105 protein-coding genes and 2 pseudogenes (1 of these 107 cut by a window edge) are annotated in these 110983 nt (G+C 66.3%); 53 read left to right on the top strand and 54 right to left on the bottom strand.

What is annotated here, in order from left to right:
- Positions 1 to 697: the end of an APC family permease gene (locus G7Z99_RS08700; RefSeq protein ID WP_181093245.1), read on the top strand. It extends 839 nt beyond the left edge of the window; the window shows 697 of its 1536 coding nt (coding positions 840-1536); its start codon lies off the left edge, out of view; its stop codon occupies positions 695 to 697.
- Between the two features lie 54 nt (positions 698 to 751).
- On the opposite strand, the gene gmk is transcribed toward G7Z99_RS08700, so the two are convergent.
- Positions 752 to 1372 (bottom strand): guanylate kinase, encoded by a 621-nt coding sequence (gmk, locus tag G7Z99_RS08695; protein ID WP_181093243.1) that lies wholly within the window; start codon positions 1370 to 1372, stop codon positions 752 to 754.
- 12 nt (positions 1373 to 1384) lie between these two features.
- Positions 1385 to 2248: a YicC/YloC family endoribonuclease gene (locus G7Z99_RS08690; protein ID WP_181093242.1), complete on the bottom strand. Its 864-nt coding sequence runs from the start codon at positions 2246 to 2248 to the stop codon at positions 1385 to 1387.
- Between the two features lie 189 nt (positions 2249 to 2437).
- Between G7Z99_RS08690 and rph the strand changes: the two genes are divergently transcribed.
- Positions 2438 to 3160, top strand: coding sequence for a ribonuclease PH (gene rph, locus G7Z99_RS08685; RefSeq protein WP_181093240.1), 723 nt, complete (start codon positions 2438 to 2440; stop codon positions 3158 to 3160).
- A gap of 62 nt (positions 3161 to 3222) precedes the next feature.
- On the opposite strand, the gene G7Z99_RS08680 is transcribed toward rph, so the two are convergent.
- Positions 3223 to 4002: an exodeoxyribonuclease III gene (locus G7Z99_RS08680; RefSeq protein ID WP_181093238.1), complete on the bottom strand. Its 780-nt coding sequence runs from the start codon at positions 4000 to 4002 to the stop codon at positions 3223 to 3225.
- Positions 4003 to 4082: 80 nt separating this feature from the next.
- Here G7Z99_RS08680 and pyrE point away from each other — a divergent pair, with 80 nt between their 5' ends.
- Positions 4083 to 4724 carry an orotate phosphoribosyltransferase gene (gene pyrE / locus G7Z99_RS08675; RefSeq protein ID WP_181093236.1) on the top strand — a complete coding sequence of 214 codons (642 nt, stop codon included), beginning with the start codon at positions 4083 to 4085 and terminating at the stop codon, positions 4722 to 4724.
- Positions 4725 to 4928: 204 nt separating this feature from the next.
- Here pyrE and argB read toward each other — a convergent pair whose 3' ends face one another.
- The 4 genes from argB to coaBC form a co-directional block, all read right to left on the bottom strand.
- On the bottom strand, positions 4929 to 5834 hold the full coding sequence (gene argB / locus G7Z99_RS08670) for an acetylglutamate kinase (RefSeq protein ID WP_181093235.1): 906 nt from the start codon (positions 5832 to 5834) through the stop codon (positions 4929 to 4931).
- A gap of 30 nt (positions 5835 to 5864) precedes the next feature.
- Positions 5865 to 7262: a phosphomannomutase/phosphoglucomutase gene (locus G7Z99_RS08665; protein ID WP_181093233.1), complete on the bottom strand. Its 1398-nt coding sequence runs from the start codon at positions 7260 to 7262 to the stop codon at positions 5865 to 5867.
- Between the two features lie 99 nt (positions 7263 to 7361).
- Complete coding sequence (dut, locus tag G7Z99_RS08660; RefSeq protein WP_181093231.1) at positions 7362 to 7817, bottom strand: dUTP diphosphatase; 456 nt, start codon at positions 7815 to 7817, stop codon at positions 7362 to 7364.
- Positions 7818 to 7822: 5 nt separating this feature from the next.
- Positions 7823 to 9034: a bifunctional phosphopantothenoylcysteine decarboxylase/phosphopantothenate--cysteine ligase CoaBC gene (gene coaBC / locus G7Z99_RS08655; RefSeq protein WP_181093230.1), complete on the bottom strand. Its 1212-nt coding sequence runs from the start codon at positions 9032 to 9034 to the stop codon at positions 7823 to 7825.
- 126 nt (positions 9035 to 9160) lie between these two features.
- Here coaBC and radC point away from each other — a divergent pair, with 126 nt between their 5' ends.
- A complete protein-coding gene (radC, locus tag G7Z99_RS08650; protein ID WP_181093228.1) occupies positions 9161 to 9847 on the top strand; it encodes a RadC family protein in 687 nt (228 codons plus the stop codon).
- Here the strand turns inward: radC and G7Z99_RS08645 are convergent.
- Entirely contained in the window at positions 9831 to 11420 is a 1590-nt protein-coding gene (locus G7Z99_RS08645; protein ID WP_181093226.1) for an ABC transporter substrate-binding protein, read from the bottom strand. The genes radC and G7Z99_RS08645 overlap by 17 nt on opposite strands.
- A gap of 361 nt (positions 11421 to 11781) precedes the next feature.
- Here G7Z99_RS08645 and rpmB point away from each other — a divergent pair, with 361 nt between their 5' ends.
- Positions 11782 to 12018, top strand: a complete 237-nt coding sequence (rpmB, locus tag G7Z99_RS08640) for a 50S ribosomal protein L28 (RefSeq protein ID WP_085987254.1) — start codon at positions 11782 to 11784, stop codon at positions 12016 to 12018.
- 10 nt (positions 12019 to 12028) lie between these two features.
- A complete protein-coding gene (rpmG, locus tag G7Z99_RS08635; RefSeq protein WP_021702025.1) occupies positions 12029 to 12184 on the top strand; it encodes a 50S ribosomal protein L33 in 156 nt (51 codons plus the stop codon).
- Positions 12185 to 12285: 101 nt separating this feature from the next.
- Here the strand turns inward: rpmG and G7Z99_RS08630 are convergent, their stop codons facing one another.
- Positions 12286 to 12660 carry a cupin domain-containing protein gene (locus G7Z99_RS08630; protein WP_181093224.1) on the bottom strand — a complete coding sequence of 125 codons (375 nt, stop codon included), beginning with the start codon at positions 12658 to 12660 and terminating at the stop codon, positions 12286 to 12288.
- Positions 12661 to 12852: 192 nt separating this feature from the next.
- Between G7Z99_RS08630 and G7Z99_RS08625 the strand changes: the two genes are divergently transcribed.
- Positions 12853 to 14346, top strand: coding sequence for an aldehyde dehydrogenase (locus G7Z99_RS08625; RefSeq protein ID WP_181093222.1), 1494 nt, complete (start codon positions 12853 to 12855; stop codon positions 14344 to 14346).
- An 88-nt stretch (positions 14347 to 14434) separates the two neighbouring features.
- A complete protein-coding gene (locus tag G7Z99_RS08620; protein ID WP_181093221.1) occupies positions 14435 to 15574 on the top strand; it encodes an MFS transporter in 1140 nt (379 codons plus the stop codon).
- Between the two features lie 42 nt (positions 15575 to 15616).
- Here the strand turns inward: G7Z99_RS08620 and G7Z99_RS08615 are convergent, their stop codons facing one another.
- A complete protein-coding gene (locus G7Z99_RS08615) occupies positions 15617 to 17170 on the bottom strand; it encodes a phospholipase D family protein (RefSeq protein WP_181093219.1) in 1554 nt (517 codons plus the stop codon).
- Positions 17171 to 17285: 115 nt separating this feature from the next.
- A complete protein-coding gene (locus tag G7Z99_RS08610) occupies positions 17286 to 18578 on the bottom strand; it encodes an NAD(P)/FAD-dependent oxidoreductase (protein ID WP_181093217.1) in 1293 nt (430 codons plus the stop codon).
- A gap of 263 nt (positions 18579 to 18841) precedes the next feature.
- Here G7Z99_RS08610 and G7Z99_RS08605 point away from each other — a divergent pair, with 263 nt between their 5' ends.
- Positions 18842 to 19195, top strand: a complete 354-nt coding sequence (locus tag G7Z99_RS08605; RefSeq protein ID WP_181093216.1) for a YkgJ family cysteine cluster protein — start codon at positions 18842 to 18844, stop codon at positions 19193 to 19195.
- 2 nt (positions 19196 to 19197) lie between these two features.
- On the opposite strand, the gene dadR is transcribed toward G7Z99_RS08605, so the two are convergent.
- Entirely contained in the window at positions 19198 to 19686 is a 489-nt protein-coding gene (gene dadR / locus G7Z99_RS08600) for a transcriptional regulator DadR (RefSeq protein ID WP_060392035.1), read from the bottom strand.
- A gap of 156 nt (positions 19687 to 19842) precedes the next feature.
- On the opposite strand from dadR, the gene dadA reads away from it, so the two are divergent.
- The 5 genes from dadA to G7Z99_RS08575 all read left to right on the top strand — a co-directional run bounded on the left by dadA (position 19843) and on the right by G7Z99_RS08575 (position 25427).
- Complete coding sequence (gene dadA / locus G7Z99_RS08595) at positions 19843 to 21144, top strand: D-amino acid dehydrogenase (RefSeq protein WP_181093214.1); 1302 nt, start codon at positions 19843 to 19845, stop codon at positions 21142 to 21144.
- Positions 21145 to 21234: 90 nt separating this feature from the next.
- Positions 21235 to 22308 carry an alanine racemase gene (gene alr / locus G7Z99_RS08590; protein WP_181093212.1) on the top strand — a complete coding sequence of 358 codons (1074 nt, stop codon included), beginning with the start codon at positions 21235 to 21237 and terminating at the stop codon, positions 22306 to 22308.
- A gap of 119 nt (positions 22309 to 22427) precedes the next feature.
- On the top strand, positions 22428 to 22976 hold the full coding sequence (locus tag G7Z99_RS08585; RefSeq protein ID WP_181093211.1) for a cupin domain-containing protein: 549 nt from the start codon (positions 22428 to 22430) through the stop codon (positions 22974 to 22976).
- Between the two features lie 86 nt (positions 22977 to 23062).
- The gene (locus tag G7Z99_RS08580; protein WP_375139143.1) at positions 23063 to 23479 is read left to right on the top strand and encodes a c-type cytochrome; all 417 of its coding nucleotides are present in this window, start codon (positions 23063 to 23065) and stop codon (positions 23477 to 23479) included.
- A gap of 82 nt (positions 23480 to 23561) precedes the next feature.
- Entirely contained in the window at positions 23562 to 25427 is a 1866-nt protein-coding gene (locus tag G7Z99_RS08575; RefSeq protein ID WP_181093209.1) for an acetyl-CoA hydrolase/transferase family protein, read from the top strand.
- A gap of 258 nt (positions 25428 to 25685) precedes the next feature.
- Here G7Z99_RS08575 and xpt read toward each other — a convergent pair whose 3' ends face one another.
- Both xpt and rep read right to left on the bottom strand, forming a co-directional pair.
- Positions 25686 to 26258 (bottom strand): xanthine phosphoribosyltransferase, encoded by a 573-nt coding sequence (gene xpt / locus G7Z99_RS08570; RefSeq protein ID WP_181093208.1) that lies wholly within the window; start codon positions 26256 to 26258, stop codon positions 25686 to 25688.
- A gap of 63 nt (positions 26259 to 26321) precedes the next feature.
- Positions 26322 to 28331 (bottom strand): DNA helicase Rep, encoded by a 2010-nt coding sequence (gene rep / locus G7Z99_RS08565; RefSeq protein ID WP_181093206.1) that lies wholly within the window; start codon positions 28329 to 28331, stop codon positions 26322 to 26324.
- A gap of 349 nt (positions 28332 to 28680) precedes the next feature.
- On the opposite strand from rep, the gene G7Z99_RS08560 reads away from it, so the two are divergent.
- Positions 28681 to 30354 (top strand): putative bifunctional diguanylate cyclase/phosphodiesterase, encoded by a 1674-nt coding sequence (locus tag G7Z99_RS08560; RefSeq protein ID WP_181093204.1) that lies wholly within the window; start codon positions 28681 to 28683, stop codon positions 30352 to 30354.
- A gap of 29 nt (positions 30355 to 30383) precedes the next feature.
- On the opposite strand, the gene G7Z99_RS08555 is transcribed toward G7Z99_RS08560, so the two are convergent.
- The 3 genes from G7Z99_RS08555 to G7Z99_RS08545 all read right to left on the bottom strand — a co-directional run bounded on the left by G7Z99_RS08555 (position 30384) and on the right by G7Z99_RS08545 (position 34285).
- Positions 30384 to 31772, bottom strand: coding sequence for a NorM family multidrug efflux MATE transporter (locus tag G7Z99_RS08555; RefSeq protein WP_181093202.1), 1389 nt, complete (start codon positions 31770 to 31772; stop codon positions 30384 to 30386).
- Positions 31773 to 31885: 113 nt separating this feature from the next.
- Positions 31886 to 33280 carry a 2-oxoadipate dioxygenase/decarboxylase HglS gene (gene hglS / locus G7Z99_RS08550; RefSeq protein ID WP_181093200.1) on the bottom strand — a complete coding sequence of 465 codons (1395 nt, stop codon included), beginning with the start codon at positions 33278 to 33280 and terminating at the stop codon, positions 31886 to 31888.
- A 111-nt stretch (positions 33281 to 33391) separates the two neighbouring features.
- On the bottom strand, positions 33392 to 34285 hold the full coding sequence (locus G7Z99_RS08545; protein ID WP_181093199.1) for a LysR family transcriptional regulator: 894 nt from the start codon (positions 34283 to 34285) through the stop codon (positions 33392 to 33394).
- A 132-nt stretch (positions 34286 to 34417) separates the two neighbouring features.
- Here G7Z99_RS08545 and amaB point away from each other — a divergent pair, with 132 nt between their 5' ends.
- The 8 genes from amaB (at position 34418) to G7Z99_RS08505 (ending at position 43879) form a co-directional block, all read left to right on the top strand.
- On the top strand, positions 34418 to 35908 hold the full coding sequence (gene amaB, locus G7Z99_RS08540; protein ID WP_258196983.1) for an L-piperidine-6-carboxylate dehydrogenase: 1491 nt from the start codon (positions 34418 to 34420) through the stop codon (positions 35906 to 35908).
- Positions 35909 to 36054: 146 nt separating this feature from the next.
- A complete protein-coding gene (gene amaA / locus G7Z99_RS08535) occupies positions 36055 to 37341 on the top strand; it encodes an L-pipecolate oxidase (protein WP_181093197.1) in 1287 nt (428 codons plus the stop codon).
- Between the two features lie 76 nt (positions 37342 to 37417).
- Positions 37418 to 38236, top strand: a complete 819-nt coding sequence (locus G7Z99_RS08530; protein WP_181093195.1) for an alpha/beta fold hydrolase — start codon at positions 37418 to 37420, stop codon at positions 38234 to 38236.
- A 495-nt stretch (positions 38237 to 38731) separates the two neighbouring features.
- Positions 38732 to 39754, top strand: coding sequence for a LacI family DNA-binding transcriptional regulator (locus G7Z99_RS08525; RefSeq protein WP_181093194.1), 1023 nt, complete (start codon positions 38732 to 38734; stop codon positions 39752 to 39754).
- Between the two features lie 71 nt (positions 39755 to 39825).
- Positions 39826 to 40605, top strand: coding sequence for an AP endonuclease (locus G7Z99_RS08520; protein ID WP_181093192.1), 780 nt, complete (start codon positions 39826 to 39828; stop codon positions 40603 to 40605).
- Positions 40598 to 41548, top strand: coding sequence for a sugar kinase (locus tag G7Z99_RS08515; RefSeq protein ID WP_181093191.1), 951 nt, complete (start codon positions 40598 to 40600; stop codon positions 41546 to 41548). The genes G7Z99_RS08520 and G7Z99_RS08515 overlap by 8 nt, the downstream gene beginning before the upstream one ends.
- A gap of 63 nt (positions 41549 to 41611) precedes the next feature.
- A complete protein-coding gene (locus G7Z99_RS08510) occupies positions 41612 to 42904 on the top strand; it encodes an MFS transporter (RefSeq protein WP_181093189.1) in 1293 nt (430 codons plus the stop codon).
- A 9-nt stretch (positions 42905 to 42913) separates the two neighbouring features.
- Entirely contained in the window at positions 42914 to 43879 is a 966-nt protein-coding gene (locus G7Z99_RS08505) for a 2-hydroxyacid dehydrogenase (protein WP_181093187.1), read from the top strand.
- Between the two features lie 158 nt (positions 43880 to 44037).
- Here the strand turns inward: G7Z99_RS08505 and G7Z99_RS08500 are convergent, their stop codons facing one another.
- Together G7Z99_RS08500 and G7Z99_RS08495 are read right to left on the bottom strand one after the other, a co-directional pair.
- A complete protein-coding gene (locus tag G7Z99_RS08500; protein ID WP_181093185.1) occupies positions 44038 to 45525 on the bottom strand; it encodes a YifB family Mg chelatase-like AAA ATPase in 1488 nt (495 codons plus the stop codon).
- A 395-nt stretch (positions 45526 to 45920) separates the two neighbouring features.
- Complete coding sequence (locus G7Z99_RS08495) at positions 45921 to 46586, bottom strand: hypothetical protein (RefSeq protein ID WP_181093183.1); 666 nt, start codon at positions 46584 to 46586, stop codon at positions 45921 to 45923.
- A 157-nt stretch (positions 46587 to 46743) separates the two neighbouring features.
- Between G7Z99_RS08495 and G7Z99_RS08490 the strand changes: the two genes are divergently transcribed.
- Complete coding sequence (locus tag G7Z99_RS08490; protein WP_181093182.1) at positions 46744 to 47037, top strand: hypothetical protein; 294 nt, start codon at positions 46744 to 46746, stop codon at positions 47035 to 47037.
- 85 nt (positions 47038 to 47122) lie between these two features.
- Here the strand turns inward: G7Z99_RS08490 and G7Z99_RS08485 are convergent, their stop codons facing one another.
- The 3 genes from G7Z99_RS08485 to G7Z99_RS08475 are packed head-to-tail and all read right to left on the bottom strand — an operon-like array spanning position 47123 to position 51048.
- Positions 47123 to 48697, bottom strand: a complete 1575-nt coding sequence (locus G7Z99_RS08485; RefSeq protein ID WP_181093180.1) for an aldehyde dehydrogenase (NADP(+)) — start codon at positions 48695 to 48697, stop codon at positions 47123 to 47125.
- A gap of 28 nt (positions 48698 to 48725) precedes the next feature.
- Complete coding sequence (araD1, locus tag G7Z99_RS08480) at positions 48726 to 49715, bottom strand: AraD1 family protein (protein WP_181093178.1); 990 nt, start codon at positions 49713 to 49715, stop codon at positions 48726 to 48728.
- A gap of 28 nt (positions 49716 to 49743) precedes the next feature.
- Complete coding sequence (locus G7Z99_RS08475; protein WP_181093176.1) at positions 49744 to 51048, bottom strand: MFS transporter; 1305 nt, start codon at positions 51046 to 51048, stop codon at positions 49744 to 49746.
- Positions 51049 to 51230: 182 nt separating this feature from the next.
- Between G7Z99_RS08475 and G7Z99_RS08470 the strand changes: the two genes are divergently transcribed.
- From G7Z99_RS08470 to proP, 3 genes are all read left to right on the top strand, one after another.
- Entirely contained in the window at positions 51231 to 52964 is a 1734-nt protein-coding gene (locus tag G7Z99_RS08470; RefSeq protein ID WP_181093174.1) for an IlvD/Edd family dehydratase, read from the top strand.
- A gap of 101 nt (positions 52965 to 53065) precedes the next feature.
- Positions 53066 to 53788 carry a FadR/GntR family transcriptional regulator gene (locus G7Z99_RS08465; RefSeq protein WP_181093172.1) on the top strand — a complete coding sequence of 241 codons (723 nt, stop codon included), beginning with the start codon at positions 53066 to 53068 and terminating at the stop codon, positions 53786 to 53788.
- A 205-nt stretch (positions 53789 to 53993) separates the two neighbouring features.
- Positions 53994 to 55499, top strand: coding sequence for a glycine betaine/L-proline transporter ProP (proP, locus tag G7Z99_RS08460; protein WP_181093170.1), 1506 nt, complete (start codon positions 53994 to 53996; stop codon positions 55497 to 55499).
- A gap of 108 nt (positions 55500 to 55607) precedes the next feature.
- Here proP and G7Z99_RS08455 read toward each other — a convergent pair whose 3' ends face one another.
- The 8 genes from G7Z99_RS08455 to speB all read right to left on the bottom strand — a co-directional run bounded on the left by G7Z99_RS08455 (position 55608) and on the right by speB (position 65418).
- The gene (locus G7Z99_RS08455; RefSeq protein ID WP_181093168.1) at positions 55608 to 56099 is read right to left on the bottom strand and encodes a RidA family protein; all 492 of its coding nucleotides are present in this window, start codon (positions 56097 to 56099) and stop codon (positions 55608 to 55610) included.
- A 57-nt stretch (positions 56100 to 56156) separates the two neighbouring features.
- Entirely contained in the window at positions 56157 to 57551 is a 1395-nt protein-coding gene (locus G7Z99_RS08450; RefSeq protein ID WP_308812284.1) for an NAD(P)/FAD-dependent oxidoreductase, read from the bottom strand.
- 181 nt (positions 57552 to 57732) lie between these two features.
- Positions 57733 to 59160 carry an aldehyde dehydrogenase family protein gene (locus tag G7Z99_RS08445; RefSeq protein WP_181093165.1) on the bottom strand — a complete coding sequence of 476 codons (1428 nt, stop codon included), beginning with the start codon at positions 59158 to 59160 and terminating at the stop codon, positions 57733 to 57735.
- Between the two features lie 106 nt (positions 59161 to 59266).
- Positions 59267 to 60868, bottom strand: a complete 1602-nt coding sequence (locus G7Z99_RS08440) for a 5-guanidino-2-oxopentanoate decarboxylase (RefSeq protein ID WP_181093163.1) — start codon at positions 60866 to 60868, stop codon at positions 59267 to 59269.
- Between the two features lie 78 nt (positions 60869 to 60946).
- On the bottom strand, positions 60947 to 62326 hold the full coding sequence (locus tag G7Z99_RS08435; protein ID WP_181093161.1) for a sodium:solute symporter: 1380 nt from the start codon (positions 62324 to 62326) through the stop codon (positions 60947 to 60949).
- Positions 62327 to 62402: 76 nt separating this feature from the next.
- Positions 62403 to 63896 carry a purine-cytosine permease family protein gene (locus tag G7Z99_RS08430; RefSeq protein WP_181093160.1) on the bottom strand — a complete coding sequence of 498 codons (1494 nt, stop codon included), beginning with the start codon at positions 63894 to 63896 and terminating at the stop codon, positions 62403 to 62405.
- Between the two features lie 161 nt (positions 63897 to 64057).
- Positions 64058 to 64462: a YybH family protein gene (locus G7Z99_RS08425; RefSeq protein ID WP_181093158.1), complete on the bottom strand. Its 405-nt coding sequence runs from the start codon at positions 64460 to 64462 to the stop codon at positions 64058 to 64060.
- Positions 64459 to 65418 (bottom strand): agmatinase, encoded by a 960-nt coding sequence (gene speB, locus G7Z99_RS08420; protein ID WP_181093156.1) that lies wholly within the window; start codon positions 65416 to 65418, stop codon positions 64459 to 64461. Before speB ends, G7Z99_RS08425 begins: the two co-directional genes overlap by 4 nt.
- Before the next feature lie 213 nt (positions 65419 to 65631).
- Here speB and G7Z99_RS08415 point away from each other — a divergent pair, with 213 nt between their 5' ends.
- Positions 65632 to 66510, top strand: a complete 879-nt coding sequence (locus G7Z99_RS08415) for a LysR family transcriptional regulator (RefSeq protein ID WP_181093149.1) — start codon at positions 65632 to 65634, stop codon at positions 66508 to 66510.
- A 99-nt stretch (positions 66511 to 66609) separates the two neighbouring features.
- Here the strand turns inward: G7Z99_RS08415 and G7Z99_RS08410 are convergent, their stop codons facing one another.
- The 7 genes and pseudogenes from G7Z99_RS08410 to G7Z99_RS08385 form a co-directional block, all read right to left on the bottom strand.
- Positions 66610 to 67368: an EAL domain-containing protein gene (locus tag G7Z99_RS08410; RefSeq protein ID WP_219854129.1), complete on the bottom strand. Its 759-nt coding sequence runs from the start codon at positions 67366 to 67368 to the stop codon at positions 66610 to 66612.
- 345 nt (positions 67369 to 67713) lie between these two features.
- Positions 67714 to 69354: a malate dehydrogenase (quinone) gene (gene mqo, locus G7Z99_RS08405; protein ID WP_181093147.1), complete on the bottom strand. Its 1641-nt coding sequence runs from the start codon at positions 69352 to 69354 to the stop codon at positions 67714 to 67716.
- Between the two features lie 366 nt (positions 69355 to 69720).
- On the bottom strand, positions 69721 to 70008 hold the full coding sequence (locus tag G7Z99_RS08400) for a DUF3077 domain-containing protein (RefSeq protein ID WP_181093146.1): 288 nt from the start codon (positions 70006 to 70008) through the stop codon (positions 69721 to 69723).
- A 16-nt stretch (positions 70009 to 70024) separates the two neighbouring features.
- On the bottom strand, positions 70025 to 70243 hold the full coding sequence (locus G7Z99_RS08395) for a hypothetical protein (RefSeq protein ID WP_181093144.1): 219 nt from the start codon (positions 70241 to 70243) through the stop codon (positions 70025 to 70027).
- 378 nt (positions 70244 to 70621) lie between these two features.
- On the bottom strand, positions 70622 to 70948 hold the full coding sequence (locus tag G7Z99_RS19730) for a gamma-glutamylcyclotransferase family protein (protein WP_258196985.1): 327 nt from the start codon (positions 70946 to 70948) through the stop codon (positions 70622 to 70624).
- A 45-nt stretch (positions 70949 to 70993) separates the two neighbouring features.
- Positions 70994 to 71248: pseudogene (locus G7Z99_RS19850) on the bottom strand (accessory factor UbiK family protein); the annotation flags it as partial.
- A gap of 32 nt (positions 71249 to 71280) precedes the next feature.
- The gene (locus G7Z99_RS08385; protein ID WP_181093143.1) at positions 71281 to 71475 is read right to left on the bottom strand and encodes a hypothetical protein; all 195 of its coding nucleotides are present in this window, start codon (positions 71473 to 71475) and stop codon (positions 71281 to 71283) included.
- Positions 71476 to 71655: 180 nt separating this feature from the next.
- Here G7Z99_RS08385 and glnK point away from each other — a divergent pair, with 180 nt between their 5' ends.
- The 3 genes from glnK (at position 71656) to sutA (ending at position 74126) form a co-directional block, all read left to right on the top strand.
- On the top strand, positions 71656 to 71994 hold the full coding sequence (gene glnK / locus G7Z99_RS08380; protein WP_060392075.1) for a P-II family nitrogen regulator: 339 nt from the start codon (positions 71656 to 71658) through the stop codon (positions 71992 to 71994).
- A gap of 42 nt (positions 71995 to 72036) precedes the next feature.
- The gene (locus G7Z99_RS08375; protein WP_181093141.1) at positions 72037 to 73359 is read left to right on the top strand and encodes an ammonium transporter; all 1323 of its coding nucleotides are present in this window, start codon (positions 72037 to 72039) and stop codon (positions 73357 to 73359) included.
- A 443-nt stretch (positions 73360 to 73802) separates the two neighbouring features.
- Positions 73803 to 74126 (top strand): transcriptional regulator SutA, encoded by a 324-nt coding sequence (gene sutA / locus G7Z99_RS08370; RefSeq protein ID WP_181093139.1) that lies wholly within the window; start codon positions 73803 to 73805, stop codon positions 74124 to 74126.
- A gap of 137 nt (positions 74127 to 74263) precedes the next feature.
- Here the strand turns inward: sutA and G7Z99_RS08365 are convergent, their stop codons facing one another.
- The 6 genes and pseudogenes from G7Z99_RS08365 to lptM form a co-directional block, all read right to left on the bottom strand.
- A complete protein-coding gene (locus G7Z99_RS08365; RefSeq protein ID WP_181093138.1) occupies positions 74264 to 74959 on the bottom strand; it encodes an HAD family hydrolase in 696 nt (231 codons plus the stop codon).
- Complete coding sequence (gene xerC, locus G7Z99_RS08360; protein WP_181093136.1) at positions 74956 to 75855, bottom strand: tyrosine recombinase XerC; 900 nt, start codon at positions 75853 to 75855, stop codon at positions 74956 to 74958. The genes G7Z99_RS08365 and xerC overlap by 4 nt, the downstream gene beginning before the upstream one ends.
- On the bottom strand, positions 75855 to 76565 hold the full coding sequence (locus tag G7Z99_RS08355; RefSeq protein WP_181093135.1) for a DUF484 family protein: 711 nt from the start codon (positions 76563 to 76565) through the stop codon (positions 75855 to 75857). Before G7Z99_RS08355 ends, xerC begins: the two co-directional genes overlap by 1 nt.
- A 13-nt stretch (positions 76566 to 76578) precedes the next feature.
- The gene (dapF, locus tag G7Z99_RS08350) at positions 76579 to 77409 is read right to left on the bottom strand and encodes a diaminopimelate epimerase (protein ID WP_181093133.1); all 831 of its coding nucleotides are present in this window, start codon (positions 77407 to 77409) and stop codon (positions 76579 to 76581) included.
- 4 nt (positions 77410 to 77413) lie between these two features.
- On the bottom strand, positions 77414 to 78661 hold the full coding sequence (gene lysA / locus G7Z99_RS08345) for a diaminopimelate decarboxylase (protein WP_181093131.1): 1248 nt from the start codon (positions 78659 to 78661) through the stop codon (positions 77414 to 77416).
- 15 nt (positions 78662 to 78676) lie between these two features.
- Positions 78677 to 78817 (bottom strand): annotated as a pseudogene (gene lptM, locus G7Z99_RS08340) (LPS translocon maturation chaperone LptM); the annotation flags it as partial.
- Between the two features lie 188 nt (positions 78818 to 79005).
- Here lptM and cyaY point away from each other — a divergent pair.
- The 3 genes from cyaY (at position 79006) to rnk (ending at position 80166) form a co-directional block, all read left to right on the top strand.
- On the top strand, positions 79006 to 79338 hold the full coding sequence (cyaY, locus tag G7Z99_RS08335) for an iron donor protein CyaY (RefSeq protein ID WP_181093130.1): 333 nt from the start codon (positions 79006 to 79008) through the stop codon (positions 79336 to 79338).
- Position 79339: 1 nt separating this feature from the next.
- Positions 79340 to 79567 carry a DUF1289 domain-containing protein gene (locus tag G7Z99_RS08330; RefSeq protein WP_181093128.1) on the top strand — a complete coding sequence of 76 codons (228 nt, stop codon included), beginning with the start codon at positions 79340 to 79342 and terminating at the stop codon, positions 79565 to 79567.
- 188 nt (positions 79568 to 79755) lie between these two features.
- Positions 79756 to 80166: a nucleoside diphosphate kinase regulator gene (gene rnk / locus G7Z99_RS08325; RefSeq protein ID WP_181093126.1), complete on the top strand. Its 411-nt coding sequence runs from the start codon at positions 79756 to 79758 to the stop codon at positions 80164 to 80166.
- A gap of 10 nt (positions 80167 to 80176) precedes the next feature.
- On the opposite strand, the gene G7Z99_RS08320 is transcribed toward rnk, so the two are convergent.
- From G7Z99_RS08320 to G7Z99_RS08310, 3 genes are all read right to left on the bottom strand, one after another.
- Positions 80177 to 82849, bottom strand: coding sequence for a class I adenylate cyclase (locus tag G7Z99_RS08320; RefSeq protein WP_181093124.1), 2673 nt, complete (start codon positions 82847 to 82849; stop codon positions 80177 to 80179).
- A gap of 203 nt (positions 82850 to 83052) precedes the next feature.
- The gene (locus G7Z99_RS08315; RefSeq protein ID WP_181093123.1) at positions 83053 to 83298 is read right to left on the bottom strand and encodes a TIGR02647 family protein; all 246 of its coding nucleotides are present in this window, start codon (positions 83296 to 83298) and stop codon (positions 83053 to 83055) included.
- A gap of 72 nt (positions 83299 to 83370) precedes the next feature.
- Entirely contained in the window at positions 83371 to 83673 is a 303-nt protein-coding gene (locus G7Z99_RS08310) for a hypothetical protein (protein ID WP_181093121.1), read from the bottom strand.
- A 140-nt stretch (positions 83674 to 83813) separates the two neighbouring features.
- On the opposite strand from G7Z99_RS08310, the gene G7Z99_RS08305 reads away from it, so the two are divergent.
- Complete coding sequence (locus G7Z99_RS08305) at positions 83814 to 84479, top strand: glutathione S-transferase family protein (protein ID WP_181093119.1); 666 nt, start codon at positions 83814 to 83816, stop codon at positions 84477 to 84479.
- A gap of 60 nt (positions 84480 to 84539) precedes the next feature.
- Here the strand turns inward: G7Z99_RS08305 and argH are convergent, their stop codons facing one another.
- Positions 84540 to 85934, bottom strand: a complete 1395-nt coding sequence (gene argH / locus G7Z99_RS08300; RefSeq protein ID WP_181093117.1) for an argininosuccinate lyase — start codon at positions 85932 to 85934, stop codon at positions 84540 to 84542.
- A 305-nt stretch (positions 85935 to 86239) separates the two neighbouring features.
- Between argH and G7Z99_RS08295 the strand changes: the two genes are divergently transcribed.
- The 7 genes from G7Z99_RS08295 (at position 86240) to rsd (ending at position 92624) form a co-directional block, all read left to right on the top strand.
- Positions 86240 to 86986: a LytR/AlgR family response regulator transcription factor gene (locus tag G7Z99_RS08295; RefSeq protein WP_181093115.1), complete on the top strand. Its 747-nt coding sequence runs from the start codon at positions 86240 to 86242 to the stop codon at positions 86984 to 86986.
- 118 nt (positions 86987 to 87104) lie between these two features.
- A complete protein-coding gene (hemC, locus tag G7Z99_RS08290) occupies positions 87105 to 88046 on the top strand; it encodes a hydroxymethylbilane synthase (RefSeq protein WP_181093114.1) in 942 nt (313 codons plus the stop codon).
- A complete protein-coding gene (locus G7Z99_RS08285) occupies positions 88043 to 88810 on the top strand; it encodes a uroporphyrinogen-III synthase (RefSeq protein ID WP_181093112.1) in 768 nt (255 codons plus the stop codon). Before hemC ends, G7Z99_RS08285 begins: the two co-directional genes overlap by 4 nt.
- 43 nt (positions 88811 to 88853) lie before the next feature.
- On the top strand, positions 88854 to 89960 hold the full coding sequence (locus tag G7Z99_RS08280) for a uroporphyrinogen-III C-methyltransferase (RefSeq protein WP_181093110.1): 1107 nt from the start codon (positions 88854 to 88856) through the stop codon (positions 89958 to 89960).
- Entirely contained in the window at positions 89957 to 91195 is a 1239-nt protein-coding gene (locus G7Z99_RS08275) for a heme biosynthesis HemY N-terminal domain-containing protein (protein ID WP_181093109.1), read from the top strand. The genes G7Z99_RS08280 and G7Z99_RS08275 overlap by 4 nt, the downstream gene beginning before the upstream one ends.
- Before the next feature lie 218 nt (positions 91196 to 91413).
- The gene (locus tag G7Z99_RS08270; RefSeq protein ID WP_181093107.1) at positions 91414 to 91962 is read left to right on the top strand and encodes a disulfide bond formation protein B; all 549 of its coding nucleotides are present in this window, start codon (positions 91414 to 91416) and stop codon (positions 91960 to 91962) included.
- A 191-nt stretch (positions 91963 to 92153) separates the two neighbouring features.
- Positions 92154 to 92624: a sigma D regulator gene (gene rsd / locus G7Z99_RS08265; RefSeq protein ID WP_181093105.1), complete on the top strand. Its 471-nt coding sequence runs from the start codon at positions 92154 to 92156 to the stop codon at positions 92622 to 92624.
- Positions 92625 to 92631: 7 nt separating this feature from the next.
- Here the strand turns inward: rsd and G7Z99_RS08260 are convergent, their stop codons facing one another.
- Positions 92632 to 93297 carry an FKBP-type peptidyl-prolyl cis-trans isomerase gene (locus G7Z99_RS08260; RefSeq protein ID WP_181093104.1) on the bottom strand — a complete coding sequence of 222 codons (666 nt, stop codon included), beginning with the start codon at positions 93295 to 93297 and terminating at the stop codon, positions 92632 to 92634.
- Positions 93298 to 93477: 180 nt separating this feature from the next.
- Here G7Z99_RS08260 and G7Z99_RS08255 point away from each other — a divergent pair, with 180 nt between their 5' ends.
- On the top strand, positions 93478 to 94347 hold the full coding sequence (locus G7Z99_RS08255; protein ID WP_181093102.1) for an AlgP family protein: 870 nt from the start codon (positions 93478 to 93480) through the stop codon (positions 94345 to 94347).
- Here G7Z99_RS08255 and G7Z99_RS08250 read toward each other — a convergent pair.
- A complete protein-coding gene (locus G7Z99_RS08250; RefSeq protein WP_181093101.1) occupies positions 94329 to 94802 on the bottom strand; it encodes a TIGR02444 family protein in 474 nt (157 codons plus the stop codon). The genes G7Z99_RS08255 and G7Z99_RS08250 overlap by 19 nt on opposite strands.
- A 50-nt stretch (positions 94803 to 94852) precedes the next feature.
- Between G7Z99_RS08250 and G7Z99_RS08245 the strand changes: the two genes are divergently transcribed.
- The 4 genes from G7Z99_RS08245 to G7Z99_RS08230 all read left to right on the top strand — a co-directional run bounded on the left by G7Z99_RS08245 (position 94853) and on the right by G7Z99_RS08230 (position 98609).
- Positions 94853 to 96763 carry an ATP-binding cassette domain-containing protein gene (locus G7Z99_RS08245; protein WP_181093099.1) on the top strand — a complete coding sequence of 637 codons (1911 nt, stop codon included), beginning with the start codon at positions 94853 to 94855 and terminating at the stop codon, positions 96761 to 96763.
- 145 nt (positions 96764 to 96908) lie between these two features.
- Positions 96909 to 97541 carry a LysE family transporter gene (locus G7Z99_RS08240; RefSeq protein WP_181093092.1) on the top strand — a complete coding sequence of 211 codons (633 nt, stop codon included), beginning with the start codon at positions 96909 to 96911 and terminating at the stop codon, positions 97539 to 97541.
- A gap of 115 nt (positions 97542 to 97656) precedes the next feature.
- Positions 97657 to 97902, top strand: a complete 246-nt coding sequence (locus G7Z99_RS08235; protein ID WP_181093086.1) for a DUF2789 domain-containing protein — start codon at positions 97657 to 97659, stop codon at positions 97900 to 97902.
- Between the two features lie 68 nt (positions 97903 to 97970).
- Positions 97971 to 98609 carry an NADH:ubiquinone oxidoreductase subunit N gene (locus G7Z99_RS08230; RefSeq protein ID WP_181093084.1) on the top strand — a complete coding sequence of 213 codons (639 nt, stop codon included), beginning with the start codon at positions 97971 to 97973 and terminating at the stop codon, positions 98607 to 98609.
- 1 nt (position 98610) lies between these two features.
- On the opposite strand, the gene G7Z99_RS08225 is transcribed toward G7Z99_RS08230, so the two are convergent.
- On the bottom strand, positions 98611 to 99048 hold the full coding sequence (locus G7Z99_RS08225; protein WP_181093083.1) for a CBS domain-containing protein: 438 nt from the start codon (positions 99046 to 99048) through the stop codon (positions 98611 to 98613).
- 230 nt (positions 99049 to 99278) lie between these two features.
- Between G7Z99_RS08225 and G7Z99_RS08220 the strand changes: the two genes are divergently transcribed.
- Entirely contained in the window at positions 99279 to 100607 is a 1329-nt protein-coding gene (locus G7Z99_RS08220) for an MFS transporter (protein ID WP_219854128.1), read from the top strand.
- A 23-nt stretch (positions 100608 to 100630) separates the two neighbouring features.
- On the opposite strand, the gene G7Z99_RS08215 is transcribed toward G7Z99_RS08220, so the two are convergent.
- The 3 genes from G7Z99_RS08215 to G7Z99_RS08205 all read right to left on the bottom strand — a co-directional run bounded on the left by G7Z99_RS08215 (position 100631) and on the right by G7Z99_RS08205 (position 103108).
- On the bottom strand, positions 100631 to 100945 hold the full coding sequence (locus G7Z99_RS08215) for a DUF2388 domain-containing protein (RefSeq protein WP_181093079.1): 315 nt from the start codon (positions 100943 to 100945) through the stop codon (positions 100631 to 100633).
- Positions 100946 to 101017: 72 nt separating this feature from the next.
- Complete coding sequence (locus G7Z99_RS08210) at positions 101018 to 102700, bottom strand: GspE/PulE family protein (RefSeq protein ID WP_181093078.1); 1683 nt, start codon at positions 102698 to 102700, stop codon at positions 101018 to 101020.
- A 93-nt stretch (positions 102701 to 102793) separates the two neighbouring features.
- Positions 102794 to 103108: a hypothetical protein gene (locus tag G7Z99_RS08205; protein ID WP_181093077.1), complete on the bottom strand. Its 315-nt coding sequence runs from the start codon at positions 103106 to 103108 to the stop codon at positions 102794 to 102796.
- Between the two features lie 127 nt (positions 103109 to 103235).
- On the opposite strand from G7Z99_RS08205, the gene G7Z99_RS08200 reads away from it, so the two are divergent.
- Entirely contained in the window at positions 103236 to 103712 is a 477-nt protein-coding gene (locus G7Z99_RS08200; RefSeq protein ID WP_181093076.1) for an Lrp/AsnC family transcriptional regulator, read from the top strand.
- On the opposite strand, the gene G7Z99_RS08195 is transcribed toward G7Z99_RS08200, so the two are convergent.
- The gene (locus G7Z99_RS08195; protein WP_181093075.1) at positions 103709 to 105073 is read right to left on the bottom strand and encodes a CYTH domain-containing protein; all 1365 of its coding nucleotides are present in this window, start codon (positions 105071 to 105073) and stop codon (positions 103709 to 103711) included. The two genes, G7Z99_RS08200 and G7Z99_RS08195, sit on opposite strands and share 4 nt — an antisense overlap.
- Before the next feature lie 166 nt (positions 105074 to 105239).
- On the opposite strand from G7Z99_RS08195, the gene argE reads away from it, so the two are divergent.
- From argE to gabT, 4 genes are all read left to right on the top strand, one after another.
- The gene (gene argE, locus G7Z99_RS08190; protein WP_181093074.1) at positions 105240 to 106382 is read left to right on the top strand and encodes an acetylornithine deacetylase; all 1143 of its coding nucleotides are present in this window, start codon (positions 105240 to 105242) and stop codon (positions 106380 to 106382) included.
- A 119-nt stretch (positions 106383 to 106501) separates the two neighbouring features.
- On the top strand, positions 106502 to 107800 hold the full coding sequence (argA, locus tag G7Z99_RS08185) for an amino-acid N-acetyltransferase (RefSeq protein ID WP_181093073.1): 1299 nt from the start codon (positions 106502 to 106504) through the stop codon (positions 107798 to 107800).
- 217 nt (positions 107801 to 108017) lie between these two features.
- Complete coding sequence (gene gabD / locus G7Z99_RS08180) at positions 108018 to 109460, top strand: NADP-dependent succinate-semialdehyde dehydrogenase (RefSeq protein WP_181093072.1); 1443 nt, start codon at positions 108018 to 108020, stop codon at positions 109458 to 109460.
- Between the two features lie 182 nt (positions 109461 to 109642).
- Positions 109643 to 110923: a 4-aminobutyrate--2-oxoglutarate transaminase gene (gene gabT, locus G7Z99_RS08175; RefSeq protein WP_181093071.1), complete on the top strand. Its 1281-nt coding sequence runs from the start codon at positions 109643 to 109645 to the stop codon at positions 110921 to 110923.
- Positions 110924 to 110983 lie beyond the last annotated feature (60 nt).

Below are 110983 nucleotides of genomic sequence, written 5' to 3'. Positions count from 1 at the left end.
CACGCTGCAGTTCGCGGGGATTGGCGAAGCCGGCCTCGGGCTGGGCAACCCGCGTATCCAGGAAAACGTCTTCGCCCACCTGGCCGGTCCGGTCATGGGCCCGCTGGCGATCCTGATGTCCATCGCGGTGCTCGCCAGCACGGCTGCGTCGTTGCAGTCGACCTTCGTCTCACCGGCCCGCACGTTGCTGGCCATGGGGTACTACGGGGCCGTGCCACGGCGGTTCGCCCGCGTCTGTCCGCGTTCGCAGACGCCACGCTACGCGACCATCTGCGCGGGCATTGCCGCCGGGGTGTTCTACGTGACCATGCGCACGCTCAGCGAAAACGTCCTGGCCGACACCATCACGGCCCTGGGCATGATGATCTGCTTCTACTACTCGCTGACCGCCTTTGCCTGCGTCTGGTACTTCCGCCACAGCCTGTTCTCCAGCCTGCGCAACCTGCTGCTGCGCGGCCTGTGCCCGCTGCTGGGCGGTTCGATCCTGTCGGTGATCTTCGTGCGCACGGCGATCGACAGCGCCTCGCCGGAATTCGGCAGCGGCTCGCACGTCGGTGGGCTGGGGCTGGTCTTCGTGATCGCGCTGATCATTTCGCTGCTGGGCATCGCGCTGATGATGCTGGCACGGCTGCGGGCACCGGCCTACTTCCTCGGCACCACGCTGAGCCGGCAGGCGGCCCTGCAACTGCAAGACTGAGAGTCGGCCTCGACTGGGCGGCTGCGTTGCGCAGCCCCCGAGCGAGCCGGTGGCTCAGGCCAGCAACTGGGCGAGCAGGGCCTGGTGGCGCTGCTGCTGGGCCGCCAGGTGCAGGCGGTTGGCCCGGAACACGGCCTTGAGGTCTTCCAGTGCGATGGCGAAGTCATCGTTGATGATGAGGTAGTCGTACTCGGCGTAATGCTGCATCTCGCTGACGGCTTCGCGCATGCGCCCTTCGATGATCGCATCGCTGTCCTGGCCGCGGTTGTTCAGGCGCTGACGCAGGGCCTGCTGGTCGGGCGGCAGAATGAACACCGACCGCGCGTCCGGCATCAGGGCGCGGACTTGCTGAGCCCCTTGCCAGTCGATCTCCAGGATCAGGTCGTAGCCCTGGTCCAGGGTCTGCTGCAAGGCTGTGCGCGAGGTGCCGTAGAAGTTGCCGAACACCTCGGCATGCTCGAGGAAGTCGCCTTGCTCGATCAGCGCGTGAAACTCGGTGTGCGGCACGAAGTGATAGTTCACGCCGTGCTGCTCGCCCGGACGCATGCTCCGAGTGGTGTGCGAAACCGAGACCTTGATGGCCGGGTCGGCATCGGTCAGGGCCTTGACCAGGCTGGTCTTGCCGGCGCCGGACGGGGCCGAGACGATGTAGAGGGTGCCGCGGGTGGGGTTCATGGTGGGAATGACCTACTCGATGTTCTGTACTTGTTCGCGCATTTGTTCGATCAGCACCTTGAGGTTGACCGCCGCCTGCGTACTGCGGGGGTCGAACGCCTTGGAGCCGAGCGTGTTGGCTTCGCGGTTGAGCTCCTGCATCAGAAAGTCCAGGCGCCGGCCCGTGGCACCGCCGGAGGCGAGCACGCGGCGGACCTCGGTCACGTGCGTGCCCAGGCGGTCGAGTTCCTCGGCCACGTCGCTCTTCTGGGCCAGCATGACCATTTCCTGTTCCAGGCGCTGGGGGTCCAGCTCGGCGCGCAGGTCGGCGAAGCGGTCCAGCAGCTTCTGCCGCTGCACGGCCAGCATCTGCGGCACCAGCGCCCGCAGGGTGGCGACTTCCTCGCGCATGGCATCGAGCCGCTCGTTGATCAGCCGTGCCAGTTCGGCGCCTTCGCGGGCGCGGCCGGCCTTGAGCTCTCCCAACGCCTGCTCGAACAGCGTCATGGCCTGGGCGTTGAGCGCCTGTGGGTCGCTGGCATCGGCGACCAGGACACCCGGCCAGGCCAGCACTTCCAACGGATTGAGCGGGGCAGGCTGCTGGATCAGGCTGGCCACGGTCTCGGCGGCGGCCACCAGTTGCGCGGCGCGCGCACGGTCGACCTGCAGGGGCCTGCCGGCGCTGTCTTCGTTGAAACGCAGGGTGCATTCGATCTTGCCCCGCGAAACGCCCTGGCGCAGGGCTTCGCGCACTGCGCCTTCGAGGTCGCGCAGGGCTTCGGGCAGGCGCAGGTGCGGCTCGAGGTAGCGATGGTTGACCGAGCGCAGCTCCCACACCAGGGTCCCCTGGTCGCCCGCGTGTTCGGCGCGGGCAAAGGCGGTCATGCTGTGCACCATGGGGTGTACCTCGCGTATCGGAATGGATGCGCCTTGGCGGCGGCAAAGCGCGTGATTGTAGCCTAGTGCGGCCTGGGCGCCCAATGCGGCGGACGTCTTGTCCTGCCCGTGGCGACGATAGGCGTGTCCTCGCACGGCAGGCGTCTTTATACTGTCCGGCAGATCTAAATCCCGGTACAGGTATCCCGCATGAAACGTCCTAGTGGTCGCGCCGCCGATCAGCTCCGCCCGATCCGCATCACCCGCAACTACACCAAGCACGCCGAGGGGTCGGTACTGGTCGAGTTCGGCGACACCAAAGTCGTCTGCACGGTCAGCGTCGAAAATGGTGTTCCACGCTTCCTCAAGGGCCAGGGCCAGGGCTGGTTGACCGCCGAGTACGGCATGCTGCCGCGTTCTACCGGCGAGCGTAACCAGCGCGAGGCCAGCCGTGGCAAGCAAGGCGGCCGCACCCTGGAAATCCAGCGCCTGATCGGCCGCTCGCTGCGCGCCGCGCTGGACATGAGCAAGCTGGGCGATGTCACGCTGTACGTCGACTGCGACGTCATCCAGGCCGACGGTGGTACCCGTACCGCGTCCATCACCGGCGCGATGGTGGCCCTGGTCGATGCCTTGCGTGTGATCAAGAAGCGTGGCGGGCTCAAGGGCGGCGACCCGCTCAAGCACATGATCGCCGCCGTGTCGGTGGGCATGTACAAGGGCGAAGCCGTGCTCGACCTGGACTACCTGGAGGATTCCGCGGCCGAGACCGACCTGAACGTGGTCATGACCAGCGCCGGTGGGTTCATCGAGGTCCAGGGGACTGCCGAAGGCGCACCGTTCCAGCCTGAAGAGCTCAATGCCATGTTGGCACTGGCGCAGCAGGGCATGGGTGAACTGTTCGAGCAGCAGAAGGCGGCCTTGGCCGATTGATGCAGCCCGGGCGCGACCTCACCTGCAGGTGAGGCTGCGCTCGAGCGAGGCGTTCGCCTCGGTCAGATGGTCAGCGTCCAGTCGTAGTCGACGATCAGCGGCGCATGCTGGGAGAAGCGCGGCTGGCGCGGCAGGCGCGCATTGCGCACGAAGCGGCGCAGGCCTGGCGTCAGGATCTGGTAGTCGAAGCGATAGCCCAGGTTGAGCATTTCAGCCTGCTCGTTGTCTGGCCACCAGCTGTACTGGTCGCCTTCGCGGCTGACTTCGCGCAGCGCATCCACATAGCCCATGTCACCGACGATCGCTTCCATCCAGGCGCGCTCGGGCGGCAGGAAGCCAGGCGACTGCTGGCTGTCGCGCCAGTTCTTGATGTCGAGCTTCTGCTGCGCGACGTAGAACGAGCCACAGTAGATGTACTCGCGACGCTTGCGGCGCTGCTTGTCCAGGTACTTGGCGAAGTCGTCCATCAACTTGAATTTCTGATTCAGGTCTTCATCGCCGTTCATGCCCGAAGGCAGCAGCAGGCTGGCGATGCTGACCTTGTCGAAGTCGGCCTGCAGGTAGCGCCCGTAACGGTCGGCCGTCTCGAAGCCCAGGCCCGTGATGACTGCCTTGGGCTGCATGCGCGAGTACAGCGCCACGCCGCCTTGGGCGGGCACTTCCGCGTCGCAGGCGTACAGGAAGTAGCCATCGAGCTGATAAGCTGGGTCGTCGAGTTCAAAGGCCGAGGCGCGGGTATCCTGAAGGCAGATGACGTCGGCATTCTGGGCTTGCAGCCAGCTGAGCAATCCGCGCTCGGCCGCAGCCTGAATGCCGTTCACGTTCACACTGATGATCCGCATAAATGGCCCCAAAAATCTCGTGCGTGTATGATACCCGAGCTCAACTCATTTAGCTAAATCCGTGGTGTCCGGGACTTTTCATGCAGCCGTATCAGCGCGACTTCATCCGTTTTGCCATCGATCGGGGCGTGCTGCGCTTCGGTGAATTCACCTTGAAATCGGGGCGTACCAGTCCCTATTTCTTCAACGCCGGCCTGTTCAACAGCGGCTCGGCCCTGGCCGAACTGGGGCGTTGCTACGCCGCCGCGATCATCGACAGCAAGATTCCGTTCGACGTGCTGTTCGGCCCGGCGTACAAGGGCATCCCGCTGGCGGCGACCACGGCCGTGGCACTGGCTGACCGTCATCAGCACGACGTGCCCTGGTGCTTCAACCGCAAGGAAGCCAAGGACCATGGCGAAGGCGGAAGCCTGGTCGGCGCCCCGTTGGCGGGTGACGTGCTGATCATCGATGACGTGATCACCGCCGGTACGGCGATCCGCGAAGTCATGCAGATCATCCAGGCCCAGCAGGCACGCGCCGCTGGCGTGCTGATCGCACTCAACCGTGAAGAGCGTGGCAATGGCGAGCTGTCGGCCATCCAGGAAGTGGAGCGCGATTTCGGTATCCCGGTGGTCAGCATCGTCTCGCTGACCCAGGTACTGGAGTTCCTGGCCGACGACCCGCAACTCAAGCAGCACCTGCCCGCCGTCGAAGCGTACCGGGCGCAGTACGGGATCTGATCCTGGGCGGGTAACGAAAAAGGCGACCTCATGCAGGTCGCCTTTTTTGGGTACGCTCGCCAGCGGTACACAACCCACTGCTACACCCTGCGTCGACCGGTGTCGTAGGGGCTGTCACGGACCTGTGGGAGCGGGCTTGCCCGCGATAGCGTCCGGATCATCACCGCCTGCATCGCGGGCGAACCCGCTTTCGCGAGGGGGCTGTCAGCGCGACGCGTGATTGGTGATCAGCGTGCCTACACCGGTGTCGGTGAAGATTTCCAGAAGCACTGCGTTCGGTACGCGGCCATCGACGATGTGCGCGCTGTTCACGCCGCCCTGGACCGCCTCCAGCGCGCACTTGATCTTCGGCAGCATGCCCCCGTAGATGGTGCCATCGGCGATCAGCTCGTCGACCTGCGTGGTGGTCAGGCCGGTCAGGACCTGGCCCTGCTTGTCCATCAGGCCGGCGATGTTGGTCAGCAGCATCAGCTTCTCGGCCTTGAGCGCCTCGGCGACCTTGCCGGCGACCAGGTCGGCGTTGATGTTGTAGGACTGGCCGTCGGCACCGACGCCGATGGGGGCGATCACCGGAATGAAGTCGCCCTTGACCAGCATGTTCAGCAGGTCGGTGTTGACGCCGGCCACTTCGCCGACCTGACCGATGTCGATGACTTCAGGGGCGCTCATGCCCTCGGTCTGACGGGTGACGGTCAGCTTCTTCGCGCGGATCAGCTCGGCATCCTTGCCGGTCAGGCCGATGGCGCTGCCACCGTGGCGGTTGATAAGGTTGACGATCGACTTGTTGACCTGGCCACCCAGCACCATCTCGACCACGTCCATGGTCTGCGCGTCGGTCACGCGCATGCCGTCGATGAAGTGGCTCTCGATGGACAGGCGCTTGAGCAGGTCGCCGATCTGCGGTCCGCCACCGTGAACCACCACCGGGTTGATGCCGACGGCCTTCATCAGCACGATGTCGCGGGCGAAACCGGTCTTGAGCTCTTCGCTCTCCATCGCGTTGCCGCCGTACTTGATCACCAGCGTCTTGCCGACGAAGCGACGAATGTAGGGCAGCGCTTCGGACAGTACCTGGGCGACATGGGAGGCGGCATCGCGGTCGAGGGTCATGTAGGACTCCAGCAAGGAACGGTTGATCGGTCAGAATGGCAGGCGCAGGTCGTCGGCGACCCGCAGCAGCTGCGTGCGGAAAATAGCCTGGATACGGCGCAGCTCGGCTTCGTCATCGGCCTCGAAGCGCAGCACCAGTACCGGCGTGGTGTTGGACGCACGCACCAGGCCCCAGCCGTGGGCGTAGTCGACACGGATACCGTCGAGGGTGGTCAGCGTGGCCTCACCCCAGTCGGCGTCGCGGCGCAGCGCATCAATGATGCTGAATTTACTGGCGTCGGTCACATCAATGTTGATTTCCGGCGTGGAAATGTCACTGGGAAACGCCGCGAACAGCGTGTCGGCATCGGCATCGCCATGCGACAGGATCTCCAGCAGGCGTGCGGCGCTGTAGAGACCGTCGTCGAAGCCGTACCAGCGCTCCTGGATGAACAGGTGCCCGCTCATTTCGCCGGCCAGCAGCGCGCCGGTCTGTTTGAGCTTCTTCTTCATCAGCGAATGGCCGGTCTTCCACATCGTGGCACGTCCGCCCAGCCCTTCGATCAGTGCGATCAGCCGGCGCGTGCACTTGACGTCGAAGAGGATCTCGGCGCCCGGGTTGCGTTGCAGCACATCCTGGGCGAACAGCATCAACAACCGGTCGGGGTAGACGATCTGCCCCTGGGGGGTCACCACACCGACCCGGTCGGCGTCGCCGTCGAAGGCGATCCCCAGGTCCGCGCCGGTGTCGCGCACGGCCGCGATCAGGTCCTGCAGGTTTTCGGGCTTGCCCGGATCGGGGTGATGGTTCGGGAAATGGCCATCGACCTCGCAGAACAGCGGCACGACCTCGCAGCCAAGGCGTTCGAACAGCGCAGGCGCGATCACCCCGGCCACGCCATTGCCGCAGTCCATGACGATCTTCAAGGGCCTGGCCAGCGTGACGTCAGCGAGAATCCGCGCGCTGTAGCGCGCCAGCAGCTCGACCTTCTCGACATGGCCCTGGCCATGGCTGAGGTCGTTGTCCCGCACACGCTGTAGCAACGCCTGGATCTGTGCGTCGGCCAGGGTGTCGCCCGCGATGACGATCTTGAAGCCGTTGTAGTCGGGCGGGTTGTGGCTGCCGGTGAGCATGACGGCGGAGGTGCCTTCCAGCACATGGGCGGCGTAGTACAGCGTCGGCGTCGGGACCATGCCCAGGTCGCTGACCTGGCAGCCTGCTTCGACCAGGCCCTGAATCAACGGCGCGATCAGCAGCGGCCCGGACAGGCGTCCATCGCGCCCGACCGACACCTTCGCCTCGCCCTCGGCCAGGCTTTGCGCGCCGATGGCGCGGCCGACCCAGTACGCGACGTCGGCAGTCAGCGTGCTGCCGACCACCCCGCGGATGTCATAGGCGCGAAAGATGCTGGCAGGCAGCTCGGGCGGTCGGGGGGCGCGGTCGGTCATGGGCGTTTCCAGTCGGCAAGGGCGGTGGCCCAGGGGCATGGCAGGCGTTGGACGACGCAGCGCGCGTTGCGTTCGCCGTCCGTGCGAACCGTCATCGGGTCAGCGGGTGCCGGAGTGGCCGAAGCCGCCCGTGCCACGTTGCGTTTCATCGAAGCTGTCGACCAGCTCGAATTGCGCCTGCACCACCGGCACCAGCACCAGTTGCGCGATACGCTCGCCGACGGTGAGCGTGAAGGGCGTCTGGCCCCGGTTCCAGCAGGACACCATCAGCTCGCCCTGGTAATCGGAGTCGATCAGGCCGACCAGGTTGCCGAGCACGATACCGTGCTTGTGGCCCAGCCCCGAGCGCGGCAGGATCAGCGCGGCAAGGCCGGGGTCGCCGATGTAGACCGACAGGCCGGTGGGGATCAGCAGGGTCTGCCCCGGCTCCAGGACGGTGTCCTGCGCCAGCAGCGCGCGCAGGTCCAGCCCGGCCGAACCTGGCGTGGCGTAGTGCGGAAGAGGGAAGTCGCGACCCAGGCGCGGGTCGAGGATCTTGGCTTGAAGAGCGTGCATGTAACCTATTGAACCTGGTTGAGCCGTTCGGCGATGAAGGCGACCAGCTGGCGAGCGATCTTGCCCTTGCTGGTCTGCGCGAAAAGGGTCTGGTGCTGCTGACGGTCGATGACGGTCAGGGCGTTTTCCTCGCTGTTGAAGCCGATGCTGGGGTTGGCCACGTCATTGGCGACGATCAGGTCGAGGTTCTTGTCCTTGAGCTTGCGGGTCGCATAGTCGAGCAGGTGCTCGGTCTCGGCCGCGAAGCCTACGCTGAATGGCCGATCCGGACGACCCGCGAGGGTGGCGAGGATATCGGGATTGCGCACCATCTGCAGCAACAGACCATCGCCGGTCGTAGGATCTTTCTTGAGTTTTTGCGCGGCGACGACTTCGGGCCGGTAGTCTGCGACCGCTGCCGAAGCGATCAACAGGTCGCAGGGCATGGCCGCCTCGCAGGCCGCGAGCATGTCCCGCGCGCTCACCACGTCGATTCGGGTGACGCGATCGGGGGTCGGCAAGTGCACCGGGCCGGTGACGAGGGTCACCCGAGCACCCGCTTCGGCGGCCGCCTCGGCCAGTGCGAAGCCCATTTTCCCCGAGCTATGATTGGTGATGTAGCGCACCGGGTCGATGTTTTCCTGCGTCGGGCCGGCGGTGATCAACACGTGCCGCCCGGTCAGCGCCTGGCGCTGGAAGCTTTCGGCGGCCAGCCAGGCCAGCTCGGTCGGCTCGAGCATGCGGCCCAGCCCGACGTCGCCACAGGCCTGGCTGCCGGACGCCGGCCCGAACACCTGCAGGCCACGGCGTTGCAGCAGGTCGAGGTTGGCCTGGGTCGCCGGGTCACGCCACATCGCCTGGTTCATCGCAGGCGCCACGGCGACGGTGGCATCGGTGGCCAGCACCAGGGTCGTCAGCAGGTCGTCGGCCATGCCTTGGGCCAGGCGTGCCAGCAGGTCGGCCGTGGCCGGGGCGATCAGGACCAGGTCGGCCCACTTGGCCAGCTCGATGTGGCCCATGGCCGCCTCGGCGGCAGGGTCGAGCAGGTCCAGGTGCACCGGGTGGCCGGACAGCGCCTGCAAGGTCAGGGGGGTGATGAACTCGGCACCGCCGCGGGTCATGACGACACGCACCTGCGCACCGTGTTCCAGAAGTCGGCGAATCAGCTCGGCACTTTTGTAGGCGGCGATGCCGCCCCCTACGCCGAGAACGATGCGCTTGCGATACAGCCGCTGCATAGGCCTGCCTTTTGTTCCAGTAAAAGCGTGCGACGACGATGGTTGCCTGCGGCAGATCGTCACATGAACGAGCGGACTAGATTAACACAGCGCCTGGAGGCGCCGTAGTGACAGACAAGGAGTGGTATGAATATCAGGGAATGGCCCGTGCGCGAGCGGCCTCGGGAAAGGTTGATGCAGCATGGCGCGCAGCAGTTGTCGGACGCCGAGCTGCTGGCGGTGTTCCTGGGTTCGGGTGTGAAGGGGTGCAACGTGGTCGACCTGGCGCGACGGCTGCTGCACCGCTTCGGCAGCCTGCGCCAGTTGCTCGAGGCCGATCGGGAGGCGTTTCTCGGGGAAGCCGGGCTGGGGCCTGTCAGGTATTCGCAATTGCAGGCGATGCTGGAGATCGGGCGGCGCCACCTGGCCCAATCCATCGAGCGCGAGTCGGCCCTGGAAGGGCCGCAGGCGGTCCGACGTTACCTCAAGTCCAGGCTTCGCCACGAAGCCAGCGAAGTCTTCGCCTGTCTGTTCCTGGACACGCGACACCGGCCGCTGGCGTTCGAGGTGCTGTTCCGCGGGTCGATCGACCGCGCCAACGTGTACCCACGCGAGGTGGTCAGGCGTTCGTTGATGCACAACTGCGCAGCGCTGATCCTGTGCCACAACCACCCCTCCGGCAACCCTGAACCCAGCCGCGAGGACGTCCAGCTCACCCATGTGCTGCGCGACGCCCTCAAGCTGATCGACGTGCGGATCCTCGATCACGTCATCGTGGGCGAGGGCGACCCGCTGTCGATGATCGAGCAGGGCTGGCTCATGGGGTCACCGTAACCTTGGACAGGTCGAGTCGGCCGAACGGGCTGACGGCGTACCCGGCCACGCCCTGACGCGTCAGGCTCGCGGCGGTCGGGTGCGCCAGGGGCAGCCAGAGCGCCTGCTGTTGAATCAGTGTCTGGGCCTGCTGGTACAGGCGGCTGCGCACGCTCTGGTCGTTGGTGGTCCGGCCTGCGTTGATCAGCTGGTCCAGGCGGCTGTCGCAGTAGCGTGCGAAGTTGGTCCCGGAGGTGACCGCCGCGCAGGAAAACTGCGGCGTGAGGAAGTTGTCCGGGTCCCCGTTGTCACCGGCCCAGCCCATGAACAGCAGGTCATGCTCGCCCTGCTTGGCCCGGCGGATCAGCTCGCCCCATTCGATCACGCGGATCTCGGCCTTGATGCCGACCTTGGCCAGGTCGGCCTGCAGCATCTGCGCCCCCAGGTTGGGATTGGGGTTGAGCAGGCTGCCCGAGGGCCGCGTCCAGATCGTCGTGGTGAAGCCGTCCGGCAGGCCTGCCTTGGCCAGCAGCCGCTTGGCCTTGTCCACGTCGGTCGGGTACCCCGGCAGGTGCTCGGCATAGCTCCAGGTGTTGGGCGGGTAGGGGCCAGTCGCCGCGATGGCGGTGCCCTCGAACACCGCCTTCAGGTAGCTCTCGCGGTCGAACGCCAGGTTGATGGCCTGACGGACCTCGGGCTTGTCCAGGGGCGGGTGCTGGGTGTTCAGGGCGACGAACGCCGTCATGAACGCCGGGGTGCTCGCGACCTTGAGGTCGGGCAGCTGCCTGGCGTCGGCGATGTCCAGCGGTTTGGGGGACAGGGCGATCTGGCACTCGTTGCGCTTGAGCTTCTGCAGCCGGACGTTGGCGTCCGGCGTGATGGCGAAGATCAGCGGATCGACGGCAGGCTTGCCAGCGAAATAGTTCGGGTTGGCGCGGTAGCGCACCACGGCATCTTTCTGGAACCGCTGGAAGACGAACGGCCCGGTGCCCACCGGCTGGGTGTTGAGCTTTTCCGGCGTGCCGGCCTTGAGCAGCTGGTCGGCGTACTCGGCCGAATAGATCGAGGCAAAGCCCATGCTCAACGTCGCCAGGAAGGTGGCGTCCGGGTGCGAGAGGGTGAAGCGCACGGTGGTAGGCGTCGGCGCATCGATAGCCTTGATCAGGCTGCCCAGCTGCAGGGACTGCGCATGGGGGTAGCCACCCGGCGCGGTCTTGTGCCAGGCATGGGCGGGGTAGAGCATGCGCTGGAAACTGAACAGCACGTCGTCGGCCGTCAGCGTGCGCGTAGGCTTGAAGTAGGCCGTGGTGTGGAACTTCACCCCCTCACGCAGCGTGAAGTCGTAGACCAGGCCATCGTCCGAGACCGTCCAGCGCTGCGCCAGGCTGGGCACGACCTTGCCCTGACCGGCATCGAACTCGACCAGGCGGTTCATCAGCACGTCGGCCGAGGCGTTGGTGGTGGTCAGCGAGTTGTACTGGACCACGTCGAAGCCTTCCGGGCTGGCCTCGGTGCAGACGCTCAGGGGCGCGGCCTGGACCAGGCTCGAGGCGAACAGGGAGGCGAACAGCAGGGGGAAGACGGCGCGACGCATGGTGACTCCTTGACTGGTCAGTGGCCCATCTGCCAGAAGCAGTCTGGAAACGATGTAACCCTAGAGTGAGCATCGACAAAAGGCTACATCCATTTTTACAAATCGACCGACGAACGGTGGGCGCGGTTGCCGCCCTGCCGCTATGCTTGCGGGCTCGCAGCCGTCGCCGCCTTGGCATGACCCTGTTGTCGTGACCCGGTCTTTCTGGTATAAAGCAGCGCTCTTTTCTAGGGGCTCGGCCTGTCGCTTCTGCGATTCCGGTCGGTAAGACCTCGGAAAACACGGCGCCTGGCGCCAAAGACTGAGAGATTAAGCGGCCAACCCATGCCGGGTTGGGCATGTGGTTTTAGAGGGCTGAGGCATGTCGAGAGTCTGTCAAGTTACCGGTAAGGGTCCGGTAACGGGGAACAACATTTCCCACGCAAACAACAAAACCCGTCGTCGTTTCCTGCCAAACCTGCAACATCACCGTTTCTGGGTTGAAGCCGAGAAGCGCTTCGTTCGTCTGCGCGTTTCCGCCAAGGGCATGCGTATCATCGACAAGCGTGGTATCGAAGTCGTGCTGTCCGAGCTGCGCGCTCGCGGCGAAAAGGTTTAAGGAGACTGTCATGCGTGAACTGATCCGTTTGGTGTCCAGCGCCGGTACCGGCCATTTCTACACCACCGACAAGAACAAGCGCACTACCCCGGACAAGATCGAGATCAAGAAATACGATCCGGTCGTCCGTAAGCACGTGACGTACAAGGAAGCCAAGATCAAGTAATTGATCGGCTGCCAAAAGAACCGCATCTCAGGATGCGGTTTTTTTTTGCCCCTCGCCGTACGCTGGGGGCATGCCATCACGTCTCGCGTGCCAAAAGCGTCTTAGCGATCGGGCTGCGAAGACGGCTCGAACATGACGTAGATCTTGCGGCAGGCTTCGAGCACTTCCCAGGTGCCCGTGAAGCCAGCCGGAATCACGAAGCGGTCCCCGGCACGCAAGGTCTTGGCCTGACCGTCCTGGTCGCGCAGCACCGACACCCCCTGAACGATCTCGCAATACTCGTGCTCGGTGTAGTTCACTTCCCACTGCCCGATGGCACCCTCCCAGACACCGGCGGCAAATTGCCCGCACGGGCTGGCATAGTGGTTATAGACCTGCTGCTCGGGGTCGCCCTTGAGAATCTTGTGCGCGGCAGGCCGGTAGGTCTCGGCCTGCCCCAGCACCTGGGCGAAGTCGACGATGGAATCGATGCGCATGATCTGCCTCGTGTTGTTTAAAAAAACAAACGCTATAAGAGCTTTGAGCGTCATATGTCAAATATATTGATAGTTCCAGGCGGCTGGTTTAGGGTGAGCGACACCTAGGGTCGGCCGCAGACCTGCCCCATTCCCCCTGCGTGGGTGAGTGTCGAGCCTGACGCTGTCCCTGACAACAAGAGGAGTTTCTACATGACCACCCTGACGCGTGCAGACTGGGAACAGCGTGCCCAGCAGTTGACCATCGAAGGCCGCGCCTTCATCAACGGTGAGTACACCGCCGCCGCCTCTGGCGAGACCTTCGAGTGCCGCAGCCCGGTAGACGGGCGCTCCCTGGCGCAGGTCGCCAGTTGCGACCTGGCCGACGCCAACCGCGCGGTCGAGAACGCCCGCGCCACGTTCGAGTCGGGCGTCTGGTCGCGACTGGCACCCGCCAAGCGCAAGGCCACGCTGATCCGCTTCGCCAACCTGCTGCGTCAACACGTCGAAGAACTGGCCTTGCTGGAAACCCTCGACATGGGCAAGCCCATCGGGGACGCCTCGAGCATCGACATTCCAGGCGCGGCCAACGCCATCCACTGGAACGCCGAAGCCATCGACAAGGTGTACGACGAAGTCGCGCCGACCCCGCACGACCAGTTGGGCCTGGTGACGCGTGAACCGGTCGGCGTGGTGGCGGCCATCGTGCCGTGGAACTTCCCCTTGCTGATGGCCAGCTGGAAGCTGGGACCGGCCCTGGCCACCGGCAACTCGGTGGTGCTCAAGCCGTCCGAGAAGTCGCCGCTGACCGCCATCCGCATCGCCCAGCTGGCGATAGAGGCCGGGATTCCGGCAGGCGTGCTCAACGTGCTGCCGGGCTACGGCCATACCGTCGGCAAGGCGCTGGCACTGCACATGGACGTCGACACCCTGGTGTTCACCGGCTCCACCAAGATCGCCAAGCAGCTGATGATCTACGCTGGCGAATCGAACATGAAGCGGGTCTGGCTCGAAGCGGGTGGCAAGAGCCCGAACATCGTCTTCGCCGATGCGCCTGACCTGCAAGCGGCCGCGCAGGCCGCCGCCAGTGCCATCGCCTTCAACCAGGGCGAAGTCTGCACCGCCGGTTCGCGCCTGCTGGTCGAACGCTCGATCAAGGACACCTTCCTGCCAATGGTGGTCGAGGCACTCAAGGCCTGGACGCCCGGCAACCCGCTGGACCCGGCTACCACCATCGGCGCGCTGGTCGACCAGCAGCAGATGAACACCGTGCTGTCCTACATCGAGGCCGGGCATCGGGACGGCGCGACCTTGCTGACCGGAGGCAAGCGCACCCTGGAAGAGACCGGGGGCACCTACGTGGAGCCGACCATCTTCGATGGCGTCACCAACGCCATGAAGATCGCCCAGGAAGAGATCTTCGGCCCGGTGCTGTCGGTGCTGACCTTCGACTCCGCCGAGGAAGCCATCGCCATCGCCAACGACACGCCCTATGGCCTGGCGGCAGGCATCTGGACCGCCGACATTTCCAAGGCGCACCGTACGGCACGCGCCGTGCGTGCCGGCAGCGTGTGGGTGAACCAGTACGACGGCGGCGACATGACCGCACCGTTCGGTGGGTTCAAGCAGTCCGGCAATGGCCGTGACAAGTCGCTGCACGCGCTGGAGAAGTACACCGAGCTGAAGGCCACCTGGATCAAGCTGTAACCCGACGCGGTCGAACACGCAGCCGGGGCGACTCACGTCGTCCCGGCTGTTTTGTATGTGCCGTCCACCTGCAAGAGAGGAGGCCCCGATGCGCTGGGGGACGTATTGTGCGGTGCTGGCCGCCGTGCTCAGTGTCGGACTGGCACTGGGGGTGAGCATGCCGCTGGTCTCGTTGCGGCTGGAAACCGGAGGGTATGGCGCCTTCGCCATCGGCGTGATGGCGGCCATGCCGGCGATCGGGGTACTGGTCGGTGCCAGCCTGGCCAGCCGCCTGGCAGGCCGGGTCGGCGTGCCTCAGGCCATGCGCCTGTGCCTGTGGAGCAGCGCGCTGTCGATCGGCCTGCTGGCCCTGTGGCCAGGGTATGCCGTGTGGCTGGTGCTGCGCCTGGTCATCGGCCTGTGCCTGACCGTGGTGTTCATCCTCGGGGAAAGCTGGATCAACCAGCTGGTGGTGGAGCGCTGGCGTGGGCGCCTGGTGGCCGTGTATGGCAGCAGCTACGCCCTGAGTCAGCTGGCCGGCCCCTTGCTTCTGGGGGGGCTCGGTACCGACGACGATCGAGGTTTCTGGGCCGCGACCGGGCTGCTGCTGGTCGCCCCCTTGCTGCTGCTTGGCCGTGGCGGCGCGCCGACCACCGAGGCCTGCAGCGTCACCTTCGGCGACCTGGTCGGGTTCTGCCGGCGCCTGCCGGTGATCGCCTGGGCCATCGCCCTGTTCGCGGCGTTCGAGGCGATGATCCTGACGCTGTTGCCGGTCTATTGCCTGCAGCAAGGCTTCGATGCCGAGACGGCCCTGTTCATGGTCAGCACGGTGGTCGTGGGCGACGCGCTCTTGCAACTGCCCATCGGGGTGCTGGCCGATCGCCTGTCACGCCGGGCGCTGTTCAGCGGCTGCGCGGTGGCGCTGCTCGGCGCCAGCCTGGCGATTCCGTGGGCGCTGCACAGTGTGGCGATCTGGCCGCTCTGGGTGGTGTTCGGCGCCAGTGCCGGCGGGCTGTTCACGCTGTCGCTGGTGTTGATCGGCGAGCGCTACCGCGACGATGCGCTGGTCCGCGCCAACGCCCACGTGGCACAACTGTGGGGCATCGGCTGCTTGTTGGGGCCCTTGCTGGCCGGCGCGGGTGGGCAGTGGGTGAGCGGGCATGCCCTGCCGTTGCTGATGGCGGCAGGGGCCTTCGGGCTGGTGCTGCTGACGCGGCGTCGCGATGCGTTCGAGCCTGCTGCGGCCTAGGCTGTACGCCTGGGTATCGCGCTGGCGCGTTCGGTCTGGCGCCTAGAGCATGCGCTCCAGACCGACGGCCTTGCTCACCCAGGCGTTGAAACGACGCCAGGTGCCACCCGGCTCATGGGTCAGGACGTGGCGCTGGCCATTGTCCTCGGTGACCCAGACCAGCTCGCCCTCGTGCAACTCGGGGCGGTAGCTCACGGCTGGCGCCATGCCCTGCAAGGCCAGCTCGCGGGTGTATTCGGCCAGCGCCGGGCTGTCGACCATGACGCCGACCTCGGTGTTCCACAGCACCGAGCGCGGGTCGAAGTTGAACGAGCCGACGAAGGTCTTGCTGCGGTCGAAGATGATCGCCTTGCTGTGCAGGCTGGAGTTCGAGCTGCCCTTGTAGCTCAGCTTGGCGCTGGACGGGTCACCCGGCTGACGGCGCATCTCGAACAGCTGTACGCCATGGCGCAGCAGCGCCTTGCGGTAGGGCGCATAGCCGCCATGCACGGCCGGTACGTCGGTGGCCTCCAGGGAGTTGGTCAGCAGTTTCACCGTCACCCCTTCGTCGGACTTGCCGGCCAGGTAGCGCAAGCCATACTCGCCCGGCACGAAGTAGGCCGACAGCAGGATCAGTTCGTGTTGCACGTCGTTCAAGGCCGGCGCCAGCTGGCGGGTCATCAGCAGCGCAGGGTCTGGCTCGCCGTCGGCCAGGATCTTCTCCGGAGCGTCCCACAACGCTTGTGCATGGGCCCAGATCAGCTCCTTGCGCCACGTGTCGAGCCGAGGCTCGGTCTGATAGGCCATCAGCCGCTCGTACAGCGCCTTGCGCTCGACCTTGGCCTTGGCCAGCGAGGCGTCCAGACGCTCGCGGCTCACGCGCAACGCGTCGGGGCTGGGCGGCTCGGAGAGGAAGTCGCCGATCGGACGGCTCAGCTCGCTGTTCCAGTACTGGTCGAAACTCTCGCCCAGCTGACGGGCCACCGGGCCGACACCGAGCATGTCGATATCGGTGAAGTTCATGTTCGGCTCGGCGTCGAAGTACTCGTCGCCCAGGTTACGGCCGCCGACGATGACCATGCTGGTGTCGGCCATGAACAGCTTGTTGTGCATGCGGCGGTGCTGCAGCGACAGGTTGAACAAGCGTCCGAGGGCACGGGTGACGCCGGTGCTGCGGCCCTGGTGCAATGGGTTGAAGACCCGGATCTGGATGTTCGGATGCGAGGCCAGGGTGGCGATGGCGCTGTCCTGCCCTGCGCTAGTGGTGTCGTCGAGCAGGATGCGTACCCGCACGTCGCGGTCGGCGGCCAGCAGCAATTCGTGGATCAGGGCGCGGGTGCTCAGGCCGTCGTGCACGATGTAGTACTGCAGGTCGATACTGACCTGGGCGTTACGGATCAGCTCGGCCCGGGCACGGAACGCATCGGTGCTGTTGGACAGCAGGCGGAACCCCGATTGCCCCTGGTGCGGCGCAGCCTGGTGCAGAACGGAGCGGCCGAACGCCGACGTGTCGGCGGGCAGGACGTGGCTGGTCTCGTGCGGGGCACTGACGCTGGCGCAGCCTGACACGACGAACAGCGTGGTCAGCCAGACAGGCAGGGCTCTCTGGAGTCTCAAGGAGGTTCATCCTGTAGGAACGGGGGTCAGGGATATGGACCGTGCGCACAGGCAGAAAGTTACGGCGCGTTGCGTGTCACGATCGCCTCGTTCCCCAAGGCGACCGTGCCCGGCCTCAGGCCAGTTCCTTGAGGCGATGCCAGAGCATGCCCAGCGCCAGCAACGGCGAGCGCAGGTGCCGACCGCCTGGGAAGGTCATGTGCGGGACCTTGGCGAACAGCTCGAAGCGGCCGCTTTCCTGGCCGCTGATGGCCTCGCCCAGCAGGCGGGCTGCCAGGTGCGTGGCGTTGAGCCCATGGCCCGAATAGGCCTGGGCATAGAACACGTTCGGCTGCTGACTCAGGCGTCCGATCTGTGGCAGTCGGTTGGCGCCGATGCCGATCATGCCGCCCCATTGGTAGTCGATGCGCACGTCGGCCAGTTGCGGGAACACCTGGAGCATCTTGGGGCGCATGTAGGCCGCGATGTCCTTGGGGTCACGTCCGGAGTAGTGGCAGGCCCCGCCGAACAGCAGGCGATGGTCGGCGCTGAGGCGGTAGTAGTCCAGCGCCACACGCTGGTCGCACACCGCCATGTTCTGCGGCAGCAGCGAGCGGGCACGGGCTTCGCCCAGGGGCTCGGTGGCGATCAGGTAGCTGCCGGCCGGCAGTACCTTGCCGCCCAGCTCGCGGTCGAGGCCGTTCAGGTAGGCGTTGCAGCACAGCACCAGTGTCTTGGCCCGCACTCGGCCCTGGGCCGTGTGCACCTGCACCTCGGCGCCGTAGTCGATGCGCGTGACCTGCGACTGCTCGTAGAGCTTCACGCCCAGGCGGCTGGCCACGGCCGCTTCGCCCAGGGCCAGGTTGAGCGGATGCAGGTGGCCGGAGCCCATGTCGATCAAGCCACCTGCGTAACAGTCGGCGCCGACCACGCTGTGCAGCTCGTCCTTGCCCACCAGACGCAGCTCATGCGCATAGCCCAGGCGGCGCAGGTGCTCGGCGTCCTCGGCAAAGCCTTTCAGCTGCGCCGGCTTGTTGGCCAGGTCGCAGTAACCCCAGGTGAGGTCGCAGGCGATGGCGTGCCGCTCCACCCGTTCGCGCACGATCTGCACCGCCTCCAGCCCCATCAGGTGCAGGTTGCGCACACCGTCCTCGCCCAGTACCGGCAGGAACCGCTCCACCCCATGGCCGACCCCGCGGATCAGCTGCCCGCCGTTGCGTCCGCTGGCGCCCCAGCCCAGCTTGCAGGCCTCCAGCAGAATGACCGAAAACCCTCGCTCGGCCAGCTCGATGGCGGTGTTCAGGCCTGAATAGCCACCGCCCACGATGCACACGTCGGCGCGCTGCTCGCCCTGCAGGAACGAGTGCGCCGGGTGCGGCACGCTGCTGGCGGCGTAGTAGGAGGCGGTGTGTTGTGCGCTGTGGATCATGGGGCGGGTCCTGGGATGATCGACCGAGCAGGGAGGATAAGCGTGGGCTGCGTGGTGAGCAACCGAGCCGAAGGACGAAGCATTCGAAGGGTGTGCCGGGTCCGGTACGCCTGCCGGTACTGCAAGGGAGTAGAATGCGCTGTCGCTCGGCAGGCACGTCCCGCAGAACGTCGTGGAGGCCTTCTTCGCTTTCTCGACCCTCGCAAGGGCAACCTGACCGTTTTCAGTGCGCCTGCACCTTCAGATGAACAGCCTTTTCAGCCATGTCCTGTAACCGCCACAAGATCCACTTCCTGCGTGAACTCATTCCGTCGTTCGAGTGCGTGCCCGGCTGCCACGACTGCTGCGGCCCGGTCACCACGTCCACGCAGGAGATGGCCCGCCTGCCGCGCACGTCCCCGGCCGAGCAGGCGGCAGCGCTGGAGCGCCTGGACTGCGTGCACCTCGGGCCGGACGGTTGCACGGTGTACGAGGAGCGTCCGCTGATCTGCCGGCTGTTCGGCACCACACCGCGCATGGCCTGCCCGCGTGGTCGTGGCCCCGAGCCGATGATCGAACCGGCCGCCGAGCAGCTGGTGCATCAGTACATCGCCAGCACGCGACAGGTGCTGGTCTAGCGTCAGTCCGGGATCGGCAGACAGAGGCTTTCCTTGACCTCCTCCATGACGATGTAGCTCTTGGACTCGCGCACGTGCGGCAGCTTCAGCAGGATGTCGCCCAGCAGCTTGCGGTACGAGGCCATCTCCGAGATGCGCGCTTTCACCAGGTAGTCGAAGTCGCCGGACACCAGGTGACACTCCAGCACGTGGGGCAGCTTCAACACGGCGCGACGGAATTCCTCGAAGGTGTCGCCCGACTTGTAGTCCAGGCTGATTTCCACGAACACCAGCAGGCTGGCCTTGAGTTGTTGCGGGTTCAGCCGCGCGCTGTAGCCCATGATGATGCCCTCACGCTCGAGGCGGCGTACGCGCTCGGTGCAGGGGGTGGTCGACAGCCCGACTTTCTCGCCCAGTTCGGTGAAGGAGATGCGCCCTTCATCCTGCAGGATGCGCAGGATGTTGCGGTCGATCTTGTCCAGTTCACGTTTGCTTTGATGCTGGGTTCTCATAGGGGATGCGCCTTTGCGAAAGCCGATATAGCCAAGAATTCTCGCCAAATATAGGCTTTTATATAGTGAATTGCACTGCGTCCAACTTCTTATACTGCGCGCATCGGGCAGTGCCCATGGTCTAGGTCGCGGCGTGCCGCACATGAGGAAAGAGCGATGCGAGTGATGGTGCTTGGGGGCGGTGTCATCGGCACGGTCAGTGCCTACTACCTGGCCCGGCAGGGCTTCGAAGTGGTGGTGGTCGATCGTCAGCCGGCCGTGGCCCTGGAAACCAGTTTCGCCAACGCCGGGCAGATCTCGCCCGGCTACGCCTCGCCCTGGGCCGCACCGGGTGTGCCGCTCAAGGCCATCAAGTGGCTGCTCGAACGCCATGCGCCGCTGGCCATCAAGCTGACCGGCGATATCGACCAGTACCTGTGGATGGCGCAGATGCTGCGCAACTGCACGGCATCGCGCTACGCGGTGAACAAGGAGCGCATGGTGCGGCTGTCCGAGTACAGCCGTGACTGCCTCGACGAGCTGCGCGCCGAAACCGGCATCGCCTACGAGCACCGCACACTGGGCACGACCCAGCTGTTCCGCACCCAGGCGCAGCTCGATGCTGCGGCCAAGGACATCGCGGTGCTCGAACGCTCCGGCGTGCCATACGAGCTGCTCGACCGCGACGGCATCGCCCGCGTCGAGCCTGCCCTGGCCCAGGCGCGTGACCTGCTGGTCGGTGCCCTGCGCCTGCCCAATGACCAGACGGGCGATTGCCAGCTGTTCACCCGTCGCCTGGCGGAGATGGCCGAAGGCCTTGGCGTCCAGTTCCGCTTCGGCCAGGACATCCAGCGCCTGGACGTCACCGGCGACCGGCTCAACGGCGTGTGGGTCGACGGCAAGCTGGAGACCGCAGACCGCTACGTGCTGGCCCTGGGCAGCTATTCGCCGCAGCTGCTCAAGCCCCTGGGCATCCGGGCACCGGTCTACCCGCTCAAAGGCTATTCGCTGACCGTGCCGATCACCGACTCGGCCATGGCCCCTGCGTCGACCATTCTCGATGAGACCTACAAGGTGGCGGTGACGCGCTTCGACGGTCGCATCCGTGTCGGCGGCATGGCCGAGATCGCCGGCTTCGATCTGTCCCTGAACCCGCGTCGGCGCGAGACGCTGGAGATGATCGTCAACGACCTTTATCCTCTGGGCGGCGACCTGCAGCAGGCAAGCTTCTGGACCGGATTGCGCCCGGCGACCCCCGACGGCACGCCCATCGTCGGCGCCACGCCCGTGCGCAACCTGTTCCTCAACACCGGGCACGGTACGCTGGGCTGGACCATGGCGTGTGGCTCCGGCCGTCTGCTGGCCGACCTGATCGCGCGCAAGACGCCGCAGATCAGCGCTGCCGGTCTGGACCTGTCGCGCTACGGTACTCGCGGGGAAGGCGCCCGGTCAGGCCGCACCACCCCGGCGCACTCGTAGCACGCTCCCGGTCGCCAACCGCTGTCGTCGGCGCAAGGTCAGCCTTGCGCCGGATCGAACCTCCAACCGCTTTGCCAGAAGGCTGCCTTCATGCGTCCCGCCCGTGCCCTGATCGATCTTCAAGCCCTTCGCCACAACTACCGCGTGGCCCGTGAACTGGCCGGCGCCAAGGCGCTGGCCGTGGTCAAGGCCGATGCCTACGGGCATGGTGCGGTTCGCTGCGCGCTGGCCCTGGAAACCGAGGCAGACGGCTTCGCCGTGGCCTGCATCGAGGAGGCGCTGGAGCTGCGGGCCGCAGGCATCAAGGCGCCCATCCTGCTGCTCGAAGGGTTCTTCGAGGCCAGCGAGCTGCCGCTGATCGCCGAGCATGGCCTATGGTGCGTGGTGCATGCGCCCTGGCAGATCGACGCCCTCGAACGCGTGCAGTTGCACACCCCGTTGAACGTCTGGCTCAAGCTCGACACCGGCATGCACCGGGTCGGCCTGCACCCGAAGGATTACCTGGCCGCCTATGGGCGCCTGCTGGCCAGCGGTCAGGTCGCGCGCATCGTGCTGATGAGCCATTTCGCCAGGGCCGACGAACCGGACGCTTCCACCACCGACGAGCAGCTGGCCGTCTTCGAGCAGGCCCGCCAGGGGCTGCAGGCCGAGACCAGCCTGAGCAACTCGCCGGCCCTGATCGGCTGGCCATCGGTGCGCAGCGACTGGGCGCGCCCTGGCATCATGCTGTATGGCGCCACGCCATTCGAGGTCGAACAACCCCAGGCCGAGCGCTTGCAGCCGGTGATGACCCTGCAGTCTCGGGTGATCAGCGTGCGTGAGCTGCCGGCCGGCGAGCCGGTGGGGTACGGCGCGCGGTTCACCTGCTCGCGGCCGACCCGTGTGGGGGTGGTTGCCATGGGCTATGCCGACGGGTATCCGCGGCACGCCCCTACCGGCACGCCCGTGCAGGTGGCCGGGCAGCCGAGCCGCCTGATCGGCCGCGTCTCGATGGACATGCTCTGCGTCGACCTGACCGAACTGCCGCAGGCGGACGTCGGCAGCCCGGTCGAGCTGTGGGGCAAGCAGGTGCTGGCCAGCACCGTGGCGTCTCATGCCGAGACCATTCCCTACCAGCTGTTCTGCAACCTCAAGCGCGTGCCGCGCGAGTACCACGGCGACTGAGCCAATGCCGACCGATGGCGGGCGGCAGGGGTTGGGGTGTTGTAAATACTGAACGCTGTTACCATGATAGCGATCACTGCCCCTCGACCCTGTTCGCTCGCCTTAAGGAGGCTCACGCTTTGGACGTCGGCCAACGACTACAAGCCATTCGCACGCTCAAGGGCCTGTCCCAACGGGAGCTGGCCAAGCGCGCCGGGGTGACCAACAGCACCATCTCGATGATCGAGAAGAACAGCGTCAGCCCGTCCATCAGCTCGCTGCGCAAGGTGCTGGGCGGCATTCCGATGTCCATGGTCGAGTTTTTCTCCGTGGAACTGGAACCGGAAACCCCCTCGCAGATCGTGTACAAGGCCCATGAACTGCTCGACATCTCCGACGGGGCGGTGACCATGAAACTGGTCGGCAAGGCTCACTCCAGTCGCGCGATCGCCTTTCTCAACGAGGTGTATCCCCCGGGCGCCGACACCGGGGACGCGATGCTCACCCACGAGGGCGAGGAGACCGGCATCCTGCTCGAAGGGCGGCTGGAACTGGTGGTGGGGTACGAGACCTTCGTGCTCGAGGCTGGCGACAGCTATTACTTCGAAAGTACTCGGCCGCACCGCTTTCGCAACCCGTTCGACGAGCCTGCCCGGCTGATCAGCGCGGCCACGCCGGCCAACTTCTGACGACGTCGACGGCGGGACGCCGGGCCCCCTGCGGGCGGCCCGCGAGCGCGTCCCCCGACCCGATCCGCATGACCCAGAGGCGACCTGTGAACTCGACCCTTCGTTTGGCAACGTTACCGATGCTCTGCACCGTGTTCCTGGCCAGTGCCGCGCACGCGACCTCCGACGATGAGCTGGCGCGCCGCCTGGCGCCGGTCGGGCAGGTCTGCGTTCAGGGTCAGCCGTGTGGTGAGCCGCCGGCCAGCCGCCCGGCCGTGACGGCGCGCGACCCTGCCGAGGTCGTCGCCCGCCACTGCCAGACCTGCCATGGCATGGGCCTGCTCAACGCGCCCAAGCCCGGCGACACGGTGGCCTGGCAGGCGCTCGCCGAGCGCAACGGTGGCCTGGATGGCCTGCTGGCCAGGGCGATCAGCGGCGTCAACGCGATGCCGGCACGGGGCACGTGTGGCGACTGCTCCGACGACGACTTGCGCAACGCCATCAAGCAGATGTCCGGCCTCTGAGCGAACGGTCAGCCCCGACGGGGAGCAAACCCGTACGCGCATCGGTCCAACGGCTGCATGCAGGGACGTCCGGGAGGCCAAGATGCCGCATCGCTGCTCCATCGAACAGGCTGTCGACCAGGTGCTGGCGCGTCTGCCCGCACACATCCACATGGGCCTGCCCCTGGGTCTGGGCAAGCCCACGGCGTTCGTCAATGCGTTGTACCGACGGATTCGCCAGACACCGGGGCGGCAACTGACGATCTACACCGCGCTGACGCTCGGCAGGCCCGCCCTGGGCGACGGCCTGCAGCGGCGTTTTCTGGAACCGTTCGTCGAGCGGGTCTTCGCCGATTGCGAGGAGCTCGACTACCTGGCCGACCTGCGTAGCGACAGCCTGCCCGGCAACATTCGCGTCGAACAGTTCTTCATGCAGCCTGGCAGCCTGCTGGGCAGTCACACGGCGCAGCAATCCTACGTCAGCAGCAACTACAGCCATGCGGCGCGCGACATCAATGCCAAGGGCCTGAACCTGGTCGCGCAACTGGTGGCCACTACGCCCGAGCGGCCTGGTCACGTGAGCCTGGCCTGCAACCCGGACATCACGCTCGACCTGCTGCCGATGCTCGACAAGCGCCGCGCCAGAGGCGAGACCGTGCTGGTGCTCGGGCAGCCCCATGACGAGCTGCCGTACATGCCTGGCACGGCCGAACTGCCTGAAACGACCTTCGACCTGCTCATCGATCAGCCCGAGACGCGTCGCCTGTTCTCGACGCCGAACATGCCGGTGTCGACGCAGGATCATTTCATCGGGTTGTACAGCAGCCTGCTGGTGCGCGACGGCGGCACCCTGCAGATCGGCATCGGCGCCATGGGCGATGCGGTGACGGCCGCCTTGCTGGCACGGCAGGGGGACAACGACGGCTACCGCGCCCTGGCCGAAGAGCTGCAGCTCACACCCTGGCAGACGTTGATCGAACGGGAAGGGGGGCTGGCGCCCTTCGCCGAAGGGTTGTATGGCTGCAGCGAAATGTTCGTCAACGGCCTGCTCGCCCTGGCTGAAGCCGGCGTGGTGCGACGGCCGGCGGACGAGCACGGCGTGCTGGTGCACGGCGGGTTCTTCCTGGGGCCAGGCAGTTTCTACCAGCGGCTGCGGGAAATGCCCCTGGCGCAGCGCGCCCGTTTCGCCATGACCGCGATCAGCTTCATCAACGAGCTGTATGGCGATGAAGCGCTCAAGCGGCGCCAGCGCCGTGATGCACGGTTCATCAACACGGTGTTCGGCATGACCTTGATGGGCGCGGCGGTGGCCGACCAATTGGAAGATGGTCGTGTGCTGAGCGGCGTGGGCGGGCAGTACAACTTCGTCGCCCAGGCCCATGCGCTGGAGGATGCGCGTTCGCTGCTGCTGGTGCGCAGCTGGCGCGAGTCCGCGGGCGAAGTCACCTCGAACCTGACCTGGACGTACGGGCACTGCACGATTCCTCGGCATCTGCGTGACCTCGTGGTGACCGAGTACGGCATCGCCGACCTACGGGGGCAGACCGACAGCGAGGTGATCGCCCGGCTGCTGGCGATCAGCGACTCACGGTTCCAGCCAGAGCTGATGGCCAAGGCCAAGGCGGCGGGCAAGCTGCCGGCGGATTTCCAGCTCGATCCGCGGTTCACCGACAACACGCCCGAACGGCTCGAGGCGATTCGCCAGCGGCATGGGCGGTTGTTTCCGGAGTATCCGCTGGGCTGCGATTTCAGCGACGAAGAGCGGGCGCTGCTGCGTGCCCTGGATTGGCTCAAGCGCAAGTTCAGGCTGAGTGAAATGCTGGACCTGGGCAAGGCGGCCCTGGATGCGCCGGCGCCCGAGGCCTTCCCCGCGCACCTCGAACGCATGGGACTCGAGCAGCCGCAGGGGTTCAAGGACGAGCTGTATCAGCGGTTGCTGTTGGCGGGGTTGCAGGCGACGCAGGGGTAGGGGGAGTGTTTGAGTCGGGCTGTGAGCGGTGTGCATTATGCCGATGAGGAGGCGCTTCTTGACGGGCCCTGCGGGCCCGATCGCGGCACAGGGGCCGCTTTCACAGGGACCGCGATGACCTGCATCGCCGCGGTGTCACTACGGGTGTAGGAGCGGCCCCCGTGCCGCGATCGGGCCCAACGGGCCCGCAAGAAAGCCCAGCGAATAGAGTGCCCTGCACCGTTCCAAAAGCACCGCCAGCGGCCTGCGAAGCCCGCCTCACTCCACGAAACTGACGACCCCACCGGCCAGCGACTTGACCCGTGCCAGCGATTCGACCCGGTAGCCCTGGCTGTCCAGCTCGGCACGCCCGCCCTGGAATGACTTCTCGATCACGATACCCAACCCGGCGACGGTGGCGCCAGCCTGCTTGATGATCGAGATCAGCGCCTGCGACGCCTTGCCGTTGGCCAGGAAGTCGTCGATCACCAGAACGCGATCGTGGCTGCTGAGGTGGCGCGGCGAAATGGCCACGGTGTTCTCGGTCTGCTTGGTGAACGAATACACCGACGCGGTCAGCAGGTTTTCGGTCAGGGTCAGCGACTGGTGCTTGCGCGCGAAGATCACCGGCACGCCCAGCTTCAGGCCGGTCATGATCGCCGGTGCGATACCGGACGCTTCGATGGTGACGATCTTGGTCACGCCCGCCTCGGCGAAGCGCTGGGCGAACTCGTCACCGATCAACTGCATCAGGGCAGGATCGATCTGATGGTTGAGAAAGGCATCGACTTTGAGAACCTGGTCGGAAAGCACGATGCCTTCTTCGCGAATCTTCTGGTGCAGTGCTTCCACGGCGGTAGTTCCTCGATGTAACGGACAGAGCCACGGCAACGGCCGTGGCATGAGATGGGTGGTCTAGCGTTTGAGCATGGCGCGAATGTCGGCCAATGCGTTGTTGCCACGCGCGGCCTTGACCTCCACCGGCGCATCGTCGAGGCCCTCCCAGGCCAGGTCGTCGGGCGGCAGTTCGTCGAGGAAGCGGCTCGGGGTGCAATCGATGATCTCGCCGTACTGCTTGCGCTTGGCGGCAAAGGTGAAGGCCAGGGTCTGGCGAGCGCGGGTGATGCCCACGTAGGCCAGCCGGCGCTCCTCCTCGATGGTGTCGGCCTCGATGCTGGAGCGGTGCGGCAGGATCTCTTCCTCCATGCCCATGATGAACACGTAGGGGAACTCCAGCCCCTTGGAGGCGTGCAGGGTCATCATCTGCACGCCCTCGGCGTTCTCTTCTTCCTCCTGCTGACGCTCGAGCATGTCGCGCAGCACCAGCTTGCCGATGGCGTCCTCGATGGTCATCTCACCCTCTTCGTCCTTCTCGAGGGTGTTCTTCAGCGCATCGATGAGGAACCAGACGTTGCTGATGCGAAACTCCGCCGCCTTGTCGCTGGCGGTGTTCTGGCGGATCCAGTTCTCGTAGTCGATGTCGCGCACCATCTCGCGCAGGGCGGCGATCGGGTCGTCCGAGGCCACCCGCTGGCGCACGCCGTCGAGCCAGTGCTTGAAGCGCTGCAGGCGCTCGGTGTACCGCGCGTCCAAGTGCTCGCCCAGGCCCAACTCCTCGCTGGCCGCGTACATCGACACGTCGCGCTGGGTGGCGTAGTTGCCGAGCTTCTCCAGCGTGGTCGAGCCGATTTCCCGACGCGGCACGTTGATCACCCGCAGGTAGGCGTTGTCGTCGTCTGGGTTCACCAGCAGCCGCAGGTAGGCCATGAGGTCCTTGACCTCCTGACGGCCGAAGAAGCTGTTGCCGCCGGACAGGCGATACGGCACCTGGTGGTGCTGCAACTTCAGCTCGATCAGCTTGGCCTGGTAGTTGCCGCGGTAGAGGATGGCGAAGTCGCGGTACGGCCGGTTGGTGCGCAGGTGCAACGTGAGGATTTCCATGGCCACGCGTTCGGCCTCGGCATCCTCGTTGCGGCAGCGGATCACGCGGATCTCGTCGCCGTGGCCCATTTCGCTCCACAGCTGCTTCTCGAACGCGTGGGGGTTGTTGGCGATCAGCACGTTGGCGCAGCGCAGGATGCGGCTGGTCGAGCGGTAGTTCTGCTCGAGCATGACCACTTTCAGGGACGGGTAGTCGTCCTTGAGCAGCATCAGGTTCTCGGGCCGGGCGCCACGCCAGGCGTAGATCGACTGGTCGTCGTCGCCGACCACGGTGAATTGGTTGCGCGTGCCGATCAGCATCTTCACCAGCAGGTACTGGCTGGCGTTGGTGTCCTGGTATTCGTCCACCAGCAGGTAGCGCACCCGGTTCTGCCACTTCTCGAGCACGTCGGGATGCGTCTCGAAGAGCTTGACCGGCAGCAGGATCAGGTCGTCGAAGTCCACCGCGTTGTAGGCCTTGAGGGTGCGCTGGTAGTGCGTGTAGACGATGGCGGCGGTCTGCTCGCGCGGGTTGCGGGCGTTCGCCAGGGCTTCGGGCGGCAGGATCAGGTCGTTCTTCCAGGCCCCGATCATGTTCTTGACTTCGTCGATGCCGTCGTCGCCCGAGTACTCCTTCTGCATGATGTCGCTGAGCAGCGCCTTGATGTCGGTCTCGTCGAAGATCGAGAAACCCGGCTTGTAGCCCAGCCGCGCATGCTCCTTGCGGATGATGTTCAGGCCTAGGTTGTGGAAGGTGCAGACCGTCAGGCCACGCCCTTCGCCTGGGCGCAGCAAGGTCCCGACCCGCTCCTTCATCTCGCGCGCGGCCTTGTTGGTGAAGGTCATGGCGACGATGTACTGGGCGCGGATCCCGCAGTGCTGCACCAGGTGGGCGATCTTGCGGGTGATCACGCTGGTCTTGCCGGAGCCGGCACCGGCGAGCACCAAAAGAGGGCCGCCGACGTAGTTCACGGCTTCTTGCTGCCGGGGATTGAGTCGGGACATCGCGATAAACCGGGGGGAGCAGAAAATAGCCGCGCATTCTAACAGGCATGCGGCGGATGGTGGATAACCGTCTGCCCAGTCAGGAAACGAACTCGGCAGTGTGGCTACGGCGTGGTCATCGAACGGTAAAGAAATTTTCAAGCGACCCGGCAGGTCGATAGTCAGGGGCCGTGGACAGCGAGGGGTTTACCAGGCCAGGCGCAATCGCGCAGGATGCACGACATAATAGGTCGCGTGCCTATAGCAAAATGGCATGATTGAAGTGAAAAGCATTACCAAACATACGTTAGGATGTCGGTCATTCGCTGCGTCATGTCATCGTGATACCTGCGCGGCGTAAGGAGCATGCTTGTCCACGCTTGTCGTACCCTTGCGTCTGTTGCTGCTGGCCAGTGAACCGTACTGGGCCGCTGCCTTGCGCGAGCACTTGCCACTGGCGTCCCACCAGGCCGTCCTGCTGACCGCGCCCTGCTGGGACGCCGTGGACAGCCTGTTCGCCGATGACCGCCTGACCATCGTGCTGACCACGCCCGAGCTGCAGCCCGGTGTCGAGCGTTGCGGCTTGCCCATGGTGCTGCTGCTGGAACAGGACCCCCAGGAGCTGCCACCCGGCGTCAGTGACTGGCTGGTGCGGGGCCAACTGACCCCCGATACCCTGCGCCGTTGCCTGCGCCACGTGCGCGAACGGCGCCTGCTGGAAACGACCTTGCAGCGCCTGACCGAACTCGACCCGTTGACCGGGGTGGCCAACCGCCAAGGATTCCAGGCCCTGCTGGCCCGGCGGCTGGCCGAGTACGACGGCCGTGGCGTCGCCCTGGCCCACCTGGACCTGGACAACTTTCGGCACGTGAACGATGCGCTCGGCCACCAGGTCGGCGACCGCCTGATCCTGCAGGTGGTCGAGCGGCTCAAGCGCCACCTGGGCCCTGACGATCAGATCGCCCGGCTGGGCAGTGACGAGTTTGCCTTGCTGATCGACACACGGCAGGACGGCTCACGGGCAGAACAGGCGGCCCGTCACCTCGTCGAGGCGCTGGGCGAAGCGTTCTGGGTCGATGGCGAAAGCCTGCTGCTGGGGTGTAGCCTGGGCGTCGCCCATGCCCGCGCCAACAACGGCCCAGACCCCCTGATGTGGCACGCGCACATCGCCATGCAGCAGGCCAAGGGGACCCAGGGCTGCACGTTTCACGTGTTCGACGAACGCATCAATCGCCACGCGCGCAGCCTGGCCGACCTCGAGAGCGAACTGCGCCGGGCCCTGCGGCGCGACGAACTGGAGCTGCACTACCAGCCACGGCTGGACCTGGCCAGCGGGCGCGTCGTCGGGCTCGAGGCGCTGGTGCGCTGGCGGCATGGCGAGCGAGGCCTGTTGCCGCCGGGCGAGTTCATCCCCCTGGCCGAGCAGAGCGGCCTGATCGTGCCGTTGGGCTACTGGGTCATCGCCCGTGCCCTGCGCGACACCCAGGTGCTGCGGGCACGGGGCCTGGCGCCTCTGCACATCGCCATCAACTTGAGCTTTCGGCAGTTTCACGACAGCCAGCTCCTGGCGACCCTGAGCCGGCAGATCGCCGAATACGGCATCGATGCCAGCTGGCTGGAGTTCGAGCTGACCGAGACGGCCGTGATGCAGCGCAACGATCGTGTCCAGCAGACGCTGGATGCGCTGGGCCGTCTGGGCGTGCGGTTCTCGCTGGACGACTTCGGCACCGGGTTTTCTTCGTTCGTGCACCTGAACAGCCTGCCGATCACCCTGCTCAAGGTCGACCGCAGCTTCGTCGCCGGCATGGAGCAGCGCATGGGAAGCCGCAAGCTGGTGCAGGCGATGATCAACCTGGCGCACAACCTCAACCTGCACGTGGTCGCTGAAGGCGTCGAGAACGAGCGCCAGCTGGCCTTGCTGCGTGACTATGGCTGCGATCAGGTGCAGGGCTTCCTGGTCAGCCGGGCTTTGCCCATCGACGAGCTCAGCGCCTGGTTGACGGAGACGAACGCGCGACAAGGACGCTTCGACTACCGCCATTGAGGCGGCCCGGTCGGGCGCCCCTGCTCGACTCAGGCCAGGGTCGTCTCCCGGTGGGCCTGCGCAGCCCGGCGCAGCAGGCGCCCGGTCCGCCATTCGAACGCCACCACCAGGCAGATCGACGCGCAGGCCAGGCCCAGCGCCAACCCCCACCAGATGCCCAGCGCGCCGCCTTCGAAGGTGAAGGCGAACAGCCAGGCGCTGGGGGCGCCGACCAGCCAGTAGCACCCCAGGCCGATCAGGAAGGTGATCTTGGCGTCCTTCAGGCCGCGGATCGAGCCCATGGCGATGCTTTGCACGCCGTCGAACAGCTCGAACCAGGCCGCGACCATCAGCAGCCCGACCGCCAGTTCGAAGATGGCGGCGAAGGCCGGGTCCTGCCGGTCGATGAACAGCCCTACCAAGGTGTCGGGCTGCAGCCAGAACAGCGCTGCGAAGGCGAACATCAGCGAGGCGCCGAAGGCGATGCCGACGCGCCCGGCGCTGCGGGCGGCGAGCAATCGGTCGGCGCCGTAGTACAGGCCCACGCGCATGGTCACCGCATAGGAAAGGCCGGTCGGCACCATGAAGGCCGTGGACACGATCTGCAGGGCGATCTGGTGCGCCGCCAGCTCGGTGCTGCCCAGCAGGCCCATGCACAGGGCGGCGAAGGCGAACAGGCCGATCTCGACCATGTAGGTGCCGCCGATCGGCAGGCCCAGGCGCAATAGCTCGCGCAGGGCGGTCCAGGACGGGCGCAGCAGGCCCTGGCGCAGTGGGTAGGCGTCGTAGGCGCGGTGCCAACGGATGTACAGCGCCAGGGCCACGGCCATGCCCAGCGACACCACGGCCGTCACCAGGCCGATGCCCATCAGGCCCAGCTTCGGCAGGCCGAACATCCCTTCGATGAGCGCGTGGTTGAACACATAGTTGACCACCGTGCCGACCAGGCTGATCACCATGACCGGCGTGGAGTGCCCCAGGGCGCTGGTGAAGCCGCGCAGCGCCATGAAACTCAGGTAGCCCGGCAGCGCCAGCGGCAGCAGGGTGAGGAACTCGGCCGCCGATGCGACGTTGTCCGGCTGCTGCCCGAACAGCAGCAGCACCGGCTCGAGGTTCCACAGCGCCAGTCCGGCCAGCAGGGACAGGCCCCAGGCCAGCCACAGGCCGTTCTGCGCCAGGCGCGTGGCACCCTGGACGTCACCGCCGCCCTGACGGATCGCCACCAGCGTGCCGACGGCGGCGATCACCCCCAGGCAGAAGATCGACACGAACGAGTAGGTCGCCGCGCCCAGCCCACCCCCGGCCAGGGCCTGGGGGCTGATGCGCGCCATCATCAGGGTGTCGGTGAGCACCATGAGCATGTGCGCCAGCTGCGACGCCACCAGCGGGCCCGCCAGCCGCAGCAGGGCCTTGAGTTCGGTAGTGGGGGCGACGTGCATGGGGGAGTCCTCGGAAACGCATGACAGGGCAGACCGAGGATTCTGAGGCTTTGGTCAGGATTGCACAAAGGGCGATGGCGCAGCAGGCCGTTGCGTCATTGCCCGGCGGATCGCTACAGGGCGTCGAGCCCCAGCGCCGCCGCGCACTGGGCCAGCGATTGCCGCTCGGCCTCGGCGTACAGCGCCAGCTCATCGGCCACCGGCATGCCCAGCGCCGCCTCGAAGGCCTGACGGTTGGCCTGGCCCGCGTAGCTGGCCTGGCCTTCGCCCCCCAGGTTCGACTGGAAGATCCCGGCTGCGCTGACCGGCAGGAAGTCCTCGTACACCAGCGCCTCGTAGCGCACGTGGCCTGCATCGATCAGCGCCTGCAGGTCGCCCGGGCGCTCGGCGCGGTCCCGGGCCGCATGCCCAGCGTCGGTGACCGCATAGCGGAAGAACGCCAGGCCCTGCGCACGCATCTGCGCCAGGTCGTCCGGAAAGTCGGCGAAACAGGCGTCCAGCAGCTGCCTGTAGCGGTCGGCGTTGGCCTCGGTCGGCGCGCCGCCCAGTGCCTGGCGAGTGGCGTCGAGCAGGCGGTCGTAGAGCAGGCGGCCCTTGGGGGTCAAGGCCGCGCCTCGCTGTTCGATTTCGCCGAAGCGCGCGGTATGGCTGCCGCGCTCGGCGTCATCACCGGCGAAGGCGACCGGCTCCTGCAAGGCCTTGAAGCTGGTCTGGCGAAGCAGGATCGGGTGACGTCGGGTCGGTGGGCCCTCGATCACCGCCTTGGGCGAGATCCCATGGGCCGGCATGCCTGCCTGGATCGCATCGATGTCCAGGGTGCGCGGGGTCAGGTGATTGATATGCGGCCCCTTGAACGCCACCACGTCGGCGATCAGTCGATGCTGATCGTGCAACTGCCGGTACTGCTCGGCCGTGACCGTCGCGGCCTGGTGCCAGCGGAAGGTCTGCAACGCCTCCTGGACGAAGACCTCGGCGTCGCGGGCGCTCAGGCCCCCGTCGCGCTCGCACTGCTCGATCAGCGACAGCGCCGTGGGCGTGAAGATGCTGCGCTGGGCCAGGATGCGCTCCGCCAGCGCTCGCAGTTGCGGGTCGTCGATCAGTTCCAGGCGCAGCAGCGAGGTGAACACGCGAAACGGGTTGGCTCGCAGGGCGTGGTCGCCGACCGGGCGAAACGCCGTGGAATGCACCGGCACCCCGGCGCAGCTGAGGTCGTAGTAGCCCACCGGCTGCATGCCCATCACGGCGAACAGACGGGCGAGAGTCGCCAGCTCCGCCGCGGTGCCGACCCGGATCGCGCCGTGACGCTCCTGATCGAGGCGCTCCAGGTCGCCCGTCCAGCGCAAGGCCTCGGCCAGCGCGGGTTGCGTTTCCAGTACCTGTCGGTTGACGTCGCTCACGAGCGTCAGCAGCGTGCCGTACAACGGCACCTCCTGCTTGTACATCAACGACATGGCGGCGGAGAACTGCGCGCGAATGTGGTCCGGGCTGACGAAGGCATGGGCAGACATCGTGGGATTCCTGGCTGAAAAGGGACCGTTACATGAGAGCTGGGAATGCCCCAGCCTCACAAGCGAAAAAAAGTGCGTGCTTCATTCCTTTTCCGATTAAACCCACGGGCGCTACAGCCCACTGACCTGCGCCTCGATCCATTCCACCAGCGCCCGTACCTTGGGCACTTCGGCGGCATGCTCGGGGAAGGCCAGGTAGTGCGCGCCGTGGCTGCGCATGGCATGACCCCAAGGCATCACCAGGCTGCCTGCCTCCAGTTCCGGCAATGCCAGGTAGCGCGGCACCAGGGCGACGCCGCAACCGGACTGCGCTGCGCTCAGGGCCATGTAGAACGTGTCGAAGCGCGGGCCCTGATAACTGTTGGCGCTGTGCAGGCCCTGTTCCAGGAACCAGTCGTGCCAGGCCTGCGGGCGCGAGGCGCTTTGCAGCAGGACCAGGTCGGTCAGCTCGGCCGCCTCGCTCAGCGTGCGGCCGGCCAGCAGGTCCGGCGCGCACACCGGCACCACCTCCTCACGGAACAGTTCCACGCAGGTGGCGCCCGGCCAGGTGCCCTGGCCGAAGAAGAACACCACGTCGGCGGTGGCCTGGAGCAGGGCGAACGGCTCCATTTCGTTGCGGATGTCCAGGTGGATGTTGGGGTACCGCTTGCCGAACCCCTTGAGGTGCGGGATCAGCCAGCGCACGCCGAAGCTGGGTTGGGTGACCACCTTGAGCACCTCGGTCTGCTCGCCGTAGGTCAGCACGTAGCGGCTGGACATGTCCACCTGGGTGAGGATCTTGTCCACCTCGGCCAGGTACAGGCTGCCGGCCGGCGTCAGTTGCAGGCGCCTGCGGATACGCAGGAACAGGTGATGCTGGAGCAGGTCCTCGAGCTGGGCGACCTGCTTGCTGACCGCGCTCTGGGTGAGGTGCAGCTCTTGCGCCGCGCGGGTGAAGCTCAGGTGGCGCGCGGCCGCTTCGAAGCACTGCAGGGCGGTCATGGACGGAACGAGGCGTTTGGACATGGCGATCTCTGAAAAGTCATTACCCAACGGAATGATAAGCGGAATAAAGGTCGTTTGTTGCCCGGATATGATCGGATTAATACTGATCCCCATTCTTTCCCTACCCCCTCATTCGTTTCAGGAGAGGCAAACATGGTTGCTGCATTGCTCGAGCGCCTTGGCGTCGCCGCCCAGACCCACACCCAGGGCGACCACCCTGTCCATACCCCGATCGATGGCAGCCAGATCGCCTTGGTGACCTTGCAGGGCAAGGCACACACCGTGGCCTGCATCGACCAGGCCCAGCAGGCGTTCGAAGCCTGGCGCAGCGTCCCGGCCCCGCGCCGCGGCGAGCTGGTGCGCCTGTTCGGCGACGTGCTGCGTGCGCACAAGGCCGACCTGGGCGAGCTGGTGTCCATCGAAGCAGGCAAGATCACCCAGGAAGGCCTGGGCGAGGTCCAGGAGATGATCGACATCTGCGATTTCGCGGTCGGTCTGTCGCGCCAGCTGTATGGCCTGACCATCGCCTCCGAACGCCCAGGCCATCACATGCGCGAGACCTGGCACCCCCTGGGCGTGGTCGGCGTCATCAGCGCCTTCAACTTCCCGGTGGCCGTCTGGGCGTGGAACACCACCCTGGCCCTGGTGGCCGGCAACGCCGTGGTCTGGAAACCCTCGGAGAAGACCCCGCTGACCGCGCTGGCCTGCCAGGCGCTGTTCGAGAAGGCGCTGGCGGCCTTCGGCGATGCGCCACAGGGGCTCGCCCAGCTGGTGATCGGCGGCCGCGAGGCCGGTGAAGCTCTGGTCGACGACCCGCGCGTGGCCCTGGTCAGCGCCACCGGCAGCACCCGCATGGGCCGTGAAGTCGGGCCGCGTGTCGCGGCGCGTTTCGGCCGCAGCATCCTCGAACTGGGCGGCAACAACGCGATGATCCTGGCGCCCAGCGCCGACCTCGACCTGGCCGTGCGCGGCATCCTGTTCTCGGCCGTCGGTACGGCAGGCCAGCGCTGCACGACCCTGCGCCGGCTGATCGTGCACCGTTCGATCAAGGACGACGTGGTCAGCCGGGTCAAGGCTGCCTATGCCAAGGTCCGCATCGGTGATCCGCGCCAGGACAACCTGGTCGGCCCGCTGATCGACAAGCTGTCGTTCGATGCCATGCAAGGCGCCCTGGCCAAGGCCCGTGACGAAGGCGGCCAGGTCTTCGGCGGCGAGCGCCAGCTGGCCGGCGACTACCCGAACGCCTACTACGTCTCGCCCGCCATCGTCGAGATGCCGGCCCAGAGCGAGGTGGTGCGACACGAGACCTTCGCCCCGATCCTCTACGTGCTGGCCTACGACGACTTCGACGAGGCCCTGCGCCTGAACAACGAAGTGCCGCAGGGCCTGTCGTCGTGCATCTTCACCACCGACCTGCGCGAAGCCGAGCGCTTCCAGAGCGCTGCCGGCAGCGACTGCGGCATCGCCAACGTCAATATCGGCACCAGTGGCGCCGAGATCGGTGGCGCCTTCGGTGGCGAGAAGGAAACCGGTGGCGGCCGCGAGTCCGGCTCCGATGCCTGGAAAGGCTACATGCGTCGCCAGACCAATACCGTGAACTACTCCCGCGAGCTGCCGCTGGCGCAGGGGATCGTGTTCGACTGACGGTCGTCCACGGGGGCATCGCCCCCTTTCGTCAGCCGTCCAGCGGCCACAGGAACCGTGCAGCGCGTGCGGCCCCTGTGGCCGCTGGCACGTCGGCGACGGGCTGCACCGCAGCCCCAACAAGAATAAAACGTGGGAGCCGGGCCATGTCCGAGTTGCGTCAAGAATGCTTGTGGGAGTTCGTCAGCACACCGGGCATCACCGCCCCGGCCCTGGCCGGGGAGCACACGGCCGATGTCTGCGTGATCGGGGGCGGCATCACCGGCCTGTCAGCCGCCCTCCACCTGCTCGAGCAGGGCAAGTCGGTGATCCTGCTGGAGGCCTGGAAGATCGGTCATGGAGGTTCCGGGCGCAACGTGGGCCTGGTCAACGCCGGCACCTGGATCCGCCCGGACGATGTCGAGGCGACGCTGGGCGCGCATGACGGCGCACGGTTGAACACCGTGCTGGGCGAAGCACCGGCGGCCGTGTTCGCGCTGATCGAGCGGCTCGGCATCGACTGCCAGGCGCGGCACGAGGGCACGCTGCACATGGCGCACAACGCCACCGGCCTGGCCGACCTCCAGGCCCGGCACCAGCAGTGGCGCCGCCGGGGTGCCGACGTCGAGCTGCTGACCGGCGCACAGTGCCAGGCGTACTGCGGCACCGACAAGATCTCCGCCGCCTTGCTCGACCGCCGCGCCGGCACCATCAACCCGATGGCCTACACCCAGGGCCTGGCCCGCGCGGTGACGCGCCTGGGCGGATCACTGTTCCAGCAGTCCGCGGTCGAGGCCCTGACCCGCGAAGGCGCGGCCTGGCGAGTCACGACCGCACGCGGTTCGGTGCGGGCCGACAAGGTGGTGGTGTCCACCGGTGCCTACACCGAGCACGACTGGAGCCAGCTGCAGCAGCAGTTCTTCCGTGGCTACTACTACCAGGTCGCGTCCAAGCCGCTGGAGGGCGCCGAGGCCGACAAGGTCCTGCCTTACGGCCAGGGGTCCTGGGACACGCGCACCGTGCTCAGCAGCATTCGCCGTGACGACCAGGGCCGCCTGCTGCTCGGCAGCCTGGGCCGGGTCGACAACAAGCCGGCCTGGTTCGTGCGGCGCTGGGCCGACCGCATCCAGCAGCACTACTACCCGCGCCTGGGCAAGGTGGACTGGGAGATGCACTGGACCGGCTGCATCGACTTCACTCCCGACCACCTCATGCGTCTGTTCGAGCCGGCGCCGGGGGTAGTGGCCGTCACCGGCTACAACGGGCGTGGCAACACCACCGGCACCGTCATCGGGCGCGCCTTCGCCCAGTTCCTGCTCGAAGGCTCGGCCGAGACGCTGCCGATCCCGTTCTCGCCGATGAAGGCCGTCAGCCGCTCTCGCTTGCGCACGCACTTCTACGAGACCGGGTTCTCCCTGTATCACGCCGGGCAGTGCCTGCGCGTCGTGCTCTGACGTCGAAGAGGGCGCGCAGGAACCATTGCGCCGGGCATCCACTCCAGATCAGGACAGACTTTTCAGGAGTACCGGCATGAGCACGCTCGTAACCCGCGACGGCGCAGCGATCTACTACAAGGACTGGGGCGAGGGCAGGCCGGTCCTGTTCAGCCACGGCTGGCCGCTGGACGCGGACATGTGGGACGCGCAGATGGAGCACCTGGCCAGCCGCGGCTACCGCGCCATCGCCTTCGACCGCCGCGGCTTCGGCCGCTCGAGCCAGCCGTGGACCGGTTACGACTACGACACCTTCGCCGAAGACCTCGCCCAGCTGATCGACCACCTCGACCTGCAGGACATCACCCTGGTCGGCTTCTCGATGGGCGGCGGCGACGTGACCCGCTACCTGGCGCGCCATGGCAGCGAACGCGTGTCGGGCCTGGTGCTGCTGGGGTCGGTCACCCCCTACCTGCTCAAGACCGACGACAATCCCGAGGGCATCGACGCTTCGGTGTTCGACGGCATGCGCGAAGGCTTGCGCCAGGACCGAGCGCAGTTCATGAGCGATTTCGGCCCGACGTTCTACGGCCTCGACAAGGGCCAGCAGGTGTCCCAGGGCGTGCTGACACAGACCCTGAACATGGCGCTGCTGGCCTCGCTGCGCGGCACCCTGGCCTGTGTCGATGCCTTCTCCGAAACCGACTTCCGCCCGGACCTGGCGCAGATCGACGTGCCGACGCTGGTGATCCACGGCGACGCGGACCAGGTGGTGCCGTTCGAGCATTCCGGGCAGCGTGCGGCGCAGATGATTCCGAACGCGCAGTTGAAGGTGTATCCAGGGGCACCGCATGGGTTCGTGGTGACCCATGGGCCACAGTTGAGTGAAGATCTGCTGGCGTTCCTGAGCGCCTGAGGGCAGGGCACCGCCCACGCTTTGGCAAGCCCGGCCGCCACGGGCTTTGTGGGAGCGGGCTTGCCCGCGATGGCGCCTGGTCCGTCACCGCGTGCATTGCAGGCAAGCCCGCCACACAAAAGGCTCCCACAAGGCTTTTCGTAGCTTTCTCTACCTCAAGGGTGGGCACTGCCTCGTGACCCATTTCCAGCCGGTCTCTCACGAGATCCAGATCTGCATGCCACCAAGAAACGTTGCAGGCAGCACTCCAAGTTTTCCAATCAAGCGCGCCTGAGCTACACGGTGTGCCGATACGAGGTCAAGGCCATCGAGTTAACGTCGCTTTTGGAAAACAAAAACGCTTTCCATATCAGGGCATTAGGCGCCCTCGTCCCATAGCCTGTCCCTTGCCTTCCGACACGCCAGACCAACGGTAGATTGACGAACGTCTGCGATTTTGCTGTATTGAAACCGGTTTCACTCTGCGTCACCGACAATAATCACAAGAGACCTGCAATGACCGATGCACCTGCCTTTTCCCGCGAGCGGGTCACCATCAGCGAAGTCGCGCGCGTGGCCGGGGTTTCCAAGGCCACCGTCTCCCGCTACATCGGGGGTGACCGCCAACTGCTGGCCAGCGCCACCGCCGAGCGCCTGGAAGCGGTCATCGAGCGCCTGGGCTATCGCCCGAACCAGATGGCCCGCGGGCTCAAGCGCGGTCAGACGCGACTGATCGGCATGCTGGTCGCCGACATCCTCAACCCGTATTCCGTGGCGGTGATGCAAGGCGTGGAAACCGCCTGCCGTCGGCATGGCTACAGCCTGGTGCTGTGCAACACCCAGCGCGACGGCGAGCAGGAGGCCCATCACCTGAAGGCCCTGCAGTCCTACAACGTCGAAGGGCTGATCGTGAACACCCTGGGCCACCATCCGCGCGAGCTGCTCACGTTGCAGCGCGACATGCCCATGGTGCTGGTGGACCGGCAGTTGCCGGACCTCAAGGCGGACATGGTCGGCCTGGACAACACCGACGCCATCGAGCAGGCCCTCGACCACCTGCAGGCACGCGGCTACCGCGACATCCTGGCCGTGACGGAGCCGCTGGACGGCACCAGCTCGCGGTTGGAGCGGGTGCAGGCGTTCACCGCCTCGATCGACAGGCGCGTCGGCATGCGTCGTCAGCTGCTGGAAGTCGATGCACGGCTGCACGAGCAGGTCGGCCGTTTCGTCGCCAGCCGGGGGCACGGGCCGCAGGCGATCTTCGCCTTCAACGGCGTGGCGGCCCTGGCCGTCAGCCAGGCCTTGCAGAGCCTGGGTCGTCACCTGTTCGATGACGTCGGGCTGATCGCCATCGACGAACTGAACTGGTACCCACTGGTCGGCCGTGGCATCACCGCCCTGGCCCAGCCCACCGAGCGTATCGGCGCCGCTGCCTTCGAGTGCCTGCTCGAGCGGCTGCGCGGTAGCGACAGTGCACCGCGGCGCATCGATTTCAAGGCCGACCTGATCATCCGAGGTTCCACCCGACTCAACGACTAGTCGCGCGCTGAATGTCAGCGATGCGATGTGTTCCACTCAAAAATGAAACCGGTTTCACAAGGACAAGAACAATGCATCCGAACCCCGTTTCCATCAGCCTCTCCAGCTACGGTGCCAGCCTGGTCCGGCAGCACGGACAGGACAGCTTCCTGCCCATGCTGGCCGCTGCCGGCGTCGACCGCGTCGAACTGCGCGAAGAACTGTTCGTCCAGCCGCCGGACGCTGCCGCGCTGACGGCCGCCCTCGAGAGCGCCCGGCTGGAGTGCGTGTATTCCTCGCCCCTCGAACTCTGGACGCCGACCGGAACGCTCGACGAGCGCCTGTCCGAGACGCTCGCCGCGGCGCGCGCCCTGGGTGCGGTCGCCTTGAAAGTGTCGCTCGGGTATTACCAGTCACATTGCGATGTCGCTGCGCTGAAGACCGTGCTGAAGCCGGGCGACCCGCAGCTGCTGGTGGAAAACGACCAGACCCAGCAGGGCGGTCGGGTCGAGCCGCTGTTGCACTTCTTCCAGCGCGTCCAGGCGCTGTCGGTACCGGTGGGCATGACCTTCGACATCGGCAACTGGCAATGGCGGGGCGAGTCGGCCCTGCAGGCCGCCCGTCTGCTGGGCCGCTGGGTGCGCTACGTGCACTGCAAGGCGGTGGAGCGTGCAGCGTCCGGCCGTCTGGCTGCCGTGCCGCCCCAGGCGTTCGACCTGAAGGCATGGGAGACACTGTTCGGCGCCTTCGCCCCCGGTGTGCCCCGCGCCGTGGAGTACCCGTTGGTCGGCGAGGACTTGCTGACCGTGACCCGTGACCAGGTTCGCCGCCTGCGTGCCCTGGGCGCGGCACTGGAGGTGGGCCATGCCTGAACATGACGTGCTGTGTTTCGGCGAGACCATGGCGATGTTCGTCGCCGAGCAGACCGGCGACCTGGCCGATGTCGAGGCCTTCGGCAAACGTATCGCCGGTGCGGACAGCAACGTGGCCATCGGCCTGGCGCGCCTTGGATTCCGCGTGCGCTGGCTGAGCCGGGTGGGCGACGACTCCCTGGGCCGCTTCGTGCTGGCGAGCCTGCGCCAGGAGGGCCTGGACTGCAGCCAGGTCGAGGTCGACCGCGACCATGCCACCGGTTTCCAGCTCAAGAGCCGTTGCGACGACGGCAGCGACCCGGTGGTGGAGTACTTCCGCGCCAACTCCGCTGCCAGCAAGCTGTCGACGGCGCAGTGCACCCCGACCTTGCTCGACGCTCGCCACGTGCACGCCACAGGCATCCCGCTCGCGCTGTCGGCGAGCTGCCGTGCGCTGTCCCACGCGCTGGTGGAGCACATGCGCGAGGCCGGGCGCAGCATCTCCTTCGACCCCAACCTGCGCCCGTCGCTGTGGCCCGACCGCGAGACCATGGTGCGCGAGGTCAACGCGCTCGCCATCAAGGCCCACTGGGTCATGCCCGGTCTCGAGGAAGGCCGGTTGCTGACCGGTCAGCACCAGGCCGCCGACATCGCCGAGTTCTACCTGGATCAGGGCGTGGAGCAGGTGGTGATCAAGCTGGGCGACGAAGGTGCCTACTACCGCAACCGCCACGCCCAGGGCCTCGTCGCCCCGGTTCCCGTGGCCAAGGTGGTCGATACCGTCGGTGCCGGTGATGCCTTTGCCGTCGGCGTGGTCAGCGCGCTGCTCGAAGGTCTGTCCCTCGATGACGCGGTCGCCCGCGGCAACTGGTGCGGCAGCCGTGCCGTGCAGTCGCGTGGCGACATGGAAGGCCTGCCGACACGCGCCGAGCTGGAGGCACACGTTTTCCGTAGAAGCGCCTGATACCCGGATCGCCGGTACGCCGGCCCTGTTGCGACAACAACAAAAAGCTCAGGAGTACGATTCATGCAGTCCACGACCCTTGCTCCACGCCGTTGGTGGTACATCATCCCCATCGTGTTCATCACCTACAGCCTGGCCTACCTGGACCGGGCCAACTACGGCTTCGCGGCCGCCTCGGGCATGGCCGACGACCTGAAGATCACGCCGGCCCTGTCGTCCCTGCTGGGGGCGCTGTTCTTCCTCGGCTACTTCTTCTTCCAGGTGCCTGGCGCCATCTACGCCGAAAAGCGCAGCGTGAAGAAGCTGATCTTCGTCAGCCTCATCCTCTGGGGCAGCCTGGCCACCCTGACCGGCCTGATCAGCAACGTCTATCTGCTGATCGGCATCCGCTTCCTGCTGGGCGTGGTGGAAGCTGCGGTCATGCCGGCGATGCTGATCTACCTGTGCCACTGGTTCACCCGGGCCGAGCGCTCGCGGGCCAACACGTTCCTGATGCTGGGCAACCCCGTGACCATCCTGTGGATGTCGGTGGTGTCGGGCTACCTCATCAAGCACTACGACTGGCGCTGGATGTTCATCATCGAAGGCCTGCCTGCCGTGTTGTGGGCCTTCATCTGGTGGCGCCTGGTGGACGATCGGCCGGCCCAGGTCGGCTGGTTGAGCGACGCGGAGAAGACTCGCCTCGAGCAGGCACTGGCCGCCGAACAACAGGGCATCAAGCCGGTGAAGAACTACCGTGAGGCCTTCCGCTCACCGCAGGTCATCGTGCTATCGATGCAGTACTTCTGCTGGAGCATCGGGGTGTACGGGTTCGTCCTGTGGCTGCCGTCGATTCTCAAGCAGGCCGCCAACGTCGACATCGTGACGGCCGGCTGGCTCGCCTCGGTGCCCTACCTGGCGGCGGTGATCGCCATGGTCAGCGTGTCCTGGGCCTCGGACCGCCTGCAAAAGCGCAAGCGCTTCGTCTGGCCGCCGCTGCTGATCGCGGCCGTGGCCTTCTATGGGTCCTACGCGCTGGGCACCGAGCACTTCTGGCTGTCGTATGCGCTGCTGGTCATCGCCGGCGCCTGCATGTATGCCCCGTATGGCCCGTTCTTCGCCATCGTGCCCGAGATCCTGCCCAGCAACGTCGCCGGCGGGGCCATGGCGCTGATCAACAGCATGGGCGCCCTGGGCTCGTTCGGCGGCTCGTGGCTGGTGGGCTACCTCAACGGCGTCACCGGTGGGCCCGGCGCCTCGTACCTGTTCATGGCGGGCGCCCTGCTGACGGCCGTGGCGCTGACCGCCGTTCTGAAAACCTCGCCCACGTCCGGTCGCACCCAGCGCCGCGGACCGCGTCTGGCCATGGGCCAATAGGAAGCTGTGATGAAGAAGCGAATCGTCCTGTACAAGCGTTTGTCCGATGCCTTGCTCGCGCGTCTGGAGGCGCAGGTCGACGTGACCTGGGTCGACGTGACGGCGCCCGATGGCCTAGCGCGCCTGCGCGATGCCTTGCCCGGCGCGCACGGCCTGCTCGGTGCCAGCCTGCGCCTGGACGGTGCGCTGCTCGATGCGGCGCCGGACCTGGAGGTGGTGTCCAGCGTCTCGGTAGGCATCGACAACTATGACGTGCCCGACCTGACCCGCCGTGGCGTGAAGCTCACCAACACCCCGGACGTGCTGACCGAGACCACCGCCGACACCGGGTTCGCCCTGATCCTGGCCACGGCGCGGCGGGTGGTGGAGTTGGCCGGATGGGTGCGCGACGGGCAGTGGAGCAAGAGCCTGGGACCGACCCACTTCGGCACCGATGTGCACGGCAAGACCCTGGGCATCGTCGGCATGGGCCGTATCGGCGAGGCCCTGGCACGACGCGGCGCGGCCGGGTTCGGCATGCGCGTGATCTACCACAGCTCACGGCCCAAGCCGGACGTCGATACCCGGTACGGCGCGCAGTACCGCGCGCTGGACGACCTGCTGGCCGAGGCCGACTACGTGTGCCTGACGCTCCCGCTGAACGCCAGCACCGAGGGCTTGATCGGGGCGCGGGAGCTGGCCTTGATGAAGCCTGAAGCGATCCTGGTGAACATCGCCCGTGGTCGTGTCGTGGACGAGGCGGCCCTGGTCGAAGCGCTCAAGGCACGGCGCATTCGCGGGGCGGGGCTGGATGTGTTCGTGCAGGAGCCGCTGCCGGCCGATTCGCCCTTGCTCAGTCTGGACAATGTCGTTGCAACGCCCCATATCGGTTCGGCGACCCACGAGACTCGGGAAGCCATGGCCCGCTGCGCGGTGGACAACCTGCTGGATGCGCTGGCGGGGAGGGTGCCGGGGAATTGGGTCAATGCGTGGTGAGGTGAAGAGGGCGATTCTGCGATCTGGAAAAGGCCAGCTATGACCTGTTGAAGGCTATTGCGGCGTTCAATGGGTCATCTGTGGGCTGTAGCGCCTGATCTTCGGTTGCACTGCCTGGACTGGATTTTTGGCATGGGGTTGTCGATTTCCCCTTGCACTCAGCTCCCCGGCCGATACTGCAACGCCTCCGCCAGATGAGCACGCCCGATCGCCTCCACTCGCTCCAGATCGGCCAGCGTCCGCGCCACCTTGAGCAACCGATGGGCCGCCCGCAGCGACAACGTCAGTCGCTCGCAGGCGCCTTCGAGCCAACGCTGATCGGCCTCCGTCAACGCGCAATGCTGCCGCAGCTTGTCCAGTGTGAGAAACGCATTGGCACAGCCCTGGCGCCGTTGCTGCACCTCGCGCGCTTCGGCGACGCGCTGGGCCACGCTGGCGCTGGTTTCACCGCTGGGGCTTGCGTCGAGCACAGTAGCCTCGCGGGCCACGGTCAGGTGCAGGTCGATGCGGTCGAGCAGGGGGCCGGAGAGCTTGTTGCGGTAGCGCTGGATCTGGTCCGGGCTGCACCGGCAGCGGCCGGTCGGATCGCCGAAGTAGCCGCAGGGGCAGGGGTTCATGGCAGCGACCAGCTGGAAACGCGCCGGGAAGCGGACCTTGTCCTTGGCCCGGGCGATCACGATTTCGCCCGACTCCAATGGCTCGCGCAGCACCTCCAGCACGCGGCGTTCGAACTCGGGCAATTCGTCCAGGAACAGCACGCCATGGTGGGCCAGGGTGATCTCGCCGGGCCGTGGTCGGCTGCCGCCGCCCACCAGCGCCGGCCCGGATGCGGAATGGTGCGGATGCCGAAAGGGCCGTTGCGGCCAGTGGTTCAAGGGCGTGCGGCCACTGACCGACTGGATGGCTGCCACCTCGAGCGCCTCGTGTTCGTCCAAGGGGGGCAGCAACCCAGGTAACCGGCTGGCCAGCAGTGTCTTGCCGGTGCCAGGTGGACCGGCGAATAAAAGATTATGGGCGCCAGCCGCCGCGATCAACAACGCTCGCTTGGCCGCCAGTTGGCCCTGAACCTCGCTGAGGTCGGGGTAGGGCCGGCTTTCCAGCAGCAGCCCGTTGGCCGCGTAGGGCGGCAGCGGCAGTTGCCCGTTCAGGTGCGCGACCAGCTCTTGCAGGTGCCCCACTGCATACACCACCAGGCCACTGGCCAGGCTGGCTTCCTCGGCGTTCTCGCGAGGCACGACCAGCGCCCGTCCGGCCTCACGCGCGGCCAGTGCAGCGGGCAGCACGCCTTGGACCGGACGCAGCGCACCGGACAGCGCCAGCTCGCCCAGACACTCGAAGTCGTTCAGGGTCGCCACCGGTACCTGGCCATTGGCGGCCAGGATGCCCAGGGCGATGGCCAGGTCGTAGCGTCCGCCGTCCTTGGGCAGGTCGGCAGGCGCCAGGCTCTGGGTGATGCGCCGGGCGGGGTAGTCCAACCCGGAGTTGACGATGGCGCTGCGCACCCGGTCCTTGCTCTCCTTGACCGTCGCTTCGGGCAGGCCGACCAGGGTAAGCGCGGGCAGGCCATTGGCGAGGTGGGTTTCGACGCTGACGTGGGGCGCGGTCACGCCGACCTGGGCGCGACTGTGGACAAGGGCGAGGGACATGGACACTCCGTGTTCGCTGGGGCTGAGGCCGCGTCCTGCGGCTGGAGGAAGGATAGCGAGGGTGACGGAGGGGTGGTGGAGGAGAGTGCGACTGGATTTTGCTGGTGATGAGTGGGCTTGGCAGCGAAAGAGCGAGGCCGACAGGCCAGCGCCATCTTTTGTGGGAGCGGGCTTGCCCGCGATGCAGGCGGTGACGGACCGGACGCTATCGCGGGCAAGCCCGCTCCCACACGGTCCGTGTCAGCCAGTTTTACTGTGGCGTGGTCATGAGTGGGCAACTCTGGAAATCGATCAGCAATAAAGCCTCTGAGCCCTGACAGCCATCGCCATGGCCTGTCTCACTACAGTGTGCCCTTGAGTGCAGGCATACTGGACGTCGCCCGCCGCGCCCTACCTCACGTGTACTGTATGAAGAAATACCCCGCCTCATCGCCTGCCTGCCCACGCCGGGCGCGCTTGTCGATGAAGAGATAGCCAATGCCGTCCTCGAAGATTCCTTCGTAATTCGGATCGACCTCAATCAGATCCGGCTCGAGCAGCTGCAGGTGAAAATGATAGCGGTTGCCCTCGTGGACGGGATCCTGCAGCCAGTACGGGCCGCCCGACGACTTGCTCAGGGCGGCAGCGCCTTCTTCGCTGCCAAGCTCTTCGTCCCACTCGTCCTCGGTCATTTCTTCGAAATTGATGAACGCCTGGCCCAGCAACAAAGGCGCATCGCTGGGGACGAGCGGCTCGGCGGCGAGTTCGTGCAGGATGACGCGGGCGAAACCGTTGCTGATCTGCGCTTGCAGGTCTTCCTGCTGGGTGATTGTGTAACGGCTTTGCAGCGCCGCGTTGTAGCGACCATCCGGGAAGCGCTGTGCAGCGATGAAGACCGTCAGGGCCATACCTTCGGGCACGCATCGATCCCCTGGGTAGAACGTCGAGGTCGTGGTGATGAGCGGCGTCAGCAGTGCACCGGTCTTGGGGTTCGTGGGCCAGAGCGTGATGTCCTTGAGGTAGGCCCCGCCCCCTACGTGACCGACGCCCTTGTCGTTCTGGGTCAACACGATCTTGTCCATGCGGTTGCAGCTCCTGATGTGGGGTTCGACGCGTCCCTTGGACGCGAGCAGGCAAGCGTTGCTCACCTTTCGAGGCCCGCTCGACGTGAGCGGTCGGCCTGTGGTCGAGTATCGGCTGGTATGCTGTGCACATCAACGACGACGGCGAATTCATCGGATGAAACCCGCAAAGCGCTCCGCGGAAAAGTACTTCAAGGCCAGTAATGCGACCTTCATCGTGCTGGGATGTGTCATCAGCCTGTGCGTGCTGGGGTACGGCTACGAGTGGGTCAGGGCCCTGCTCAGTGGGGTGCACGAGGTCTACATCCGTGGCAGGCCGCCGAAGACCTTCAGCCTCGACGCCTCGGCCACCGCCTACTGGCTGTCCATGCTCTTCGAGGCGCTGAGGATCGCCCTGCTGATGGGGACGGCCTGGCTCTCGTTCTTCGCGGCGCGATTGTTTCGACAATGAGCGCGCCAGGCGCTACCGAGTCGCGTTTGCCGGCCCGCATGCCTGGAAGGGCAAGGCAGGCCGGCGATTCGAGGCCTGGTCGGCCTCAGCTCAACGCCTCACGGCTGTGCTCGCCATCGACCAGCCGTTGCAGGCCCAGGGGGTTGGCGTTCTGCAACGCCAGGGGCAGCAGCGCGTCTGGGTAGTCCTGGTAGCACACCGGGCGCAGGAAGCGGTCGATGGCCAGGGTGCCGACCGACGTGCCACGGGCATCGGAAGTGGCAGGGTAAGGACCGCCATGCACCATGGCATCGCACACCTCGACCCCGGTCGGGTAGCCGTTGAGCAGCAGACGCCCCGCCTTGCGCTCCAGCACCGGCACCAGGGGCGCGAAGCGCTGCAGGTCCTGAGGCTCGGCGAGCAGGGTCACGGTCAGTTGCCCGTGCAGCGCCTCCAGCGCCTGGCGCAGCTCGGCCTCGTTCGCCACTTCGACGATGACGGTCGTCGGGCCGAAGACTTCTTCCTGTAACAGCGCATCGCCCTGCAGCAACAGGCTGACGTCGGCCTTGAACAGCTGCGCACGGGCTTCGTTGCCCGCCTGTTCGGCGCCAGCCAGGTGCTGCACGCCGGGATGCTGCATCAGGCGCTGCACACCGCTGCTGTAGCTGCGCAAGGTACCGGCGTTGAGCAGGGTCTGGCCGGCCTGGTCCGCCAGGTGCGCGCCCAGCGCGGCGACGAAGCCGTCGAAGGCCTCGCCCGCCAGGCCGATGATCAGCCCTGGGTTGGTGCAGAACTGCCCGGCGCCCAGCACCACCGACGCGGCCAGCTCCTGGGCGATGCGTACGCCGCGGGCTTGCACGGCCTCGGGCAGGACCAGCACCGGGTTGATGCTGCTCATCTCGGCGAACACCGGAATCGGCTGCGGGCGCGCCGCGGCCAGGTCGCAGAGGGCGCGGCCGCCCTTGAGCGAGCCGGTGAAGCCCACGGCCTGGATCGCCGGGTGGCGCACCAGCGCTTCGCCGACGCCTCCGCCGTAGATCATGTTGAATACGCCTGCCGGCATGTCGGTGGCCACGGCGGCGCGCTGGATGGCCTCGGCCACCTGTTCGGCGGTGGCCATGTGGCCGCTGTGCGCCTTGACCACCACCGGGCAGCCGGCCGCCAGCGCAGCGGCGGTGTCACCGCCGGCGGTGGAGAAGGCCAGGGGGAAGTTGCTGGCGCCGAACACCGCCACCGGGCCGACGCCGGTGCGGTACTGACGCAGGTCGGGGCGGGGCAGCGGCTGGCGCTGGGGCTGCGCGCGGTCGATGCGGGCACCCAGGTAATCGCCGCGGCGCAGGACCTTGGCGAACAGGCGCATCTGGTTGCTGGTGCGGCTGCGCTCACCCTGGATGCGGGCAGCGGGCAGGGCGGTTTCACGGCATACGGTGGCGACAAAGGTATCGTCCAGGGCATCGAGCTGATCGGCGATGGCGTCGAGGAACTGGGCGCGCCGCGCCGGGGCCAGGCCGTTGTAGGTCAGGAAGGCGGCTTCGGCCGCTTCGGCTGCCGCGGCGACCTCTTCAGGCGTGGCCTGGACGAAGGTCTGGGGCAGGGCTTTGCCGGTGCGGGCGTCAAGGCTCTGCAAGGTGACGGTGCCGGCGCCGATGCGCTGGCCGCCGATGAACTGGCGTGCGGACATGGTGAACTCCTATTGAGGAAGGGGAGGCTCAGAGGCTTTTCACGAGACCCGGCCGAACCTGCTCGGGCAGGGCGACGATGCCGTTGCGCAGCGGTTGGCCGAAGGCGTCCAGGCTGATCTCGAAGGTATCGCCAGGGCGCGCCTGGATGCTGTCGGCGAACGACAGCGTGGCGGTGCCGAAGTAGTGCACGTGGAGGTCGCCAGGGCGCAGGAACTGTGTGTACTTGAAGTGATGGAACTCGAGGTTCTCGAGGCTGTGGCACATGTTCTGCTGGCCGCTGAGGAACGGCTTGCGCCACAGCTCCTGGCCGTCGCGCAGGATCCGGCTGCTGCCTTCCAGGTGCGGCGGCAGCGCGCCGATGCGCAGCTCCGGGCCGAAACTGCAGGCGCGCAGCTTGGAATGGGCCAGGTACAGGTAGTTGCGGCGCTCCATGACGTGGTCGGAGAACTCGTTGCCCAGGGCATACCCCAGCCGTACCGGCGTGCCGTCGCCGTCGATCAGGTACAGCCCGACCAGCTCTGGCTCCTCGCCGGCATCCTCGGCGAACGCCGGCAGGGGCAGGTCGCCGCCTGGGCGCACGACGATGCCGCCATCGCCCTTGTAGAACCATTCCGGTTGCGCGCCGACTTCGCCCGCAGGCGGCTGGCCGCCCTCCAGGCCCCACTGGAACATGCGCAGGCTGTCGGTCACCGCGCCCTCGGCCTGCTGCTGGTGCATCTTGTCGCGGGTGGCGGCGCTGCCCAGGTGGGTCAGGCCGGTGCCGGTGACCAGGCAGTGGGCGGGGTCCGGGTGGTCCAGCGGGGGCAGGACGCGTCCTTCGGCCAGCAGGGCCAGGTAGTCGTGGGCAGTGCCAAGGCCGGCGGCCTCGACTTCGGCCACCAGATCGCGACCGGCGGCGATGGCCTGCAAGGCCAGCTCACGGGTGCTGTGCGTGCCCTGGACTTCCAGGGCGCGCTCGCCTTCCACCACGCCCACGCGGCGTTCGCCCGCGGCCGTTTCGAATTGGATCAATCGCATGCGTGTACTCGCTTGTTGAGTGAGAGGGTCAGTGGGAGGCATCGGTGTGCGCCGAAGCCTGGCGTTGGCGGCACTCCAGGCGGGTGTACACCACGCTGGTGAGCAGCAGCCCGAACAGCATCACCACGGCCAGGAAGTACAGGCCCGAGGACAGGTGCCCGGTGTGTTCCTTGAGCGCGCCGATGCCGAAAGGCCCCAGGTAGCCGCCGAGGTTGCCCAGGGAGTTGATCAGGGCGATCCCGGCCGCCGCACTGGCACCGGACAGGAACCGCCCCGGCAAGGTCCAGAAGATCGCCGTGCAGGAGAACAACGCGAAGGCCACCAGGCACAGCGCCGCCAGCTGCATGACCGGTGCGCTGAGCCAGGCGCTGAAGAACAGGCCCACCGCACCCAGGGCGTAGAGCAGGCCGAGGTGGCCGTAGCGATCGTTCAGGCGGTCGGAGCTGCGCGGGACGATCAGCAGGCCGATGATGCCGAACAGGTAAGGCACCGCCGAGACGAAGCCGGTGACCAGGTCGCTGCCGCCGAACTGATGGACCAGCGTCGGCAGCCACAACCCCAGGCCATAGATGCTCAGGGTGACCGGCAGGTAGAACAGCGCCAGCAGCAGGACGCGGCGGTCCTTCAGGGCGTGCAGGGGGTTGCCATGGCGGGCCTGGCCGAACTCACGCAGGTCGTTGGCCAGTTGCTCTTGCAGCCAGCTGCGCTGCGCGTCGCTCAGCCAGCGCACCGTGGCCGGGCCATCGGGCAACAGGCGCAGCGTCGGCCAGGCCAGCAGCACCGCCGGGGTGCCGATGCAGATGAACAGCCACTGCCAGCCGTGCAGGCCCTGCAGGCCATCGAGGCCGAGCAGCGCGCCGGAGAGCGGCCCGGTCACCAGCATCGCCAGCGGCTGCGAGAGGATGAAGAAGCCCAGGATCTTGCCGCGATGGCGCACCGGGTACCACTGGGTGATGTAGTACAGCACGCCGGGGAAGAACCCCGCCTCGGCGACCCCCAGCAGCAGGCGCATGACGTAGAACCCCGTCGGGCCGGTGACGAAGGCCATGCCGATGGTGATCGCGCCCCATGTCAGCAGGATGCGGGCGAACCAGCGGCGTGCGCCGAAGCGGTCGAGCAGCAGGTTGCTGGGCACTTCGAAGAAGAAGTAGCCGATGAAGAACAACCCGGCGCCCAGGCCATAGGCGGCATCGCCCAGGCCGATGTCGGCGCCCATGTGCAGCTTGGCGAAGCCCACCGCAGAGCGATCGACGTAGGCCACCAGGTAAAGCAGGACCAAAAAGGGAATGAGTTTCCACGTGATCAGGCGGACGAGCCGCTGCTCATGAACCATGGCGATGTCTCCAATTGTTCTTGTAATGGATGCAACACGCGGTTGGGGCCCATGGCAGGCCGTCAACGGTCTGGATCATCTTATAGTATTACTATTTAAAGCAACAACCCTTCACATGTCGCCTTTTTGCCGCTAGAGTCGGCGCAACACTGCTAAATAGTAATACCAATAAGGGTGCCGTCATGTCCGATAACAAAAAACCTCTCCGCTCGGCCCAATGGTTCGGCACGGCCGACAAGAACGGCTTCATGTACCGCAGCTGGATGAAGAACCAAGGCATTCCCGACCATGCCTTCGACGGCCGGCCGATCATCGGCATCTGCAACACCTGGTCGGAGCTCACGCCCTGCAACGCGCACTTTCGCAAGATCGCCGAACACGTGAAGAAAGGGGTGCTGGAGGCAGGCGGCTTCCCGGTGGAGTTCCCGGTATTTTCCAGCGGCGAGTCCAACCTGCGGCCGACCGCGATGCTCACCCGCAACCTGGCGAGCATGGACGTCGAGGAATCGATTCGAGGCAACCCGGTGGATGCGGTGGTGCTGCTGACTGGCTGCGACAAGACCACCCCGGCGCTGCTGATGGGCGCGGCCAGTTGCGACGTCCCGGCAATCGTGGTGACCGGTGGGCCGATGCTCAACGGCAAGCACAAGGGGCGCGACATCGGTGCCGGGACCATCGTCTGGCAGATGCACGAGGCCTACAAGGCCGGGCAGATCGACCTCAACGAATTCCTCTCGGCCGAAGCGGGCATGTCCCGCTCGGCCGGCACCTGCAACACCATGGGCACGGCCTCGACCATGGCCTGCATGGCCGAAGCGCTGGGCACCTCGCTCCCGCACAACGCCGCCATCCCGGCAGTGGACGCGCGCCGCTACGTGCTGGCGCACCTGTCCGGCATGCGCATCGTCGACATGGCCCGCGAAGACCTGCGCCTGTCGAAGATCCTCACCCGCGAAGCCTTCGAGAACGCTATCCGCGTCAACGCGGCCATCGGCGGCTCGACCAACGCGGTGATCCACCTCAAGGCCATCGCCGGGCGCATCGGCGTCGACCTGCAGTTGGAAGACTGGACCCGCATCGGCCGTGGCACGCCGACCCTGGTCGACCTGCAGCCCTCGGGCCGCTTCCTGATGGAAGAGTTCTACTATGCGGGGGGCCTGCCCGCGGTGATCCGCCGTCTCGGCGAGCACGACCTGCTGCCCAACCCTGGTGCCTTGACTGTCAATGGCAAGAGCCTGTGGGACAACTGCCAGGCCGCGCCGCTGTACGACGAGGAGGTGATCCGCCCCTTGGAGCGCCCGCTGGTGGCCGACGGCGGCATCTGCATCCTGCGTGGCAACCTGGCGCCCAAGGGCGCGGTGCTCAAGCCGTCGGCCGCCACCCCGGCACTGATGCGCCACCGTGGCCGCGCCGTGGTGTTCGAGCACTTCGAAGACTACAAGGCGCGCATCAACGATCCGGCGCTGGAGGTCGACGCCGATTCGGTGCTGGTGATGAAGCATTGCGGGCCCAAGGGTTACCCCGGCATGGCCGAGGTCGGCAACATGGGGCTGCCGGCCAAGCTGCTGGCCCAGGGCGTGACCGACATGGTGCGCATCTCCGATGCACGCATGAGCGGGACGGCCTATGGCACCGTGGTCCTGCACGTGGCGCCGGAAGCGGCGGCGGGCGGCCCGCTGGCGGCCGTGCGCGAAGGCGACTGGATCGAACTGGACTGCCATGAAGGCCGCCTGCACCTGGACATCTCCGACGAGGAACTGGCCGGACGCCTGGCCGACGTACCCCCCGTGCCACAGCTGATCACCAGCGGTTACGCCCGGCTCTACCTGGACCATGTCATGCAGGCCGACGAAGGCTGCGACTTCGACTTCCTGGTCGGCTGTCGCGGTTCGGCCGTGCCCAAGCACTCGCATTGAGCGCCGGCACGCCAGGCCTCGCCCGGCCGACGGCGGGGCCGTTGCCGACGCAGGGGTGCTATGATGCGCGGCCACGCCTGAAGGACGTCCCCCGCGCCCCCATGAACTATCGCCAGCCCTCTCCGCGCAAGAGCATGCACGCGACCCTGGTCCAGGACCTGGGCCTGCAGATCGTCTCCGGCCAGCTCCAGCCCCAGCAGAAGCTGCCTTCCGAGGTCAGCTTGTGCGAGGCCTACGCGATCAGCCGGCCGGTCTTTCGCGAAGCCATGCGCGCGCTGACCGCCAAGGGGCTGGTCCAGGCCAAGCCGCGGGTAGGCACCCTGGTCAGGCCGCGGCACGACTGGCACATGCTCGACCCGGACGTGCTGCATTGGCTGATGCAGGCGACGCCCCAGCAGGAGTTCTTCAACATGCTGTCGAGCGTGCGCTGGGTCATCGAGCCGGCGGCGGCGGCCCTGGCGGCGAGCAATGCCACCGAGGCGGACGTCGAGTCGATCGCCGAGGCCTACCGACGCATGGAACAGGCCAGCACCCCGGAGGACCGCCTGCAGCCGGACCTCGACTTCCATGCCCGCATCGCCGATGCCACCCACAACGACCTGTTGGCCTACCTGTGCAACATGCTGTCGCTGGCTTTGCGCGAATCGGTGCGCTACTCGAACCAGCGCTCCAACTTCGACCAGCTGGCACTGCCCCGGCACCAGGCGATCCTCACCGCCATTCAGAACGGCGATGCCCTGGGCGCTCGGCATGCGGCACTGGTGCAATTGGAAGACGCTCGCGTGGCCTTGAGCAAGGTGCTGGGCCAGGACCCGATCAGCTAGTGGCAGGCACTGTTTTGCGCGCCGTTTGTCCCTTCGCCAAACCTTCACACCACGAAATAATCGGCAAGCGCTGAATTATTTCACCTGTTCCCTGATCTGATTCAAAAGGTTTCTGAATAGAAGCACAGCGCCATCCCGTGCGCTGGTCAGAACCGTTTCTTTGAAGCTCGCCCCAGCGAGACACGACAGCGATCAGGTACCCCGCATGAAATTACGCAAGAAACGCGTCAAGCCCATTGGGCTCAACGACATCACCATCGTCGACGATGCCAAGATGCGCAAGGCGATCACCGCCGCCGCACTGGGCAACGCCATGGAATGGTTCGACTTCGGCGTCTATGGCTTCGTCGCCTACGTGCTCGGCAAGGTGTTCTTCCCCAACGCCGACCCCAGCGTGCAGATGATCGCCGCCCTGGCGACCTTCTCGGTACCCTTCCTGATTCGCCCCCTGGGTGGCCTGTTCTTCGGCGCCCTGGGCGACCGTTACGGGCGACAGAAAGTCCTGGCCGCGACCATCGTGATCATGTCGCTCAGTACCTTCGCGATCGGCTGTATTCCCTCTTATGCGTCGATCGGCATCTGGGCGCCGATCCTGCTGCTGCTCGCCAAGATGGCCCAAGGCTTCTCGGTGGGCGGTGAGTACACCGGTGCCTCGATCTTCGTGGCCGAATACGCCCCGGACCGCAAGCGTGGCTTCCTCGGCAGCTGGCTGGACTTCGGTTCGATCGCCGGCTTCGTGCTGGGCGCAGGCGTGGTGGTGATGATCTCGGCCATCGTCGGCGAAGAGAAGTTCTTCGAGTGGGGCTGGCGCATTCCGTTCTTCCTGGCCCTGCCGCTGGGCATGATCGGCCTCTACCTGCGCCATGCGCTGGAAGAGACCCCGGCTTTCCAGCAGCACGTCGAAAAGCTCGAGCAGGGCGACCGCGAAGGCCTGGCCGCCGGTCCCAAGGTGTCGTTCAAGGAGGTCGCCACCAAGCACTGGCGCAGCCTGCTGACCTGCATCGGCGTGGTGATCGCGACCAACGTCACCTACTACATGCTGCTGACCTACATGCCGAGCTACCTGTCGCACAACCTCGGCTACAGCGAAAACCACGGTGTGTTGATCATCATCGCGATCATGGTCGGCATGCTGTTCGTGCAGCCGGTCATCGGCTTCGTCAGTGACAAGATCGGCCGCAAGCCCTTCATCATCATCGGCAGCGTCGGGCTGTTCCTCTTCGTGATCCCGGCGTTCATGATGATCAACAGCGGCGTGCTGGGGCTGATCTTCGCCGGCCTGCTGCTGCTAGCGGTGCTGCTGAACTTCTTCATCGGCGTCATGGCCTCGACCCTGCCGGCGATGTTCCCGACGCACATTCGCTACAGTGCCCTGGCCAGCGCTTTCAACATCTCGGTGCTGATCGCCGGCCTGACCCCGACCATCGCGGCCTGGCTGGTGGAAACCACCCAGAACCTGATGATGCCGGCCTACTACCTGATGGTGGTGGCGCTGATCGGCCTGGTGACTGGCGTGACCATGAAGGAGACCGCCAACAAGCCACTGCGTGGCGCGGCACCGGCGGCGTCCGACATTCACGAGGCGCGTGAGCTGCTGCAGGAGCACCACGACAACATCGAGCAGAAGATCGAGGACATCGATGCGCAGATGGCCGAGTTGGAAGCCAAGCGCAAGGTGCTGGTGCAGCAGCACCCACGCATCAACGAGTAAGCGCAGGCCGGGCGCACGCGCCTGGCTTCACGCGCGGTGGTAGACAAGGGGCAGCCCTCACCGAGGTGCGTGCCCCTTTTCATGGCCGGTCGTCAGCGCACGACGCCCTCAGGGACGAACCGCGATCACTTCGATCTCGACCCGCCAGGCTGGATGGGCCAGGCCCGCGACTTGGAAGGCCGAGCGCGCCGGCAGATTCGGCTGCCCGGCGGCCGCGCCGAAGAACTGCGTATAGCCGGCCATGAAACCCTCGAAGTCCATGACGCCGCCGTGCTCCGGCCCGCCGACCAGGAAGGCCTGCATCTTCACCACGTCCCTGAACGTCAACCCGAGCGTCTTCAACTGCCGCTGGATCTGCTCCAGCACATCGATGGTCTGTGCCTGGGTGTCGCCGAAGGCGGCCAGGGAATCTGCAGGTGCGTGGCTGTCGATCACCGACGGCACGGTGCCGCTGAGGTAGACCAGCGTCTTGCCAGAAGGGACCTCGACCGCCGACGCGATCGGGAAATCACCCGCGTCGTGGCGTATCACGTCCTGAGCATGGGCATGGCCGGCCGCGATCAGGGCCAACAGGGCAAGTGTCTTCAAAGCAGGTGTCATGGGTATCTCCTTGGGGTGAACGAGCCTGCGCGTCGGGCAGGTTGCAGGGCGCCACCGTCAGAACCGGTCGAGCCTGAACGGCCGTGGATCGAGGGCTGGCGTCTGGCCCAGCAGCAGGTCCGCCGCCAGCCGCGAGGACACCGGGCTTTCGGTCATGCCCCAGCCGGTGGCCGTGTTGAGCACCAGCCCTGGGTACCGGTCGACCGGGGCGATGATGGGGTTCTCGTCCGGGGCGATGGCCATGGCGCCGCTCCACTGGTCGATCAGCGTCGAGGCCTCGAACGCCGGGAACTCGGCCTTCAACCGTTCCAGCGATGCGTTCAGCTCCGGAAGGTCCGGGGCGGCGGTCATGATCCGGTTGCGTTCGAAGGGCGAGACCTCGTCCAGTGCCCAGTGGGTAGGCTGGAAGAGCGACTGGAACAGTTGCCGGTTCAGCGAGACGTGCACCGGAAAGTCCGGCAGGGCCAGCAACGGCAGGTACTTGTACCCGTAGATGAACGATTCCTTGACCACGGGCGCGACAACGACGCGGGGTGAGGTGGCATAGGTGCCGTCGGCCTGTTCGCGAAAGTAGATGTTGCCGGGCAGGGCGACGTTGCCGCCTGGCGCCTGGGGTGCAGCGCTGATCAGCTGCTGCGACTGGTAGGCCGGCAAGGTCGGCACGTCGACCCCCAGGTTCTGCATGAACAACCGGGACCAGGCGCCGCCGGCCACGACCACGCGGGACGTGCGGATGGCGCCCTTTTCCGTCACCACGTCGGAAATGGCGCCGGCCTGGGTGTCCAGCCCCCGCGCAGCGCACTGGGTGTAGAACTTCACGCCGAGCCGCTTGGCGTACTCGGCCATGACGAACGAGGCGATCTCGGCGTCCAGGCTGCCGGCATCCTCCTCGAACCCGGCGATCGTCCAGGATGACGCCGCGCCACGCAGGCGCTGCTCGAGCGCCCGGCCCTCGACGATGCGGGTCCTGAAGGGCACCGCCGAGCCTGCGGTCTCACGGGTCCGGGCATCGATCCAGGCGCGCACCTGCTCCAGGTCATGCTCGTCCAGCGGCACCTCGACCCGGCCCTGGGTGCGGTAGCTGGTGTCGACGCCGACCTTGGCGTTCATCTCGCGCCACTGCTGCTTGGCCAGGTGGTGCAGCTGGAAGGTGGCGTCCGGCATCCGGTAGGTCATGGCCTGGCCATAGAACCGGCAGGACTGCTCGGCGGCGATTTCACCCTTCTCGACCACGACCACGGACAAGCCCCGCCCGGTGAGGTCGATCGCGGTCATGATGCCCAGAATGCCTGCGCCCACGATCACCACGTCCGCCTGCGCAGGCAGTGGCCCTTCGGTGCCGGCAACGAAACCCGACCTGGGCCTGCCGGGAATCAGGCGGCCTTCGCGCGTTAGCAGGGGGGTCAAGGCCCCCGCCCCGCCGGCCATTGCCACCAGGCCACTGCCAATCAAGAACCTGCGTCTTGTCACACCCATGTCGACTCGTTTCCTTTTTGCGAGGTGAGGCGACACCCGCGAAGACGCACCCGGCGCGATGGCGCACGCCAGGCCTGTCGAAGGCCATGGCTGGCGTGCACCGTATGCGCGATGGGCGACGTCTCGAGCGGGTGTCTGTCGTTCGGTAATGCGGGGTTCAGTCGAGGCAGCGGGTCACGTGCTTGATCGACTGGTAGGCGGCCAGCCCCCACGGCCCCAGCTCGCGGCCGATGCCGCTGCCCTTGGTGCCGCCCCAGGAGGTCTCGACGAAGACGGCCTGGACCGAGTTGATCCAGACGTGGCCGACGTCCAGTGCCTCGGCCACCCGTTCGGCACGGGCCAGGTCGGCACTGGCCACGGTGGCGACCAGGCCGAAGCGGCTGTCGTTGGCCAGGGCGACCGCCTGCGCCTCCGTGGAAAAGCGCTGCGTGCAAAGCACCGGCCCGAAGATTTCCTCTTGCCACAGGCGACTGCTGGCGGGCACGTCGACGTACAGCGTCGGGCTGACGAACCAGCCTTCGCGCGCCAGCGTCGAGCCGCCGGTCAGGCAATGCAGGCCCTCGGCACGGGCGATCTGGAAGTACTCGGCGACCTTGTGCCATTGCGCCGCGCTGGTCAGCGGGCCCATGTCGATGTTCTCGGTCAGCGGATTGCCCACCCGCAGCGCGGCGAAGGCCGCTTGCAGGCGGGGCAGCAGCACGTCGGCGATGCCCTCCTGGATTAGCAGGCGGGAGGTGGCCGAGCACATCTGTCCGGCGTTCCAGCAGATGCCGGCGACGATCCACGCCACTGCCTGGTCCGGGTCGCAGTCGTCGAACACGATGATCGCCGACTTGCCGCCCAGCTCCAGGGTCACAGGCCGGCAGTAGGCAGCCGAACTGCGCATCACCTGGCTGCCCACCGTGTTGCTGCCGGTGAACGACAGCTTGTCCAGGCCAGGGTGTTCGCTCAGCGCCGCGCCGGTCTCGGCCTTGCCACCGACCAGGTTCAACACCCCGGCCGGCAGCCCGAGCCGCTCGGCAATGCGGGCGTAGACCTGCTCGATCAGCGGGGTGATCTCCGAAGGCTTGAGCACCACGGTGCAGCCGGCGGCCAGGGCGGGCGCGAGCTTCCAGGCGCTGGTGACCAGCGGGAAGTTCCACGGCACGATCAGCCCGACCACGCCGACCGGCTCGCGCCGCGTGCGCGACGAGAATCCCGGCGTGGCCAGGGCCACCTCCGAGGGTGTGTCCTGCTGTTCGATCAGGGCCGCGTAATAGGTGAAGGTGGCCACGGCATCGTCGACGTCCACCTCGGCCTCGTGACGCGGCTTGCCGTTGTTGCGCATTTGCAAGGTGACCAGTGCGTCCCGTTGCTGCGCCAGGTACTCGGCGAAACCGCGCAGATACGCCGCGCGCTCGGCGACCGAGGTCGCCTTCCAGGCTGGCAGGGCCCGGCGCGCGGCGGCGACGGCGTGGTCGACCTGAGCCCTGTCGGCCGACATCAGCTCGGCGAAGGGGTGGGCGAGGGACGGGTCATAGGCCACCAGGCAATCGTTGCCCGCGCCTGCGACCCACTGGCCGTCGATGTAATGAGGGGTGTTCATGGTCGTTTCCGGTCGTCCATTGATGAGGGCAAGGCGGGGTACGTCCGCCCCGCACCGTCCTGCCTGCGAACGTACACGCCGGGCAGGACGGGGCGAGGGGGATGGGTCAGGGCGCGAATGGCGGCGCCTCGTCGATCTCGATGATCAAGGGGCGGTCGTCGGGTGCCTGACGCAGCAATGTCTGCAGGTGCGCGTGATCATGGGCACGCTCGGCAGCGCAGCCGAAGCCGCGGGCGATGGCGAGAAAGTCCGGCGTGTAGATGTCCACGCCCAAGGGCGTGATGTCGCGACGCTCCATGTAGCGCTTGATCTCGCCGTAACCCTGGTTGTTCCACAGCAGCACGATGAGACCGACCCGTGCCTCCACGGCACTGGCCAGCTCCGGCAGGCTGAACTGGATGCCACCGTCGCCCATCAGGCTGATCACCGCCCGCTGCGGCTCGGCCAGCTTGGCGCCGATGGCGGCAGGCAAGCCGTAGCCCAGGGTGCCGTACCCGGTGGAGGAGTTGAACCAGCGGCGTGGGCCGGCCAGCTCCACCAGGTGATTGCCGCTGTAGACGGTCTGCGTCGAGTCGCCGACGAAGCGCGCATCGGGCAGGACCTCGAGAATGCAGTCGAACAGGTGCCGGTAGTGCGCCCAGCCGGTGAAGTCCTCGGCCAGCCGGCCACGGACCTGGGCGGCCCGGCGTGCGCCAGGGCTGTCCAGGCTCGGGGTCCGGGCCGGCAGGTGCGCGAGCAGGGCCTGCATGGTTTGCCGGGCATCGCCGAGAATGGCCAGGCTGGGTGCATGATTACGGGTCAGTTGCTCGGCATCGATGTCGACGCGGATCAGCGCGCCGCCGAGGCGGAAGTTGCCGTCGAAGACCACGTCGTAATCGGTCTCGCCCAGTTCGGTGCCGATGGCCAGTACCACGTCGGCTTCCAGCGCCAACTCGCGCACGGGCACCAGGGACTGGTTGCTGCCCAGCAGCAACGGGTGATCACCTGGCAAGAGGCCTTTGGCGTTGATGGTCAGTGCCGTGGGCGCATCGAGCCGGGTGGCCAGCTCCGCCGCCTCGGCCTGCGCCTCGACGCAGCCGCCGCCAAGCAGCAGCAACGGGCGGCTGGCGCCACGCAGGCGGGTCGCCGCGTCGGCCAGCGCGTTGGCATCGGCGGCCGGACGTGGCAGACGGCAACGCGGTTGTACCTGCAGGTGCTCGGCTGACGCGGTGATGATGTCCAGGGGCAGCTCGATGTGTACCGGGCGCGGGCGCTGGCTGTCGAAGACCGCGAAGGCGCGTGCCAGTACCCCCGGCAGTTCCTCGACGCTCATCAAGGTATGGCTGAAGGCACTGACCCCGGCGACCATCGCCCGCTGGTTGGGCAGCTCGTGCAGGTAACCCTTGCCCAGGCCGAGCCGCGCGCGTTCGTTGACGCTGCTGATCACCAGCATCGGGATGGAATCGGCATAGGCCTGGCCCATGGCCGTGAGGATGTTGGTCATGCCGGGGCCGGTGATGATGAAGCACACCCCCGGCTTGCCGCTGACCCGTGCATAGCCGTCTGCCATGAAGCCCGCGCCCTGCTCATGGCGCGGGGTGACGTGGCGGATGCCGCTGTCCGGCAGGCCGCGGTACAGCTCCACGGTATGCACACCGGGGATACCGAACACGGTATCGACGCCCCAGGCCTGGAGCTGCTGTATGAGAAACTCTCCACAAGAAGTCATGCTGCTTTTCCTTTTGAACGAAGGCGCAGTGCCGGCGCTTGCCGACCGACACTGCGTGCATCGGATCGACGACGGGCGTCAGGCCATGCGCGTGGCGCGCAGCTGCGGGCGGGTCAGCACGCTGCCCAGCACGAAAGCCAGCAGGCCGACGGCCAGGCTGTAGTAGATCGGCGTGTTGGCTTCCAGGCCGTCGCGGAACATGAACACCAGCGCCGTGCCGCAGCCCAGCACCATGCTCAGGATCGCCCCCGTGGTGGTCGCACGCTTCCAGTAGATGGCGCCGAGCATAGGGATCAGGATGCCGCCGACCAGCAGGTTGTAGGCCAGGGTCAGCGCGCCGATGACGTCGTTGACGACCAGCGCGATGCCCAGTACCACCACCCCGGTGGCGAAGGTGAACGCGCGCGACATGCCCAGGCTCGAGGGGCGGCCATTTCGCAGCTTGGGCAATAGGTCTTCGGTGAGGGTGGTCGAGGCGGCCAGCAGGCCGGCGCTGGCGGTGGACATCATCGCCGCCAGGGCGGCGGCGATCACCAGGCCGCGAATGCCGTTGGGCAAGGCGCTCTGCACGATCGAGGCGAAGGCGTTGTTGGCGTCGGCCAGGTCCGGCAGCAGCACTTTGGCGCACATGCCGATCAGCGCACCGACCAGGCCGTAGAGCACGCAATACACCCCGGCCAGGCTGCCGGCCACTCGCGCCACCCCCTCGCTGCGCGCGGTGAACACGCGCTGCCAGATGTCCTGGCCAATGAGGATGCCGAAGAAGTAGATCAGGAAGTAGGTGAGGATGGTGTCGTAGCCGAGGGTGGTGAAGCTGAAGGCCGATTCGGGCAGCGTGGCGTGCAGGGCATCCCAGCCGCCGACGCGCCACAGGCAGATGGGCAGCAGCACGAACATCAACCCTAGGGTCTTGATCACGAACTGCACGATATCGGTCAGGGTCAGCGACCACATGCCACCGATGCTCGAATACACTACCACCACGCCACCGGCCAGAAGGATGGCGGTGACGAAGGGCAGGTCGAACAGCACTTGCAGCACGGTGCCACTGGCCAGGGTCGAGACCACGGCGATCATCAGCGCATAGGCGAACATCACCACCGCGCTGGCCTGACGCGCCATGGGCGTGTAGCGGCGCTCGAGAATCTGCGTCACGGTGCTGATGCGCAGCTTGAGCAGGGGCTTGGCCAGGCACAGGTTGAGCACGATGATCCCGGCGCCCAGCGCGGCGCACAGCCAGAACCCGGAAATGCCGTGCACATAACCCAGGCGCACGGTGCCGACGGTCGCCGCGCCGCCCAGTACCGTGGTGGCCATGGTGCCGAGGTAGAAGGCCGGGCCCAGGTTGCGTCCGGCCACCAGATAATCTTCCTGGGTGCGCGCGCGGCGCATGCCGTACCAGCCGAGCAGTAGCATGCCGGCGGCGTAAAGGATCACTACGGAGATATCCAGGAGCATGGTGTTGTTCTCATTGTTCTGGAAGGAAAGGACACCGGGCCCTACACGCCTGGTGTGTGAACGGTCGCAGGGATGATCAGGCGATTCCGGCGCCTCCGAGCGTCAGGCCGACGGGGCTTTTCTGCCGCACCCAGCGCGGGCCGCGCGGACCGTAGACCTCGGGCGGCTCCGGGAACAGGTTGAGCAGCGCCAGGTACAGCAGCGCCGCCATGCCCAGGGTGATCGGCAGGCTGACGTCGATGCCACCGACTAGGTCGCCCAGCGCACCGACGAACTGCCCGGGCAGGTTGACGAAGCACAGACCCACCGCCGCGCTCGGAATCCAGGCGCCCAGGCCGCGCCAGTTCCAGCCGTGCTGGAACCAGTAGCGTCCACCGCGCTCGCCGCGGGTGAACACCTGCAGGTCGTCGGCGTGGTAGACGCCGCGGCGCACGATCAGGCCCAGGATCATGATCACCATCCAGGGGCTGGTGCAGGTGACGATCAGCACGGCGAAGGTCGAGACGCTCTGCACCAGATTGAAGGCGAAGCGGCCGATGAAGATGAAGGCGATCGCCGCCACGCCGATCAGCAGCGTGGCCACTGCGCGGCTCAGTACCCGGGGGAACATGCTCGACATGTCCAGGCCCGTGCCGTACAGCGCGGTGGTGCCGGTGGACAGGCCGCCGATCAGAGCGATCAGGCACACCGGCAGGAAGAACCAGCTTGGCGAAATGGCCAGCAGGCCGCCGACGTAGTTGCTCGCCTCGATGTACTGCGGCGCCTGGGTGGCCACCAGGGTGGCAGTGCACAGGCCGAACAGGAACGGAATGAGCGTACCGGCCTGGGCCGCGACCACCGCCAGCATGATGCGCCGCTTGGGCGTATGGCGGGGGATGTAGCGCGACCAGTCGCCGAGGAAGGCGCCGAACGACACCGGATTGCTCATCGCCAGCAACGCCGCGCCGATGAAAGCGGCCCAGAACCCTGCCTGGTCGAGGTCGAGGGTGCCAGCGTAGTGCATGTCGAACGGGCCGGCGAAGGCCACCAAGCCCAGCAGGAACAGCAGGCTCGATGCCCACACCGCGATCTTGTTGACCCACAGCATGATGCGAAACCCATAGATGCACACCGCCAGCACCAGCACGGCGAACACCCCATACGCCAGGCCTAGGGTCAGATCGTTTTCGGGCAGGCCAACCAGGCGCTTGGCCCCGCCGATCAGGGCGTCGCCCGAACTCCACACCGACAGCGAGAAGAACGCCACGGCGGTGAGCAGCGAGAGAAAGGAGCCGACGATACGCCCATGCACGCCGAAGTGCGCGCCGGACGAAACCGCGTTGTTGGTGCCGTTGAGCGCGCCGAACACGCCCATGGGCGCAAGAATCAGCGCGCCGACCGCCACGCCCAGGACGATCGCCCACACGCCAGCCTGGAACGACAGGCCGAACAGCACGGGAAAGCTGCCCAGCACGGCTGTGGCGAAGGTGTTGGCGCCGCCGAAGATCAGGCGGAACAGGTCGGTGGGGGATGCATCGCGCTGCGCGTCGGGAATCTGCTCGACGCCAAACGTTTCGATACCCGTACTCATGGTGTGTCTCCGGTGCCTGTCACGGTTCTTGTAAGGTCGGCTCAGGCGCACCGGCCTTTTTATTCACCCCCGGCAAGGACCGATGGGCGGTGTCATAGCAAGGCCCCCGGGTGTGGGGCCGCAGCGTGCGCGGGAAGGGTGGCCCTGCGCGCGCCGAAGGTTCAGCTCAGGCTTGAGGCGGACAGGTGCTCGTGGCACGCCAACCACTGCCCGGCCTGCTGACGAAAGACGATGGTCTCGCGTTCTTGCAGGTGGTGTTCTTCGCCATCCAGAGACAGGCGTGTCACGACGTCATGGATGAAAATCGCCACTTCATCGCCTTGCAGACTGATGTGAGCCCCGCTGGAGCAGCAGCTCAGCACGGCGAAGCCCTCGGCCTGCCACCGTTGCCAGAGTGCGCGATAGTTTTCGAGCGAAAGCGGCTGCGGCTGGGTATGGAACACGAACGTGGCATCTTCGCTGAAGCAGGCGAAATAACGTGCCGTGTCGTTGCTGGCGAACGCCGCCACCAACGCCTCGGCAGCGGCCTGCACCTCGGCCACACGGTCCCTCGACGCAGCCGTCATCGGCGCACCACACCTGGCAGCACACAGAGCATTTCGTAGAGCAGATTGGCCCCCAGCAACGAGGTGTTGCCGGTGGTGTCGTAGGGCGGCGAAACCTCGACCAGGTCACAGCCCACCAGGTCCAGGCCCTGGCAGCCACGGATGATTTCCAGTGCCTGAATGGTGGTCAGGCCGCCTACCTCTGGCGTGCCCGTGCCGGGCGCCCAGGCCGGGTCGATGCCGTCGATGTCGAACGACAGGTACACCGGGCCGCCGCCGACCTTTTCGCGCACCTCGGCCATCAACGGGGCCAGCGACCGGTGCCAGCACTCCTCGGCCTGTACCACGCGAAAGCCCTGCTTGCGGCTCCAGTTGAAGTCCTCGCTGGTGTAGCCCTGGGCGCGCAGGCCGATCTGCACGACGCGCTCGCTGTCGAGCAGGCCTTCCTCCTGGGCGCGGCGGAAGGTCGTGCCGTGGGCGATCTTCTCGCCGAACATGTGATCGTTGACGTCGGCATGGGCGTCGATGTGCACCAGGCCGACCTTGCCGTGCTTCTTGTGGATCGCACGCAGGATCGGCAGGGTCAGGGTATGGTCGCCCCCCAGGGTCAGCGGGATGATGCCGTGGTCGAGGATGCGGTCGTATTCCTGCTCGATGATCCGGACGGCGTCGAGCAGGTTGAAGGTGTTGATCGCGATGTCACCGATGTCGGCGACGTTCAGCGAGTCGAAGGGCGCAGCGCCGGTGGCCATGTTGTAGGGGCGGATCATCACCGATTCGGCGCGGATCTGCCGCGGGCCGAAGCGGGTGCCGGAGCGCAGCGACGTGCCGATGTCGAGCGGGATGCCGACGAAGGCTGCATCGAGCTGGTTCAGAGCGTCGGGCGTCTGCACGTGGGGCAGGCGGAGCATGGTGGCGATGCCGCCGAAACGCGGCATTTCGTTGCCGCCCAAAGGCTGGTGGAGGGGCTGGTCCACGGGTGGCCTCACAATGTTGTAATTGGTGTGCGGCCATTCTGGTAAGGCTGTGCGAACAGAAGAATCGCTGGCGGCAAAAAGATAGTTCAGAGATTTCTGAACCATCGTCGTGTCGGCGCTCGGTCCGGTCGGCCCTGGCGTGGGTCGTCATGCGGCTACCGCGAGGCCGTCGACTGCTCTTAGAATGGCGCCGTCCCCGTGCCTGGAGCCCCCATGTCTTCTCACTCGACCGACCTCAAACTGCTGCGCATCTTCGCCAGCGTGGTACGTCACCAGGGCTTCGCGGCAGCCCAGCACGAGCTCAACCTGTCGACGTCGGCCATCAGCACTTACATGAGCCAATTGGAAACCCAGCTGGGTATCGTGCTGTGTCACCGCGGCCGGGGCGGCTTCAGCCTGACCAGCAAGGGCGAGCTCTTTCACCAGGAAACCCTGCGCCTGCTGGCCGAATTCGAGGGTTTCGAGCGCTACAGCGCCGCCCTCAAGGGCGAGCTGCGTGGCACCCTGAACCTGGGTGTGCTCGACTCGACCGTCACCGACCCGTCCCTGCCCCTGGCCGACGTGATCGGTGCCTACAGCAAGGACTACCCTGCAGTTCACCTGCACCTGAGCGTGCTGAGCCCGGCGCAGTTGCAACTGGGGGTCCAGGAGAACCGGCTGGACCTGGCCATCGGCGCATTCTCGATCCGCATGAACGGCCTCATCTACCAGCCCCTGTACCGCGAGCAGCACTGGCTCTACTGCAGCGACCGTCATGCGCTGTTCGACCAGCAGCGCATTTCCCCCGAGACCATCACCCAGCAACGCATGGTCGGGCGTGGCTACTGGAGCCAGGCCGAACTGGCGCGGCATGGCTTCAAGCACAGCGCAGCGACGGTGGAGTCCATGGAGGCGCAGATGATTCTGGTGCTGTCCGGCGCCTACATCGGCTACATGCCGGAGCACTATGCACACACGTGGGTCGAGCAGCAGCGACTCAAGGTGCTGGTGCCAGCGACGTTCGGGTATCAGGCGCCGTTTTCCCTGGCGATACGGCGGGGCAGGGCACGCGAGCCCTTGATCCAGAGTTTCCGCGATCGGCTCAAGGGATGAGGCAATGAGCGAGGTCGGGCCGGCAGCCCTTGTGTCGCTACGGGGCGCACGCACAGCCAGGTGCCAGGCGTGCAACGGCCCGGCTCGCGCCCTGGTGGCTCAGGCGCTGGGCCAGTTCACTGCCGGCAATGCCTCGAACGCTGGCCGTGCGAACAGGTAGCCCTGGAACAGGGCGATGTCCAGGCGCTGCAGCTCTTTCATCTCTTCGACGGTTTCCACGCCTTCGGCCACCACGCGGATCTGCAAGGCCTTGCAGACCCCGACGATGCCTTCCACGATCGCCTGACGCACACGATCGCTGTCGATGTTGCGTACCAGGGCCATGTCGAGCTTGATGATGTCGGGCTGGAACTCGGCCAGCAGGTTCAGGCCGGAGTAGCCGGCGCCGAAATCGTCGATGGCGGTCTTGAACTGCCGACGCTGGTATTCGTGCACGATGCTCTTGAGGTGTTCCTTGTCGGTCAGCTCTTCCTGCTCGGTGATCTCGAAGATGATCCGTTCGGTAGGGAAGTCGAAGCGCCGGGCCGCCGCCAAGGTGGCGCGGATGCAGTTGGCCGCCTGATAGACCGCGTTGGGCAGGAAGTTGATGCTCAGCAGGCAGGGGATCTGCAAGCGGGCGGCCAGCTCGATGGCCTTGATCCGGCAGGACTGGTCGAAGGCGTAGCGGTTGGTGTCGTTGACCCGGGCCAGTACGCTGGCTGCGCCACTGCCGTCGGTACCGCGTACCAGCGCCTCGTAGGCATAGATGCTCGCGTCGCGCAGGTCGACGATCGGCTGGAAGGCCATGCTGAAGTCGAAGTCCAGTGCCTTGCCGTCGAGGCAGGACGCGCAGGGTCGCTTGTCTGAAGGGTCGCCCATGGGAGAGGTGTCCATTGAATCGGTGAAGAGGGTGGCAGCCGCCTGCCGCCAGGTGCGGTTCAGGGTTGCTGCGGCGATGCGCCCACCCGCACTCGGGAGGGCTTTCACGAAGACGGGCCACACGCTCGTCCCAGGGTCTCGACGAATCTTGTCCATGTCATTGGACAGGTCTCGACGCCGGGAGTGCGGCGGCCATCGGTGAGGTATACAGCAGAGGGTGGCAAAGAGCCATACTTACAGGCCGAGCGGCCCGTAACGAAAAAGCCACGGACCCGATCGCTCGAGTCCGTGGCTTTCGATTACCCGGTCAGGTCCGGTCGCCTGGCGACCGGGCCGTTCAGGTCATCACAGCGCCATGTCGGCCGCTGGATTGGCTTCTACAGGGGCAGCCGAGGAACCGTCGTACGCCGGTACCGACGCATCGATCACAGGCGGCGGGGTGAGCTGCAGGACCTTGGAGGTGTAGTTCCACTCTTCCTGGGTCTTGGCCGCCGAGTCGTTCAGACGGGTGCCATAGCTCGGCACGATCTGGTGGACCTTGGCTTGCCACTCAGGCGTGGCCAGCTTGTCCTTGAACACGCGCTCCAGGACGCCCAGCATGATCGGCGCAGCGGTCGAGGCACCTGGCGAGGCGCCCAGCAGGCCGGCGATGGAGCCGTCCTTGGAGGAAACCAGCTCGGTGCCCAGCTTCAGCACGCCACCCAGCTGCTCGTCACGCTTGATGATCTGCACGCGCTGGCCAGCCTGCCACAGACGCCAGTCTTCTTTCTTGGCGTGCGGGAAGTACTGCTGCAGGGCCGCGAAACGGTCGTCGTCGGACTGCATCAGCTGACCGGCGAGGTACTCGACCAGCGGGTACTGATCGATGCCCACACGGGTCATCGGCCAGGTGTTGTGCAGGGTCATGCTGCTCAGCAGGTCGAAGTACGAGCCTTGCTTGAGGAACTTGGTCGAGAAGGTCGCGAACGGGCCAAACAGGATGACGCGCTTGCCGTCCAGCACGCGGGTGTCCAGGTGCGGAACCGACATGGGCGGTGCACCGGTCGAGGCGATGCCGTAGGCCTTGGCCATGTGCTGCATGGCGACGGTCGGGTTCTCGGTGACCAGGAACGAACCGCCCACCGGGAAGCCGGCGTATTCCTTGGCTTCGGGAATACCGGACTTCTGCAGCAGCTTCAGTGCGCCGCCACCGGCACCGATGAACAGGAACTTGGCGTCGGTCGCGCTCTTGCTGCCGTCCTTCAGGTTCTTGTACTCGACGTGCCAGGAGCCATCGTCGTTGCGGGTGATGTCCTGGACCTCGGTGGACAGCTTCAGGTCGAAGTTGTCCTTGGTCTTGAGGTGACCGACGAACTGACGGGTGATCTCACCGAAGTTTACGTCGGTGCCGATCGGCGTCCAGGTCACGGCCAGCTTCTGGTTCGGGTCGCGCCCTTCCATCATCAGCGGGACCCACTTGGCGATCTGCGCGTGGTCTTCGGAGTACTGCATCGGACGGAACAGTGGGCTCGCCTGCAGCGCTTCGTAGCGCTTCTTCAGGAAGCGGATGTTGTCGTCACCCCAGACGAAGCTCATGTGCGGCGTCGAGTTGATGAACGAACGCGGGTTCTTCAGGACGTTGTGGCGCACCTGCCAGGACCAGAACTGACGCGAGATCTGGAACGACTCGTTGATCTCGACGGCCTTGGAGATGTTGATGTTGCCGTCTTTGTCTTCCGGGGTGTAGTTCAGCTCGGCCAGGGCCGAGTGGCCGGTGCCGGCGTTGTTCCAGCCGTTGGAGCTTTCCTCGGCGACGCCGTCCAGACGCTCGATCATTTCCATCGACCAGCTCGGCTCCAGCTCGCTGAGCCAGATACCCAGGGTCGAACTCATGATGCCGCCGCCTACCAGCAGGACGTCGACTTTCTTGGTCTCGTCAGCGTGGGCCTGCATGAAGCCCGCGACAACCGCCAGGCCCAACAGGGTCTTGCTTGCCTTTTTGAACATTGAAATTATCCAGTACCGTACGTTATCCACGTGCCGCTCCCTCGATAGATCCCTGCAGGCCTGGTAAGCGCTGGCACGGTCTGACAGTCGAGTGCGACGATCGGTGGTCTTCAGGAGCGATTGCTCAGCCCCAATGGGTAATGTCTTCAGCGCTGGCTTTTTATTGGGATGGATTCAGCGGCTTGAGCAACATGAACGCCCGCCCGCCGGCCATCCTGGCAAGTCTAGGCTTTGAAACGTTTCAGCCATTGTAACCGAATTATTTCACCCATCAAATTTTAGGGGGTGACGTCAAGACGACAGGTTGCCTCAGGGTGCAGGCATTCCCTGATCGGCTTCATGAACCCGTCCAGACCGGGGAGGGCGCTACGACTCGGGGGCCGTGGACGAGGGCGTCTCGCAGGGCAGGGTGCCCAGGTCGTCGATGATGGCCTCGGCCAGCTCGCTCAGTACGTTCGCCGCGTAGACGAGGTACCGATCGTTGCGCTGGGCCGCCTGCAAGGTCAGGCGCTCCACGCACTCCACGATCACGGCGGTCTGCTCCAAGGCCAGCTTGGCAGGGACATGGGGGCTGATGCGAAACAGCGGCTTGTCGCCCTTCCACAGCCCGAACGTGGTGATGCCCCGGGTCACGGTCGGCTTGGTGCATTTCATCGCACGGCCCCAGGCTTCAGTGACATGTCTGCGTGTGCCCGAGCATCTGCTCCAGACGCTCGTAGATCGTCTGCAGCTCGGTCGCTGCGGCCAGCAGTTGGTCATGGTCCGCGCTGTCCGGGTGCAGGCGTGTGATCTTGCGCGTCAGGAACTGGGCACACGTCAGGTGCTCGGCGGCATGGATGAGCAGGTCCTCGAGAGAGGGGGCAGGTGGGTCCGGTACGATCTTCAGCATGCTAAGGCTCCTCGTCAGGTGGAGCTGCCACGCGGCTGCTGTCAAACATGGAAGGTGGCAGCTGTACGCGGGTTGACAGACCGAGGACGAAGAGAGACCCGGCGCACACGAGGTGCCCCACGTACACCTGCCATGACGGCGAGTACATGCATCTCTTCGAACGAGGCGGCCTGTCAAAACCGGTCGCCAACATCAGCGACCGGTCGAGACTAGGAGGGCGCAGGGCTCAATGCAACGGCATATGTACGAGCCGAGCATATTTGGGAAAAGGCCTACGACATATAAGGAAAAGCTGAAGGCTTTGTTGCCATTTTCCCTGTGTTCCACGTGAAACATGAACACAGGTCAACGCAACCCGAGAGGCGAATCCGAAGCTGTTCAGGCCCGGACGTACGCCCATGCGGTCAGGCCCGAGGCCAGGGTAACGGCAACGCGTGTGTAGTCCGACACTTCATAGTCATCGGCTGCAGCAAGTTCTTCGGTCGAGATCTGGAAGACCCGACCACTGACGCTGTCATCGGGCGTGTCGCTGGGAAATACGATGGGGTGACGGGATTTGCCACTGGTCGCGACGACGGCCGGATCGGTGATCTCCACCCAGTCCTGCCGGTAGCCCAGCATGCGGTCTTCCTGACCGATGAGTTCACGCCCGAACTTGGCCAGTTGCACGGCCTTATCCTGCAGGGTGCCATAGGAGAACAACAATTCGGGGTAGAGGGTCGAGGGCGTGAGCGTATCGGTGGCGGACGCGGCTGCCGGCTGAAGGCGCGTCTCGAGGGCGGCGACCTGTTGCTCCAGCGCTTCCAACCTGGCCCGTGTACGGCTCAAGACGACCATCTGGCTGTCGAATTCTTCTCGGCTGACCAGGTCCAGCTTGCTGAAGGCACTTTGCATCAGGGCCTTGAACTGACCTTCGAGTTCGGCACGGGGACGGGCGCCGTCTCCCGTGAACAGACGCGACGCCTGGTCGCTAAGAGCATCGAGAAAGGCTTTGGGCGCGAGCATGGGGCGATGTTCCGCAGGACGTGGATAGGGCCTCAGTGTAGCACGGCGGCACGGGCCGCCAGGCTTGCACGGTTTTCGAGCACGCCGGCCGGCAAGCGCGCACCGAAGCTGTGCGCATGGATGGCAAAACGCATGTGCCGCACGGCGAAATCATCGGCAACTGGCTGTTTTTCAAGGCCTTCGTGGACTTGGCAAGGAACCTGCAAAACCTCCGGCAAGGCCTGCACCGATGCGGCTCTCGAACCCTGCACGCAGAAGCACCGGCCCGAGCGACGGCTTGCGATCGGCCATGCCGCAGGTGGGCACGAGGATACCGCCGAGGATGCGTTACAAAGCCATGCGCTGCGCTTAGACTGGCCACGGGTTTGTTTTCCTGGGGCAAGTCAACCTAATCGGGAGAGAGTTTCATGAAGCTAGTTACTGCCATCATCAAGCCATTCAAGCTGGACGACGTGCGCGAGTCGCTGTCGGAGATCGGCGTACAAGGCATCACCGTGTCCGAAGTCAAAGGCTTCGGGCGCCAGAAGGGGCATACCGAGCTGTACCGGGGTGCCGAATACGTCGTCGACTTCCTGCCCAAGGTGAAGATCGAAGTGGCCATCGACGACAAGGACCTCGACCGCGTGATCGACGCCATCACCAAGGCGGCCAACACCGGCAAGATCGGTGACGGCAAGATCTTCGTGGTCAATCTGGAACAGGCGATCCGCATCCGTACCGGTGAAACCGGCACCGACGCGATCTGACCTAGCGCCTCACCAAACCCCAACGCCCCAGGAGAAAACAACATGACTCTGCGCACGATCGCAGGGCTAGGCGCCCTATTGTCCCTCGTAATGCCTGGGCTGGCCTTGGCCGAAGACGCCGCCCCCGTTCTGAACTCCGGCGACACCGCCTGGATGCTCACGGCCACGGCCCTGGTGCTGTTCATGACCATCCCGGGCCTGGCGCTGTTCTACGGCGGCATGGTGCGTTCCAAGAACGTCCTGTCGGTGATGATGCAGTGCTTTGCCATCACCGGTCTGATGAGCATCCTGTGGATGGTGTACGGCTACAGCCTGGCCTTCGACACCACCGGCATGGAAAAAGGCGTGCTCAACGCCAGCTCCTTCGTCGGCGGGCTGTCCAAGGCCTTCCTGGCGGGCGTCACCCCCCAGAGCCTGACCGCGTCGTTCCCTGAACCGGTGTTCATCACCTTCCAGATGACCTTCGCCATCATCACCCCTGCGCTGATCGTCGGGGCCTTCGCCGAACGCATGAAGTTCTCGGCGATGCTGGTGTTCATGACCGTCTGGTTCACCCTGGTGTATGCGCCCATCGCGCACATGGTCTGGGGGGGTGATGGTGCCCTCATGTGGGACTGGGGCGTGCTCGACTTCGCCGGCGGCACCGTGGTGCACATCAATGCCGGTATCGCCGGGCTGGTGGCCTGCCTGGTGCTGGGCAAGCGCAAGGGGTTCCCGACCACGCCCATGGCACCGCACAACCTGGGCTATACCCTGATGGGCGCCGCCATGCTGTGGATCGGCTGGTTCGGGTTCAACGCAGGCTCCGCTGCGGCAGCCAACGGTACGGCTGGCATGGCCATGCTGGTGACCCAGATCGCCACGGCCGCTGCCGCCCTGAGCTGGATGTTCGCCGAGTGGATCGGTCACGGTAAGCCCAGTGCATTGGGCATCGCGTCCGGCGTGGTCGCCGGGCTGGTGGCGATCACGCCAGCAGCGGGCACGGTCGGCCCCATGGGCGCCCTGGTGATCGGCCTGGTGTCCGGTGTGGTCTGCTACTTCTGCGCCACCCGCCTCAAGCGCACGCTGGGCTACGACGACTCCCTGGATGCCTTCGGCGTACACGGTGTGGGCGGCATCGTCGGCGCGATCCTCACCGGTGCCTTCGCAGCGCCTGCGCTGGGCGGCTTCGGCGAGGTACAGGACATCGCCTTGCAACTGTGGATCCAGACCAAGGGCGTCCTCGTCACCGTGGTCTACACCGGTGTCGTGACCTATGTGATCCTCAAGGTGGTCGATGTGACGATGGGCCTGCGGGTCAGTGAAGAAGAAGAGTCGGTCGGCCTCGACCTGGCTCAGCACAACGAGCGTGGCTACAACTTGTAAGCGCGCGCACCGTGTTCATTTGCCCGGCGCGTCCGGGCATTTTTTCGCCTGCGATTCCCCGTCGCGGGCGCTCGGAGCCAGGTATGGTGCGCCCGTCACGCGCGGCAGAAAACTTACAGCGCGCTGGGCATTTCTGGTGCTTTGCTTTTTCTGCGAGCGCGCTAGAATGCGCGCCAACGCACGTCATGGCGCGCTGCATGGCGCCTTCGTCCACCGTCGTATCCATTGGCACGGTTGGGGACAGTTGGAGGCGAATGCCTGCCCATGACGTCGAGTTTCGTCAACGTCCGCCCTCGCGGCGTTGCACCACGACCGCTTCCTGACGAAGGGGTCGACACGACCAAGGCTTGCCGAACGTCCGTGGAATTTTTGCCTGTGCTCGTCGGTCTACGGCGTCACGGGCTGCACATTCAATCTGCCTTTCGCATGGCATGGGGAACGACATGAGCGACGATGATCTGGAAAACGACGACCTCGAAGTAGGTGACGAAGAGAACGACGAGGCCCTCGAAGCGGCAAGCGACGAAAGCGCGGAAGACGTGGGCGAAGACGACAGCCCCACGCCTGCCGCCAAGGGCAAGGCCAAGGCGGCCGTCTCGGTGGACGACATGCCGAGCCTGGAAGCCAAGCAGAAGGAGCGCGATGCCCTGGCCCGTGCCATGGAGGAGTTCCTGTCGCGTGGCGGCAGAATTCAGGAAGTCGAGGCCAACGTGGTCGCCGACCCGCCCAAGAAGCCGGACAACAAGTACGGCAGCCGCCCTATCTGAGTACCCCCTCCGGGCTGTTCGTCACCCGTGAAAGCGCGCCTTCGCCAGCGCTTTCACGGCAGGCCTCGAATGACCGGGGCCTTGGCTTGCCATCCTCGAAGGGCAAGCCGCCGTCATCTGGCGATAGGCGCGCCGGGCTACTGCCACTGCGCCAGGACGTCATCAAGTTGCGACAGACACCGTATCTCGGCATCCGGCGCGCGCTCGGCCTGCCAGGGCTTGCCCTGCGGGTTGAACCACACGGCCTTGAACCCCGCGCGTTGTGCACCGGTGATGTCGTCGCCCGGGTGATCGCCCACGTGCACGGCGTTCGCCGCCTGCGCATTGCCCAGCCGCAGCGCTTCCAGGAAGAGTGCAGGGTCCGGTTTGCCGACCCCCAGGTCTTCGGCGCACAAGGCGAAGTCGAAATAGTCGGCCAGGCCCAGACGACGCACGTCGGCATTGCCGTTGGTCACCACGCCCAGCGTGTGGCGCTGGCCCAGGCGCTCGAGCATGGGCTGCACCTGCGGGAAGATCTCCAGCTGGTGGCGCGCCTGCAGGAACACCTCGAACGCTTCGTCAGCCAAGGCCTGCGCCTGGGCCTCGGTGTAGTCCAGTGCGTGCAAGGCCTGGAACAGCACCTGGCGGCGCAGGGCGCTGATGCGGTGCTTGAGCCCGGGTTCGGCTTCCACCAGTCGGGTGCGTACCGCGTGCAGGTGCTCGACCGGCAGCTCGCCCAATGCCGGTGCATGGGCCTTGATCCAGTCGCGCAGGACGCGTTCTGCGCTGGCGATCACAGGCGGTGTGTCCCACAGGGTATCGTCGAGGTCGAACGTGATCAGCGTGATGCTCATGAGTCGGTACCCTTGCTGCGTTTGGCCCTGGGATGGGCACTGTCGTACACCGCGGCCAGGTGCTGGAAGTCCAGGTGGGTGTAGATCTGCGTGGTGGTGATGTCGGCATGGCCGAGCATCTCCTGTACGGCACGCAGGTCCTGGGACGATTCCAGCAGATGGCTGGCGAAAGAATGGCGAAGCATGTGCGGGTGCAGGTGTTGGCCGAGTTCACGCTGGCCCACCACCTTGACCCGCAACTGAATGGCGCGCGTGCTCAGCCGACGCCCCTGGCGGGTGATGAACACCGCGCCATCGAGCGGGCTGCCGAGGCCCCGCAACCTGAGCCAGGCCAGGAGCGCCTCGCGGGCCTTGCGGCCTACCGGCAGGACACGGGCCTTGTTGCCCTTGCCGATGACCTGCACCAGACCTGCCGCCAGATCGAGGTGAGCCAGGTCGAGCCCGGCCAGTTCGGACAGGCGCAGCCCCGAGGAGTAGAACAGTTCCAGCATCGCCTGGTCGCGGCGAGCGATGAAATCATCGTCGACGCCGCCTTCGAGCAGTTGCTGGGCACGGTCGGTGTCGAGCACCTTGGGCAGCCGTCGCTCGCCCTTGGGCGGCGACAGGCCGTTGGCCGGGTCGTGCTGGCACAGGCCTTCGCGTACCAGATAGCGGTAGAAACCGCGCACCGACGACAACAGGCGCGCCAGGCTGCGCGAAGATTGACCGTGGTGGTGCTGGCGGGCGATGAAATGGCGCAGGGCCTGGATCTGCAGGTCGGACCAGCTGTCGATCGCCTGCTCCCTGCAGTGCGCCAGGACCTTGAGCAAGTCGCCGCGGTACGCCTGGATCGTGTTGCCCGACACCTGGCGCTCGTTGCGCAGGTAGGCGCAATAGGCCTCCAGTTGGCGCTCCATCAGCGCACCGGGCGCAGGGATTGCAGCGAACGCGCCACGACCCGGCCCAGCACGTCGGCGATGTGGTTCAGGAACAGCGTGCCTACGGTGCTCTTGTAATGTTGCGGATCAGGGCTGCCGATGGCCAGGACGCCATGCAGACCGTTGTGGTCGAGCGTCGCCACGGCGCTGGAGCCGACCTGCCGACGCTGGCTCTCGCCGAACAGGAAGGCCAGCTCGTGATCGCGCAGGTTGCCACTGACGGCCTTGCCGCTGCTCAGCAGGCCACCGATGGCTTGCTGCGCTTCGCCCAGGCTGGCCCAGCGCCCGACCGAGGCCGGGTGCTCGCTGAACAGGATGAGGCTGACGAACGGGACCTGAAAGTCCTGGCGCAGGCTGTCTTCGACCGTCATGACCACGTCTTCGAGGTGGCTGGCGTCGAGCAGGTCGACGATCAACCGGCGTGTCTTGTCGAACAACCGGTCATTGTCGCGCGCCACGTCCATCAGCTGCGACAGGCGATGGCGCAGCTCGATGTTGCGCTCGCGCAGCAGCTTCAACTGGCGCTCCACCAGCGACACGCTGTCGCCGCGCTGGTGGGGGATGTGCAGGGTGCCCAGCAGCTCGTCGTGCTCGGCGAAGAAGGTCGGGCGCGCCCGAAGGAAGGCCACCACCGCCTCGGTGTCGAGATCGTGGAGGGGCGTACTTGAATCCTTGGGCCGATCGCTCATGAAAGTCCTCGCTTTAAAGACGAACCTGTCCCTCGTAGACCCGAACCGCAGGCCCGGTCATCATGACCGGCTTGCCGGAGCCGGCCCATTCGATGCTCAACCGGCCACCGGGCAGGTCGAGCGACACGGGTGAATCCATCCAGCCCTGGCTGATCGCGGCCACCGCCGCCGCACAGGCGCCCGTGCCACAGGCCTGGGTTTCGCCCGCGCCACGCTCCCAGACCCGCAGCAGGGCCTGGTGACGATCGACCACCTGAAGGAAGCCGACGTTCACGCGCTGTGGAAAGCGCGCATGGTGCTCGATCTTGGGGCCCAGCGTGTGCACCGGGGCGCCGTGCACGTCCTCGACACGCAGGACGGCATGAGGGTTGCCCATCGACAGCGCCGCGATGTCGACCGTCTGCCCGTCTACTTCCAGTGGGTAGCTCAGCGCCTCGGCCGGCGCCTGGAACGGGATGTCGCTCGGGACCAGCCGGGGCGGGCCCATGTCGACACGTACCTGCCCGTCGTTGCGCACGTCCAGCACGATGATGCCGCCCTTGGTTTCCACGCGGATGCGCTTCTTGGCGGTCAGGCGCTTGTCCAGCACGAAGCGCGCGAAGCAGCGCGCGCCATTGCCGCACTGCTCGACCTCCGAGCCGTCGGCGTTGAAGATCCGGTAGCGGAAATCCACGTCCGGGTTGCTCGGGGCCTCGACGATCAGCAGCTGGTCGAAGCCGATCCCCGTGTGTCGGTCGCCCCATTGCCGGGCATGCTTGGGCTGGATGTGCGCATGCTGGCTGACCAGGTCCAGGACCATGAAGTCGTTCCCCAGCCCATGCATCTTGGTGAAACGCAGCAGCATGGGGTCACTCCGGCAACAGGCTTTCGCCCGCGTACAACTCGGCCACGGTTTCGCGACGGCGCACTTCGTGGGCCTGGTCGGCATCGACCAGGACCTCGGCGCAACGGCCACGGGTGTTGTAGTTGGAGCTCATGACGAAGCCATAGGCCCCGGCCGATTCGACCGCCAGCAGATCGCCTTCGGCCAGGTCCAGCACCCGCGACTTGGCGAGGAAGTCGCCGGTCTCGCAGATCGGCCCGACCACGTCGTAGCTGCGCCCTTCGCCGCCGCGCGACTGCACCGGCTTGACGCCCATCCAGGCCTGGTACAGCGCCGGGCGGATCAGGTCGTTCATCGCCGCGTCGACGATGGCGAAGTCCTTGTGCTCGGTGTGCTTGAGGTACTCGACACGGGTCAGCAGGACCCCGGCATTGGCCACGATGTAGCGGCCCGGCTCGAAGACCAGGGCCAGGTCGCGGTCGCCGATGCGTTCGCGGACCGCGTTGACGTAGTCGCTGATCAACGGTGGCTGCTCGTCGCTGTAACGCACGCCGACACCGCCGCCCAGGTCCAGGTGACGCAGGTGGATACCACAGTCGGCCAGGCGATCGACCAGCACCAGCAGGCGATCGAGCGCATCGGTGAAGGGCTCGAGCGTGGTCAGTTGCGAGCCGATGTGGCAGTCGACCCCGACCAGCTCCAGGTTCGGCAGCTGGGCTGCGCGCAGGTAGAGCGCCTCGGCGTCGTCGATGGCGATGCCGAACTTGTTTTCCTTGAGGCCGGTGGAGATGTACGGGTGGGTACCGGCATCGACGTCGGGGTTGACCCGCAGCGAGACCGGCGCACGCACGCCCAGCCCGGCCGCCACGTCCTGAAGACGCTCGAGTTCGTCGGCCGACTCCACGTTGAAGCAGTGCACGCCGACTTCCAGCGCGCGGCGCATGTCTTCACGCGTCTTGCCGACGCCCGAGAACACCACGCGGTCGGCCCGGCCGCCGGCCGCCAGTACGCGCTCCAGCTCGCCACCGGACACGATGTCGAACCCTGCGCCCAGACGGGCCAGCACGTTCAGCACACCCAGGTTGGAGTTGGCCTTGACCGCGAAGCAGACCAGGTGCGAGGTGCCTTCGAGGGCATCGGTGTAGCTGCGGTAACGCGCTTCGATGTGCGCACGCGAGTAGACGTAGGTCGGTGTGCCGAACCGTTCGGCGATGGCCGACAGCGCCACGCCTTCCGCGAACAGCGCGCCGTCGCGGTAGTGGAAAGCGTCCATGGGAAACCCTTATTGGTGCTGATGCTGGTGCGAGGTATGTGCGTCTTTGCCGTCCTTGCCATCGTCTGGCAGGTACAGCGGACCCTTCTGACCACAGGCAGAGACGAGGCAGGCAACAGCGACCAGCGCCGCGAGGGAGGAAATCAGGCGCTTCATTGGCGAAATCCTTCGAAATAGGCAGTCTTGCGCCCGAGTATACCGAGCGGTCGCCTGCTTGCCTATGCGACGACCGGTGCGCCCGACCGGCCAGCGGCCAGGCCGGGCACGGTATTCTTTGCATTCGCGACCCAGCGCTCGTATCGTGCCCGGCTTGCACCGGTGCAGCCATTTTCGAGGTTCATGCAATGAGTTTGAGTGAAGCGCGTTTCCACGACCTGGTCGATTCGACCCAGCAGGCCCTGGAAGATCTGTTCGACGAAAGCGGCCTCGACCTGGACATGGAAAATTCGGCGGGCGTGCTCACCGTCACGTTCGAAAACGGCAGCCAGCTGATCTTCAGCCGGCAGGAACCGCTGCGCCAGCTGTGGCTGGCCGACCGCTCCGGCGGGTTCCACTTCGACTACGACGAAGAGACCGAAAAATGGGTGTGCGAGAAGAGCGAGGAGCTGCTGGGCGAAATGCTCGAGCGCATCGTCTGGGAGCGCAGTGGCGAGAAGCTGGACTTCGACGAGATCTGACATGAGTACCGACGTACGCCCCCCCAAACCGCTCTATGCCAACGTCAGCCCGGCCGTGAAGTCGCCTTGCATCGGCACCTGCCGGCTGGATGCCGAGCGCGTCTGCCTCGGCTGCCACCGCCCCGTCGAGCACATTCGCGAGTGGCGTTCGGCCGACGATCAGCGCCGGCGCCAGATCCGCGACCAGGCACAGGCACGCGCGGCGTCGCCGCAGTCCGCCCAGGCTTGAGTATTCGGTAGGCTGTGATAGGGTCGGACTGTCCGGCCTTGCCGAACACCCGTCGACCCCGTGTTGGGGCTTGTCGTCGTGCCACCCGCCAGCGAGCGGCCTTCGGGTCGTCGCCAGCCAGGCAGGACGCCGCAGCCTCGGGCGGGGTTTTGCTTTATCTGCGCGTCAAGAAGGAGCCTGACCCGATCATGAATGCTCGACCCTCACTGACCCTCACTCGGCTGGATGTCCAGCGCCTGGAGCGTCTGCTCGACAGCCTCGACGAGGCCACGCCCGGAGTGCTGGCCCTCCAGGACGAACTGGACCGCGCCGAACGGATCGTCGGTGCCGAGCAGGTGCCCGCGGGTGTCGTCACCATGAACTCGCGCGTGCACTGCCGCGAAGAGGCCAGTGGCAAGGACTACCACCTGACGCTCGTGTACCCGCAAGACGCGGGCACGCAAGGCAGCGTGTCGATCCTGGCACCGATCGGCAGTGCCTTGCTGGGGTTGTCCGTCGGTGACCAGATCGACTGGCCGGCGCCGGCGGGCAAGACCCTCAAGCTGCGGTTGCTGAGCGTCGATTACCAGCCCGAGGCAGCCGGGCACTTCGACCGCTGAGCGTTCCCGGTCAACGGTCCAGCGTCTCCAGCGCACAGTTGAGCGCTCGCTCCAGCACCTGCTTGTGGTGCAGGTAGCACAACGTCGAACCGATGCCCTCGTCGAACAGGTCCGAGAGGTCCAGGTCGGTGAGGTAGCAGGGGTAGCGCTCGGCGCCTTGCCGCTGCCCCAAAATCTGCTCGGCGACCACGGCGCAGAGCCGGTCACCGTGTTCCAGCGGTGAGAACGGCACCTGATCGCAGTACCAGGTCACCTCGCTGCCACCTGCCGTGGTGGCCCTCACCAGCGCTTGCACCTCGTAATAGCACGGGTTGTCGTCGGTCGGCGTCGGGTGCGCCTGGACCTCATACGCCCTGAAGCCCGGATCGGGTGACAGCCGGTAATAGGCCAGGGCCGGCTTGGGCCCATGCGGCACGTCCAGCCGCAGGCGTGCCGCGTGGCGGACCAGCATGGCCTGCAGGAAGCGGTGCAGGGGGATCAGCAACTGGCGCTCGTCGCCACACGCCTGGCGTTGATACCAGAGCTGGTTGCGCTCATCCAGCACGTACAGGTCGGCGAACCCCGTGTGCAGCCGATGAAAGACCTGGATGCAGTCGGCCCGGGCATGCGTCAGCAGCGCGTTCACGGCATGGCCGTCCACCTGCTCGAGGCTGCCTGCCGGTGGCTGCGCGCGGAGGCCGTCGAGGCGGCTTTCTGGCGCGATGGGCGTCGCGTCGAGCATGGCCTCGATGCGCTCGCCCAGCGCGCGGTCCTGTTCCGGGCCCAGGCCGTGAACCTGCAGGCGTGGTCGATGTGCATGGCTCGCCCGTCCTGCGGACAAGTGCCGCACGCAGTGCGCCAGGGCCTGGCTGCCTTCGTGGCGTCGGACCAGCACTTCGTTCCACGTGGTGAGCGTGACGTGGTCGAGCGACCGTAGCGTGCACGTGGCCGGCCGCAGCGCCTCGTTGCACGACGGGGCGTCGGTCTCGACGTTGGCCAGCAGCAGGGTGCGCCTGGCAACGCTTGGTTGCAGCAGACGGCTGTCGATCACCGTTTCCAGCGGCCATTCGAGGGTCTGCCGCAGGCAACTCAGCACGTCTGCCACGCATGCAGCGCCTACGCCGTGCGCGGAGGCTGCCAGCACGAGCTGGGTACGCGGCGTGATCACGCCGTTGCAATGCGCCCAGACCAACAGCTCGACCAGGTGGTGAGTGCGATGGATGAGCGCGTCAGCCGCGGCCTGCTCGGCCACGTCGACCGTGCCGGCATACAGGCGCCACTGCCAGGTGCTTGGCAGGTGGACGCTAGGCATTCGTGCCAGCGTGACCACCGCTTCTTCCAGGTTCGACGCCAGCCCGGGGTTGATGATTTCGATCTTGCCCGCGCGTCGCTCGAAAGCCGCATAGAGGCGTCGGCCGAGCACGCTCAGGCCGTGAGGGACCGGCTGATTGGCCGGGTCGTGCAGGCCTGCGAACTGCAGGAGGAAGCGGTAGCTGTGGCTCAGTGCGCTGACCAGGCCGCTGCGTTCCGTCAGGGTCTGGCGGGCTTTCCAGTGCGCGCGATCGTCCAGGGCCGCCACCTGCTTGGCGTCCCACCCCCATTCGCCCGTCAGGCGCGCGAGCAGCTGGCATTGCCAGGCCTGCCGCGTGGCGCTCGCCGGCCTGTCGGCCTTCAGGTAGAGGCTGTGCCTGAGCAGTTCCAGGCGTTTCGTGTCGTTGCGCTGCTTCAGGTAGTGCGCGACACGCCGGTAAATCATGACGTACGGGTCCAGCTCATCCAGCCCTGCACGGTCTGCGTGGACCGCCTGCTTGAAGTCCACGGCCAGGCAGCGCATGCGGGGGTATTCGCTGGCGTAGACCTCGATGAGCAACAGCTTGAGGACCGTCTTGTAGGGCGACTCGATGCCCTTGAACAAGTGCCAGAACCCTGCGCCGATGAATTCTTTCTTGGGAATGCAGGCCAGATGCCCGAGGTCGAGGTGGGCATCGGCCCGGATCAGACCCTTGGCCAGCAGCGCCTGGACGTGCTCGTGGTAGTCCTGCTCGCGAGAGGCCGGGACCAGCCACCACAACGGTGTCTGGCCCGCGAGCCAGATCGCGGTCCGGTAGAACTCGTCGAGCAACAGGTAATGCTGGGCTTCGCCGCAGTCCTCGGCACTCAGTTGGCTGACGCGGCACCCCTGGGCGAAGCTGCGTGGCTCGATCAGGAACATGTGCAGTTCCACGCCTTGAAGGGCGGCCCACGTCTCCAGATGCTGACACTTGGCCCGCAGCGCCTGGAGGCCGGGTCGATCGAGGCGCGTGGCATGGCAGACCCAGACGTCCATGTCGCTGCGCGCCGTTTGCGCCAGCGTGCCCAGGCTGCCGATCAGGTACAGCCCTTCCACCGCAGGCGGGTGGCCCGGCACAGGCGCGGCCTCGGCGAGCGCGCGGGTCAGCCGCAAGGCTTCGGCGAGCTGCTGCGGGGTCGGCCTGTAACCCCAGATGCCTGCACACGCCGGGTGCGGCACGTACCCAGGCAGTGAAGGGTGATTGAAGTGCAGCAGCAGAGGCAGCAGGTTCAGCACGCGGCGTTGAGAGGGCTCCAGCCGCTCCAGCGCACGGCTAAACCGCCCTCGATTGAGCTGCATGAAACGGGCGTGCAGCACATCCGGCAGGGCAGAGTCGGGAGGGTCGGGCGAGTCGACTGGCGGCGAAGGGGTCATTGCGCACTCGGGCAGGCAGCAGCGGCGCGATTCTAGCCTGAGTCGACCAGGCGATTCAGAGAAAGTCGATGAATTGACGCCAGGGTTACGTCATTCGTCGTCAGGGCAGGGCGTGCACATCGCCTGGCTGTCGACGCCTGTACGTCAGGAATGGACAGCCAGCCGGTGGGTTAGTGCGGCGTCTCAGGGGGCGGGGCGTGCGTTCAGGCGGCCTCGGCGATCTCCAGGATGGTCAGCAGTTGTTGAGCGTGTTCGGCGGCATCGTGCCCCAGGCTGGTCAGGTAACCCCCATCGGGTTGGCTGACCAGCTGCTTGTCGTGCAGGCGCCGGGCGGCTTCGATCAAGCGGGGCGATGCATTGCTGTGGACCTTGATGCCTTCTTGGCTGCTGTCCAGGTTGAACAGCGCAAGGACTTCCAGTTCAGCGATCAGTTCGGGTGTGAAAGACATGACGACTCCTGACTTCCAGAGAGAACGGAGGCACCGTCGCCGGTGCCCGAGCCAGGAGTGTAGTCAGGCTTTTCAGGCGTTGCCTTGATCTGCCTCAGGCGGCAGTTCAGGCAGCGCGCGCAAGGCGTTTTCGTACCAGACATTGTCAAAAGCACGGTCTTGTTCGAGCATGGTGTCGATCTCGATCGCCAGCACGTGCGCCATCAGGTTGAGGATGTCCTCGCGTTCGTAGCCCACCAGGCTCAGCTTGTTGTAGGTCGCTTTCGCCGCCGCTGGCTCGCCGCTGTCGATCTGGTTTTCGACGGCCTGGGTCAGGGTCGCCTCGACGAAGGCTTCTTCCTCGTCGTTGTAGTCGACGTCGTTGGATTCGCTCATGGCTCTGCTCCTGTGAATGAGGCAGCAGTGTGCCATGGGCTCAGGGTTGGGCGCGAACCTGGCCGCATTGACACTAGCGATGCAGCGCCCGATGGGGCTATAACGGCTAGGCCATTTCTTACGGCCTGGAGGCTGTTTTCATGCTCAAGCTTCACGGATTTCCTGTCAGCAACTACTACAACATGGTCAAGCTGGCGCTTCTGGAAAAAGGCCTGCCTTTCGAAGAGGTGCAGTTGATTCCTGGGAAAACCCCGGAAACATTGAAGGTCAGCCCGCATGGCAAGGTCCCGGTGCTGGAGACCGAGCAGGGCTACCTGAGCGAAACCAGCGTGATCCTCGAATACCTGGAGCAAAGCCAGCCAGGCCCGTCGCTGTTGCCCTCCGACGCGTTCGAACGGGCGAAAGTCCGTGAGCTGATGAAAGAGATCGAACTCTACATCGAGCTCCCGGCACGGACGTGCTATGCCCAGAGCTTCTTCGGGCAGTCGGTCGAACAGTGGGTCAAGGAAAAGGCCCGCACCGACCTGCTGGCCGGCTTCGCCGCCCTCAAGCGCAGCGCGCGCTTCGCGCCCTACGTGGCGGGTGAGCAGATGACCCTGGCGGACGTCATGTTCTGCTTCTCGGTCGACCTGGCGGCCCAGGTCGGCAAGAAGGTCCTGAACATCGACCTGCTGGCCGACGTCCCCGAGGCGGCCGACCTGCTGGAGCGCCTGCACCAGGGGCCACACATCGCGCGGATCAATGCCGACAAGGAGCGGATGCTGCCGACGTTCCTCGAGATGATGCGCAACAAGCGTCCTTCCTGATGAACGAAGGCCCCGGACCGCATGACGGGCCGGGGCCTTTCGATCACCTCGTCGCCGGACTCAGCGCGCGGCCAGCAGCGCGTGGCCACGGACGACGGCTGCGCGGACCTGCTCCGGTGCCGTGCCGCCCACGTGGTTGCGGGCATTGACCGAGCCTTCCAGGGTCAGCACGGCGAACACGTCCTGCTCGATCTGGTCGCTGAACTGGCGCAGCTCTTCCAGCTCCATTTCCGCCAGGTCCTTGTTGCAGTCCACGCCATACTTGACCGCATGGCCGACGATCTCGTGGCAATCACGGAACGGCAGGCCACGACGCACCAGATAGTCGGCCAGGTCGGTCGCCGTGGAGAAGCCGCGCAGCGCCGCCTCGCGCATCACTTCGCGGCACGGCTCGATCGCTGGGATCATGTCGGCGAAGGCCCGCAGCGAGTCACGCAGCGTGTCGGCGGCGTCGAACAGCGGCTCCTTGTCTTCCTGGTTGTCCTTGTTGTAGGCCAGCGGCTGGCCCTTCATCAAGGTCAGCAGCCCGGTCAGGGCGCCGAATACGCGGCCGCTCTTGCCTCGCACCAGCTCCGGCACGTCGGGGTTCTTCTTCTGCGGCATGATCGAGCTGCCGGTGCAGAAGCGATCAGGCAGGTGCACGAAGTGGAACTGGGCGCTGGTCCACAGCACCAGCTCTTCGGAAAAGCGCGACAGGTGCATCATCGCGATGCTGGCCGCGGCACAGAATTCGATGGCGAAATCGCGATCCGACACGCCATCGAGCGAGTTGCCGCCGACGGCTTCGAAACCGAGCAGCGAGCAGGTCAGCTCGCGGTCCACCGGGTAGGTGGTGCCGGCCAGGGCGGCGCTGCCCAGCGGCATGCGGTTGGTGCGCTTGCGGCAGTCCACCAGGCGCTCGTAGTCGCGCGACAGCATCTCGAACCAGGCCAGCAGGTGATGGCCGAAGGTCACCGGCTGCGCGGTCTGCAAGTGGGTGAAGCCCGGCATGATGGTGGCGGCTTCGCGCTCGGCCTGCTCCAGCAGGCCTTTCTGCAGGCGGGTGATCTCGCTCAGGATCAGGTCGATCTCGTCACGCAGCCAGAGGCGGATGTCGGTGGCCACCTGGTCGTTGCGGCTACGCCCGGTGTGCAGCTTCTTGCCGGTGACGCCGATGCGATCGGTCAGGCGCGCTTCGATGTTCATGTGCACGTCTTCGAGGTCGACGCGCCACTCGAAGCTGCCGGCCTCGATCTCGGCCTGGATGGTCTGGAGGCCTTCGATGATGGTGTCGCGCTCGTGCGCGTCGAGCACGCCGACCTGGGCCAGCATCGTGGCGTGGGCGATCGAGCCCATGATGTCGTGGCGGTACAGGCGCTTGTCGAAATCGACCGAGGCGGTGAAGCGGGCGACGAAGGCGTCGACGGGCTCACTGAAGCGGCCGCCCCAGGACTGGTTGGTCTTGTCGGTGCTCATGGATTCACTCGTAGCTGGCGTGATCTGAAAAAGTGGCGTCGATCATAACAGGGTTGCGTCGTCCCTCGCAGGGCACGAAGGCACCGGCAACGGGGCGAAAGCGGCCTCGACCCCTTCGAGCGATGAACGATTGAACGGCAGCGTTGCAAGGACCGTCTACAGTTGGACAGAGGGCCGGCGGCAGAGACCGCGGCTCAGTGAATCTTTGGCCATCGCATCGGTCTGAGCGTGGACCACGGTGTCGGTCGATCCGCACCCCGGCACGCCAGCCCACCTGCGAGACTCATTCAGGAATCCAGCAATATATGAATGTCCTGATCGTTGATGACGAAACCCAATCCCGTGACCGCCTGAGCCGCTTGCTCGGCGAGCTGGAGGGGTACACCGTGCTGGAGCCTGGCGCCACCAACGGCGAAGAGGCCTTGGCCCTGATCGAAAGCCTCAAGCCCGATGTGGTGCTGCTGGATGTCGCCATGCCGGGCCTCGATGGCCTGCAGGTGGCGGCGCGCCTGTGCGAGCGCGAAGCGCCACCGGCGGTGGTGTTCTGCACCGAAGGCGAGGACAGCGCGCACCAGCCGTTCGAGGACAGTGCGCTCAGCCACGTGGCCAAACCGGTGCAGTTGCAGGCCCTGCGTGATGCCCTGCGCAAGGCGGAGCGGCCCAATCGCACACAGCTGGCGGCACTGACCCGACCTGCCAACGAAAGTGGCGGCGGCCCTCGCAGCCATATCAGTGCACGTACCCGCAAAGGGATCGAGCTGATTCCCCTGGGGCAGGTGGTGTACTTCATCGCTGACCACAAGTACGTGACGCTGCGTCACGAGGGCGGCGAGGTGCTGCTCGACGAGCCGCTCAAGGCCCTGGAGGACGAATTCGGCGACCGCTTCGTGCGTATTCATCGCAACGCCCTGGTGTCGCGCGAGCGGATCGAACGCTTGCAGCGCACGCCGCTCGGGCATTTCCAGCTGTTCCTCAAGGGCCTCGACGGCGATGCGCTGACCGTCAGCCGGCGTCACGTGGCCGGTGTGCGCAAGATGATGCAAACGCTCTAGACCTGGCGAATGAGCAGCCGGCCCTTTGCGCTGGAAACGCGCAGGGATGACCGGCGTCCGCTGGCGAGGCGGGCAGAGCTGTTATCATCGGGGGCATTTCTCTCGTTCGGGGCGTTTCATGTCCACTCGCGAAATCCGTATCGCCACTCGCAAGAGTGCCCTGGCCCTCTGGCAGGCCGAGTACGTCAAGGCCCGTCTGGAAGCGGCCCATCCAGGCCTGCCCGTCTCCCTGGTGCCCATGGTCAGCCGAGGCGACAAGCTGCTCGACTCGCCGCTGTCGAAGATCGGCGGCAAGGGCCTGTTCGTCAAAGAGCTGGAAACCGCCTTGCTCGAAGGGCAGGCCGACATCGCCGTGCATTCGATGAAGGATGTGCCGATGGACTTCCCCGAAGGGTTGGGCCTGTACTGCATCTGCGAGCGGGAAGACCCGCGCGATGCCTTCGTTTCCAACCACTTCGCCAGCCTGGACGCCTTGCCCTTGGGCAGCGTGGTCGGGACTTCCAGCCTGCGTCGGCAGACCCAGTTGCTGTCGCACCGGCCCGACCTGGAGATCCGCTTCCTGCGCGGCAACGTCAACACCCGCCTGGCCAAGCTCGATGCGGGCGACTACGACGCGATCATCCTTGCAGCCGCCGGGCTGATTCGCCTGGGCTTCGAGTCGCGCATCACGTCCAGCCTCGACGTCACCTACAGCCTGCCAGCCGGTGGGCAGGGGGCCGTCGGCATCGAATGCCGCAGCGCCGACAGTGACATCCAGGCGCTCCTGGCCCCGTTGCATCACCTGGAAACGGCCGATCGCGTGGTGGCCGAGCGAGCCCTCAACAAACGCTTGAACGGCGGCTGCCAGGTGCCGATCGCCAGCTATGCCGTGCTCGAAGGCGACCAGCTCTGGCTGCGCGCCATGGTCGGCCAGCCGGATGGCGGGGCCCTGTTGCGCGCCGAAGCGCGCGGTCCCCGGACCGCCGCCGACCTGCTGGGTGTCCAGGTCGCCGACGACCTGCTCGACCAGGGCGCCGACGTCATTCTCGCGGCGGTCTATGGCGAGGCCGGGCATCCGTGAAAGGCTGGCGCCTGTTGCTGACCCGGCCCGCCGAGGAGTGTGCCGACCTGGCACGGTCACTGGCCGACGTCGGCATCGCCAGCAGCAGCCTGCCGTTGTTGCACATCGAGCCCAAAGTGCTTGGCACCGCGCAGCGTGAGACCTTGCATGACCTGGGGGCCTACCAGGCGATCATCGTGGTCAGCAAACCCGCTGCACGGCTGTTGCTCGCAGCGACGACGCCCGCCAGCCTGGCAGGCGTCCGCGCGGCGTGGTTCACGGTCGGGGCGGCGACGGCAGGCGTGCTGGCTCGGCAGGGCATCGTCGCGCGCTTCCCGGAGCAGGGCGACGACAGCGAGGCCCTGCTTGCGCTGGGTGCCCTGAGCGAGGCACTCGATGGCCCGGCACCGCGTGTGCTGATCGTGCGCGGCGAGGGAGGTCGCGAACGACTGGCCGAGCGTCTTGCCGAGCAAGGCGCCAGCGTCGATTATCTGGAACTGTATCGCCGCTGCCTGCCGGACTACCCGGACGGCGAACTGGCACGCCTGGTCGACGGGGAACGCCTCAACGGCCTGGTGGTCAGCAGTGGTCAGGGCTTCGAACATTTGCACCGCCTGGCCGGTGAGGCGTGGCCTCGCCTGGCACGGCTGACGCTGTTCGCGCCCAGCCCCCGGGTCGCCGACTGCGCCCGGGCGGCAGGTGCACAGCATGTTGTGGATTGCCGTGGCGCCAGCGCCGCGGCCTTGATGGCAGCCGTGCAGCGATGCGCTGCACCTGGCTCTTAGGCGCCCTGCGCGAGCAGCGTGCCCCAATGCAAAGGATGGATACGTGAGCGAAACTGTCTTGCCTAACACTGAACCGTCACCGGTGCCCAAGACGCCGGACCCTCAACCGGCTGCCGCTGCGCGCCGCTCGGGCACGGGCAATGGCTTGGCCGTCCTGGCCCTGTTGCTCGGTGCCGCCGGCGTCGCGGCCGGTGGCTGGGGCGTCTGGCAGGTACGCCAGCTCCAGGCCAACGAGCACGGTCAAGGCCAGCACCTGCAGGCCCTCAACGAGCGCACCGCCAGCCTGCAGCAGCGCGAACAGCAGATCACCGCGCAATTGCAGAGCCTGCCGGCCGCCAGCGAGCTGGAAGACCGTCGCCGGCTGGTCACGCAATTGCAGGGCGATCAGCAGCGGCTCAGCCAGCGCCTGGAAACCGTGCTGGGCGCCAGCCGCAAGGACTGGCGCCTGGCCGAGGCCGAGCACCTGCTGCGCCTGGCCACCTTGCGCCTGTCGGCCCTGCAGGACATCGACAGCGCAAAGGCCCTGGTCGAGGGCGCCGACGAGATCCTGCGCGAGCAGAGCGATCCAGGCTCGTTCGCTGCACGCGAGCAGCTGGCCCGCAGCCTGGCCGTGCTCAACAGCACCCAGCAGCCTGACCGTACCGGCCTGTTCCTCAAACTGGCCGCCCAGCGCGACCTGGTGCAGCAGCTCAGCGCCCAGTCACCTGATTTCGCCAGCGATGCCAACGCCCTGGGCGCAGTGACGGCCGACGGCGATGTCGCCAGTCGTTGGTCGCGCTGGTGGGCCGAGATGTCGAAGTACTTCCAGATGGAATTCGGCGCCGACAAGAACGTGCGTCCTCTGCTGGCAGGGCAGTCACTCAACCAGCTGCGTCTGGCACTGAGCCTGACCCTCGAGCAAGCGCAGTGGGCCGCGCTCAACGGCGAGACCAAGGTCTATCGCCAGGCACTGGACGAAGCCCGCAGCGTGCTGCAGGCCAACTTCAATGCCGACAACCCGCAGAGCAAGACCATGCTCGACAGCCTCAACGCGCTGGCCGAAGCGCCCGTGGCCGTGGATGTGCCTGACCTCAGCGCCAGCCTGACTGCCGTGCAAGCCTATATCGCCCGCCGCCACCTGCCAGCTGAAAACGCGGAGGCCAAGCCATGAAGCGGGCTTACCTGCTGGTGGTCATCGCCATTGCGGTAGCGGCGGCCCTGGGCATCGCCATCGCCAAGCACAGCGGCTACGTGCTGATCGCCTATGGCGGCTTTCGCTACCAGTCCAGTCTCTGGGCGACGCTGGGCCTGCTGTTGGCCGCGCTCCTGCTGGCGGCGCTGGTCCGCTACCTGATCGGCCTGGTGCTGGTCTCCAGTGGCGTGGTCAACCCATGGTCGCGCCGCAACCGCAGCCGTCGCACCCAGGTGGCGATCAAGCAAGGGCAGCTGGACCTCGCCGAAGGCCGCTGGGCCAGTGCGCAACGCCACCTGCACCGGGCTGCCGAAGCCGAGCGCTACCCGCTGTTCTACTACCTGGGCGCGGCACGCGCCGCCAACGAGCAGGGCCGCTACGACGAGCGCGACACCTTGCTCGAGCGCGCGCTGGAACGCCAGCCCCAGGCCGAACTGGCAGTCGCCCTGAACCACGCACAGTTGCAGATGGACCAAGGCCAGGACGATCAGGCGCTGGAAACGCTCGACGCCATGCAGGCGCGGTACCCCGGCAACGCCCAGGTGCTCAGGCTGCTGCAGCGTCTGCACATGCGCCGCGGCGACTGGTCTGCAGTGATTCGCCTGCTGCCCGAACTGCGCAAGGGCAAGGTGCTGCCTGCCGCCGAACTGGCCGAACTCGAGCAGCGCGCCTGGGGGCAGAACCTGTCGCTGACCCATGACGGCAACAACGATGCCCAGGCCGTTCGCCAATCCCTGGAGCGCGCCTGGGAACAGCTCACCGCCGCCCAGCGCCAGGAGCCGCGCCTGGTCCTGGCCTATGCCGAGCAGCTGCGCCAGGCGGGCGCGCAGAAAGAGGCCGAGCATGTGCTGCGCACCACGCTCAAGCGCCAGTACGAAAGCCCGCTGGCGCGCCTGTATGGCCTGGTGCGTGGCGAAGATCCGGCGCGCCAGTTGCAGTTCGCCGAGGGCCTGCTCAAGGCGCATCCCAGTGACCCGAGCCTGCTGCTGACCCTGGGCCGGCTCTGCCTGCAGCAGCGTCTGTGGGGCAAGGCGCGGGACTACCTGGAAAGCAGCCTGCGCTTCCAGCGCAACCCGGAGACCTGTGCCGAACTGGCGCGCCTGTTGGCCAGCCTGGGCGAAACCGCGCGCAGCAATCAGCTGTTCGAGGAAGGGTTGGGCTTGCTCGACGAGCGTCTGCTGGCCTTGCCCCTGCCCGAGGGTAAGCGAACCTGAGGTGACCGTCGGACCCGTGTGCAGACACGGGTTCGACTGAAAACGTGGTTTTTCCAGCGCGCGGGAAGAACATCCAAACCATGTTCTCGGAAGTTTCCCACAGAAGTTAAGTGGCTTTCCCTGCGTATCAGGGATGTATCCTGCCTGTAGTGCCTTGAAACAACCCCGGCACATCCTCTAACGTTCCTGTCCTACCGTTCCTCCACAGGGCTTGGCACATGTCGCGGGTTCGTTTGCACTCCCTGTATTTCCCAGCATTGCTCGGTTGCCTCGTCATGCTGGTGGCCAGTCTTTACCTCGAAACCAGCGCCGGCCTCACCCCCTGTGCCTTGTGTGTCGCTCAGCGTTGGCTGATGGGCGCCTTCGCCCTCGTTTGCCTGGGGATGACGCTGCAAGCGCCGGGCCCCAGGGGCGTACGGGTCTACACCTGGCTGGCGCTGACCGTATCGAGCAGCGGGGTTGCGCTCGCTGCACGGCACGTCTGGCTGCAAGGGAGGGTCAGTGAGCTGGCCTGTGACCCCGTGTACGGGGCCGCGTCCCAGAGCTGGGCAACGTGGTCTCACACGCTCAAGACGCTGATCCTGGGCGAGCCGGTGTGCTCGTCGATCCGGTGGAGCTTCCTGGACCTGACCCTGCCGGAATGGAGCCTGCTGGCCTTCGTGCTGCTGGCACTGGTGCCGCTGTCAGGGCTCATCGGGCATCTGCTGCCGCCGCCTGCACACGTGGCCGAGCGCGAGCCGGCAGCCCCTTCGCTCGACCAGCGGTGATCTGTCGCTGCGCCAAAGACTTGTGTGAACGAGTGCCCTTGCGTACCTTGAAGCGCAGTCGATGCGGAATACGCTTCTGCACGTCTACCTCTACAACAACGGCTCGATGCCAGCCTGCGGATGACACCTTTCGTACCGCCACCCACGCGCTACCAGGTGCGGGGGCATCGCCCAGAAGGGAAGATCTCGTCATGCTCGATAGTTGCCAGAATGCCCAGGAACGCTGGGGTGGCGTCAACCAACTGATCGACCGGTGGCTCAAGGAGCGCGAGGAGCTGGTCCGAGCGTTCGGCAACCTGCGCGATGCGCGTACCGCCTTCGCCGACAAGCGCCACCACGAACGCTTCTGCGAAATCCTCGTGGACTACGTGTCGGCCTGGCACTTCGAAGTCTGCGAGCAACTGGTCACCGAGGCCAAGTCGTTCGGTGACCAGAAGGCCCTGGGTCTGGCCGAGCAGCTCAACCCGCGCATCAACGAGATCACCGAGATCGCGCTGGCGTTCAACGACCACTGCGTCAAGGCCAGCTGCAACGATGCCGAGCGGTTCGCACGCAAGCTGGGCGAGCTGGGCAGCCTGCTGCACGAACGGTTCGAGCTGGAAGACTGCCTGATCGAAATCCTGCACAACACCCACCGCGAGCAGGACGTCGTCGAGGCCTGAGGGCCGCTCAGGGCTTGACCGCGAGCAGTTCGACGTTGAAGACCAACGGGGTGTCGGGCGGGATCAGATCACCCGCCCCATCAGCCCCGTAAGCCTGCGCCGACGGGATCACCACGCGGCCTTTCGCCCCAGGCTTCATCTGCATCAGCGCCACGCGCCAACCGGCGATGACCGAGTCGAGCGCGAACCACTGGGGCTGCTGGCTCTGGTCGAATACCGAGCCGTCCGGCAAGCGTCCCACGTAGCGCACCTGCACCTTGCCGCCTGCCGCAGGCCCCTCACCCGTACCCGCTGCCAGCTCGGTGTAAAGCACGCCCTGAGCCAGCTCGCGCACCCCCGGACGGGCGTGCTCCTCGGCCATGAAACGCGTCTCCGCCGCCTGGCGACTGGCGGCGCTCGGGGCCTCGGCCGCGATGGCCATCGCCTCGTCATGCTGCTGCAGGATCGCATCGATGCGCGATTGCTCGAGCCTCAGGGGCTTGCCCTGGTAACCCTGGCGCAGCCCTTCGATCAAGGTGTCCAGTTGAAGGTCCGGCACCTCGGCGTGCAGGCGTTGACCCAGGCTGACACCCACCCCGTAGGACAGGTCATCGGTGCGGGTTCCAGGCTCGGCGGGGGCCGCCAGGCAGACGCCACTGCACAGCGCCAGGGCAAGGATCGGATAGCGAGGCACGTTCGGCTCCTGTGACCAGAGAAAGCAGGCAGTATGCCTAAAGTGGGGCCGACAAGAGAATGGTCGGGTGCGCGGATCGTACCCCTGTGCGTCGCCACCGGGTGTCAGGCAGCCGGGGTCTGGCGGTCATCGTGGCAGAGGCCTAGTATGGGGCGCACACTCGTCCGTCAGGAGGTACCCATGCCGTCCAAGAAGAAGTCTGTCAGTACGCCCTTGCACTTGCTCCAGCAACTGTCCGACAGCCTGCTCGACACGCTGGAGGAAGCCTGCTCACAGGCCCTGGCCGATGCCGAGAAGGTTCTGGCCAAGCTGGAGAAACGACGCGGCAAGGCGCAGGAAAAGCTCCACGATGCGCGCTTGAAACTGCAGGATCACGCCAGCGCTGGCAAGAGCAAGGCACAAGGCAAGACGCGCAAGGCGATCGACGAGCTGGAAGCGTTGCTCGACACGCTCAAGACCCGTCAGACCGAAACCCGGACGTACATCCAGACGCTCAAGCGTGACGTCGAAGACAGCCTGGCCCTGGCCCAGGGGGTCGGCAAGGTGCGCGAGGCCGTGAACGACCGCTTGGCCCAGCGTGACGGAAAGTCCTCACAAAAACCGGCTGTACAGCAGGCCCAGGTCCAGCCTGAGCCGGTGGCTGACGAAACGCCTGTCGCCAAGCCGACCCGCACCCGCGACACGAAGGCCGTCAGCGGCCGCACGCCGCGCAAGGCAGCGGGCGATCAGGCGGCTACCGCGTCCACGGCCCGTCGTTCGGCCAGCGCGACGAGCGCCGCTGGCTCGCAGACGTCGGCCACCGCCAAGCCGGCGGCATCACGTCGGACGGCCACCGCCAAGACCCCTGCAGACGCGACCGGCTCGGCCTCGGCGTCGGGCGCTACCCAGGAACCGGCTCGAGCACCTCGCAAGCCCGCGGCCAAGCGCACCGTCAAACCAGCCGGGCCACAGGCCGATACACCGGTCGCCGCAGGCCGCACGCCTGCAGCGGCGGTGTCGGAAGGGGTGTCCTACACGGCAACCGACTCGGCTCAGGCCTCCGAGGCCTGAAGCGCCCGGGCCGCGACGCGCAACCGTTCCAGCGTGTCGTGGCCCTTGAGCTGCACAGGCATCAGGCCCTCCAGCCAGTCCTGTGCAGCGCCCGCCTCACTGGCCCAGCCGTTCGTCAGGCATTCCAGGCGTTGGAGCAGCACGCGTTCGGCACTCAGCTCCAGGGCCTTGACCTGCTCGCGCAGCTCGGCCAGCGCAGGGTCCAGCAGGGCCTGCGCCTTCCAGCCCGTGCGTAGCGCCCTCAAGGGCGCGATCACCGGCGCCTGCCACGCCTGCGCCAGCGCACGCAGCGCCTCCACACGTGCCGGCGTTACCGGTACATTCCGCGCCTGCAGCCAGGTGCCGCACAGCGCCAGGCAGACATCGCCGCCGTGGGCTTGCAGTGCCAGGCAGGCCGTTTCCATGCCCGGCCTGCGGTACAGGGCGATGGCGTGACTCCATAGATCGGTAGGCATTGTTCGACTCGCGCCAGGGGTCATGGAAGCTGGTAGACTCCGCGACCATCATGATCAGACTAACCAACCTCACTTTACAGCGTGGTCCTCAGCGCCTGCTAGATGGCGCCGAGATGACCCTGCACGCCGGTCACAAGGCCGGGCTCATCGGCGCCAACGGCGCCGGCAAATCCAGCCTGTTCGCCTTGCTGCGCGGCGAGTTGTCGCCCGACGGCGGCGACTGCCGGTTGCCGGCGGACTGGCGCATCGCGCACATGCGCCAGGAGGTCGACACCCTCGATCGCCTGGCAGTGGACTACGTGCTCGACGGCGACCATCGCCTGCGCCAGGTCCAGGCCGCGCTGGAGGTGGCCGAGCAGGCCCAGGACGGCAGCGCCCTGGCGCGCCTGCACAGTGAGCTGGAAAGCGCCAACGGCTATACCGCCGATGCCCGTGCGCGCAAGCTGCTGGCGGGTCTGGGCTTCAGCAACGAGCAGATGGAGCGTCGCGTGGGCGACTTCTCCGGTGGCTGGCGGATGCGCCTGAACCTGGCCCAGGCGCTGATGTGCCCGTCCGATCTGCTGCTGCTCGACGAGCCGACCAACCACCTGGACCTGGACGCGATCCTCTGGCTGGAGGACTGGCTCAAGGGCTACCCCGGCACGTTGCTGCTGATCTCCCACGACCGCGACTTCCTCGATGCGGTCGTCGACCACGTGGTGCACGTCGAACAGTGCAAGCTCAACCTGTACCGCGGCGGCTACAGTGCCTTCGAGCGCACCCGCGCCGAACGCCTGGCGCAACAGCAGCAGGCGTTCGAGAAGCAGCAGGCGCGCCGTGCGCACATGGAGAAGTACATCGCCCGTTTCCGCGCCCAGGCTACCAAGGCGCGTCAGGCCCAGAGCCGGATCAAGGCCCTGGAGCGGATGGAAGAACTGTCGGCCGCGCACGTGGACTCGCCGTTCGACTTCAGTTTCCGTGAATCGGAGAAGATCTCCAGCCCCCTGCTGGACCTGTCCGAAGGGCAGCTCGGCTACGGCGACAAGGTCATCCTGGAGAAGGTCAAGCTGCAACTGGTGCCCGGCGCGCGCATCGGCCTGCTGGGCCCCAACGGCGCCGGCAAGTCGACCCTGATCAAGAACCTGGTCGGCGAGCTGGCGCCCCTGGGCGGCCGCCTGGTGCGTGGCGAGAACCTTGCCGTGGGCTACTTCGCCCAGCACCAGCTCGATTCGCTGGACGACAAGGCCAGCCCGCTGCTGCACCTGCAACGCCTGGCACCGGGCGAGCGCGAGCAGACCCTGCGCGACTTCCTCGGCGGTTTCGACTTCCACGGCAATCGGGTGGATGAACCGGTGGTGAACTTCTCCGGCGGCGAGAAGGCACGCCTGGCCCTGGCGTTGATCGCCTGGGAGCGGCCCAACCTGCTGCTGCTCGACGAACCGACTAACCACCTGGACCTGGAAATGCGCCTGGCGCTGACCATGGCCTTGCAGGAGTTCGCCGGGGCCGTGGTGGTGGTGTCACACGACCGTCACCTGCTCAAGAGCACCACCGACGACTTCCTGCTGGTGGCCGACGGCAAGGTGCAGGCGTTCGACGGCGACCTGGACGACTACAGCCGCTGGCTGGTCGACTATCGCCAACGGCATGCACCGGTGAGCACCACGGCGGGCAACCCGGACAAGACCGACAAGAAGGCGCAGCGCCAGGCTGCCGCCACGCTTCGCCAGCAACTGGCTCCGCACAAGCGTGCCGCCGAGAAGCTGGAGAATGAGCTGGGTCAGGTACACGGGCAGTTGGCCGAGGTCGAGACGGCGCTGGGCGACAGTGGCCTCTACGACGCCTCGCGCAAGGAGCAGCTGCGCGAGCTGCTGGCACGCCAGAGCACGCTCAAGCAGCGTGAAGGCGAGCTGGAAGAGGCATGGATGGAGGCCCTGGAAACCCTCGAGACCCTGCAGGCCGAGCTGGAGGCGTTGTCCTGAGGGACACGCCGCCACACAGGCTGCCCCCTCACGGCTGAGCGGGTCGACGTCGGCAGGGCGACACGCTACAGTCGCCTGCCGACACCTGCGTCGGTCTGCCGTCCTAGCAGGCCGCGTGTCGATCACGAGACAAGAGAGGTGGAGCATGTCCATGGAGACCTGGCTGGGTTTCTTCGTCGCCTGTTGGGTCATCAGCCTGTCGCCGGGCGCCGGCGCCATCGCTTCGATGTCCAGCGGCCTGCAGCACGGGTTCTGGCGTGGCTACTGGAACGCGATCGGGCTGCAGCTGGGCCTACTCTTGCAGATCGCGGTGGTCGCGGCCGGTGTCGGCGCGATCCTGGCTGCGTCGGCCACGGCGTTCCAGGTGATCAAGTGGTTCGGCGTCGGCTACCTGCTGTTCCTGGCGTTCAGGCAATGGCGTGCTCTGCCGGCCGACCTGGGTGAAGACACGGCCGTGCGGCCTGCCGCCAAACCCCTGGGCCTGGTGATGCGCGGCTTGCTGATCAACGTCAGCAACCCCAAGGCGCTGGTGTTCATGCTGGCGGTCCTGCCGCAGTTCATCGACCCGCATCAGCCCCTGGTGCCGCAATACCTGACCATCGCCGCGACCATGGTCGTCGTCGACCTGGTGGTGATGGCTGGCTACACCGGCCTGGCGGCGCGCGTTCTGCGCCTGCTGCGCACCCCCCGCCAACAGCGCCGGGTGAACCGCACCTTCGCCGGGCTGTTTGTCGGCGCGGCCACGTTGCTGGCGAGCCTGCGCCGCGCACCGCTCTGAATCGACCTCTGCGCCTTCGCCGTTGTCTACCCGTTGGCGGGCAAGTTCCACTTGCCCGATTCATCATCCAACGCCGTAGGGCCGATCGCCGATCGGCCGGCCAGAAGGAGGCATCATGGACGCACCTGTTCATCCGTTATCCGAGGTTTTCCAGCAGCTGGGCCTGCCTGACGATGCCGTGGAGATCGACAAGTTCATCACCACCCACTCGCCCCTGGACCAGGACGTGAAGCTGGTGGACGCGCCGTTCTGGACCGACGCGCAGCGCGCGTTCCTCAAGGAAAGCTACGAGAAAGACGCCGACTGGATCCCGATGATCGACCAGCTCAACGTGATGCTGCACGAAAAGCCCGACGTGTAAGCGCCGAGCGGTGCTGGAGAGCTGGGACGGCGTTGCTATGCTCGAAGGATCGAGGAGGGGACGCCGTCATGAAAGATCCCTATGCACCCGCATTCTGGTGCGCCCTGGCCATCCTGGGCGTACTGAGTGGTGGTTATTTCTTCGGCATCCGCAGCGCCTACGACCTGCACCGTGCCGAGCTGTTTCTCTACGCCGCTGCCGGTCTCATCGTCGCAGCGGCGCTGGTCACGCTCGCCTGGATCGCCTGGCAGCACCTGCGGCTGAACCGGCGCGAGCTGGTCCAGAGCCACACGCTGGTCACCATCTGGAACACCAAGGTCGCCCTGCGTCGGGTGGAGACGGTCTTCGATCGCTACCTGTGGGGCAGCCACTGGCATTGCGGGCGCACCTTCGAGGAGGTCATGGGCGAGCTGCGTGGCACGCCGCTGGACCAGAGCCTCGAGGCGCTCAAGCAGCAGTGCCGTGAACTCGACCGTGAGCTGCGTGACGGTCGCCAGCACTGGCAGGCCAATGCGCGTGACCTGTCCAGCGTCGCGGCAGCCATGACCCGGGAACGCTACCGGCTCGATGTGGGCGAACCTTCGGCGGCCCACTCGGCAACCACGGCCGTGCTCAACCGTGACATCGAAGTGCTGGTCTACACCTGGTCGGCCCGCCTGCGCAGTTTCGACCACCAGCTCGATGACCTCGAGCGCGCCTACCACTGAATCACTCGCCGCGGATGTACTGTTCCAGCTGCTGAATCAGGTTCGCCTGCTCGGCGATGGTTTCCTTGACCAAGTCGCCGATCGACAGCAGCCCCATCAGCTCGCCATTGGCCACTACCGGCAGGTGGCGCAGGTGCCGGTTGGTCATCAGGCTCATGCAGTATTCCAGGTTGTGGCGCGGCTCGACGGTGAACACCGGCGAGCTCATGATTTCGCGCACGGGCGTGGCGGCCGAAGAGCGTCCCTTGAGCACCAGCTTGCGCGCATAGTCGCGCTCACTGACAATGCCGATCACCTGGCCGTCCTCGACCACCGGCAGCGCACCGATGTTCTTCTCGGCCAATGTCTTCAAGGCTTCCAGCACCGACTCTTCAGGGCCGATGGTGTACACGGCCTGATGCTGGGCCTTGGTCTTGAGTATTTCTTCGACGTTCTTCATGGGAGCCTCGCGAACGGAACAGGGCAAGTGGGCACGCCCAAGCATCCCGCAGACGCCGCAGGCAGGCCATGCGCAAAACGGCATCGAACGGATGGAAAACGTCATCCGCTGATCCTGTCGACTTCGGTCCTGGCGGCGTGTCGTCATTCCCATCGACGCTGTCGTTCTCGAGCACGCGGTCAGGCCACTCGGACCCTATGGTCCGAAGCCAGTCATCAGGAGCACCACGCATGCACATGAGCGCAGACCCTCGGCAACACCCTGCCCCAGACACCCCCACGAGGGGCATTTCCATCGATGACGCCCCGCTCAACCTGCTGGTCGTGCTGGTGGCCATCAGCGCCTTCGGCGGCATCATCGTCGACGGTTACATCCTCGGGGTGATCGGCGCGGCCATCATACCGGCGGCGGCCGAGCTGAGCCTGTCGCCCTTGAGCCAAGGCCTGATCGCCGCCAGCGCCCTGATCGGCATCTTCGTCAGCGGGCTGGTGTTCGGCCGCGTCGCCGACCGCTTCGGGCGCAAACGGGTGTTCTTCTGGAACCTGGTGGGCTTCATCGGCGTCTCGCTGGCCCAGCTGTTCGTGGTCGGTACCTGGGACCTGGTGGCCCTGCGCATGCTGTTGGGCCTGCTGATCGGCGTGGAATACGCCGTCGGTACATCGCTGCTCGCCGAATTCGCACCGCGTCGGCACCGCAGCCTGTTGCTGGGCAGCATCGCGCTGTTCTGGTTCGTCGGGTTCGTCGCGGCGTTCTTCGTCGGGCACTTCTGGGCACCCGAGGCCTGGCGTGGCCTGCTCGCCAGCAGTGCGATCCCCGCCGTAGTGACCTTGCTCATTCGCTTCGCCATCCCGGAGTCGCCGCGCTGGCTGCAAAGCCGGGGGCGCGAGCAGGAAGCCCTGGCCATCGTGCACCGTCGCTACGGGCCTGAATACGGCCTGCCCAGTGTGAAGCGGGTGCACGGCGAAACGACGCTGCGGCAGTTCTTCGTCGAGAACGACTGGCGCCGGGTGCTGTACGCCGGACTGTTCTGGTTCTGTCAGGTCGGCCCGATGTTCGCCATCTTCACCTTCATCCTGCCCGTGCTGGACAGCCTGGGGGTGAACGATGGGTTTTCCACCGACCTGCAGATGAACGGGGTGCAGATCTTGGGTGCCTTGCTGGGGTTGTGGTGGCTGTCCAGGGTTTCGCGACGCACGTTCGTCATCTCCACCTTCGCGGCCATGTTCGCCCTGCTGCTGGTCCTGGGGCTCTGGGGCAACCCGCCGCCGCTGGTGTCGCTGGTGCTGTTCGGTGTGTTCGTGCTGGTGATCACCGGGTCGAACAACATCCAGTACGTGTACCCACCAGAGATGTTCGAGACTCGGTTTCGCAGCACCGGCGTCGGGTTCGCGGCCGCGTTCAGCCGGATTGGCGCCGCGGGGGCGACCTACCTGCTGCCAGTCACCCTGCAGCACCTGGGGATTTCCACGACGCTGCTGATCGCCTCGGTCTTCCCCCTGGTGGGATTGGTCGCTTCGCTATGGTGGGCGCCGCAGACCAAGCACCTGGGGCTGGACTGAGGCGGTTCAGGCCGTCACGTCGGTCAAGGCTGCGCGGTTGCGCTGACCAGGATCGCGTTGGCCAGCTCCATGTCGCTGGCCTGCAGGCCTGGTTGCTCGGCGCGCACGCGGTGCAGCGCCGCCTCCAGGTAAGGGCCGCGGATCGCGCCCTGGCTGGCGACGTAGCTGCCCGCATCGTCCTGGGCGGCGGCGACCAGCTTGTGGTCCCTGGATGTCAGGTAGGTCGAGGCCGTGGTCGCGCCCGACGAGAGCACGTCGTGCCAGAAGCCGTTGGCCATGGCCGAGCCGACGGGAAGGGCGAGCAGGGCAGTCGCGGCGATCATTGTTTTCAGACGCATGGGGTCACCTTGGCAAGGCATCGATGGGATGCCCCCTTCGAGCATGCGCCGGGCATCAAGTTCCCCAGGCGCTCAGGCCTCGTCGCAGACACGGCGCACCTCCTCGGCGCAGGTCAACCCACGCTCGACCTTGTCCTGACCGCTGCGGCGCAGGCTCCACAGGCCTTCGCGCTCGGCCTGTTGCCGTAGCGCCGTCAGGTCGCCCTGGGGGTCGAGTGCCCGGCGCAGGCCTTCGGTCATCACCAGCAGTTCGAACAGCCCCGTGCGGCCATGGCATGCCGTGCCGCGGCACGTCGGACAGGGGCCGCTGCCGTTCGACCCGGTACCTTGGCATGCCGAACAGGGCGCACGCACCAGGCGCTGCGCCATGACGCCCAGCAGCGTGGCCTTGATCAGGTAATGCGCGACGCCCAGGTCGCGCAGCCGCGCGATGGTGCTGCACGCATCGTTGGTGTGCAGCGTCGACAGCACCAGGTGGCCGGTCAAGGCTGCCTGAACGGCCACCTGCGCGGTGCTGGCGTCACGGATCTCGCCGATCATGAGGATGTCAGGGTCCTGGCGCAGCAGCGCCCGTACGCCTGCGGCGAAATCCAGGTCCAGTTGAGGCTGGACCTGCAATTGGTTGAACGCCGGGTCCAGACGCTCGATCGGGTCTTCGATGGTGCACAGGTTGACCGTCGGGCCTGCCAGCCACTCCAGGCTCGCGTACAGCGTGCTGGTCTTGCCTGAACCCGTGGGGCCGGTCACCAACAGCAGGCCGTGGGGGCGCCGGAGCAACCGTTGCCAGCGGGTCAGCATCTCGCCCTCCAGCCCCAGGCCGAGCAGGCCTTGTGGGCGCTGCAAGGTATCGAACAGACGCAGCACCAGCTTCTCGCCAAACGGCGTGGGCAAGGTCGAGAGACGCAACTCCACGTCGCCACCGGTCGGCAGGCGTGTGCGCAGACGGCCATCCTGCGGCCGGCGCTTTTCTGCGACGTTCATGCGTGCCAGGTGTTTCAGGCGGCTGGTCAGCGCCAGGGCGATGCCGCCAGGAAACGTGTACACCGGGTGCAGCAGGCCGTCGATCCGGTAACGCAGATGGGCCTGGCCCTGGCGCGGCTCCAGATGAATGTCGCTGGCCCGCTGTTCGATGGCGTATTGCAGGATCCAGTCGACGATATGGACCACGTGCGCTTCCTGGGCGCCGCCTTCCGCCTGCCCTTGGCCCAGGGCCAGCAGGTGTTCGAGTTCGACCAGGTCGGTGGCCTGGCGCTGATGGGCGCCCTGGACCGACTCGGCCAGGCGAAACAGGGTCTGCCCCAGTTGACGCAACTGCCGTGGGCAGGCCAGCACCCGCCGGACCGGGCGGCCCAGGCCCTGGGCCAGGTCGGCCTCCCAGTCGCGGCGATAGGGCTGGGCGCTGGCGATGGTCACGCCGGCCTCGTCGACTGCCACGGGCAGGATGCCATGGCGCTGGGCGAAGCCTGGCGAGACCAGCCCGGTGACGTGGGCCAGGTCCATCTGCAAGGGGTCGAGTCGCAGGTACGGCTGACCGACCTGATCGGCCAGCCACTGGTTCAGGCGCTCGAGACCCCAGCGCTGCCCCGGGTGCAGCGCATCTTCGAACCCGAAGGTCGCGAGGTGTTCGAGGGGGTGTTCGGCGGCCATGGGGCAGTCGCGCGCCTGGGCCGCCTGGGCGGGAGTGAGCCGTGCGGTGTCGACCAGGCGGTCGAGCAGGCGGTGCAGGTCGAGCGAACCGTCGTCGGGTGTGTGCATGAGGGGCGTCCTTGCCAAGTCATCGTCGACCTTGGCAAGGCTAGCGGTTCAGGGCGTCTCCGGGACGGCGCAATCGTTACCGCGTCTTGCGCCTCAGCCGCAGGCTTCGCTCAGCAGCGGCTGACAACGCACGCTGGCGTCCTCGACACAGACCAGGTTGCGGATCTTGCGGGCGATCAATTGCGCCCGTGGGGCGGCCAGGCCGCTCACGGCGATTTCCATGTCCAGCAGGTCGCCACGCTGACGCACGTACACCTCGTGGGGCATCAGCGATTGCAGGGCGAACAGGTTGAGCACACGACAGACACTGTCGGCCTCGGCCTCGGCGCTGAGCCAGTAGCGCACGTGCGCCGGGGCAGGGTGGGCATCGAAAGCGTCAGGGGTGACGAGGCGTTCGGGGTTGGGCATGGCAGGCGCTCCGTGACAGATGACGCATTTTCGCATGCCGGATTTGGCAATGTTTCGCTCATGACACTCGAAAAGCAGCCATCGACGCATGATACTGGTCGCCAATCTGCCACTTTGGGAAACCATCATGCACAACGAACTGGACGCCTACGACCGCCGCATCCTGGCGTTGCTGCAGGAAGACGCCTCGCTGTCCAGCGCGCAGCTCGCCGAGCGGGTGGGGCTGTCGCAGTCACCCTGCTGGCGTCGGGTGCAACGCTTGAAGGAAGAGGGCGTGATCCGTGGCCAGGTGACTTTGCTGGATCGAAAGAAGGTCGGCCTGAACACGCAGATCTTCGCCGAGGTCAAGCTCAACGCCCACGGACGCTCCAACTTCGCCGAGTTCACCGAGGCGATTCGCGGCTTCCCTGAAGTGCTGGAGTGTCACGTGCTGATGGGGGCGGTGGACTTCATGTTGCGGATCGTCACCCCGGACATCGAAGCCTACGAGCGTTTCTTCTTCGAAAAGCTGTCGAATGTTCCGGGGATCCAGGAGGTCAATTCGATCGTGGCCTTGTCCGAGATCAAGTCCACGACCTGCCTGCCCTTGACGGACAGGGCTTAACCGACCAGCTGCTTCCAGGCACGGCTCTGGTTGATCACGTGGGTCAGTTCGACACGCGCGGCCAGGACCTCTTCGCCCAGCGGCTGGTTGGCCAGCTGGTGCAGCTTGACCAGGTCGCCGTACAGGCGGTCCACCTGCGGCACCTCGAGCACCTGGCGGGCATGGTGCAGCCAAGCCAGCAGGCGTTCGATGCGCGGCAGCTGCTCGGCCAGGTCCTCCGGCTGCTGGTTGTAGCGCGGCAGCTGCAGGTCGCGCGCCTCGGCGCCCAGCTGATGCGCCAGCCAGTTGCCCAGTTGCGCCCGGCCCTGGCGCTCGCCACGGTTGTTGCGACCTACGGTCCAGGCGCGTGCCGACAGCCAGCGCGCGGTGTCCAGGGAGAACTGGCCCCAGCGCGTTTCGAGCAGCTCGTCGGCGAATTGCTCGGGCGCGGCGCGGCGCACGTCTTCGTCGTCGTTGCCGGCCAGCACCAGGGGGCGCCAGTCTTCGAGCAGCGCGTCGAGGCTGGTGCGCAGGGCGTTCGTGGTGACGCGAGGCGCGGCCTGGCCCAGGGTCGTGACCAGGGCCCGCAGCTCGCCCAGGCAGTCGACCCAGTCCTGCAACAGGCGCCAGTGGCCGGTGTGGCGGTACTGCTCGGCCAGGCGCTGGCTGCTGCCCAGCCGTTGCCAGGCCAGCGCGGCGAAGGCGTCGTCCAGGGTCATTTCGACGTCCAGCTCGCTGTCCGGCAGGTGCAGCGTGTGGTGGTCGGGGTCGAGCAGGCGATAGCCGCGCTCGGCCTTGCTGATGTCGCAAGGCATCAGCGGCAGGCTGGCGGCCAGTTCGGCGGCCAGCTCGAGCAGCGCCTCTGGTGCGCCTTCGCGCAATTCCAGCTCCAGCTCGCTGATCGCTTCCTTGTGCTTGCCGACGATCACGAAGCCCTGGTCGAGCGCGGCTTCGATGACCACCTTGCTTTTGCCACGGCCCCAGGCGATCTCCGCGACCTCGCGGGTGAAATCGGTGGTGAACAAGGGCTTGATGCGCTTCTTGTCCAGCTCGCGCAGGGCCTCGGGCCAGCAACTGTCGTCGAGCTTCTTCAGGTCGAGCTTGACCTTCTCCAGCGGCCATTCGTACTCGTTGCGCTCGGACAGGCCGGCCACGCTCTGGCCACGGCACTTGAGCGTCTGGATGATGGCGTCGCCATCGCGACGCAGGCGCAGGGCGACCTTGGCCGCTGCGAGGTCGCGCTCCGGCGTGTCGAAATACTGGTTGAGCAGTTCGCGCGTCTGCCAGCCGGACTTGTTGCGCTTCTTCAGCAGGGGGTGCTCGCGCAGGGCGTCGAGGGTCTCGCGGCTGGCGCGCAGTTTGAGTTCGGTTTCTTTGTGCATCGCGGGGTGATCCAGGCTCAGGGGTGGGTGCCTACATAATTTGCCGGGCATTCGTGCAGGCAAAAGCGCCTCGGCAGACTCGACGAGTGTACAGCAGTCGGCCTTTGACGGTTTATTCCCAGTGCCGGATGGTCCTATGATGGGGGCCGACCCGAGGAGAACGCGCATGCCCCTGCCGACGCTCAAAGACCAGTTCGCCGCCCTGATCGCCGCGCCCTCGGTCAGTTGCACCCAGGCCAGCCTGGACCAGTCCAACGCCCAGGTGATCGACCTGCTGGCCGGCTGGCTGGGCGACCTGGGGTTCGTCTGCGAGATCCAGACCGTCAGCCCGGGCAAGTTCAACCTGCTGGCCAGTCGCGGCACCGGCCCGGGCGGGTTGGTACTGGCCGGGCACAGCGACACCGTGCCGTTCGACGAACAGCTGTGGCAGAGCGACCCGTTGAAGCTCGAGGAGATCGACGGACGCTGGGTCGGCCTGGGCAGCTGCGACATGAAGGGCTTCTTCGCCCTGGTGATCGAAGCGGTGCGACCGCTGCTCGAACACGACTTCAAGCAGCCGCTGCTGATCCTGGCCACGTGCGACGAGGAAAGCTCGATGTCCGGTGCCCGCGCCCTGGCCGACGCCGGGCAGCCGCTGGGCCGTGCCGCCGTGATCGGCGAGCCGACCGGGTTGCGCCCGGTACGCCTGCACAAGGGCATCATGATGGACCGCATCGACATCCTGGGCCGCAGCGGCCATTCGTCCGACCCGAGCCTGGGCCGCAGCGCCATGGAAGCCATGCATGCGGTGATGGGCGAGATGATGGACCTGCGCCGTGAGTGGCAGAAGACCTACCGCAACCCCCAGTTCACCGTGCCGACCCCGACCCTGAACTTCGGCTGCATCCACGGCGGCGACAACCCCAACCGGATCTGCGGCCAATGCGCCCTGGAGTTCGACCTGCGCCCCTTGCCGGGCATGGACCCGGAGCCGCTGCGCGCGGCGATCCGGGCCAAGCTGGCACCGCTGGCCGAGCGCCACGACGTGCGCATCGACTACGCACCGCTGTTCCCCGAGGTGCCGCCGTTCGAGCAGTCGGCCGACAGCGAGCTGGTGCTGCTGGCCGAGCGGCTGACCGGGCACCGCGCCGAAGCCGTGGCCTTCGGCACCGAAGCGCCGTACCTGCAGGCGCTGGGCTGCCAGACCCTGGTGCTGGGGCCGGGCGACATCGCCTGTGCCCATCAGCCGGGCGAGTACCTGGAGGTGTCACGCATCGAGCCGACCGTGCGTCTACTGCGTGAGCTGATCCAGCACTACTGCCTGAATTGACCGCCTGCTTCAATCGTCCATGTTTTCGAGGAGACCGCGCGTGATGCCTGACCTGTTTCGACGATGACGTTCCTGTGCACGCGTCGCCCATTCCTTCCCCCTTTGCCACAGGCCTTGTCATGCCCGAATACGTCAACTGGTTGCGTCATGCTTCCCCCTACATCAATGCCCACCGCGACTGTACCTTCGTCGTGATGCTGCCGGGCGATGGTGTCGATCATCCTAACTTCGGCAACATCGTCCACGACCTGGTGCTGCTGCACAGCCTGGGTGTACGCCTGGTGCTGGTGCACGGCTCGCGCCCGCAGATCGAAACCCGCCTGGCCGCACGTGGCCTGGTACCCCGCTACCACCATGGCCTGCGCATCACCGACGCCGCCACGCTGGACTGCGTGATCGATGCGGTGGGCCATCTGCGCATCGCCATCGAGGCGCGCCTGTCGATGGACATGGCGTCCTCGCCCATGCAGGGCGCGCGGCTGCGCGTGGCGACCGGCAATCTGGTCACGGCCCGGCCGATCGGCGTGCTCGAAGGCGTCGACTACCACCACACCGGCGAAGTGCGCCGCGTCGACCGCAAGGGCATCAGCCGCCTGCTCGACGAACGCTCCATCGTGCTGCTGTCGCCGCTGGGCTATTCGCCGACCGGCGAGATCTTCAACCTGGCCTGCGAGGACGTCGCCACGCGCGCCGCCATCGAGCTGAATGCCGACAAGCTGCTGCTGTTCGGGGCCGAGTCCGGGCTGCTCGATGCCCAGGGCCACCTGGTGCGCGAGATCCGTCCCCAGCAGGTGCCTGCGCACCTGGAGCGACTGGGCAGCGATTACCAGGGCGAATTGCTGGATGCTGCCGCCGAGGCGTGCAAGGGCGGCGTGACGCGCAGCCATATCGTCAGCTACGCCGAGAATGGCGCGCTGCTGACCGAGCTGTTCACCCGTGACGGCGGCGGCACCCTGGTCGCCCAGGAGCAGTTCGAGATCGTGCGCGAAGCCTCCATCGAAGACGTCGGCGGCCTGCTCGACCTGATCACGCCCCTGGAGGCGCAGGGCATTCTGGTACGGCGTTCGCGCGAGGTGCTCGAGCGCGAGATCGAACAGTTCAGCGTGGTGGAGCGTGACGGCATGATCATCGCCTGCGCTGCCCTGTACCCGATCGCCGATTCCGAGTGCGGTGAACTGGCCTGCCTGGCGGTCAACCCCGAGTACCGCCATGGCGGCCGCGGGGACGAGCTGCTCGAGCGCATCGAGGCCCGGGCACGCCAGAGGGGGCTCAAGACCCTGTTCGTGCTCACCACGCGCACCGCGCACTGGTTCCGCGAGCGTGGCTTTGCCCCCAGCGAGGTCGAGCGCCTGCCGGCGGCGCGGGCCTCGCTGTACAACTACCAGCGCAACTCGAAAATCTTCGAAAAGTCACTCTGACTGGGCAGGGGGCGCTGCCGTTCGTTCTTTTTTTCGAACAGGCTATTGTTCTCCACCCAACGGACCCTTAGGATTCGTTTGAGATATCAAACGCCTGATGCCGTGCACCGACCTCGCTGGCCGTGCACGGCACGATGCTGAAGACCGCCCTGCGGGGCGTTTTCCCACCCTCGACCATTCGCTCCGTGCGCGCACGGCGCTGTTAAAGGAAGCCGACATGCAGCTCAAAGACGCTCAGTTGTTCCGCCAGCAAGCCTTCATCAACGGTGAATGGCTGGACGCGGACAACGGCCAGTCCATCCAGGTGACCAACCCGGCCACCGGTGAGGTCATCGGCAGCGTGCCGAAGATGGGCACCGCGGAAACCCGCCGCGCCATCGAAGCGGCCGACAAGGCCCTGCCGGCCTGGCGCGCGCTGACCGCCAAGGAGCGTTCGGCCAAGCTGCGTCGCTGGTTCGAACTGATGATCGAGCACCAGGACGACCTGGCCCGCCTGATGACCACCGAGCAGGGCAAGCCCCTGGCCGAAGCCAAGGGGGAGATCGCCTACGCGGCCTCGTTCATCGAGTGGTTCGCCGAAGAAGCCAAGCGCGTCTACGGCGACACCATCCCGGGCCACCAGGCGGACAAGCGCCTGATCGTCATCAAGCAGCCGATCGGCGTCACCGCGGCCATCACCCCGTGGAACTTCCCGGCGGCGATGATCACCCGCAAGGCCGGCCCGGCCCTGGCCGCTGGCTGCACCATGGTACTCAAGCCTGCGTCGCAGACCCCGTATTCGGCCCTGGCCCTGGCCGAGCTGGCCACCCGTGCCGGCATCCCGGCGGGCGTGCTGAGCGTGGTCACCGGCAGTGCTGGCGAAGTCGGCGGCGAGCTGACCTCCAACCCGCTGGTGCGCAAGCTGTCCTTCACCGGCTCGACCGAAATCGGTCGCCAGCTGATGCAGGAATGCGCCAAGGACATCAAGAAGGTCTCCCTGGAGCTGGGCGGCAACGCGCCGTTCATCGTGTTCGACGACGCTGACCTGGACAAGGCCGTCGAAGGCGCGATCATCTCCAAGTACCGCAACAACGGCCAGACCTGCGTCTGCGCCAACCGCATCTACGTGCAGGACGGCGTGTACGACGCCTTCGCCGAGAAGCTCAAGGTCGCGGTCGCCAAGCTCAAGATCGGCAACGGTCTGGAAGAAGGCACCACCACCGGTCCGCTGATCGACCACAAGGCCGTGGCCAAGGTCCAGGAACACATCGAAGACGCCGTGTCCAAGGGTGCCAAGGTGCTGTCCGGCGGCAAGCTGATCGAAGGCAACTTCTTCGAGCCGACCATCCTGGTCGACGTGCCCAAGACCGCGGCCGTGGCCAAGGAAGAGACTTTCGGCCCCCTGGCGCCGCTGTTCCGCTTCCAGGACGAAGCCGAAGTCATCGCCCTGTCCAACGACACCGAGTTCGGCCTGGCCTCGTACTTCTACGCCCGCGACATGAGCCGCGTGTTCCGCGTCGCCGAGGCCCTGGAATACGGCATGGTCGGCATCAACACCGGCCTGATCTCCAACGAAGTCGCGCCGTTCGGTGGCATCAAGGCCTCGGGCCTGGGCCGCGAAGGTTCCAAGTACGGGATCGAGGACTACCTCGAGATCAAGTACCTGTGCCTGAGCATCTGATCGACGTGTAAGGCTTTACCTCTGCCAGCGAGGCGCGAGAGCGACGTCTCGCTGGTTTTTTTCATACCCGCAGTACCTGGTGGCCAGGGCCCTGCCGCAGTCGATCAACGCATGCTGCCGCAGTCGAACACCAGCCACCCCCGAATGTAGGCGCCACGTTGCTGTGGCGCGATGAGGGCATTATGAGCAAGACCAACGAATCCTTGATGCAGCGCCGTGTCAACGCCGTCCCGCGTGGTGTTGGCCAGATCCACCCGATCTTCGTCGACACCGCCGAGAACGCGACCGTGATCGACGTCGAAGGTCGCGAGTTCATCGACTTCGCCGGCGGCATCGCCGTGCTGAACACCGGTCACCTGCACCCGAAAGTCGTGGCCGCCGTGCAGAAGCAGCTGACCAAGGTCAGCCACACCTGCTTCCAGGTCCTGGCCTACGAGCCGTACGTGGAGCTGTGCGAGAAGATCAACGCCAAGGTACCTGGCGACTTCGCCAAGAAGACCCTGCTGGTCACCAGTGGCTCCGAAGCGGTCGAGAACGCCGTCAAGATCGCCCGTGCGGCCACTGGCCGTGCCGGCGTGATCGCCTTCACCGGTGGTTACCATGGCCGTACCATGATGACCCTGGGCCTGACCGGCAAGGTCGTGCCGTACTCGGCCGGCATGGGCCTGATGCCCGGTGGCGTGTTCCGTGCACAGTTCCCGAACGAGCTGCACGGCGTCAGCATCGACGAGTCGATCGCCTCGATCGAGCGCATCTTCAAGAACGATGCCGAGCCGCGTGACATCGCTGCCATCATCATCGAGCCGGTGCAGGGCGAGGGCGGCTTCATTACCGCGCCGAAGGCCTTCATGCAGCGCCTGCGCGCCCTGTGCGACCAGCACGGCATTCTGCTGATCGCCGACGAAGTCCAGACCGGCGCTGGCCGTACCGGGACCTTCTTCGCCATGGAACAGATGGGCGTCACGCCTGACCTGACCACCTTCGCCAAATCCATCGCCGGTGGCTTCCCCCTGGCCGGTGTCTGCGGCAAGGCCGAGTACATGGACGCCATCGCCCCAGGCGGCCTGGGCGGCACCTATGCCGGTAGCCCGATCGCCTGCGCCGCGGCCCTGGCCGTGATCGAAGTGTTCGAAGAAGAGAACCTGCTCGAGCGCAGCAAGGCCGTGGGCGAGCGCCTGATCGCCGGCCTGCGCCAGATCCAGGACAAGCACCCGATCATCGGTGACGTGCGTGGCCTGGGTTCGATGATCGCGGTCGAAGTCTTCGATGCCAAAGGCTCGCTGACCCCGAACGCCGCTGCTGTCAGCCAGGTGGTGGCCAAGGCACGCGAGAAGGGCCTGATCCTGCTGTCCTGCGGTACCTACGGCAACGTCCTGCGTATCCTGGTGCCGTTGACCGCACCGGACGAGCAGCTGGACAAAGGCCTGGCGATCATCGAGGAATGCTTCGCCGAACTGGCGTGATGTGACCTCGACGTGAACGACCCGCCGTGGTGCGGGGTTGCCCCTGGGGCAACCCCGCAC

The sequence above is a fragment of the Pseudomonas entomophila genome (genome assembly GCF_013523165.1).
In the GTDB taxonomy this organism is placed as follows: Bacteria; Pseudomonadota; Gammaproteobacteria; order Pseudomonadales; family Pseudomonadaceae; genus Aquipseudomonas; species Aquipseudomonas entomophila_A.
The sequence above is the reverse complement of the archived record's forward strand: the minus strand, read 5'-3'. Positions and strand labels throughout refer to the sequence as shown.

What these genes read in the sequence shown, in the direction of transcription:
- gmk (WP_181093243.1), bottom strand. Translation starts at nt 1,372, where the DNA reads ATGAACCCCACCCGCGGCACCCTCTACATCGTCTCGGCCCCGTCCGGC.
- G7Z99_RS08690 (WP_181093242.1), bottom strand. Translation starts at nt 2,248, where the DNA reads ATGGTGCACAGCATGACCGCCTTTGCCCGCGCCGAACACGCGGGCGAC.
- rph (WP_181093240.1), top strand. Translation starts at nt 2,438, where the DNA reads ATGAAACGTCCTAGTGGTCGCGCCGCCGATCAGCTCCGCCCGATCCGC.
- G7Z99_RS08680 (WP_181093238.1), bottom strand. Translation starts at nt 4,002, where the DNA reads ATGCGGATCATCAGTGTGAACGTGAACGGCATTCAGGCTGCGGCCGAG.
- pyrE (WP_181093236.1), top strand. Translation starts at nt 4,083, where the DNA reads ATGCAGCCGTATCAGCGCGACTTCATCCGTTTTGCCATCGATCGGGGC.
- argB (WP_181093235.1), bottom strand. Translation starts at nt 5,834, where the DNA reads ATGACCCTCGACCGCGATGCCGCCTCCCATGTCGCCCAGGTACTGTCC.
- G7Z99_RS08665 (WP_181093233.1), bottom strand. Translation starts at nt 7,262, where the DNA reads ATGACCGACCGCGCCCCCCGACCGCCCGAGCTGCCTGCCAGCATCTTT.
- dut (WP_181093231.1), bottom strand. Translation starts at nt 7,817, where the DNA reads ATGCACGCTCTTCAAGCCAAGATCCTCGACCCGCGCCTGGGTCGCGAC.
- coaBC (WP_181093230.1), bottom strand. Translation starts at nt 9,034, where the DNA reads ATGCAGCGGCTGTATCGCAAGCGCATCGTTCTCGGCGTAGGGGGCGGC.
- radC (WP_181093228.1), top strand. Translation starts at nt 9,161, where the DNA reads ATGAATATCAGGGAATGGCCCGTGCGCGAGCGGCCTCGGGAAAGGTTG.
- G7Z99_RS08645 (WP_181093226.1), bottom strand. Translation starts at nt 11,420, where the DNA reads ATGCGTCGCGCCGTCTTCCCCCTGCTGTTCGCCTCCCTGTTCGCCTCG.
- rpmB (WP_085987254.1), top strand. Translation starts at nt 11,782, where the DNA reads ATGTCGAGAGTCTGTCAAGTTACCGGTAAGGGTCCGGTAACGGGGAAC.
- rpmG (WP_021702025.1), top strand. Translation starts at nt 12,029, where the DNA reads ATGCGTGAACTGATCCGTTTGGTGTCCAGCGCCGGTACCGGCCATTTC.
- G7Z99_RS08630 (WP_181093224.1), bottom strand. Translation starts at nt 12,660, where the DNA reads ATGCGCATCGATTCCATCGTCGACTTCGCCCAGGTGCTGGGGCAGGCC.
- G7Z99_RS08625 (WP_181093222.1), top strand. Translation starts at nt 12,853, where the DNA reads ATGACCACCCTGACGCGTGCAGACTGGGAACAGCGTGCCCAGCAGTTG.
- G7Z99_RS08620 (WP_181093221.1), top strand. Translation starts at nt 14,435, where the DNA reads ATGCGCTGGGGGACGTATTGTGCGGTGCTGGCCGCCGTGCTCAGTGTC.
- G7Z99_RS08610 (WP_181093217.1), bottom strand. Translation starts at nt 18,578, where the DNA reads ATGATCCACAGCGCACAACACACCGCCTCCTACTACGCCGCCAGCAGC.
- G7Z99_RS08605 (WP_181093216.1), top strand. Translation starts at nt 18,842, where the DNA reads ATGTCCTGTAACCGCCACAAGATCCACTTCCTGCGTGAACTCATTCCG.
- dadR (WP_060392035.1), bottom strand. Translation starts at nt 19,686, where the DNA reads ATGAGAACCCAGCATCAAAGCAAACGTGAACTGGACAAGATCGACCGC.
- dadA (WP_181093214.1), top strand. Translation starts at nt 19,843, where the DNA reads ATGCGAGTGATGGTGCTTGGGGGCGGTGTCATCGGCACGGTCAGTGCC.
- alr (WP_181093212.1), top strand. Translation starts at nt 21,235, where the DNA reads ATGCGTCCCGCCCGTGCCCTGATCGATCTTCAAGCCCTTCGCCACAAC.
- G7Z99_RS08575 (WP_181093209.1), top strand. Translation starts at nt 23,562, where the DNA reads ATGCCGCATCGCTGCTCCATCGAACAGGCTGTCGACCAGGTGCTGGCG.
- rep (WP_181093206.1), bottom strand. Translation starts at nt 28,331, where the DNA reads ATGTCCCGACTCAATCCCCGGCAGCAAGAAGCCGTGAACTACGTCGGC.
- G7Z99_RS08555 (WP_181093202.1), bottom strand. Translation starts at nt 31,772, where the DNA reads ATGCACGTCGCCCCCACTACCGAACTCAAGGCCCTGCTGCGGCTGGCG.
- hglS (WP_181093200.1), bottom strand. Translation starts at nt 33,280, where the DNA reads ATGTCTGCCCATGCCTTCGTCAGCCCGGACCACATTCGCGCGCAGTTC.
- G7Z99_RS08545 (WP_181093199.1), bottom strand. Translation starts at nt 34,285, where the DNA reads ATGTCCAAACGCCTCGTTCCGTCCATGACCGCCCTGCAGTGCTTCGAA.
- amaB (WP_258196983.1), top strand. Translation starts at nt 34,418, where the DNA reads ATGGTTGCTGCATTGCTCGAGCGCCTTGGCGTCGCCGCCCAGACCCAC.
- amaA (WP_181093197.1), top strand. Translation starts at nt 36,055, where the DNA reads ATGTCCGAGTTGCGTCAAGAATGCTTGTGGGAGTTCGTCAGCACACCG.
- G7Z99_RS08530 (WP_181093195.1), top strand. Translation starts at nt 37,418, where the DNA reads ATGAGCACGCTCGTAACCCGCGACGGCGCAGCGATCTACTACAAGGAC.
- G7Z99_RS08525 (WP_181093194.1), top strand. Translation starts at nt 38,732, where the DNA reads ATGACCGATGCACCTGCCTTTTCCCGCGAGCGGGTCACCATCAGCGAA.
- G7Z99_RS08520 (WP_181093192.1), top strand. Translation starts at nt 39,826, where the DNA reads ATGCATCCGAACCCCGTTTCCATCAGCCTCTCCAGCTACGGTGCCAGC.
- G7Z99_RS08515 (WP_181093191.1), top strand. Translation starts at nt 40,598, where the DNA reads ATGCCTGAACATGACGTGCTGTGTTTCGGCGAGACCATGGCGATGTTC.
- G7Z99_RS08510 (WP_181093189.1), top strand. Translation starts at nt 41,612, where the DNA reads ATGCAGTCCACGACCCTTGCTCCACGCCGTTGGTGGTACATCATCCCC.
- G7Z99_RS08505 (WP_181093187.1), top strand. Translation starts at nt 42,914, where the DNA reads ATGAAGAAGCGAATCGTCCTGTACAAGCGTTTGTCCGATGCCTTGCTC.
- G7Z99_RS08500 (WP_181093185.1), bottom strand. Translation starts at nt 45,525, where the DNA reads ATGTCCCTCGCCCTTGTCCACAGTCGCGCCCAGGTCGGCGTGACCGCG.
- G7Z99_RS08495 (WP_181093183.1), bottom strand. Translation starts at nt 46,586, where the DNA reads ATGGACAAGATCGTGTTGACCCAGAACGACAAGGGCGTCGGTCACGTA.
- G7Z99_RS08490 (WP_181093182.1), top strand. Translation starts at nt 46,744, where the DNA reads ATGAAACCCGCAAAGCGCTCCGCGGAAAAGTACTTCAAGGCCAGTAAT.
- G7Z99_RS08485 (WP_181093180.1), bottom strand. Translation starts at nt 48,697, where the DNA reads ATGTCCGCACGCCAGTTCATCGGCGGCCAGCGCATCGGCGCCGGCACC.
- araD1 (WP_181093178.1), bottom strand. Translation starts at nt 49,715, where the DNA reads ATGCGATTGATCCAATTCGAAACGGCCGCGGGCGAACGCCGCGTGGGC.
- G7Z99_RS08475 (WP_181093176.1), bottom strand. Translation starts at nt 51,048, where the DNA reads ATGGTTCATGAGCAGCGGCTCGTCCGCCTGATCACGTGGAAACTCATT.
- G7Z99_RS08470 (WP_181093174.1), top strand. Translation starts at nt 51,231, where the DNA reads ATGTCCGATAACAAAAAACCTCTCCGCTCGGCCCAATGGTTCGGCACG.
- G7Z99_RS08465 (WP_181093172.1), top strand. Translation starts at nt 53,066, where the DNA reads ATGAACTATCGCCAGCCCTCTCCGCGCAAGAGCATGCACGCGACCCTG.
- proP (WP_181093170.1), top strand. Translation starts at nt 53,994, where the DNA reads ATGAAATTACGCAAGAAACGCGTCAAGCCCATTGGGCTCAACGACATC.
- G7Z99_RS08455 (WP_181093168.1), bottom strand. Translation starts at nt 56,099, where the DNA reads ATGACACCTGCTTTGAAGACACTTGCCCTGTTGGCCCTGATCGCGGCC.
- G7Z99_RS08445 (WP_181093165.1), bottom strand. Translation starts at nt 59,160, where the DNA reads ATGAACACCCCTCATTACATCGACGGCCAGTGGGTCGCAGGCGCGGGC.
- G7Z99_RS08440 (WP_181093163.1), bottom strand. Translation starts at nt 60,868, where the DNA reads ATGACTTCTTGTGGAGAGTTTCTCATACAGCAGCTCCAGGCCTGGGGC.
- G7Z99_RS08435 (WP_181093161.1), bottom strand. Translation starts at nt 62,326, where the DNA reads ATGCTCCTGGATATCTCCGTAGTGATCCTTTACGCCGCCGGCATGCTA.
- G7Z99_RS08430 (WP_181093160.1), bottom strand. Translation starts at nt 63,896, where the DNA reads ATGAGTACGGGTATCGAAACGTTTGGCGTCGAGCAGATTCCCGACGCG.
- G7Z99_RS08425 (WP_181093158.1), bottom strand. Translation starts at nt 64,462, where the DNA reads ATGACGGCTGCGTCGAGGGACCGTGTGGCCGAGGTGCAGGCCGCTGCC.
- G7Z99_RS08415 (WP_181093149.1), top strand. Translation starts at nt 65,632, where the DNA reads ATGTCTTCTCACTCGACCGACCTCAAACTGCTGCGCATCTTCGCCAGC.
- G7Z99_RS08410 (WP_219854129.1), bottom strand. Translation starts at nt 67,368, where the DNA reads ATGGGCGACCCTTCAGACAAGCGACCCTGCGCGTCCTGCCTCGACGGC.
- mqo (WP_181093147.1), bottom strand. Translation starts at nt 69,354, where the DNA reads ATGTTCAAAAAGGCAAGCAAGACCCTGTTGGGCCTGGCGGTTGTCGCG.
- G7Z99_RS08400 (WP_181093146.1), bottom strand. Translation starts at nt 70,008, where the DNA reads ATGAAATGCACCAAGCCGACCGTGACCCGGGGCATCACCACGTTCGGG.
- G7Z99_RS08395 (WP_181093144.1), bottom strand. Translation starts at nt 70,243, where the DNA reads ATGCTGAAGATCGTACCGGACCCACCTGCCCCCTCTCTCGAGGACCTG.
- glnK (WP_060392075.1), top strand. Translation starts at nt 71,656, where the DNA reads ATGAAGCTAGTTACTGCCATCATCAAGCCATTCAAGCTGGACGACGTG.
- G7Z99_RS08375 (WP_181093141.1), top strand. Translation starts at nt 72,037, where the DNA reads ATGACTCTGCGCACGATCGCAGGGCTAGGCGCCCTATTGTCCCTCGTA.
- sutA (WP_181093139.1), top strand. Translation starts at nt 73,803, where the DNA reads ATGAGCGACGATGATCTGGAAAACGACGACCTCGAAGTAGGTGACGAA.
- G7Z99_RS08365 (WP_181093138.1), bottom strand. Translation starts at nt 74,959, where the DNA reads ATGAGCATCACGCTGATCACGTTCGACCTCGACGATACCCTGTGGGAC.
- xerC (WP_181093136.1), bottom strand. Translation starts at nt 75,855, where the DNA reads ATGGAGCGCCAACTGGAGGCCTATTGCGCCTACCTGCGCAACGAGCGC.
- G7Z99_RS08355 (WP_181093135.1), bottom strand. Translation starts at nt 76,565, where the DNA reads ATGAGCGATCGGCCCAAGGATTCAAGTACGCCCCTCCACGATCTCGAC.
- dapF (WP_181093133.1), bottom strand. Translation starts at nt 77,409, where the DNA reads ATGCTGCTGCGTTTCACCAAGATGCATGGGCTGGGGAACGACTTCATG.
- lysA (WP_181093131.1), bottom strand. Translation starts at nt 78,661, where the DNA reads ATGGACGCTTTCCACTACCGCGACGGCGCGCTGTTCGCGGAAGGCGTG.
- cyaY (WP_181093130.1), top strand. Translation starts at nt 79,006, where the DNA reads ATGAGTTTGAGTGAAGCGCGTTTCCACGACCTGGTCGATTCGACCCAG.
- G7Z99_RS08330 (WP_181093128.1), top strand. Translation starts at nt 79,340, where the DNA reads ATGAGTACCGACGTACGCCCCCCCAAACCGCTCTATGCCAACGTCAGC.
- rnk (WP_181093126.1), top strand. Translation starts at nt 79,756, where the DNA reads ATGAATGCTCGACCCTCACTGACCCTCACTCGGCTGGATGTCCAGCGC.
- G7Z99_RS08320 (WP_181093124.1), bottom strand. Translation starts at nt 82,849, where the DNA reads ATGACCCCTTCGCCGCCAGTCGACTCGCCCGACCCTCCCGACTCTGCC.
- G7Z99_RS08315 (WP_181093123.1), bottom strand. Translation starts at nt 83,298, where the DNA reads ATGTCTTTCACACCCGAACTGATCGCTGAACTGGAAGTCCTTGCGCTG.
- G7Z99_RS08310 (WP_181093121.1), bottom strand. Translation starts at nt 83,673, where the DNA reads ATGAGCGAATCCAACGACGTCGACTACAACGACGAGGAAGAAGCCTTC.
- G7Z99_RS08305 (WP_181093119.1), top strand. Translation starts at nt 83,814, where the DNA reads ATGCTCAAGCTTCACGGATTTCCTGTCAGCAACTACTACAACATGGTC.
- argH (WP_181093117.1), bottom strand. Translation starts at nt 85,934, where the DNA reads ATGAGCACCGACAAGACCAACCAGTCCTGGGGCGGCCGCTTCAGTGAG.
- G7Z99_RS08295 (WP_181093115.1), top strand. Translation starts at nt 86,240, where the DNA reads ATGAATGTCCTGATCGTTGATGACGAAACCCAATCCCGTGACCGCCTG.
- hemC (WP_181093114.1), top strand. Translation starts at nt 87,105, where the DNA reads ATGTCCACTCGCGAAATCCGTATCGCCACTCGCAAGAGTGCCCTGGCC.
- G7Z99_RS08275 (WP_181093109.1), top strand. Translation starts at nt 89,957, where the DNA reads ATGAAGCGGGCTTACCTGCTGGTGGTCATCGCCATTGCGGTAGCGGCG.
- G7Z99_RS08270 (WP_181093107.1), top strand. Translation starts at nt 91,414, where the DNA reads ATGTCGCGGGTTCGTTTGCACTCCCTGTATTTCCCAGCATTGCTCGGT.
- rsd (WP_181093105.1), top strand. Translation starts at nt 92,154, where the DNA reads ATGCTCGATAGTTGCCAGAATGCCCAGGAACGCTGGGGTGGCGTCAAC.
- G7Z99_RS08255 (WP_181093102.1), top strand. Translation starts at nt 93,478, where the DNA reads ATGCCGTCCAAGAAGAAGTCTGTCAGTACGCCCTTGCACTTGCTCCAG.
- G7Z99_RS08250 (WP_181093101.1), bottom strand. Translation starts at nt 94,802, where the DNA reads ATGCCTACCGATCTATGGAGTCACGCCATCGCCCTGTACCGCAGGCCG.
- G7Z99_RS08245 (WP_181093099.1), top strand. Translation starts at nt 94,853, where the DNA reads ATGATCAGACTAACCAACCTCACTTTACAGCGTGGTCCTCAGCGCCTG.
- G7Z99_RS08240 (WP_181093092.1), top strand. Translation starts at nt 96,909, where the DNA reads ATGTCCATGGAGACCTGGCTGGGTTTCTTCGTCGCCTGTTGGGTCATC.
- G7Z99_RS08235 (WP_181093086.1), top strand. Translation starts at nt 97,657, where the DNA reads ATGGACGCACCTGTTCATCCGTTATCCGAGGTTTTCCAGCAGCTGGGC.
- G7Z99_RS08230 (WP_181093084.1), top strand. Translation starts at nt 97,971, where the DNA reads ATGAAAGATCCCTATGCACCCGCATTCTGGTGCGCCCTGGCCATCCTG.
- G7Z99_RS08225 (WP_181093083.1), bottom strand. Translation starts at nt 99,048, where the DNA reads ATGAAGAACGTCGAAGAAATACTCAAGACCAAGGCCCAGCATCAGGCC.
- G7Z99_RS08220 (WP_219854128.1), top strand. Translation starts at nt 99,279, where the DNA reads ATGCACATGAGCGCAGACCCTCGGCAACACCCTGCCCCAGACACCCCC.
- G7Z99_RS08215 (WP_181093079.1), bottom strand. Translation starts at nt 100,945, where the DNA reads ATGCGTCTGAAAACAATGATCGCCGCGACTGCCCTGCTCGCCCTTCCC.
- G7Z99_RS08210 (WP_181093078.1), bottom strand. Translation starts at nt 102,700, where the DNA reads ATGCACACACCCGACGACGGTTCGCTCGACCTGCACCGCCTGCTCGAC.
- G7Z99_RS08205 (WP_181093077.1), bottom strand. Translation starts at nt 103,108, where the DNA reads ATGCCCAACCCCGAACGCCTCGTCACCCCTGACGCTTTCGATGCCCAC.
- G7Z99_RS08200 (WP_181093076.1), top strand. Translation starts at nt 103,236, where the DNA reads ATGCACAACGAACTGGACGCCTACGACCGCCGCATCCTGGCGTTGCTG.
- G7Z99_RS08195 (WP_181093075.1), bottom strand. Translation starts at nt 105,073, where the DNA reads ATGCACAAAGAAACCGAACTCAAACTGCGCGCCAGCCGCGAGACCCTC.
- argE (WP_181093074.1), top strand. Translation starts at nt 105,240, where the DNA reads ATGCCCCTGCCGACGCTCAAAGACCAGTTCGCCGCCCTGATCGCCGCG.
- argA (WP_181093073.1), top strand. Translation starts at nt 106,502, where the DNA reads ATGCCCGAATACGTCAACTGGTTGCGTCATGCTTCCCCCTACATCAAT.
- gabD (WP_181093072.1), top strand. Translation starts at nt 108,018, where the DNA reads ATGCAGCTCAAAGACGCTCAGTTGTTCCGCCAGCAAGCCTTCATCAAC.
- gabT (WP_181093071.1), top strand. Translation starts at nt 109,643, where the DNA reads ATGAGCAAGACCAACGAATCCTTGATGCAGCGCCGTGTCAACGCCGTC.